Source organism: Pseudomonas sp. SWRI68 (assembly GCF_014269165.1).
Classification (GTDB): domain Bacteria; phylum Pseudomonadota; class Gammaproteobacteria; order Pseudomonadales; family Pseudomonadaceae; genus Aquipseudomonas; species Aquipseudomonas capeferrum.
Genome location: NZ_JABWRU010000001.1, coordinates 170,421 through 285,763, shown reverse-complemented (window position 1 = coordinate 285,763; position 115,343 = coordinate 170,421). Strand labels below are relative to the sequence as shown.

97 protein-coding genes and 1 tRNA gene (2 of these 98 cut by a window edge) are annotated in these 115,343 nt (G+C 63.1%); 37 read left to right on the top strand and 61 right to left on the bottom strand.

Annotated features, from left to right (window positions below; translation table 11 throughout):
* On the bottom strand, positions 1-422 hold the 5' end (the start) of the coding sequence (gene mreB / locus HU770_RS01235) for a rod shape-determining protein MreB (protein WP_003255163.1). It extends 616 nt beyond the left edge of the window; 422 of the gene's 1,038 nt are visible here — the first part of the coding sequence; it begins with the start codon at positions 420-422; its stop codon lies off the left edge, out of view.
* A 204-nt stretch (positions 423-626) separates the two neighbouring features.
* Here mreB and gatC point away from each other — a divergent pair, with 204 nt between their 5' ends.
* From gatC to HU770_RS01210, 5 genes are all read left to right on the top strand, one after another.
* Positions 627-914: an Asp-tRNA(Asn)/Glu-tRNA(Gln) amidotransferase subunit GatC gene (gatC, locus tag HU770_RS01230; RefSeq protein WP_027595588.1), complete on the top strand. Its 288-nt coding sequence runs from the start codon at positions 627-629 to the stop codon at positions 912-914.
* A gap of 15 nt (positions 915-929) precedes the next feature.
* Positions 930-2,381, top strand: coding sequence for an Asp-tRNA(Asn)/Glu-tRNA(Gln) amidotransferase subunit GatA (gatA, locus tag HU770_RS01225; RefSeq protein WP_186662920.1), 1,452 nt, complete (start codon positions 930-932; stop codon positions 2,379-2,381).
* Between the two features lie 11 nt (positions 2,382-2,392).
* On the top strand, positions 2,393-3,838 hold the full coding sequence (gene gatB, locus HU770_RS01220; protein WP_033701124.1) for an Asp-tRNA(Asn)/Glu-tRNA(Gln) amidotransferase subunit GatB: 1,446 nt from the start codon (positions 2,393-2,395) through the stop codon (positions 3,836-3,838).
* A 174-nt stretch (positions 3,839-4,012) separates the two neighbouring features.
* Positions 4,013-4,387: a septal ring lytic transglycosylase RlpA family protein gene (locus HU770_RS01215; RefSeq protein WP_186657038.1), complete on the top strand. Its 375-nt coding sequence runs from the start codon at positions 4,013-4,015 to the stop codon at positions 4,385-4,387.
* A gap of 59 nt (positions 4,388-4,446) precedes the next feature.
* Complete coding sequence (locus HU770_RS01210) at positions 4,447-5,490, top strand: calcium/sodium antiporter (protein WP_033701126.1); 1,044 nt, start codon at positions 4,447-4,449, stop codon at positions 5,488-5,490.
* A gap of 89 nt (positions 5,491-5,579) precedes the next feature.
* On the opposite strand, the gene HU770_RS01205 is transcribed toward HU770_RS01210, so the two are convergent.
* The 4 genes from HU770_RS01205 to HU770_RS01190 form a co-directional block, all read right to left on the bottom strand.
* Positions 5,580-6,941: an amino acid permease gene (locus HU770_RS01205; RefSeq protein WP_033701127.1), complete on the bottom strand. Its 1,362-nt coding sequence runs from the start codon at positions 6,939-6,941 to the stop codon at positions 5,580-5,582.
* Between the two features lie 56 nt (positions 6,942-6,997).
* Positions 6,998-7,939 (bottom strand): AEC family transporter, encoded by a 942-nt coding sequence (locus tag HU770_RS01200; RefSeq protein ID WP_033701128.1) that lies wholly within the window; start codon positions 7,937-7,939, stop codon positions 6,998-7,000.
* Between the two features lie 162 nt (positions 7,940-8,101).
* Complete coding sequence (locus HU770_RS01195) at positions 8,102-8,662, bottom strand: response regulator transcription factor (protein ID WP_033701129.1); 561 nt, start codon at positions 8,660-8,662, stop codon at positions 8,102-8,104.
* A complete protein-coding gene (locus HU770_RS01190; RefSeq protein ID WP_033701130.1) occupies positions 8,662-9,918 on the bottom strand; it encodes an ATP-binding protein in 1,257 nt (418 codons plus the stop codon). The genes HU770_RS01195 and HU770_RS01190 overlap by 1 nt, the downstream gene beginning before the upstream one ends.
* A gap of 201 nt (positions 9,919-10,119) precedes the next feature.
* On the opposite strand from HU770_RS01190, the gene HU770_RS01185 reads away from it, so the two are divergent.
* The 9 genes from HU770_RS01185 (at position 10,120) to HU770_RS01145 (ending at position 21,691) form a co-directional block, all read left to right on the top strand.
* Positions 10,120-10,836, top strand: coding sequence for an SIMPL domain-containing protein (locus HU770_RS01185; protein ID WP_186657034.1), 717 nt, complete (start codon positions 10,120-10,122; stop codon positions 10,834-10,836).
* A gap of 324 nt (positions 10,837-11,160) precedes the next feature.
* The gene (locus HU770_RS01180; RefSeq protein ID WP_047581369.1) at positions 11,161-12,786 is read left to right on the top strand and encodes an ABC transporter substrate-binding protein; all 1,626 of its coding nucleotides are present in this window, start codon (positions 11,161-11,163) and stop codon (positions 12,784-12,786) included.
* Between the two features lie 149 nt (positions 12,787-12,935).
* Positions 12,936-14,528, top strand: coding sequence for an ABC transporter substrate-binding protein (locus HU770_RS01175; RefSeq protein WP_186662919.1), 1,593 nt, complete (start codon positions 12,936-12,938; stop codon positions 14,526-14,528).
* 132 nt (positions 14,529-14,660) lie between these two features.
* On the top strand, positions 14,661-16,040 hold the full coding sequence (locus HU770_RS01170; protein WP_186662918.1) for an OprD family porin: 1,380 nt from the start codon (positions 14,661-14,663) through the stop codon (positions 16,038-16,040).
* A gap of 84 nt (positions 16,041-16,124) precedes the next feature.
* Positions 16,125-17,720, top strand: coding sequence for an ABC transporter substrate-binding protein (locus HU770_RS01165; protein WP_047581366.1), 1,596 nt, complete (start codon positions 16,125-16,127; stop codon positions 17,718-17,720).
* A gap of 76 nt (positions 17,721-17,796) precedes the next feature.
* Positions 17,797-18,807, top strand: coding sequence for an ABC transporter permease subunit (locus HU770_RS01160; protein ID WP_016485006.1), 1,011 nt, complete (start codon positions 17,797-17,799; stop codon positions 18,805-18,807).
* A 10-nt stretch (positions 18,808-18,817) separates the two neighbouring features.
* Positions 18,818-19,744, top strand: coding sequence for an ABC transporter permease subunit (locus HU770_RS01155; RefSeq protein WP_033701137.1), 927 nt, complete (start codon positions 18,818-18,820; stop codon positions 19,742-19,744).
* Between the two features lie 10 nt (positions 19,745-19,754).
* A complete protein-coding gene (locus HU770_RS01150; protein ID WP_033701138.1) occupies positions 19,755-20,723 on the top strand; it encodes an ABC transporter ATP-binding protein in 969 nt (322 codons plus the stop codon).
* A complete protein-coding gene (locus HU770_RS01145) occupies positions 20,723-21,691 on the top strand; it encodes a peptide ABC transporter ATP-binding protein (protein WP_033701139.1) in 969 nt (322 codons plus the stop codon). Before HU770_RS01150 ends, HU770_RS01145 begins: the two co-directional genes overlap by 1 nt.
* Before the next feature lie 213 nt (positions 21,692-21,904).
* Here HU770_RS01145 and HU770_RS01140 read toward each other — a convergent pair whose 3' ends face one another.
* Positions 21,905-22,792, bottom strand: coding sequence for a hypothetical protein (locus HU770_RS01140; protein ID WP_186662917.1), 888 nt, complete (start codon positions 22,790-22,792; stop codon positions 21,905-21,907).
* A gap of 200 nt (positions 22,793-22,992) precedes the next feature.
* Between HU770_RS01140 and HU770_RS01135 the strand changes: the two genes are divergently transcribed.
* The 4 genes from HU770_RS01135 to HU770_RS01120 all read left to right on the top strand — a co-directional run bounded on the left by HU770_RS01135 (position 22,993) and on the right by HU770_RS01120 (position 26,779).
* Positions 22,993-23,802 carry a nuclear transport factor 2 family protein gene (locus HU770_RS01135; protein WP_033701142.1) on the top strand — a complete coding sequence of 270 codons (810 nt, stop codon included), beginning with the start codon at positions 22,993-22,995 and terminating at the stop codon, positions 23,800-23,802.
* A 64-nt stretch (positions 23,803-23,866) separates the two neighbouring features.
* Positions 23,867-25,273 carry an FAD-dependent oxidoreductase gene (locus HU770_RS01130; protein WP_186657017.1) on the top strand — a complete coding sequence of 469 codons (1,407 nt, stop codon included), beginning with the start codon at positions 23,867-23,869 and terminating at the stop codon, positions 25,271-25,273.
* Positions 25,274-25,305: 32 nt separating this feature from the next.
* Complete coding sequence (locus tag HU770_RS01125) at positions 25,306-25,647, top strand: cupin domain-containing protein (protein WP_033701144.1); 342 nt, start codon at positions 25,306-25,308, stop codon at positions 25,645-25,647.
* Positions 25,648-25,699: 52 nt separating this feature from the next.
* The gene (locus HU770_RS01120; RefSeq protein WP_186657014.1) at positions 25,700-26,779 is read left to right on the top strand and encodes a polyamine ABC transporter substrate-binding protein; all 1,080 of its coding nucleotides are present in this window, start codon (positions 25,700-25,702) and stop codon (positions 26,777-26,779) included.
* A gap of 97 nt (positions 26,780-26,876) precedes the next feature.
* Here HU770_RS01120 and HU770_RS01115 read toward each other — a convergent pair whose 3' ends face one another.
* The 3 genes from HU770_RS01115 to HU770_RS01105 form a co-directional block, all read right to left on the bottom strand.
* Positions 26,877-28,460, bottom strand: a complete 1,584-nt coding sequence (locus HU770_RS01115) for a peptide chain release factor 3 (RefSeq protein ID WP_033701146.1) — start codon at positions 28,458-28,460, stop codon at positions 26,877-26,879.
* Between the two features lie 102 nt (positions 28,461-28,562).
* Complete coding sequence (locus tag HU770_RS01110; RefSeq protein ID WP_033701147.1) at positions 28,563-28,892, bottom strand: XRE family transcriptional regulator; 330 nt, start codon at positions 28,890-28,892, stop codon at positions 28,563-28,565.
* Positions 28,876-29,208, bottom strand: coding sequence for a type II toxin-antitoxin system RelE/ParE family toxin (locus HU770_RS01105; protein WP_258714449.1), 333 nt, complete (start codon positions 29,206-29,208; stop codon positions 28,876-28,878). The genes HU770_RS01110 and HU770_RS01105 overlap by 17 nt, the downstream gene beginning before the upstream one ends.
* A gap of 435 nt (positions 29,209-29,643) precedes the next feature.
* Between HU770_RS01105 and HU770_RS01100 the strand changes: the two genes are divergently transcribed.
* From HU770_RS01100 to HU770_RS01085, 4 genes are read left to right on the top strand one after another with little or no spacing between them, the layout of a single operon-like run.
* Positions 29,644-30,357 carry an ABC transporter permease gene (locus HU770_RS01100; protein WP_033701148.1) on the top strand — a complete coding sequence of 238 codons (714 nt, stop codon included), beginning with the start codon at positions 29,644-29,646 and terminating at the stop codon, positions 30,355-30,357.
* A 13-nt stretch (positions 30,358-30,370) separates the two neighbouring features.
* A complete protein-coding gene (locus tag HU770_RS01095; protein ID WP_095064044.1) occupies positions 30,371-31,282 on the top strand; it encodes a glycine betaine ABC transporter substrate-binding protein in 912 nt (303 codons plus the stop codon).
* Complete coding sequence (locus HU770_RS01090) at positions 31,279-31,932, top strand: ABC transporter permease (RefSeq protein WP_008090677.1); 654 nt, start codon at positions 31,279-31,281, stop codon at positions 31,930-31,932. The genes HU770_RS01095 and HU770_RS01090 overlap by 4 nt, the downstream gene beginning before the upstream one ends.
* Complete coding sequence (locus HU770_RS01085) at positions 31,929-33,086, top strand: ABC transporter ATP-binding protein (protein ID WP_033701154.1); 1,158 nt, start codon at positions 31,929-31,931, stop codon at positions 33,084-33,086. The genes HU770_RS01090 and HU770_RS01085 overlap by 4 nt, the downstream gene beginning before the upstream one ends.
* Before the next feature lie 109 nt (positions 33,087-33,195).
* Here HU770_RS01085 and HU770_RS01080 read toward each other — a convergent pair whose 3' ends face one another.
* From HU770_RS01080 to HU770_RS01070, 3 genes are all read right to left on the bottom strand, one after another.
* Entirely contained in the window at positions 33,196-35,625 is a 2,430-nt protein-coding gene (locus HU770_RS01080) for a TonB-dependent receptor (RefSeq protein ID WP_186662916.1), read from the bottom strand.
* Between the two features lie 107 nt (positions 35,626-35,732).
* On the bottom strand, positions 35,733-36,695 hold the full coding sequence (locus HU770_RS01075; RefSeq protein ID WP_186662915.1) for a FecR family protein: 963 nt from the start codon (positions 36,693-36,695) through the stop codon (positions 35,733-35,735).
* Between the two features lie 20 nt (positions 36,696-36,715).
* The gene (locus HU770_RS01070; RefSeq protein WP_186657000.1) at positions 36,716-37,201 is read right to left on the bottom strand and encodes a sigma-70 family RNA polymerase sigma factor; all 486 of its coding nucleotides are present in this window, start codon (positions 37,199-37,201) and stop codon (positions 36,716-36,718) included.
* A gap of 506 nt (positions 37,202-37,707) precedes the next feature.
* Here HU770_RS01070 and HU770_RS01065 point away from each other — a divergent pair.
* Complete coding sequence (locus HU770_RS01065) at positions 37,708-38,871, top strand: type III PLP-dependent enzyme (protein ID WP_047581355.1); 1,164 nt, start codon at positions 37,708-37,710, stop codon at positions 38,869-38,871.
* Positions 38,872-38,920: 49 nt separating this feature from the next.
* Here the strand turns inward: HU770_RS01065 and HU770_RS01060 are convergent, their stop codons facing one another.
* Together HU770_RS01060 and HU770_RS01055 are read right to left on the bottom strand one after the other, a co-directional pair.
* Complete coding sequence (locus HU770_RS01060) at positions 38,921-39,670, bottom strand: tetratricopeptide repeat protein (protein WP_186656997.1); 750 nt, start codon at positions 39,668-39,670, stop codon at positions 38,921-38,923.
* Between the two features lie 3 nt (positions 39,671-39,673).
* Positions 39,674-40,354 carry a Fe2+-dependent dioxygenase gene (locus tag HU770_RS01055; RefSeq protein ID WP_186662914.1) on the bottom strand — a complete coding sequence of 227 codons (681 nt, stop codon included), beginning with the start codon at positions 40,352-40,354 and terminating at the stop codon, positions 39,674-39,676.
* Between the two features lie 221 nt (positions 40,355-40,575).
* Here HU770_RS01055 and HU770_RS01050 point away from each other — a divergent pair, with 221 nt between their 5' ends.
* Positions 40,576-42,888: a TonB-dependent siderophore receptor gene (locus HU770_RS01050; RefSeq protein ID WP_186662913.1), complete on the top strand. Its 2,313-nt coding sequence runs from the start codon at positions 40,576-40,578 to the stop codon at positions 42,886-42,888.
* Between the two features lie 102 nt (positions 42,889-42,990).
* The gene (locus tag HU770_RS01045) at positions 42,991-45,546 is read left to right on the top strand and encodes a PepSY domain-containing protein (protein WP_186662912.1); all 2,556 of its coding nucleotides are present in this window, start codon (positions 42,991-42,993) and stop codon (positions 45,544-45,546) included.
* Between the two features lie 193 nt (positions 45,547-45,739).
* Here the strand turns inward: HU770_RS01045 and HU770_RS01040 are convergent, their stop codons facing one another.
* The 21 genes from HU770_RS01040 to trmJ all read right to left on the bottom strand — a co-directional run bounded on the left by HU770_RS01040 (position 45,740) and on the right by trmJ (position 64,363).
* Positions 45,740-46,531: an amidohydrolase gene (locus HU770_RS01040; RefSeq protein WP_033701169.1), complete on the bottom strand. Its 792-nt coding sequence runs from the start codon at positions 46,529-46,531 to the stop codon at positions 45,740-45,742.
* Entirely contained in the window at positions 46,519-47,667 is a 1,149-nt protein-coding gene (locus HU770_RS01035; RefSeq protein WP_186662911.1) for a pyridoxal phosphate-dependent aminotransferase, read from the bottom strand. The genes HU770_RS01040 and HU770_RS01035 overlap by 13 nt, the downstream gene beginning before the upstream one ends.
* A gap of 118 nt (positions 47,668-47,785) precedes the next feature.
* A complete protein-coding gene (gene der, locus HU770_RS01030; RefSeq protein ID WP_033701174.1) occupies positions 47,786-49,249 on the bottom strand; it encodes a ribosome biogenesis GTPase Der in 1,464 nt (487 codons plus the stop codon).
* Positions 49,250-49,366: 117 nt separating this feature from the next.
* Complete coding sequence (gene bamB / locus HU770_RS01025) at positions 49,367-50,509, bottom strand: outer membrane protein assembly factor BamB (protein ID WP_033701523.1); 1,143 nt, start codon at positions 50,507-50,509, stop codon at positions 49,367-49,369.
* Position 50,510: 1 nt separating this feature from the next.
* Complete coding sequence (locus tag HU770_RS01020; RefSeq protein ID WP_186656985.1) at positions 50,511-51,152, bottom strand: tetratricopeptide repeat protein; 642 nt, start codon at positions 51,150-51,152, stop codon at positions 50,511-50,513.
* A gap of 39 nt (positions 51,153-51,191) precedes the next feature.
* On the bottom strand, positions 51,192-52,481 hold the full coding sequence (hisS, locus tag HU770_RS01015; RefSeq protein ID WP_186656982.1) for a histidine--tRNA ligase: 1,290 nt from the start codon (positions 52,479-52,481) through the stop codon (positions 51,192-51,194).
* Positions 52,482-52,506: 25 nt separating this feature from the next.
* Positions 52,507-53,616 carry a flavodoxin-dependent (E)-4-hydroxy-3-methylbut-2-enyl-diphosphate synthase gene (gene ispG, locus HU770_RS01010; protein ID WP_033701177.1) on the bottom strand — a complete coding sequence of 370 codons (1,110 nt, stop codon included), beginning with the start codon at positions 53,614-53,616 and terminating at the stop codon, positions 52,507-52,509.
* 3 nt (positions 53,617-53,619) lie between these two features.
* Positions 53,620-54,657 carry a RodZ domain-containing protein gene (locus HU770_RS01005; protein ID WP_186656980.1) on the bottom strand — a complete coding sequence of 346 codons (1,038 nt, stop codon included), beginning with the start codon at positions 54,655-54,657 and terminating at the stop codon, positions 53,620-53,622.
* On the bottom strand, positions 54,654-55,415 hold the full coding sequence (gene pilW / locus HU770_RS01000; protein ID WP_186662910.1) for a type IV pilus biogenesis/stability protein PilW: 762 nt from the start codon (positions 55,413-55,415) through the stop codon (positions 54,654-54,656). Before pilW ends, HU770_RS01005 begins: the two co-directional genes overlap by 4 nt.
* 14 nt (positions 55,416-55,429) lie before the next feature.
* Positions 55,430-56,575: a 23S rRNA (adenine(2503)-C(2))-methyltransferase RlmN gene (rlmN, locus tag HU770_RS00995; protein ID WP_033701180.1), complete on the bottom strand. Its 1,146-nt coding sequence runs from the start codon at positions 56,573-56,575 to the stop codon at positions 55,430-55,432.
* Positions 56,576-56,603: 28 nt separating this feature from the next.
* Complete coding sequence (ndk, locus tag HU770_RS00990; RefSeq protein WP_186662909.1) at positions 56,604-57,029, bottom strand: nucleoside-diphosphate kinase; 426 nt, start codon at positions 57,027-57,029, stop codon at positions 56,604-56,606.
* Positions 57,030-57,119: 90 nt separating this feature from the next.
* A complete protein-coding gene (gene iscX, locus HU770_RS00985) occupies positions 57,120-57,320 on the bottom strand; it encodes a Fe-S cluster assembly protein IscX (protein ID WP_003248529.1) in 201 nt (66 codons plus the stop codon).
* Positions 57,321-57,330: 10 nt separating this feature from the next.
* Complete coding sequence (gene fdx, locus HU770_RS00980) at positions 57,331-57,672, bottom strand: ISC system 2Fe-2S type ferredoxin (protein WP_186656975.1); 342 nt, start codon at positions 57,670-57,672, stop codon at positions 57,331-57,333.
* Positions 57,673-57,675: 3 nt separating this feature from the next.
* Entirely contained in the window at positions 57,676-59,538 is a 1,863-nt protein-coding gene (gene hscA / locus HU770_RS00975; RefSeq protein ID WP_186656973.1) for a Fe-S protein assembly chaperone HscA, read from the bottom strand.
* A gap of 42 nt (positions 59,539-59,580) precedes the next feature.
* Positions 59,581-60,102 (bottom strand): co-chaperone HscB, encoded by a 522-nt coding sequence (gene hscB, locus HU770_RS00970; protein WP_033701187.1) that lies wholly within the window; start codon positions 60,100-60,102, stop codon positions 59,581-59,583.
* An 8-nt stretch (positions 60,103-60,110) separates the two neighbouring features.
* On the bottom strand, positions 60,111-60,434 hold the full coding sequence (iscA, locus tag HU770_RS00965) for an iron-sulfur cluster assembly protein IscA (protein WP_033701188.1): 324 nt from the start codon (positions 60,432-60,434) through the stop codon (positions 60,111-60,113).
* Between the two features lie 28 nt (positions 60,435-60,462).
* Positions 60,463-60,849: a Fe-S cluster assembly scaffold IscU gene (gene iscU, locus HU770_RS00960; RefSeq protein ID WP_003248539.1), complete on the bottom strand. Its 387-nt coding sequence runs from the start codon at positions 60,847-60,849 to the stop codon at positions 60,463-60,465.
* Positions 60,850-60,895: 46 nt separating this feature from the next.
* Positions 60,896-62,110 carry an IscS subfamily cysteine desulfurase gene (locus HU770_RS00955; protein WP_033701189.1) on the bottom strand — a complete coding sequence of 405 codons (1,215 nt, stop codon included), beginning with the start codon at positions 62,108-62,110 and terminating at the stop codon, positions 60,896-60,898.
* A gap of 46 nt (positions 62,111-62,156) precedes the next feature.
* Complete coding sequence (gene iscR, locus HU770_RS00950; RefSeq protein WP_027595541.1) at positions 62,157-62,648, bottom strand: Fe-S cluster assembly transcriptional regulator IscR; 492 nt, start codon at positions 62,646-62,648, stop codon at positions 62,157-62,159.
* A gap of 179 nt (positions 62,649-62,827) precedes the next feature.
* Positions 62,828-63,604, bottom strand: a complete 777-nt coding sequence (gene cysE, locus HU770_RS00945; protein ID WP_186656967.1) for a serine O-acetyltransferase — start codon at positions 63,602-63,604, stop codon at positions 62,828-62,830.
* A gap of 3 nt (positions 63,605-63,607) precedes the next feature.
* Positions 63,608-64,363, bottom strand: a complete 756-nt coding sequence (gene trmJ, locus HU770_RS00940) for a tRNA (cytosine(32)/uridine(32)-2'-O)-methyltransferase TrmJ (RefSeq protein ID WP_033701191.1) — start codon at positions 64,361-64,363, stop codon at positions 63,608-63,610.
* A 151-nt stretch (positions 64,364-64,514) separates the two neighbouring features.
* On the opposite strand from trmJ, the gene suhB reads away from it, so the two are divergent.
* Positions 64,515-65,333, top strand: a complete 819-nt coding sequence (gene suhB, locus HU770_RS00935) for an inositol-phosphate phosphatase (RefSeq protein WP_033701193.1) — start codon at positions 64,515-64,517, stop codon at positions 65,331-65,333.
* 123 nt (positions 65,334-65,456) lie between these two features.
* Here the strand turns inward: suhB and HU770_RS00930 are convergent, their stop codons facing one another.
* Positions 65,457-66,050, bottom strand: coding sequence for an acyl-homoserine-lactone synthase (locus HU770_RS00930; RefSeq protein WP_186662908.1), 594 nt, complete (start codon positions 66,048-66,050; stop codon positions 65,457-65,459).
* A gap of 138 nt (positions 66,051-66,188) precedes the next feature.
* Between HU770_RS00930 and HU770_RS00925 the strand changes: the two genes are divergently transcribed.
* Positions 66,189-66,419, top strand: a complete 231-nt coding sequence (locus HU770_RS00925) for a hypothetical protein (RefSeq protein WP_027595536.1) — start codon at positions 66,189-66,191, stop codon at positions 66,417-66,419.
* A gap of 3 nt (positions 66,420-66,422) precedes the next feature.
* On the opposite strand, the gene HU770_RS00920 is transcribed toward HU770_RS00925, so the two are convergent.
* The gene (locus HU770_RS00920; RefSeq protein WP_050506134.1) at positions 66,423-67,139 is read right to left on the bottom strand and encodes a LuxR family transcriptional regulator; all 717 of its coding nucleotides are present in this window, start codon (positions 67,137-67,139) and stop codon (positions 66,423-66,425) included.
* A 339-nt stretch (positions 67,140-67,478) separates the two neighbouring features.
* Here HU770_RS00920 and HU770_RS00915 point away from each other — a divergent pair, with 339 nt between their 5' ends.
* Positions 67,479-68,906, top strand: coding sequence for a class I adenylate-forming enzyme family protein (locus tag HU770_RS00915; protein ID WP_186656959.1), 1,428 nt, complete (start codon positions 67,479-67,481; stop codon positions 68,904-68,906).
* 54 nt (positions 68,907-68,960) lie between these two features.
* Here the strand turns inward: HU770_RS00915 and HU770_RS00910 are convergent, their stop codons facing one another.
* The 6 genes from HU770_RS00910 to queA all read right to left on the bottom strand — a co-directional run bounded on the left by HU770_RS00910 (position 68,961) and on the right by queA (position 75,032).
* Entirely contained in the window at positions 68,961-69,509 is a 549-nt protein-coding gene (locus tag HU770_RS00910) for a glycine zipper 2TM domain-containing protein (RefSeq protein WP_186656957.1), read from the bottom strand.
* A gap of 119 nt (positions 69,510-69,628) precedes the next feature.
* Positions 69,629-70,537 carry a protein translocase subunit SecF gene (gene secF / locus HU770_RS00905; protein ID WP_186656955.1) on the bottom strand — a complete coding sequence of 303 codons (909 nt, stop codon included), beginning with the start codon at positions 70,535-70,537 and terminating at the stop codon, positions 69,629-69,631.
* Positions 70,538-70,547: 10 nt separating this feature from the next.
* Positions 70,548-72,410, bottom strand: coding sequence for a protein translocase subunit SecD (secD, locus tag HU770_RS00900; RefSeq protein WP_033701200.1), 1,863 nt, complete (start codon positions 72,408-72,410; stop codon positions 70,548-70,550).
* Positions 72,411-72,474: 64 nt separating this feature from the next.
* Positions 72,475-72,810, bottom strand: a complete 336-nt coding sequence (gene yajC, locus HU770_RS00895; RefSeq protein ID WP_027595530.1) for a preprotein translocase subunit YajC — start codon at positions 72,808-72,810, stop codon at positions 72,475-72,477.
* A gap of 42 nt (positions 72,811-72,852) precedes the next feature.
* Positions 72,853-73,968 (bottom strand): tRNA guanosine(34) transglycosylase Tgt, encoded by a 1,116-nt coding sequence (tgt, locus tag HU770_RS00890; protein ID WP_077068621.1) that lies wholly within the window; start codon positions 73,966-73,968, stop codon positions 72,853-72,855.
* Between the two features lie 14 nt (positions 73,969-73,982).
* Entirely contained in the window at positions 73,983-75,032 is a 1,050-nt protein-coding gene (gene queA / locus HU770_RS00885) for a tRNA preQ1(34) S-adenosylmethionine ribosyltransferase-isomerase QueA (RefSeq protein WP_033701201.1), read from the bottom strand.
* A 107-nt stretch (positions 75,033-75,139) separates the two neighbouring features.
* Here queA and HU770_RS00880 point away from each other — a divergent pair.
* Positions 75,140-75,224: transfer RNA gene (locus HU770_RS00880), tRNA-Leu, on the top strand.
* A 194-nt stretch (positions 75,225-75,418) separates the two neighbouring features.
* The gene (locus HU770_RS00875; protein ID WP_186662907.1) at positions 75,419-75,835 is read left to right on the top strand and encodes a hypothetical protein; all 417 of its coding nucleotides are present in this window, start codon (positions 75,419-75,421) and stop codon (positions 75,833-75,835) included.
* A 93-nt stretch (positions 75,836-75,928) separates the two neighbouring features.
* Here HU770_RS00875 and HU770_RS00870 read toward each other — a convergent pair whose 3' ends face one another.
* Complete coding sequence (locus HU770_RS00870; RefSeq protein WP_186661022.1) at positions 75,929-76,351, bottom strand: VOC family protein; 423 nt, start codon at positions 76,349-76,351, stop codon at positions 75,929-75,931.
* A 483-nt stretch (positions 76,352-76,834) separates the two neighbouring features.
* On the opposite strand from HU770_RS00870, the gene HU770_RS00865 reads away from it, so the two are divergent.
* From HU770_RS00865 to HU770_RS00855, 3 genes are all read left to right on the top strand, one after another.
* Positions 76,835-77,482, top strand: coding sequence for a trypsin-like peptidase domain-containing protein (locus HU770_RS00865; protein WP_186663046.1), 648 nt, complete (start codon positions 76,835-76,837; stop codon positions 77,480-77,482).
* Between the two features lie 89 nt (positions 77,483-77,571).
* Positions 77,572-78,051 carry a GNAT family N-acetyltransferase gene (locus HU770_RS00860; RefSeq protein WP_186662906.1) on the top strand — a complete coding sequence of 160 codons (480 nt, stop codon included), beginning with the start codon at positions 77,572-77,574 and terminating at the stop codon, positions 78,049-78,051.
* Between the two features lie 96 nt (positions 78,052-78,147).
* Positions 78,148-79,038 carry a bestrophin family ion channel gene (locus HU770_RS00855; protein ID WP_186662905.1) on the top strand — a complete coding sequence of 297 codons (891 nt, stop codon included), beginning with the start codon at positions 78,148-78,150 and terminating at the stop codon, positions 79,036-79,038.
* A gap of 29 nt (positions 79,039-79,067) precedes the next feature.
* On the opposite strand, the gene phnE is transcribed toward HU770_RS00855, so the two are convergent.
* Genes phnE through HU770_RS00835 form a run of 4 tightly spaced genes read right to left on the bottom strand, consistent with a single transcriptional unit; the run spans position 79,068 to position 82,307 of the window.
* Positions 79,068-79,835 carry a phosphonate ABC transporter, permease protein PhnE gene (gene phnE, locus HU770_RS00850; RefSeq protein ID WP_186662904.1) on the bottom strand — a complete coding sequence of 256 codons (768 nt, stop codon included), beginning with the start codon at positions 79,833-79,835 and terminating at the stop codon, positions 79,068-79,070.
* Entirely contained in the window at positions 79,832-80,659 is an 828-nt protein-coding gene (locus HU770_RS00845; protein ID WP_033701209.1) for an ABC transporter permease subunit, read from the bottom strand. The genes phnE and HU770_RS00845 overlap by 4 nt, the downstream gene beginning before the upstream one ends.
* Positions 80,653-81,456 carry an ATP-binding cassette domain-containing protein gene (locus tag HU770_RS00840; protein WP_186662903.1) on the bottom strand — a complete coding sequence of 268 codons (804 nt, stop codon included), beginning with the start codon at positions 81,454-81,456 and terminating at the stop codon, positions 80,653-80,655. The genes HU770_RS00845 and HU770_RS00840 overlap by 7 nt, the downstream gene beginning before the upstream one ends.
* Complete coding sequence (locus HU770_RS00835) at positions 81,453-82,307, bottom strand: putative selenate ABC transporter substrate-binding protein (protein WP_186661030.1); 855 nt, start codon at positions 82,305-82,307, stop codon at positions 81,453-81,455. Before HU770_RS00835 ends, HU770_RS00840 begins: the two co-directional genes overlap by 4 nt.
* Before the next feature lie 126 nt (positions 82,308-82,433).
* On the opposite strand from HU770_RS00835, the gene selD reads away from it, so the two are divergent.
* Together selD and mnmH are read left to right on the top strand one after the other, a co-directional pair.
* Entirely contained in the window at positions 82,434-83,468 is a 1,035-nt protein-coding gene (gene selD, locus HU770_RS00830) for a selenide, water dikinase SelD (RefSeq protein ID WP_186661032.1), read from the top strand.
* On the top strand, positions 83,468-84,565 hold the full coding sequence (gene mnmH / locus HU770_RS00825; RefSeq protein ID WP_186661034.1) for a tRNA 2-selenouridine(34) synthase MnmH: 1,098 nt from the start codon (positions 83,468-83,470) through the stop codon (positions 84,563-84,565). Before selD ends, mnmH begins: the two co-directional genes overlap by 1 nt.
* 105 nt (positions 84,566-84,670) lie before the next feature.
* Here mnmH and HU770_RS00820 read toward each other — a convergent pair whose 3' ends face one another.
* The 13 genes from HU770_RS00820 to hmpA form a co-directional block, all read right to left on the bottom strand.
* Complete coding sequence (locus HU770_RS00820) at positions 84,671-85,054, bottom strand: lysozyme inhibitor LprI family protein (RefSeq protein ID WP_033701215.1); 384 nt, start codon at positions 85,052-85,054, stop codon at positions 84,671-84,673.
* Between the two features lie 20 nt (positions 85,055-85,074).
* Positions 85,075-85,614: a hypothetical protein gene (locus tag HU770_RS00815; protein WP_033701217.1), complete on the bottom strand. Its 540-nt coding sequence runs from the start codon at positions 85,612-85,614 to the stop codon at positions 85,075-85,077.
* Positions 85,615-85,750: 136 nt separating this feature from the next.
* Complete coding sequence (locus HU770_RS00810; RefSeq protein ID WP_027595514.1) at positions 85,751-86,314, bottom strand: GNAT family N-acetyltransferase; 564 nt, start codon at positions 86,312-86,314, stop codon at positions 85,751-85,753.
* 372 nt (positions 86,315-86,686) lie between these two features.
* Positions 86,687-87,070 carry a YkgJ family cysteine cluster protein gene (locus HU770_RS00805; protein ID WP_033701218.1) on the bottom strand — a complete coding sequence of 128 codons (384 nt, stop codon included), beginning with the start codon at positions 87,068-87,070 and terminating at the stop codon, positions 86,687-86,689.
* 170 nt (positions 87,071-87,240) lie between these two features.
* Entirely contained in the window at positions 87,241-88,368 is a 1,128-nt protein-coding gene (locus HU770_RS00800; RefSeq protein WP_186662902.1) for a hypothetical protein, read from the bottom strand.
* 113 nt (positions 88,369-88,481) lie between these two features.
* Positions 88,482-89,690 (bottom strand): alanine transaminase, encoded by a 1,209-nt coding sequence (gene alaC / locus HU770_RS00795; RefSeq protein ID WP_033701220.1) that lies wholly within the window; start codon positions 89,688-89,690, stop codon positions 88,482-88,484.
* Between the two features lie 337 nt (positions 89,691-90,027).
* Entirely contained in the window at positions 90,028-90,915 is an 888-nt protein-coding gene (cyoE, locus tag HU770_RS00790; RefSeq protein ID WP_186662901.1) for a heme o synthase, read from the bottom strand.
* Between the two features lie 11 nt (positions 90,916-90,926).
* The gene (gene cyoD / locus HU770_RS00785; RefSeq protein ID WP_186661044.1) at positions 90,927-91,259 is read right to left on the bottom strand and encodes a cytochrome o ubiquinol oxidase subunit IV; all 333 of its coding nucleotides are present in this window, start codon (positions 91,257-91,259) and stop codon (positions 90,927-90,929) included.
* Entirely contained in the window at positions 91,259-91,882 is a 624-nt protein-coding gene (gene cyoC / locus HU770_RS00780) for a cytochrome o ubiquinol oxidase subunit III (RefSeq protein ID WP_033701226.1), read from the bottom strand. Before cyoC ends, cyoD begins: the two co-directional genes overlap by 1 nt.
* A gap of 3 nt (positions 91,883-91,885) precedes the next feature.
* A complete protein-coding gene (gene cyoB / locus HU770_RS00775) occupies positions 91,886-93,904 on the bottom strand; it encodes a cytochrome o ubiquinol oxidase subunit I (protein WP_033701227.1) in 2,019 nt (672 codons plus the stop codon).
* A 3-nt stretch (positions 93,905-93,907) separates the two neighbouring features.
* A complete protein-coding gene (gene cyoA / locus HU770_RS00770; RefSeq protein WP_012316183.1) occupies positions 93,908-94,852 on the bottom strand; it encodes a ubiquinol oxidase subunit II in 945 nt (314 codons plus the stop codon).
* Positions 94,853-95,410: 558 nt separating this feature from the next.
* Entirely contained in the window at positions 95,411-95,917 is a 507-nt protein-coding gene (locus HU770_RS00765) for a disulfide bond formation protein B (RefSeq protein ID WP_033701229.1), read from the bottom strand.
* A 354-nt stretch (positions 95,918-96,271) separates the two neighbouring features.
* A complete protein-coding gene (gene hmpA, locus HU770_RS00760; protein WP_186662900.1) occupies positions 96,272-97,450 on the bottom strand; it encodes an NO-inducible flavohemoprotein in 1,179 nt (392 codons plus the stop codon).
* A gap of 154 nt (positions 97,451-97,604) precedes the next feature.
* On the opposite strand from hmpA, the gene norR reads away from it, so the two are divergent.
* Positions 97,605-99,155, top strand: coding sequence for a nitric oxide reductase transcriptional regulator NorR (norR, locus tag HU770_RS00755; protein WP_186662899.1), 1,551 nt, complete (start codon positions 97,605-97,607; stop codon positions 99,153-99,155).
* Between the two features lie 186 nt (positions 99,156-99,341).
* Positions 99,342-115,343: the 5' portion of a BapA/Bap/LapF family large adhesin gene (locus HU770_RS00750; RefSeq protein ID WP_186662898.1), read on the top strand. Its footprint extends 7,053 nt past the window's final position; only the first 16,002 of its 23,055 coding nucleotides appear in the window; the start codon lies at positions 99,342-99,344; its stop codon lies off the right edge, out of view.

Sequence of the window (115,343 nt, the reverse complement as noted above, 5' to 3'; positions counted from 1 at the left end):
TCTTCGATCAGGAAGACTTCGCGGGCACCGGCACCCAGGGCCGACTCGCGAATCGCGCGGCGCTCTACCTGGGTCGACTTGCACGGCACGCAGATCAGCACGCGAGGGCTGGGCTGCAGGAAGCTGTTCTCGTGAACCTTGTTGATGAAATACTGCAACATTTTTTCACAAACGCTGAAGTCGGCGATGACGCCGTCCTTCATCGGACGAATGGCAGCAATGTTGCCGGGCGTACGGCCCAGCATGCGTTTGGCTTCGGTACCGACGGCGACGACGCTTTTCTGATTGCCATGGGTACGGATGGCAACAACCGAGGGCTCATTCAGGACGATACCGCGCTCACGCACGTAAATAAGGGTGTTGGCAGTACCCAGGTCGATGGAAAGATCGCTGGAAAACATGCCACGCAGTTTCTTGAACATGGGAAAGTGACCCTGGGGAAAGCGTGGGTAAAAAAGTGCGGCAAACTCTAACAATGGCAGGGATTTTGGGCAAGGAGCCAATATGTTAAATTGGTCGTTTTTCCGAGCACGCCAGCAGATGATCGCGGCCGTATGACCGCCAGAATGCCGACATGTTCCTCATCACGGACCTTATTCCGTTCTTTGTTTCCCCTGGAGATCCCCATGGCGCTTGAACGCTGCGACGTGGAAAAGATCGCCCATCTGGCCCGTCTGGGGCTGAATGATGGCGAACTGCCACGTATTACCGATGCACTGAACAGCATTCTCGGGCTGGTCGACCAGATGCAAGCGGTCGACACCACGGGCATCGAGCCCCTGGCCCACCCCCTGGAGGCCAGCCAGCGACTGCGTCCCGACCAGGTCACCGAAAGCAACCAGCGCGAGGCCTACCAGGCCATCGCACCCTCGACCGAAAGCGGTCTGTACCTGGTTCCCAAAGTCATCGAGTAAGGGATAGAGCCTGCCATGCATCAATTGACCCTGGCCGAGATCGCCCGCGGACTCGCCGACAAGTCGTTTTCCTCCGAAGAGCTGACGGGCGCCCTGCTGGCGCGCATCAAGCAACTCGACCCGCAAATCAACAGCTTCATCAGCGTCACCGAAGAGCTGGCCCTGGGCCAGGCCCGTGCCGCCGACGCCCGCCGCGCCGCTGGCGAGGCCGGGGCACTGCTGGGCGCGCCGATCGCCCACAAGGACCTGTTCTGCACCAACGGTGTACGCACCAGCTGCGGCTCGAAGATGCTCGACAACTTCAAGGCGCCGTACGATGCCACCGTGGTCGCCAAGCTGGCCGAAGCCGGCATGGTCACCCTGGGCAAGACCAACATGGACGAATTCGCCATGGGTTCGGCCAACGAATCCAGCCACTATGGCCCGGTGAAAAACCCGTGGAACCTCGAGCACGTGCCTGGCGGCTCGTCCGGTGGCTCGGCTGCTGCCGTCGCCGCGCGCCTGCTGCCAGCCTCCACTGGCACCGACACCGGCGGCTCGATCCGACAGCCGGCAGCGCTGACCAACCTGACCGGCCTGAAACCGACGTACGGTCGTGTTTCGCGCTGGGGCATGATCGCTTACGCCTCCAGCCTCGACCAGGGCGGCCCACTGGCCCGTACCGCCGAAGACTGCGCGCTGCTGCTGCAAGGCATGGCCGGTTTCGACGCCAAGGACTCCACCAGCATCGAAGAACCGGTGCCGGACTACAGCGCCAACCTCAACGCCTCGCTGCAAGGCCTGCGCATTGGCCTGCCAAAGGAATACTTCAGCGCCGGCCTCGACCCGCGCATCGCCGAACGGGTGCAAGCCAGCGTCAAGGAGCTGGAAAAGCTCGGCGCCGTGATCAAGGAAATCAGCCTGCCGAACATGCAGCATGCCATCCCGGCGTACTACGTGATCGCGCCCGCTGAAGCGTCCTCCAACCTGTCGCGTTTCGATGGCGTGCGTTTCGGCTACCGCTGCGAAGCCCCCAAAGACCTGACCGACCTGTACAAGCGCTCGCGTGGCGAAGGCTTCGGCGCCGAAGTGCAGCGCCGCATCATGGTCGGCACCTACGCCCTGTCGGCCGGCTATTACGACGCCTACTACGTCAAGGCGCAGCAGATCCGCCGCCTGATCAAGAACGACTTCATGGCCGCGTTCAACGACGTCGACCTGATCCTTGGCCCGACCACGCCGAACCCGGCCTGGAAGCTCGGCGCCAAGAGCAGCGACCCAGTCGCCGCCTACCTTGAAGACGTCTACACCATCACCGCCAACCTGGCAGGCCTGCCCGGCCTGTCGATGCCGGCCGGCTTCGTCGATGGCCTGCCCGTTGGCGTGCAGTTGCTGGCGCCGTACTTCCAGGAAGGCCGCCTGCTCAACGTCGCGCACCGCTACCAGCAAGTGACCGACTGGCACACCCGTGCCCCCAACGGCTTCTGAGGAGTTCACACATGCAATGGGAAGTTGTGATCGGGCTGGAAATTCATACCCAGCTCGCTACCCAGTCGAAGATCTTCTCCGGCAGCGCCACCACCTTCGGCTCCGAGCCGAATACCCAGGCCAGCCTGGTTGACCTGGGGATGCCCGGCGTACTGCCGGTGCTGAACCAGGAAGCCGTGCGCATGGCCTGCATGTTCGGCCTGGCGATCGACGCCGAGATCGGCAAGCGCAACGTGTTCGCGCGCAAGAACTACTTCTACCCCGACCTGCCCAAGGGCTACCAGATCAGCCAGATGGAGCTGCCGATCGTCGGCAAGGGCCACCTGGATATCGCCCTGGAAGACGGCACCATCAAGCGCATCGGGGTTACCCGTGCGCACCTGGAAGAAGACGCCGGCAAGAGCCTGCACGAAGACTTCAGCGGCTCTACCGGCATCGACCTGAACCGCGCCGGCACGCCGCTGCTGGAAATCGTCTCCGAGCCGGACATGCGCAGCGCCAAGGAGGCCGTGGCCTACGTCAAGGCCATCCACGCCCTGGTGCGCTACCTGGGCATCTGCGACGGCAACATGGCCGAAGGCTCGCTGCGCTGCGACTGCAACGTGTCGATCCGCCCCAAGGGCCAGGCCGAGTTCGGCACCCGCTGCGAGATCAAGAACGTCAACTCGTTCCGCTTCATCGAGCGTGCGATCAACAGCGAGATCCAGCGCCAGATCGACCTGATCGAAGACGGTGGCAGGGTCATCCAGGAAACCCGCCTGTACGACCCGAACAAGGACGAGACCCGCTCCATGCGCAGCAAGGAGGAAGCCAACGACTACCGTTACTTCCCCGACCCGGACCTGCTGCCGGTGGTCATCGAGGACAGCTTCCTCGACACCATCCGTGCCGGCTTGCCCGAGCTGCCACCGCAAAAGGTCGAGCGCTTCCAGAGCCAGTACGGCCTGTCGGCCTACGACGCCAACGTGCTGGCCTCCAGCCGTGAACAGGCGGACTACTTCGAAGAAGTGGTGAAGATTGGCGGCGACGCCAAGCTGGCCGCCAACTGGGTCATGGTCGAGCTGGGCAGCCTGCTGAACAAGCTGGGCATCGAGATCGACCAGGCGCCGGTCAGTGCCGAGCAGCTCGGTGGCATGTTGCTGCGGATTCGCGACAACACCATCAGCGGCAAGATTGCCAAGACCGTGTTCGAAGCCATGGCCGCCGGTGAAGGCGATGCCGACAGCATCATCGAAAGCCGTGGCCTGAAGCAGGTTACCGACACCGGTGCAATCGAGACGATGCTCGACGAGATGCTGGCTGCCAACGCCGAACAGGTCGAACAGTACCGCGCCGCCGACGAGGCCAAGCGTGGCAAGATGTTCGGCTTCTTCGTCGGCCAGGCGATGAAAGCGTCGAAGGGCAAGGCCAACCCTGGGCAAGTGAACCAATTGCTCAAAGCCAAGCTCGAAGGCTGAGCTGAAAAATGCGGCGAGGGCTTTGCCCTCGTTCGCGGGGCCAGTCGGATCGCCGCACCGCCGCTCCCACAGGTATTGCGCAGCCCAGTACCTGTGGGAGCGGCGGTGCGGCGATCCGACTGGCCCCGCGAAGGGCCGCACAGCAGCCCCAACGGCAGCACCGGAGCTTTCGACTTGCTAAAACGATCCCTCGGCACCCTCGCACTCTTCTCCCTGCTGGCCGGCTGCGCCAGCCACGACATCGACCCTCGCGGCTACAACCAGACCGGTACCGCCTCTTATTACGGCGCCCGCCACCACGGCAAACGCACGGCCAGTGGCGAGCCTTTCAACCAGCATGCCCTCACCGCCGCTCACCGCAGCCTGCCCTTCGGCAGCAAGGTGCTGGTCACCAACCTTGCCAACCAACGCAGCGTGGTGGTGCGCATCAACGACCGCGGCCCGCACACACGTGGCCGGCTGATCGACCTGTCACGCGCCGCAGCAGAAAAAATTGGCATGCTCCGTAGCGGAACGGCGCGCGTCCGGGTACAAGGTCTGAGCGACTGACCGACTGGAGCCCGACCATTTTCGACCTCGCCACCCTTCCCACCTTCAGCCTCCTGCAACTGGGCGTCGCCCTCGTGCTGCTGGCCTGCGGTGCAGAGCTACTGGTACGTGTGGCCCTGCGCCTGGCCCTGCGCCTGCACGTGCGGCCATTGATCATCGGCCTGAGCCTGGTGGCCTTCGGCAGCACCGCGCCGCAGCTCACCGTAAGCCTGCAGGCTGCCTACCAAGGCGCACCCGATGTCGCAGTCGGCAGCGTGATCGGCAGCAATATCTTCAACGTGCTGGTGATTCTCGGCCTGGCCGCGCTAATCATCCCGCTGCGCGTATCACGCCAGCTGGTGCGCCTGGATATCCCCCTGATGATCGTCGCCAGCGCGCTGGTGTATGCGCTCGCCGCCAATGGCTACCTGGGCCGCTGGGAGGGCCTGCTGCTGTTGTTGGCACTGGTGGGCTACCTGGGCATGCTCTGGCACCAATCGCGGCATTACGCCCGCACCTACCCCGCGCCCAGCGTCATCACCGTCAGCGGCGCACGCTTCTGGTCTGGCGCCCTGTTGCAGATTGCCCTCGGCCTTGGCCTGCTGAGCCTGGCCGGGCACCTGCTGCTGGAAGCCGTCGTCGAGGTGGCGACCGACCTGGGGCTGTCCGAACGCATCATCGGCCTGACCGTGGTGGCGGTCTGCACGTCGCTACCAGAGTTGGCGGCGGCGATGATCGCCGCCCTTCGCGGCGAACGGGAGATCGCCGTGGGCACGGTGATCGGCAGCAACCTGTTCAACCTGCTGGGGGTATTGGGGCTGACTGCGCTGATCACGCCAGAGCCGCTGTCGATCTCACCCAACGCACTGGCCTTTGACTTGCCGGTGATGCTGGGTGTGGCGGCGCTAAGCCTGCCGGTGTTTTATTCGGGGTACCGGATTACCCGCGCTGAAGGCTTGGTGTTCCTTTGCCTGTACCTGGCCTATGGGCTGCATGTGGTGGCCTTCACCACCGGCATGCCACTGGCCGGGCGCCTGGAACGGCTCATGCTGTTTTATGTGCTGCCGGTGCTAGCGGTGGTGTTGCTGTATACCACCGTGCGCGCCTGGCGCCGACAGCATTGAGGTGCCGTAAGGGGTAGCGTGATGGCTGCCAGGTGCATGCCTTGCGGTTTGCTGCGCCTGTGAGATCGAGCCAGGCGCTTGTCAGCCCCTCACCCCTTGGCCTGCCGCGCCTTCTTCAACCGGAACGCCACCCACAGCACCGCGATCCAACCCGGAATCAACATCACCGAAATACGAATCGGCGGCGTCAGGTACATCACCACCAGAATCAGCACGATGAACGCCAGGCACAGGTAATTGGTAATCGGGTGCCCCCAGCTCTGATAAAACGGGGTAATGCCCGCGCCCAGCTTGGCCTTGCGGAACTTCAGGTGGGTAATGCTGATGCTCGCCCAGTTGATCACCAGCGCCGACACCGCCAGGGCCATCAGCAAACCGAAGGCTTCCCCCGGCATCAGGTAGTTGATCAGTACGCACAGGCCGGTGGCGAACGCCGAAACGCCCAGCGCCGTCAGCGGGACGCCACTGCGGCTGACCTTGAGCAACTGACGCGGCGCATCGCCCTGGCTGGCCAGGCCGAACAGCATGCGGCTGTTGGCGTAGACACAACTGTTGTAAACCGACAGCGCAGCCGTCAACACCACGACGTTGAGGATCGTCGCCACCAGGTCGCTGTCCAACTCATGGAAGATCATCACGAACGGGCTGCCCCCCTGCACCACCTTCTGCCATGGGTACAGCGACAGCAGCACCGCCAAGGCGCCAATGTAGAAAATCAGGATGCGGTAGACCACCTGGTTGGTGGCCTTGGGGATGCTCTGACGCGGGTTGTCCGCCTCGGCAGCGGTGATCCCCACCAGCTCCAGCCCACCGAAGGAGAACATGATCACGGCCAGGGCCATGACCAGGCCAGTGACGCCGTTAGGGAAGAAACCACCGTACTGCCACAGGTTGGCCACGCTGGCATCCGGGCCGCCATGGCCGCTGCTCAGCAGCCAGGCACCAAAGCCGATCATGCTGACGATGGCCACCACCTTGACCAGGGCGAACCAGAACTCCATCTCACCGTAGACTTTCACCTGCGTCAGGTTGATGAGGTTGATGACCACGAAGAAGATCGCCGCCGTCGCCCAAGTAGGGAAATCTGGCCACCAGTACTGCACATAGATGCCCACCGCCGTCAGCTCGGCCATGCCCACCAGCACGTACACCACCCAGTAGTTCCAGCCCGAGACGAAGCCTGCGAATTCGCTCCAGTACTGGTGGGCAAAGTGGCTGAAGCTGCCGGCGACCGGCTCTTCGACCACCATTTCGCCAAGCTGGCGCATGATGAAGAAGGCCATCAGGCCGGCAATGGCATAGCCCAGCAAAACGGAAGGGCCAGCCAGCTGAATGGTCTGGGCGATCCCCAGAAACAGCCCCGTGCCGATGGCCCCACCCAGCGCGATCAGCTGGATATGGCGGTTCTTCAACCCGCGCTGCAAGCGCTCGGGCGTGCTCTGGTCTTGCATGAAGTGTCCTTTAGCTCAGTGAGGCAGTGTTATTGCTGTTATTTGCAGTCAAGGATCTAGATCCATCCGCCCCACTGCAAGATGAAAATACCGATATTGGTGGTGATCGCCGCCATTAGCGTCGTGATCACGATGATCGAGGCAGCTAATTCATGGTTGCCATTGGCCGCCCGTGCCATCACGTAGCTGGCCGCTGCGGTAGGGCTGCCGATGTACAGGAACAGGATGCCCAGCTCGGCACCGCGGAAACCGCACAGCCAGGCACCCAACGTGCCGACCAGCGGCAACCAGACCATCTTCACCAGGCTGGCATCGATCGCCAGCCTGCCACTGTCACGCAGCGCCGCCAGCGACAGGGTACCGCCAATGCAGATCAGCGCCAGCGGCAGGGTCATCTGCGCCAGGTAGTCGCCCGAGGTGAGCAACCAGTTGGGCAGCGGCACCTGGCCGTAGGCCATGGGCGTTGCCACCAGCACGCTGAGGATCAAGGGGTTGCTGAAGATGCTCTTGCAGATGCTCCACGGGTCAGACTTGAGGTCCGGGCTGTACACCGCCAGCACCACCGCCGACAGCGAGTTGTACATGAGGATCACCAGGCCTGCCAGCACCGCCCCTAGCGAGATACCGTAGTCGCCGTACAGGCTGGCGGCCAGCGCCAGGCCGATCACACCGTTGTTGCCGCGAAATGCGCCTTGGGTGTAGATGCCGCGGTCTGCCGGCGGGCAACGCCAGAGGGCCAGCCCCCAGGCCACGGCGAAGCCGACCAGGGTGGCAGCGACGAAATACAGGATGACGCCGGGTTTGACCGCGGCCGCCAGGTCGGCGTGGTAGATGCCCAGGAACAGCAGCGCCGGCATGCAGACATTGAACACCAGCTGCGACGCGACACGGTTGAAGTTGTCGTCGATCAGGTGGATGCGTTTGAGCAGTATGCCCATGAACAGCATGGCGAAAACGGGCGCCGTGATGTTCAGCGTCTGGATAAGAAGGGCGAGCATGCGATCCTGCAGGGAGTTGCCGTCAGGGGGCTAATGATACGTCAACGGCTGCGAGTTGCGGGGATCGGGATGCGATACAGAGAAGTGTCTGACAGCCAGGGACCTTTCGCGGGGCAAGCCCGCTCCCACAATGTGTGGCAGCGGGCTTGCCCGGCGAACGGGTCAGCGCCGAACCGGTCGCTTCTGCAGCTTGCGCTGCAAGGTCCGCCGGTGCATGCCCAACGCCCGCGCCGTGGCCGAGATATTGCCTTCGTGTTCGTTCAGCACGCGCTGGATGTGCTCCCACTGCAGGCGGTCGACCGACATCGGGTTTTCCGGCACCAGGGCATCCAGGTCAGCGTGCTCGGAAAGCAGCGCCGCGAGTACATCGTCAGCATCGGCCGGCTTGCACAGGTAGTTGCAGGCACCGCGTTTGACCGCCTCGACTGCGGTGGCGATGCTCGAGTAACCGGTGAGGATCACCACCCGCATCTCCGGGTCCAGCTCCAGCAGCTTGGGCAACAGCACCAACCCTGAGTCACCTTCCATCTTCAGGTCCAGCGTGGCGTAGTCCGGCAGGTCCTGCTGGGCCAGGATCAGCCCCTCCTCAGCCGAGCCTGCGGTGCTCACGCGGAACCCGCGGCGGCTCATGGCGCGTGCCATGACCCGGGTAAAGGTGGCATCGTCATCCACCAGCAGCAGGTGCGGCAGCTCTTCGCCTTCAACCTGGATATCTTCACTCATCATTCATCTCCTCGCTTGCCATGGGGCAGGCGCAGTTCGGTCAGGGTGCCACCCTGCTCATGACTATAGAGTTTCACCGAACCGCCCGCACGCGTCACGCTGGCCTTGCTCAAGAACAGGCCCAGGCCGAAGCCTTTGCCCTTGGTGGTAATAAAGGGTTTGCCAATCGCTTCGGCGATTGCCGGGGGCACACCAGGGCCATGGTCACGAATGCTGATGACAATGTCCTCGGCGTCCCAGTCCAGGCGCACCTCAAGGTCGTCCGGGCACGCGTCGGCTGCATTGTTCAGCAGGTTCAGCAGGGCCTGGGTCAGGTCAGGTGGCGGCGTCAGGCGGGGTACCTGGCCGTCCCTGAGGCGCTGGAAGCGGTAACTGGCTTCGGGCCGCATCAGGTGCCAACGGTTGAGCGCCTCGTCCAGCCAGACGGTGACGTCCTGCTCGACCATGGCCAGGCGGCGATTGGCCTCGGCGGCACGCACCAGTTGCTGCAAGGTTTCCTTGCACAGCTTGACCTGGTCCTGAAGGATCTGCAGGTCTTCCTGCAACAAAGGGTCGGGGTGGTCCTGGCGCATTTCGTTAAGCAGTACGCTCATGGTCGCCAGCGGTGTGCCCAGCTCATGGGCAGCGCCGGCGGCCTGGGTGGCCACGGCCAGCAATTGCTCATCGCGCAGGCTCTCTTCACGGCGCTCGGAGCGCAGTTGTTCCTGGCGCCGCAGCTCCTCGGCCATGCGCGCGGCAAAGAAGGTGATGACTGCGGCCGCCAGGGCGATGCTCAGCCACATGCCGTAGACCTGCATCTTGTCCCGCGCCATCGGCAGCCCTTCAAGCGGGTAGAACTGCACCAGCAGCAAGCTGTAGGCCGTCAGCGCGATGCCCGAAAGGATCAACGAATAGAGCCAGGGCAAGGTCACCGCGGCAATGGCCAGCGGCACCAGGTAATAGGAAACGAACGGGTTGGTCGAGCCGCCGGAGTAATACAGCAAGGCACTGTGGATCAACAGGTCGCAGGCAAGCTGCAGTGCATACTCAAGTTCAGTGACCGGCAGCGACAGGCGCAGGCGCAACGCGGTGAACGCACACAGGATGGACGACAGGGCCAGCGTTGCTGCCAGCGAAAACCATGGCAAGGGCAGCAGGTCGGTCCAGTAGGCGACGCCCACCGAGCCTGCCTGGGCAGCCAGGACCAGCACGCGGATGACAGTCAGGCGCCAGAGGTTCTGACGGGTAGCGGACAACGGTTGTACGTCAGCGAGCATGAGCTCTCCTGATGAGTGCTCCAGAAAATCGGCTGGAGTATACCGAAGCCGGGCGCCTCACTGCAGCGATGCGGCAAAGCGCCACACTTTGTCACAGGTGCATAGTGGCACTTTTGAACCCACTACACTGTTCCCGGTCTGATGGGCCATGCGTGGAATGGAGACCAGATCCCACGCCCTTTTATTGCCAAGGAGTCTTACATGCAAATCCCTCGTCGCGGCACTGCCCTGATCCTGTCGTGCGGTCTGCTCGCCAGCCTGCCTGCGCTGGCGGCCGAAGAGCCGCGCTACAACCAGGTATCGCTGCGTGCCGAAGTCAGCAAGGAAGTGCCGCGCGACCTGATGGTCGTGACCCTCTACAGCGAAGCGCAGAACACCGACCCGGGCAAGCTTGCCAAAGAGATCACCGAGACCATGAACAAGGCTGTGCAGCAGTCTCGCCAGGTCAAGGATGTGAAGATCAGCCAGGGCAGCCGCAACAGCTACCCGGTGTACGACAGCAAAGGGCAAAAGATCACCGGCTGGCGTGAACGTGCCGAGCTGCGCCTGGAGAGCGCCAACTTCCCAGCCCTGTCGCAACTGACCGCCGACCTGCTGCAAGCGCTGAAAATGGGCGGCATGGACTTCTCCATCGCCCCGGCCACGCGCAAGGCCAGCGAGGACGACCTGCTCAAGGACGCCGTCAATGCCTTCAAGGCACGCGCTCAGTTGGCCACCGAGGCACTGGGTGGCAAGGGCTACAAAGTGGTCAACCTGAACCTCAACAGCAGCGGTTACCCGCGCCCTTATATGCGCAGCGCACCGATGGCCATGAAGGCTATGGCGGGTGACGAAGCGGCACCGGCGCCGGATATCGAGGCGGGCACCAGCGAAGTCAGCATGAATGCCGATGGCTTGATCGAAGTTCAGATGCCTTGAGGCACAGTGGGGCGCGTTGCGCCCCCTTCTGGCCAGCCCCGCAGCATGGCCACTTTTAGCATTTTCAGACATTTCCTACGCACCCTGGCGGTGCATGCCTACAATTCCTCCCCCTCGTAAAATTCAGCAAAAAGCCATCATTCTGCCCTCGCAAACGTTTAACTTCGCCAAAAGTTATACCGATGCGACATACATGTACGGTCGTACCACATTTCTGGCGCCAACTGTCCTTCCGAGTGTTACATTGGGAATAGCCCCTGCATAAGTATCCTCAGGTCGGCTCACGAGGCCACCTCAATCAAAAATGACAACAATGAGGCCACCATGCTCAAACACGCAGTCATTCCGTTCCTGCTTGGCGCAGGTTTGCTCGCTGGCGCCCCCCACGCCCACGCGGCGTCCAACTTGGTGTTCTGCTCCGAAGGCAGCCCCGCCGGCTTCGACCCAGGGCAGTACACAACGGGAACCGACTTCGACGCCTCGGCCGAGACCGTGTTCAACCGCCTGACCCAGTTCGAACGTGGCGGTACCGCCGTGATTCCGGGCCTGGCGACAAAATGGGAAGTGTCCGACGACGGCAAGGCCTACATTTTCCACCTGCGCGAAGGGGTCAAGTTCCACACCACTGACTACTTCAAGCCAAGCCGCCCGTTCGATGCCGACGACGTGCTGTTCACCTTCAACCGCATGCTCGACAAGGACCACCCGTTCCGTAAGGCCTACCCCACCGAGTTCCCCTACTTCACCGACATGGGCATGGACAAGAACATTGCCAAGCTGGAGAAAGTCGACGAACACACGGTCAAGTTCACCCTCAACGACGTCGACGCCGCGTTCATCCAGAACCTGGCGATGAGTTTCGCCTCCATTCAGTCGGCCGAGTACGCCGACCAGTTGCTCAAGGGGGGCAAGGCCGCCGACCTCAACCAGAAGCCGATCGGCACCGGCCCGTTCGTGTTCAGCAAGTACCAGAAAGACGCGCAGATCCGTTTCAAGGGCAACAAGGACTACTGGAAACCCGAGGACGTGAAGATCGACAACCTGATCTTCGCCATCACCACCGATGCCTCGGTGCGCATGCAGAAGCTGAAAAAGGGCGAGTGCCAGGTCACCTTGTTTCCGCGGCCGGCGGACATCGAGCCGCTCAAGGCCGACAAGAACCTGCAGATGCCGCATCAGGCCGGCTTCAACCTCGGTTACATCGCCTACAACGTGATGGACAAGATCAAGGGCAGCGACGCACCCAACCCCATGGCCAAACTCGAAGTGCGCCAGGCACTGGACATGGCGGTGGACAAGAAGAAAATCATCGAATCGGTTTACCAGGGTGCCGGTCAGTTGGCGGTAAACGGCATGCCGCCCACCCAGTGGTCCTATGACGACAGTATCAAGGACGCCACCTACGACCCGGAAAAGGCCAAACAGCTGCTCAAGCAAGCCGGCATCAAGGAAGGCACCGAGATCACCCTGTGGGCCATGCCGGTGCAACGCCCGTACAACCCAAATGCCAAGCTGATGGCTGAAATGCTGCAAGCCGACTGGGCCAAGATCGGCATCAAGGCAAAAATCGTCAGCTATGAATGGGGCGAGTACATCAAGCGCTCAAAAGGCGGCGAACAAGGCGCCATGCTGATTGGCTGGAGCGGCGACAACGGTGACCCGGACAACTGGCTGGGCACCCTGTACGGCTGCGATGCCGTCGACGGCAACAATTTCTCCAAGTGGTGCTACAAGCCTTACGACGACCTGATCAAGCAGGCCAAGGCCACCTCGGACCAGGCCAAGCGCACCGAGCTGTACCAGCAGGCGCAGCACATCCTCAAGGAGCAGGTGCCGATCACCCCGATCGCCCACTCCACCGTGTACCAGCCCATGAGCGCCAAGGTGAAGGACTTCAAGATCAGCCCGTTCGCGTTGAACGCCTTCTACGGCGTCAGCGTGGACAAATAGGGTAGATCCCGGCACCCGCCAGGCGGCGGGTGCCAGCCCCACCAGATCCGATCACAGCATACCGCCCCGCCGCCATCCGCAGCGGGATCGGCGAACTGTTGCCGCCATTCGTACCCCGAGGCGGCGAAACAGACCAACAAGGACTTGCCATGCGCCCTGCCACCCCCCTTTCGACCCTGCTCGCGCTGGGCCTGATAAGCCTCTCCCCGGCCCTGCTCGCAAAAAACCTGGTGTTCTGCTCCGAGGGCAGCCCGGCCGGCTTCGACACGGCCCAGTACACCAGCGCCACTGACAACGACGCCGCCGAACCGCTGTACAACCGCCTGGTCGAGTTCGAGCGCGGTGGCACGGCGGTGCAGCCGGCCCTGGCCACCCAATGGGACGTGTCCGACGATGGGCTGCGCTACACCTTCCACCTGCGTGAGGGGGTGAAGTTCCACGCCAACAAGGCGTTCAGCCCCAGCCGCGACTTCAATGCCGACGACGTGCTGTTCACCTTCAACCGCATGCTCGACAAGGGCCACCCGTTCCGTCTGGCCTACCCCACCGAATTCCCGTACTTCGTCAGCATGGGCCTGGACAAGAACATCGCCCGCCTCGAAAAGACCGGGCCGCTGACCGTGATGTTCACCCTGAACAAGGTCGACGCCGCCTTCGTGCAGAACCTGGCCATGAGCTTCGCCTCGGTGCTGTCCGCCGAGTACGCCGAGCACTTGATGGCCAACGGGCGCCCCAGCGACATCAACCAGCAGCCCATCGGCACCGGACCGTTCGTGTTCCAGCGCTACCAGAAGGATTCGCAGATCCGCTTCAAGGGCAACAAGGCGTACTGGGCGCCGGGCCAGGTGAAAATCGACAACCTGGTGTTTTCGATCAACATCGACCCCTCGGTACGTATCCAGAAGCTGCGGCGCAACGAATGCCAGGTCACCCTGCACCCGCGCCCCGCCGACCTGCCGGCGCTCAAGGCCGATAACAAACTCGAAGTGCTGCAGCAACCTGGCTTCAACCTTGGCTACATCGCCTACAACACCCAGCACCCGCCGTTCGACCGCCTGCAAGTGCGCCAGGCCATGGACATGGCGGTGAACAAGCAGGCGATCCTTCAGGCGGTGTATCAGGACTCCGGGCAGCGCGCAGTCAACGCCATGCCACCGACCCAGTGGTCCTATGACGACAGCCTTGAGGACGCGCCCTTCGACCCGCAAAAAGCCAAGCAACTGCTCAGGCAGGCCGGGGTCAAGGAAGGCACCGAAGTCACCCTGTGGGCCATGCCCGTGCAGCGCCCCTACAACCCAAATGCCAAGCTCATGGCCGAGATGCTCCAGGCCGACTGGAGCAAGCTTGGCTTCAAGGTACGTATCGTCAGCTACGAGTGGGGTGAATACCTCAAGCGCATGAAAAGCGGCGAGCACGACATTGCCCTGATCGGCTGGACCGGTGACAACGGCGACCCTGACAACTGGCTCGGCACCCTCTACAACTGCGACGCCATCGGCAGCAACAACTACTCCCGGTGGTGCGACCCGCAGTACGACAGCCTGGTCAAGCAAGCCAAGCAGGTGACCGACCGCGAACAACGCACCGCCCTCTACCGGCAGGCCCAGCAGCGGCTCAAGCAACAGGTGCCAATCACCCCGGTGGCGCACTCCACGGTGAACCAGCCGATCAGCATCAAGGTTGCCGATTTCAAGGTCAGCCCCTTTGGCCGCAACAATTTTTCCGGTGTGAGTGTTGATTAGGCACTAGCCGCTACAAACAACACCCCTCCCCCTGATTAGCCCGGCAACCCCGGGCAACTCTGGCAACACCGCAGCAACACGCCCGGCTCACAAGGCCGGTAATAACTAGAAAAAGGAAAGGGAGTTTTCACCTTGAGACTATTCACCTCAACCGCACTGGCATTGACCCTCGGCAGCGTCTGCTCCGTGGCCGAAGCCGAACCCCAAAGCCAGGCCTACGTCCCACTCAGCCTCAAGACCAGCAGTGAACAAGACCAGGCAACCGGCTTCATCGACGGCCAAAGCGTCTCTGGCAGCACTCGTAACTGGTATGCCCGCGAGCGCGCCACCCGCGCCCCGCTCTGGAAGTACTACAAGCGCGACGGTACTCGCCACGACACCCACAGCCGCGAGAACTGGCTGCAGGGCACCATCCTCAACTACAGCTCGGGCTTTACCCAAGGCACCGTCGGTATTGCCGTCGAAGCCGCCGGCTACAATGCCATTGCCCTGCAACAGAGCCGCGAGGCAATCGCCGGGCCCAACAACCGCACGCTGACCCACAGCGACGGCGACCCCGTCGGCCAGTGGAGCAAGCTGGGCCTGGGCAACATCAAGGCCCGCGTGTCCAACACCACGCTCACTCTCGGCCGCCAATCGGTGGACACGCCGATGATCGCCTACATTGGCAACCGCGCCCTGCCATCGAGCTTCCAGGGCGCCTTCCTGCACAGCGCCGAATTCGACAACCTGTCGTTCGACCTGGGCACCTTCGACCGCGTCTCGCCCCGAACCGAACAAAGCCTCAGCAAGTTCCGCTCCGAGTACGGCGCCGCCGGCGTCGAGACCGACCGCGCCAGCACTGCCGGGGTCAACTACCAGCCGTTCAAAAGCCTGAGCACCAGCCTGTACGCCACCAAGGTCGACGACTTCTGGAACCAGTACTACTTCGGCGCCAACCACGTGCTGGGCGACAGCGCCGTGCTCAGCCTGAGCACCGGCCTGAACTACTACAAGACCGTGGATGCAGGCAGCAAGAAGATAGGCGAGATCGACAACGACACTTACAGCCTGTCGCTCGCCCTCACCCACCAGGCCCACACCCTCAGCGCGTCATGGCAACAGGTCAACGGTAACGAGTACTTCGACTACCTGCACGAAACCAACGGCATCTACCTGGCCAACTCGCTGCTCTCGGACTTCAACGGCCCGAACGAGAAATCGCTGCAGCTTTCCTATGTGCTGAACATGGCGCCGTATGGCGTGCCGGGCCTCAAGTTCAACCTGTACAACGCACGCGGCTGGGGCATCGATGGCACCCATTACCGGGGCACTGCCTATGACGTCAACGGCATGGACGGCGAGACCCACTACGAGTGGGGCATCGGCACCAGCTACGCCGTGCAGAGCGGCCCGCTGAAGGACACCAGCATCCGCGCCACCTACACCGCGCACCGCGCCAGCAAGGCGCAGGCCGATGGCAGCCTGGACGAGTTCCGCCTGGTGACCACCATTCCGTTCAACATCCTCTGACCGATGACGCCACGGCCTGCCTCACCCACTGAAAAAAACAGGCCGTGGCGGCTACGCTGGAATCAATGTTTGCAGGGAGTACTCATGAAATCGCTACCGCTCCACGCTGCCTTGGCAGCGCTCATCCTGGGCAGCGCCGCGCCGCTTGCGGCCAAGCCGCTGGTGGTGTGTACCGAAGCCAGCCCCGAGGGTTTCGACGTCGTCCAGTACACCACCGCCGTGACGTTCGATGCCTCGTCCGAAACGCTGTTCAATCGCCTGGTCGATTTCACACCTGGGACTACCGACATACAGCCAGCCCTGGCCGAGCGCTGGGACATCTCAGCCGATGGCCTGACCTACACCTTCCACCTACGCCAGGGGGTGAAGTTCCACACCACCGACTACTTCACCCCTACCCGCGACTTCAATGCCGATGACGTGCTGTGGAGCCTGCGCCGCCAACTCGACCCGCAACACCCCTGGCACGACAAGACCAGCGTCGGCTACCCGTATTTCGAAAGCATGGCCTTTGGCAAATTGCTCAAGTCGGTGGACAAGACCGACGATCGTACCGTGGTCATCACCCTGACCCGCCCTGAAGCACCGTTTCTGCGCGACATGGCCATGGGCTTCACCTCGATCTACTCCGCCGAGTACGGCGACCAGTTGCTCAAGGCTGGCAAGACCGGCGACCTCAACAGCAAGCCGATCGGCACCGGCCCGTTCATCTTCCAGCGCTACAACAAGGACGCCCAGGTCCGCTACAAGCCCAACCCGGACTATTTCCGTGGCAAGCCACCGGCCGATGCCCTGATTTTCGCCATCGCCAACGACAGTAACGTACGCCTGCAAAAGCTGCGCGCCAACGAATGCCAGGTGGCGCTGTACCCCAAGCCTGAGGACGTGCCGTCGATCAAGGCCGACCCCAAGCTCAAGGTGGCCAATACCGAAGCACTGGTCACCGGCTATATCGCCATGAACACCGAACACAAATACCTCAGCGATGTGCGTGTGCGCAAAGCCATCAACATGGCCTTCGACCGCCAGGCCCACGTCGACCAGCTGTTCGGCAAAGGCAATGCCGTGGTCGGCATCAACCCCTATCCGCCGAGCATGATCGGCTTCAACCGCGACAACCAAAACCCACCGCGCGACCTCGACCAGGCACGTGCGCTGCTCAAACAGGCCGGTGTGCCGGACGGTACGGTCATCACCCTGTTCACCCGCAGCGGCGGTGGCCCGACCAACCCCAACCCACGGCTGTCGGCGGAAATGCTCCAGGCCGACCTGGCCAAGGTCGGCATCAAGCTCGACATTCGCGTCATGGAGTGGGCAGAGATGCTGCGCCGGGCCAAAAAAGGCGAGGCCGACCTGGTTTCCACAGGCTGGGCAAGCGACAACGGCGACCCGGACAATTTCCTCACCCCGCTGCTCAGTTGCGAGGCGGCGAAAAATGGCGAGAACTACGCACGCTGGTGCAACTCGAAATTCCAGGCGCTGATCAACCAGGCCCGTCAGGTGACCGACAACGGCGAGCGTGCAAGGCTCTATAGCGAGGCATTGAAGGTGTACGATGACGACCAGCCCTGGATCAGCATGGCCCACCCCAAGATATTTACCGCCATGCGTGAGAACGTGGAGGGTTACGTGATCAACCCTCTGACCAACAACAACTTCGCCACCACCAAGGTGAAGTAGAAAAACAACGACCGCTGGCAGCCCACACGGGGACCAGCGGCACTGCCGTACAACGGCTGATGAGGTAACCCCGACAATGTTGAGTTTTATTGCCCGGCGCCTGGGCCTGCTGATCCCGACCTTTTTCGGTATCACCTTGCTGACCTTCGCGCTCATACGCCTGATCCCCGGCGACCCGGTGGAAGTGATGATGGGCGAGCGCAGGGTCGACCCCGAAATGCACGCCCAGGCCATGGAGCGCCTGGGCCTGAACAAGCCGCTGCCGGTCCAGTACCTGGACTATGTGGGCAAGCTCGCCCAGGGTGACCTGGGTGAATCGCTGCGCACCCGCGAAAGCGTGTGGACCGAATTCCTCACCCTGTTCCCAGCCACCTTGGAGCTGGCCTTTGCCGCGCTGCTGTTCGCCGGCATCGTCGGGTTGCTGGCCGGGGTGATCGCCGCGCTCAAGCGCGGCTCGCTGTTCGATCACGGGGTCATGGGCATTTCGCTCGCCGGGTACTCCATGCCGATCTTCTGGTGGGGGCTGATCCTGATCATGTTCTTCTCGGTCAGCCTGGGCTGGACGCCGGTGTCCGGGCGCATCGACCTGCTCTACGACATCGAGCCGAAAACCGGTTTCATGTTGATCGATACCCTGCTCAGCGACGAAGAAGGCGCGTTCAAGGACGCCGTGATGCACCTGATCCTGCCGGCCATCGTGCTGGGCACCATTCCGCTGGCGGTGATCGCCCGCATGACCCGCTCGTCGATGCTCGAAGTGCTGCGCGAAGACTACATCCGCACCGCCCGCGCCAAAGGCCTGTCGCCGGCCCGCGTGGTGTTCGTGCACGGCCTGCGCAATGCGCTGATCCCGGTGCTCACTGTATTCGGCCTGCAGGTCGGCACGTTGCTGGCCGGTGCGGTGCTTACCGAAACCATCTTTTCCTGGCCGGGCATCGGCAAGTGGCTGATCGAAGCCATCGGTGCCCGTGACTACCCCGTGGTCCAGAACGGCATCCTGTTGATCGCCTGCCTGGTGATTCTGGTCAACTTCGTCGTGGACATCCTCTACGGCCTGGCCAACCCACGCATCCGTCATCAGCGCTGAGGCCCCCGCCATGACCAGTCCACTTGCAAAACCCGTCACACCGGCCAGCCCGGTGGACCAAAGCCTGCTCTACCCCTCGCCGTACAAGGAATTCTGGCACGCCTTCTCGCGCAACAAGGGCGCGGTGATGGGCCTGGCCTTCATGTGCCTGGTGGTGTTCTGCGCCCTGTTCGCCCCCTGGGTCGCCCCACATGACCCGAGCGAGCAGTACCGCGACTTCCTGCTGACCCCACCGGTGTGGCTCGAAGGGGGTACCTGGCAATTCATCCTCGGTACCGACGAGCTGGGTCGCGACCTGCTGTCGCGGTTGATCCAGGGTGCCCGGCTGTCATTGCTGATCGGCTTGTCGTCGGTGGTGATTTCGCTGATCCCGGGGATTCTGCTGGGCCTGCTGGCCGGCTTCTTCCCGCACTTGCTCGGCCCCTCGATCATGCGCCTGATGGACGTGATGCTGGCCCTGCCGTCGCTGTTGCTGGCGGTGGCCATCGTCGCCATCCTCGGCCCCGGCCTGCTCAACACGGTGATCGCCATCGCCATCGTCTCGCTGCCCGCCTATGTGCGCCTGACCCGCGCCGCAGTGATGGGTGAACTGAACCGCGACTACGTCACCGCCGCCCGCCTGGCCGGTGCCAGCCTGCCGCGCCTGATGTTCGTCACTGTGCTGCCCAACTGCATGGCGCCGTTGATCGTGCAGGCCACCTTGAGTTTCTCTTCGGCGATCCTCGACGCCGCGGCCCTGGGTTTCCTGGGCCTGGGCGTGCAACCGCCAACGCCCGAGTGGGGCACCATGCTGGCCTCGGCCCGCGACTACATCGAACGCGCCTGGTGGGTGGTCAGCCTGCCTGGGGTGACCATTCTGCTCAGCGTGCTGGCAATCAACCTGATGGGCGACGGACTGCGTGATGCGCTGGACCCGAAACTCAAGAACGCCGCCTGAGGAGAACGCCATGTCACTGTTGCAGATCAACAACCTCAACGTGCGCTTCGGCGACGCCAACGCGGTACCCGTGGTCGACGGCCTGGACCTGGCAGTGGATGCCGGCGAGATCCTGGCCATCGTCGGCGAATCCGGCTCGGGCAAATCGGTCACCATGATGGCCTTGATGGGGCTGATCGACGCCCCCGGGCGCATCACCGCCGACACCCTGACGTTCAACGGCACCAACATGCTCAAGCTCAGCGGCCGGCAGCGGCGCAAGGTGGTGGGCAAGGACATCGCCATGGTCTTCCAGGACCCGATGACCGCGCTCAACCCAAGTTACACCGTAGGTTTTCAGATCGAGGAAGTACTGCGCCAGCATCTGGGCCTGAAGGGCAAGGCGGCGCGCCAGCGTGCCCTGGAGCTGCTGAAAAAAGTCGAGATCCCGGCCGCAGAAAGCCGCCTGGACGCTTACCCGCACCAATTGTCCGGCGGTATGAGCCAGCGCGTGGCGATTGCCATGGCGATTGCCGGGGAACCCAAGCTGCTGATCGCTGATGAGCCGACCACGGCCCTGGATGTCACCATCCAGGCGCAGATCATGGAGCTGTTGGTGAACCTGCAGAAGGAGCGCAACATGGCGCTCATCCTGATCACCCATGACCTGGCCGTGGTGGCCGAAACCGCGCGACGTGTCTGTGTGATGTATGCAGGCCAAGCCGTGGAAGTGGGCCAGGTGCCCGAGCTGTTCGACGTGCCAGCGCACCCCTACAGCGAAGCGCTGCTGGCGGCGATCCCCGAGCACAGCCTGGGTGCCGAGCGCCTGGCGACGTTGCCCGGCATCGTCCCCGGTCGCTATGACCGGCCGCAAGGCTGCCTGCTGTCGCCGCGCTGCCCCTACGTGCAGGACAACTGCCGGCAACAGCGCCCCCCCCTCGCCCCCCAGGCACATAGCCTGGTGCGTTGTTTCTACCCGCTGAACCAGGAGGTGGCGTGATGGCCGTCGTACTCACTGCCCGCGAGCTGACTCGCCATTACGAAGTGTCCCGTGGCCTGTTCAAGGGCCACGCCCTGGTGCGCGCGCTCAATGGCGTGTCGTTCGAACTGGAGGCCGGCAAGACCCTGGCCGTGGTCGGCGAGTCCGGCTGCGGCAAGTCGACCCTGGCCCGCGCGCTGACCTTGATCGAAGAGCCCTCGTCCGGCTCGCTGCAGATCGCCGGCACCGAGGTCAAGGGCGCCAGCAAGGCCGAACGCAAGCAACTTCGCCGTGACGTGCAGATGGTCTTCCAGAGCCCTTATGCCTCGCTGAACCCGCGGCAGAAGATCGGCGACCAGTTGGCCGAGCCGCTGTTGATCAACACCTCGTTGAGCAAGGCCGAGCGGCGCGAGAAAGTGCAGAAGATGATGGAGCAGGTCGGCCTGCGGCCCGAGCATTACCAGCGTTACCCGCACATGTTCTCGGGCGGCCAGCGCCAGCGTATCGCCCTGGCCCGAGCGATGATGCTACAGCCCAAGGTGCTGGTGGCGGACGAGCCGACCTCGGCGCTGGACGTGTCGATCCAGGCACAGGTGCTGAACCTGTTCATGGACCTGCAGAAGGAATTCAATACAGCCTATGTATTCATCTCGCACAACCTAGCCGTGGTGCGGCATGTGGCGGACCACGTGTTGGTGATGTACCTGGGGCGGCCGGCGGAGATGGGGCCTAAGGCGGACATCTACGAGAAGCCGCTGCATCCTTATACACAGGCATTGCTGTCGGCAACGCCGGCGATTCACCCAGACCCGTTGAAACCGAAGATCAGGATTGTCGGTGAGCTGCCCAACCCATTGAACCCGCCGGATGGGTGTGCCTTTCACAAGCGCTGCCCGTATGCGACGGAACGGTGTGGGAAGGAGGTGCCAGCGTTTCGGCAGGTGGGGACGCGGCAGGTGGCGTGCCACTATGCGGAGCAGTTTCTCTAGATCGGTGTGAGTTTTTTCGCGGGGCAAGCCCACTCCCCCATGTACCTCGCCTGGTTGGGACATGCGAGGTACCTGTGGGAGCGGGCTTGCCCCGCGAAGGGGCGCAAAGCGCCCCCAAGACTCTCAATGCATGAATATCGCAATCAGGATAATCACCGGAATCGGCACCCCAATCATCCACAGCAGTAATGAGCGCATGATGTTTCTCCTTACTTAACGTTGAACGGTACGACGCGCGGTGTAGTCCACCCCTTCCGCTTCCAGCCATACGACGCGATCACGCTGACGGCCACCGAGCAGCGCGGCAAGGCTGGCGAAGAATGCCCCACACAACAGTGCAACGAAGGTCCACAGGGCCGTCCAGCCCGCCACTTTGGCTGCCGTGTCAGCGGCCTGCTGCACCTCTACCTTGGCCTGTTGAACCTGAGCGAACACTTGATCGACCCGTGCCTCGGCCTCGGCCTGGCTCAGGCGGGTACGCTGGGCCACCAGTTGCGCCAGGTAAGCGCGATCACTTTCGGCCAGCGTCCCTTGCGCGATGGACTTGGCAATAATGCGCGCCGCAATACCATTGGCGGCGTCATCACTGACAGGTGCCGGGCCGTCATTGCGGAACAGGCTGTCAACGAAATAGGCATTGGGATCAGGCTTTGGCGCCATGCTGGCGGCAGCCCCTACCGCGCTCGCCCCGGCTTGCGCACCGGCAGTGGCAAGGCCACCGGCGGTGCTCAGTATCAACATGGCCGCCACCAGCGTGGCCACTGCCCAGGCAAGGAAGCCATGGGCCGTATCACGAAAATACACTTCATCACCCTGCAGATTGGCCCACTTCACCCGCAGCCGACCGGCGATATAGCCGCCCAAGCCTGAGGCGAAGATCTGTGTCAGTAGCAGCCAGATGATCGCCGAAACACCCAGGGTCTGGGCGCTGGCACCTTCATCAGCCCAGGGTGAGGTAGCCGCGAAGCCTAGCCCCGCACCCAGCACCACAAGGATCAATGACAACGCGGCAGCCGCTGCGGCCCCCGCTAAAATGGCCGCCCAGGACACGCCAGAGCGATGCTGTGAATCGACATACGGGTAATCGGCAGAGGGGATCATGGTTTTTCGCCTTTGTAGTGATCAACAAGTCCGTTCGCCCTAGAGCCAGTGCAGGGGGTGTGCCAGTTGTGTCAAAAAATGACACCCAACTGAATCAATGACTTAAATCACTGGGCCAACCAAGGACCGTGCAAAATGCCGGATTCACCACACGCCAACGCCGTGTTCTGCAATGCCGGTTGATCTGGCACTATCTGCCCATGACCTCCCAGTACCCAGCCGACGGCCCGCAACAGACGCCCATCACCGCCGAAACTGTGATGCGCTACCACTTGTGCTGGAAGCACCGCGACCTCGACGGCGTGATCGCGCTCTATCACCCCGACGTCCAGTACCACGACTTCTTCCAGAACCGCGTGCTCGGCTTCGACGCGCTGCGCGACTACGTGCGCGCCTGCCTGCCCCATGAAGCCGGCGAGGACATCGTCCACAGCGACCGAATCCGCGTCGATGGCTGCACTGCGTTCATCCAGTACCAGGTCACGGTGCAGGGCGGTGAAGGCCTGGTGGCGTTCCAGTCCAGCGAGGCCATCACCGTCAAGGACGGGCTGATCTGGCGCGTCAACGAATACGCCACGCTGGTCCGGCAGAACAACCGAGGGCAAGCTGGCAGCGGCCCGCGCCCGGCCACCAGCCGCCTGGGCCTTTCACCGCGCCAGCTGTCGACCATGGCCCAGGACCTGGAGTGCTACTTCCAGCGTCAACGCCCCTACCTCGACCCTGAACTTGACTTGCAGCAGGTCGCCGATGCCAGCGGCTACAGCCGCAACCAGATCTCCTACCTGCTCAACCAGGTGCTTGGCCAAAGCTTCTACCGCTACGTGAACCAGGCGCGGCTACAGCACCTGATGGCCAGCCTGAACGACGACAGCGTCGAGGCAACGATCGATGAGCTGGCGTTCAGCGCGGGCTTCAATTCGCTGTCGGCGTTCTACAAGTGCTTCCGTGAACAGACCGGGCTCACACCCAAGGCCTACCTCAAGCAAATTTCCCTGCGTGCACGCACGTAAGACAGCCCTCCCCCAACGCCACTAGGATCGCCCACAGACCTTGACGGATGTGGAGCCGAAACTGATGCAACCCCTGCGCACGCTCAGCCTGTGGATGGACCAGCTCGACGAGCCGCTGTGCGCGCGCCCGGCACTGCGAAACGACCTTGACGTTGACGTGTGCATCATCGGCGCCGGCTACACCGGCCTGTGGACCGCGTACTACCTAAAGCGCCAGGCGCCCCAGCTGAACATTGCCGTGATCGAAGCCAACATCGCCGGCTTCGGCGCCTCTGGGCGCAATGGCGGCTGGCTGATGGGCAACCTGCTCGGCGAAGACCGCCTGCTTGCCGCTCTGTCGCCGCAACAACGCCGCGCCAGCATCGACCTGCTGCATGGCATCCCCGATGAAGTCCACGCCGTGCTGCAACGCGAAGCCATCGACTGCGACTACCGCAAAGGTGGCGTGCTGTACTGCGCCGCCCGCTACCCGGAACAGGAACGCAGCCTGCGTGCCTACCTCGATGACCTGTACCGCCAGGGCATGACCGAGGATGACTACCGCTGGCTGCGGCCCGAGCAACTGGACGCACAACTGCGGGTGAGCAACGCCTACGGCGCGATCTACAGCCCGCACACCGCGACCATCCAGCCCGCCAAGCTGGCCCGCGGCCTGGCCCGAGCGGTAGAGGCGCTGGGCGTGCCGATCTACGAGAACACCCCTGCCATCGACTGGCAGCCCGGTGAAGTTCGCACCCCTTTGGCGCGCATCCGCTGCCAGTGGACGGTGCCCGCCGTGGAAGGTTACGCCGCCAGCCTGCCACCGCTGGGCAAGCATCAGCTACCGGTGCAGAGCTTGCTGGTGGCGACCGAGCCACTGCCCGATTCGATTTGGGAGCAGATCGGCCTGGCCGAGGGCCAAGCCTTCAGCGAAAGCAGCCGTCAGGTTACCTACGGCCAGCGCACCGCCGACAACCGCCTGGTGTTCGGCGCCCGTGGCGGCTATCGCTTCGGTGGCCGCCTGCGCGAAGACTTCACCCTGACCGAAGCCGAAGTCGAACTGCGCCGCTACCTGTTCAGCGAGCTGTTCCCGCAGCTCAAGCATGTGCGCATCACCCACTCCTGGGGCGGCAACCTGGGCATGGCCCGACGCTTCCGACCGCACATGCTGTGCGACCGCCAGCGCGGCATCGCCTTGGCCGGCGGCTACGGCGGCGAGGGGGTCGGCGCCACCAACCTCGGCGGGCGGACGTTGGCGGCACTGATCCTCAACCAGCACAACGCACTGACCGCGCAACCCTGGGTACTCGACAACCGCCCATTGTCGAGCCTGGCCAGCTGGCCACCCGAGCCCTGCCGCTGGTTGGGCTACAACGCGATCATCCAGAGTTTCGTCCACGAGGACCGCACCCTCGCCAACCGCGCCAGCGCACCGTGGCGGCGGCGCCTGGCCAGCTCACTGGCAGACTTCATGGAAGGCTTCATGCACTGACTTACCGTTCACCTACACAGGATCCACCGGTCATGAACATCACTCACTTCAAACACACTGAAAGCGCCGTCCTGGACAGCACCAACCCGGTCGCAGTGCCGCTCGGCGAGCCCGTGGCGGTGACCTCGGTCACCTGCGTGGAGCGCAGCGATGGCGTCGAAACCGGCATCTGGGAGTGCAGCCCCGGGCGCTGGCGACGGCAGATCGTGCAACAAGAGTTCTGCCACATCATCAAGGGTCGCTGCACCTTCACCCCCGACGGTGGCGAGCCCCTCTACATAGAAGCCGGAGACGCACTGACGCTACCGGCCAACAGCACCGGTACCTGGGACATCCTGGAGACCGTGCGCAAGACTTACGTGCTTATTTTCTGATCCGCTGATCGCCTGCCTTCGATAACAACAGACAAAGCAAGGTAAACCCGACATGCGCACCCTTCTTCTTGCACCTCTGATGCTGGCCGCCAGCATGGCCAACGCCGCCGACACGGTGAAGATCTACAACTGGTCCAGCTATGTCGCGCCGGACACCCTGAAGCACTTTCAGCAAACCACCGGCATCAATCCCACCTACGACGTGTACGACAGCAACGAAACCCTCGATGGCAAGCTGATGACCGGCAATTCCGGCTACGACGTGGTGTTTCCGTCCAACCACTTCATGGCCCGGCAGATTCAGGGCAAGGCCCTGAAGAAGCTGGACAAGTCGCAGTTGCCCAACTGGCAAAATCTCAACCCGGTGCTGCTCAAGGCACTTGAGGTCAACGACCCGGGCAACCAGTACGGCTTCCCGTACCTCTGGGGCAGCACGGGCATTGGCTACAACATCGATAAGGTCAAGGCAGTCCTCGGCGACAACGCGCCGCTGGACTCATGGGACCTGATCTTCAAGCCCGAGTACATGAGCAAGCTGAAAAGCTGCGGCGTCGCGGTGCTGGACAACGGCCCCGAGCTGCTGCCGATTGCCCTGCATTACCTGGGCTTGCCGCATCACAGCCAGGACTCGAAGGACTACGAGAAGGCCAAGGACTTGCTAATGAAGGTGCGGCCGTACATCAGCTACTTCCATTCATCCAAGTACACCGGTGACCTGGCCAATGGCGATATCTGCGTGGTGGTGGGCTTCTCCGGTGACGTGCTGCAGGCGAAAAACCGCGCTGATGAAGCAAAGAATGGGGTGAAGGTGGGGTATTCGATCCCCAAGGAAGGCGCGCCGATGTGGTTCGACATGGTTGCCATGCCGGCCGATGCCCCCGATGAGAAGGCGGGGTATGCCTACATGAACTACCTGCTGCAGCCGGAGGTGATGGCCAACATCAGTAACCACGTGCAGTACGCCAACGGCAACCTCAAGGCTGATGGCCTGGTGGACCCGGCGATGAAGGGCAATACGATGATTTACCCCAGTGACGAAGTGATGGGCAAGCTGTATGCGCTGGAGGCGATGCCGGCCAAGCTCGACCGCATTCGCACCCGGATCTGGACCAGTATCAAAGCCGGAAACTGACAACAGCTGCAATCTTCAAGCCGCAAGCTACAAGAAAGGCGGGCCAATACAGGCTCGCTTCCACTTGTAGCTTCCAGCTTGAGGCTCGAAGCTGCTTTTAGTGGTGCTCGCGAGTAGCGCGGAATTTCACATCCGGCCAGCGCTCTTCCATCAACGCCAGGTTGACCCGGGTCGGCGCCAGGTAGGTCAGGTGGCCGCCACCGTCGATGGCCAGGTTCTCCATGGCCTTGGTCTGGAATTCCTCAAGCTTCTTCTTGTCATCACAGCTGATCCAGCGCGCCGACCACACGGTGATCGGCTCGTAGGCGCACTCGACTTTGTACTCTTCCTTCAAGCGGCTGGCCACTACGTCGAACTGCAGCACACCGACCGCACCGAGGATGATGTCGTTGCTGCGCTCGGGGAAGAACACCTGGGTCGCCCCCTCTTCGGCCAGCTGCTGCAGGCCCTGGCGCAGCTGCTTGGACTTGAGCGGGTCCTTCAGGCGCACACGGCGGAACAGCTCCGGAGCAAAGTGCGGGATACCGGTGAAGCCCAGTGCTTCGCCTTCGGTGAAGGTGTCGCCGATCTGGATGGTGCCGTGGTTGTGCAGGCCGATGATATCGCCGGCAAAGGCTTCTTCCAGCTGCTCGCGCTCGGACGAGAAGAAGGTCAGTGCGTCACCGATGCGCAGGTCCTTGCCGGTACGCACGTGGCGCATCTTCATGCCCTTCTCGTACTTGCCCGAGCAGATGCGCATAAAGGCGATACGGTCACGGTGTTTCGGGTCCATGTTCGCCTGGATCTTGAACACGAAGCCTGTGAACTTCTCTTCTACCGGCTCCACGGTACGCTCGTGCGCCACACGGGCCAGCGGGCGCGGCGCCCAGTCGACAACGGCGTCGAGCACATGGTCGACACCGAAGTTGCCCAGTGCGGTACCGAAGAACACTGGGGTCAGTTGGCCGTTGATGAACTCGTCCTGATCGAATTCATGGCAGGCGCCCTGCACCAGCTCAAGCTGTTCGAGGAAGCGATCATATTCGTCACCCAGGTGCGCACGCGCCTCATCGGAATCAAGCTTCTCGATGATTTTTACCTCGGTACGCTCATGGCCGTGGCCCGGGGTGTAGACGATGATGTAGTCGCCGGCCAGGTGGTACACACCCTTGAAGTCGCGGTAGCAACCGATCGGCCAGGTGATTGGCGCGGCCTTGATCTTCAGCACCGCCTCGATTTCGTCGAGCAGTTCGATCGGGTCGCGGATATCACGGTCGAGTTTGTTGATGAAGCTGACGATGGGCGTGTCACGCAGGCGGCAGACGTCCATCAGGGCGATGGTCCGCGGCTCTACACCTTTACCGCCGTCGAGCACCATCAGCGCCGAGTCCACTGCGGTCAGGGTGCGGTAGGTGTCTTCCGAGAAGTCTTCGTGGCCGGGGGTATCGAGCAGGTTGATCATGTGCTCGCGGTACGGGAACTGCATCACCGAGGTGGTGATGGAGATGCCGCGCTGCTTCTCCATTTCCATCCAGTCGGAGGTGGCGTGGCGGTCGGACTTGCGCGACTTCACGGTACCGGCGACGGCAATGGCCTTGCCCATCAGCAGGAGCTTCTCGGTGATGGTGGTCTTACCGGCGTCGGGGTGGGAAATAATTGCGAAAGTGCGGCGCTTCGCGACTTCGGCGGCCTGGTTGGTCATGGGAAATCGCCTGACTGGGGGATTCGAAAAGGGGCAATATCATACCTGAGTTTGGCCGGGGACCAAAATTTGATCCCCGCCCCCCGTGGAGCGGATGCTGAGTTACTTGCTGCTAGTGGCGCTATCGGTGAACCCATCCAAGGTGACAGGAGGGCGACCCGGCATGCGCGCCACCAGCTCAAGCGTCCCCCCCATCGCTTCAACATAGCTGCGCAGTGTAGAAATCAGCATATCGGAGCGATTTTCGACCTTGGAGATGTTGCCCTGCCTGATATCCAGCCTTTCGGCCATGCTTTCCTGGGTCAGCTCAAGCTGCTTGCGCAACGCCTGCAATGTCATCTCTTCGCGTATCAGCTCACGCCCTCGCGCTTCGGCTGCCACCTGCAGTTCCAGTGGCAAACTCTCAATGACCTCATCAAGTGTCTTGGACATTGCTATCTCCTTCTCGTAAATACTTGTCGAAACGATCATCGGCCCGCTTGATCAGTCTCCGGTAAAACAGTGCTTCGCTGAGTCCCGTCTTATTTCCAGCTACCAGAGCTACGGCTTTACGCGCTGGGTCAAAAGCAAATGCAACACGCCAGACTCCATCACACGCAGAAAATCTCAGCTCTTTCATGTTGTTGTGACGAGACCCCTTCAGTGTGTCCACCCTCGGCCTACCCAGGGTTGGCCCTTGAAACTCCAATAGCCTCAGATGGGCCACGAGCTCTTTCTGGACCTGCTTGTCGAACCCTTCGAACTCCACGACGAATTCGGTACAGAAATGTATCGACCAAGACAAAATATACCCCCCAAAGAATATTCCTTCAAATAGATATCAAGGAAATCGAGAGAGGAATTTTGTCCATCAGGACAAATGGATCGAAAGCAGGTAAACCAACGCCTTAAGGTAGGAATTGCGCTGTTTTTTCGTACGAAAGTTCACTGACCCAGTGATTAACACTGGCCAAATGCCGCCTCAGATGGGAACCTTTACGCCCTCGGAGACGTCCACTCCCCTGCAACCCGCTTCGCTTGGGGACTGGTTTCATCAGCTTTTTCGGGCCCGACGGGGTTCGGCTCATGGCCTGATCGCTGCCTTGCGCACGCATCACGCTGCTACTCGCGAACACACCCACCGCCGCCAGTGATGGCCGGCAAAAAAAGAAGTGTGCTCGCCGACAACACAAGGAGTCCGCCTGTGGCTACACGCTACGGAAAAGGGCTGTTGGGATGCGCCACCGTGCTCGTCATCCTGGCCCTGCTGATCCACTGGATCGGCATCGACACGATCGCGCGTTACCGCGACGATCTTGGGTTCTACCTGCAAGCGCACCTGGTACTGGTGCTGGCTTCGATGGCGGCGGCGTTGGCCGTGGGCATCCCCGCCGGCATTGCGTTAAGTCGACCGCACCGGGTCGACAAAGCCGAACGCTTCATGCAGTTCTTCAACGTTGGCAACACCATCCCCCCTCTGGCCGTTCTGGCCATCGCGCTCAGTATCCTGGGCATCGGCGCCGGGCCCGCGATCTTCGCGCTGTTCCTCGCCTCCCTCCTGCCCATCGTGCGCAACACCTACGAGGGCCTGAAAAACGTCCCCGCCTCGCTCAAGGAAGCCGCCACCGGCATCGGCATGACCCCGCGCCAGCAACTGTGGCAGGTGGAATTGCCCAATGCCGTGCCGATCATCGTCGGCGGTGTGCGTGTGGCCCTGGCCCTGAACGTGGGCACCGCGCCCCTGGCGTTCCTGATCGGCGCCAACAGCCTGGGCAGCCTGATCTTCCCTGGCATCGCCCTGAACAACCAGCCGCAGCTGCTGCTGGGCGCCGCTTGTACGGCGCTGCTGGCATTGCTGCTCGACGCCCTGGTGAGCTTCTCCAGCAGGCGCTGGCTGGAACGTGGCCTGGCCCAATAAGAAGAGGGAACGTATGAAGAAGAGAATCGCCTTGCTGCTGGGCGCGGCCCTGCTGTTCGCAGGTTTTGCCCAGGCAGCGGACAAACCGCTGATCCGTATCGGTGCGCGGGTGTTCACCGAACAGACCGTGCTTGCCGAAATCACCGCCCAATACCTGCGCGCAAACGGTTTCGATGTGCGCGTGACCACCGGCCTTGGCAGCAACATCGCCCGCCAGGCACAAGAGACCGGCCAGCTCGACCTGATGTGGGAATACACCGGTGTATCGCTGGTGTCGTACAACCACATCGACGAACGCATGCCCAACGCCGAGGCCACCTACGCCAAGGTCAAGGCACTGGACGCGAAGAAGGGCCTGATCTGGCTGACCCCCTCGAACTTCAGCAACACCTATGCCCTGGGCCTGCCCAAGCAAGTGGCCGAAGCCTACCCGCAGGTCAACTCGATCAGCGACCTCAACCAGGTGCTGCGTGATGAGCACGACCGCACCCACCTGGTGGCCCTGGACACCGAGTTCGCCAACCGCCCTGATGGGCTGGTAGGCCTGCGCGAGCTGTACGGCTTGCCGCTGGACCGCCGCAACATCCGCCAGATGGATGGCGGCCTGGTGTACACCGCGATGCGCAACAACCAGGTGTTCGCCGGCCTGGTGTACACCACCGACGGGCGCCTGAACGCCTTCGACCTCAAACTGCTGGACGACGACAAGCACTACTTCCCCGACTACACCGCCGCCCCGGTGGTGCGCAAAGCCGTGCTCGACGCCAACCCCAACCTGGCCACCCTGCTCAAGCCGCTGGCCGAGCAGCTCGACGACGAAACCATGCGCCAGCTCAACGCCCAGGTCGACGTCGAACACCAGAACCCCACCGCCGTGGCCGCAGCCTTCCTGCGTGAGCATCCTTTGAAGGAGGTACAGCCATGAGCCTGCTCGACACCTTCGCCCACCTTGACTGGGCCCAGGTCCTGCAACTGACCTGGCAACACATCATGCTGGTTGGCATCGCCGTCAGCCTGGCCATCCTCGTCGGCGTGCCACTGGGCATCCTGATGACCCGCTTCCCGGCCGTCGCAGGCCCGCTGCAGGCCAGCGCCACGGTGCTGCTGACCATTCCCTCGATCGCCCTGTTCGGCCTGCTGCTGCCGTTCTATTCCAAGTTCGGCCAAGGCCTCGGCCCGCTGCCGGCGATCACTGCGGTATTCCTCTATTCACTGCTGCCGATCCTGCGCAACACCTACCTCGCCCTGACCAACGTCGAGCCCGGTATCCGTGAAGCCGCGCGCGGTATCGGCATGACCTTCGGCCAACGCCTGCGCATGGTCGAGCTGCCGATTGCGGTGCCGGTGATCCTCGCCGGCGTGCGCACCGCCGTGGTGATGAACATCGGCGTGATGACCATCGCCGCGACCATCGGTGCCGGTGGCCTGGGCGTGCTCATCCTGACCTCCATCAGCCGCAGCGACATGTCGATGTTGCTGGTCGGCGCCGTGCTGGTCAGCCTGCTGGCGATCATCGCCGACCTGCTCCTGCAAACCCTGCAACGTGCCCTGACTCCAGAAGGACTGCGCTCATGATCGAACTCAAGAACCTCAGCAAAACCTTCAACGTCAACGGCAAGGACGTCAAAGCCGTCGACGCGGTCAGCCTGACCGTCAACGAAGGCGAAATCTGCGTATTCCTCGGCCCCTCGGGCTGCGGCAAGAGCACCACGCTGAAGATGATCAACCGCCTGATCACGCCCACCTCCGGCCAGGTGTTCATCAATGGCGAAGACACCAGCGGGCTGGACGAAGTCACCCTGCGCCGCCACATTGGCTACGTGATCCAGCAGATCGGCCTGTTCCCCAACATGACCATCGAGGAGAACATCACCGTGGTCCCGCGCCTGCTCGGCTGGGACAAGCAGAAGTGCCACGACCGCGCCCGCGAGCTGATGCACATGATCAAGCTCGAGCCAAAGCAGTACCTGCAGCGCTACCCGCGTGAGCTTTCCGGTGGCCAGCAGCAGCGTATCGGCGTGATCCGCGCGCTGGCTGCCGACGCGCCGGTGCTGTTGATGGATGAGCCGTTCGGCGCAGTCGACCCGATCAACCGCGAGATGATTCAGAACGAGTTCTTCGAGATGCAGCGGGCGTTGAACAAGACCGTGATCATGGTCAGCCACGACATCGACGAAGCGCTCAAGCTGGGCGACAAGATCGCCATCTTCCGTGCCGGCAAGCTGTTGCAGCTGGACCACCCGGACACCCTGCTGGCGCACCCGGTGGATGACTTCGTCAGCAACTTCGTCGGCCAGGACAGCACCTTGAAACGCCTGTTGCTGGTGCGTGCCGAAGATGCGGCGGACAACGCCCCGTCAGTCAGCCCGGACACGCCAGTGAGCGATGCGCTGGAGCTGCTGGACGAGCACGACCGCCGCTATGTAGTGGTGACCGATGCGCAGAACAAGGCGCTGGGCTATGTGCGCCGGCGCGACATGCACCGCCAGCAAGGGGCCTGCGGCGACTTCCTGCGCCAGTTCAATGCCACCGCATCGCACGATGAGAACCTGCGCATCCTGCTGTCGCGGATGTACGAGTTCAACCGGGCGTGGTTGCCGGTGCTGGATGCCGAGCAGGTGTTCTTGGGCGAGGTGACGCAGGAGTCGATTGCGGCTTACTTGAGCTCGGGGCGATCGCGTGGGGCGAAGACCAGCATCGTGTCACCGGCTGAGGCGGTGGTTTCCTGATTTTTTGGGGGCGCTTTGCGCCCCTTTCCGACCGGTCCGGCGCCCCGGCAAGGCCGCTCCTACACATCTGTGGGGAGCGGGCTTGCCCCGCGAATGGGACGACGCTGTATCAGAACCCTACACTGGCCTGCACATAAAAGGTCCGCGGCTCACCCACATAGAGGCCAGCATTGTTGTCGCTGGAGCGGGTGAAGTACTGCTTGTCGAACAGGTTCTTCACCCCCGCCGCCACCTTCATGTTGGCCGTCTGCGGCCCGAAGTCATACCCCCCACGGGCATGCCAGGTCACGTAACCCGGAATATCCCCATACTGCCCATCGGCACTCGGCTCGGTGATGTAGTCACCATTGAAGCTGCCATCACTATTGATCCCGGTGCCCGGCGCACGCTGCTTGGATTGGGCATAGGCGTCCAGGTTCCAGGTCCAGCGGTTGATCGCATAGCGCACGCCGGCAGTGGCCACCTGGCGTGAGTAGAACGGCAGGTCACGCCCCTTGAAGCCTGGGATCTCCCCTTCGTAAGTGGCACGGGTATAGGTGTAGCCGCCATTCACCGACAGGCCTTCAAGCCGCGGGTCCAGCCCGGCCAGGTCATAACGCACCGACGCTTCGATACCCTGGTGCTTGGTGGCGCCCAGGTTGGTCCAGCCGACATCGTTGCTGATGTACTGCAGCTCGTCATCGAAGTCGATGTAGAACGCTGTCAGCTCACCGGCGAAGCCGCCGTTGTCATAGCGCGTACCCACCTCATAAGTCTTGGCCTTTTCCGGCTCCAGGCCGTTGGCCGTGCTGTTGCCGGTACCGCCCTGGCCCAGCTGGAAGTACTGCAGGCTGCCGAACGAGGTCTCGTAGTTGGCGAACACCTTCCAGGCATCGGAGAGGTGGTACATCACGCTCAGTGCCGGCAGCGGTTCGTTGCTGGTGATGCTGCGCTTCTTCTCTGCCACCGGGCGGTTGTTGGCGCCCAGCACCGGGCGGTCGCGCCAGTCGGTGTTGATGTGCTCGAAGCGGATACCGGGGGTGATGGTCCAGTTGCCGACGTCGATCTTGTCGTCGATGTAGTAGGCGCTGGCCTCGGTGCCGCCGCTACGGTCCTGGAACACATGGCCGTCAGAGGTCGGAGTGGGCGTCGGCACGTTGTCGATCAGCGCCAGGCGGGTCGACTGCTCGCGCATGGCCTCTTTCAGGTAGCGGTAACCCACACTGACTTCCTGGGTAGTGGGGCCGGCGAAGAAGATCCGCGACAGGCGCGGTTCGATTGCGAAGGTGTGGTAGTTGCGCGGGTACGACGACAGGGTCTTCAAGTCACGCGAGGCAATGGCGCTGCCACGGAAGCTGTCGGTGTAGTAGGTCAGCACTTCGAACTGGGTAGCGTCGTCGAGCTGGCGCTGCCACTTGAACGATACATCCTTGCGCCGGCCGGCGAAGTAGTCGTAGTCGCGCAGTGACTGGTACGGGTTGCTGTCGTACTGAGCCTGGGTCAGGCCGCCGGGCATGTCGGCACGGCCATCGTAGTAATGGAAGTTGAGCCAGAACTCATCGACGTCGGTCGGGGCCCAGTGGGTCTTGAGGATCACATCGTCGATGTCGTTGCCGTTGTTGCTCTCGCGGTAACCGTTGCCGTTCACCCCGGTGTACAGCAGTGCTACGCCCATGCCGTTGTCGGCGGTGCCGCCGACGAAGGCCGACTCGGTGTGCTTCCAGCCGCCATGCTGCGAGGTTTCCAAGGTGGTGGAAAGCTCAGCCGAGGCCTTCTCTGGGATCGCCCGGGTGACGAAGTTGATCACCCCACCGACGTTCTGCGGGCCGTAGCGCACAGAACCTGCGCCGCGTACCACGTCGATGCTGTCCAGGTTGCCCGAAGAGATCGGCGCCATCGACAGCTGCGGCTGGCCATAAGGGGCGAACGCCGCCGGGATGCCATCGATCAACACGGTCGAGCGGGGCGACAGCCGCGAGGTCAGGCCGCGCACGCCAACGTTCAGCGACAGGTCGCTGCCACCGGTGCCGTTGGAATCCTGCACCTGCACGCCAGGGATGCCGCGCAGCACGTCGCGAACGTTCATTGCACCCTGCTCGAGCATGGCCTCGCGACGCACCACGGTGCGCGCGCCGGGGTGGTTCTGCACCACGGCCTGGTCGGCATCGCCCAGCCAGTCACCGACCACCTTGATGTCGGTGGGCGCCAGCTCCAGGCTACCGCTGCCCAGGTCGAGGGTGGTCGGCAGCGGCTTTACCACCACTGTGTCCTGGGCCATCTCGAAGGTCAGCCCGCTGCCTTGCAGCAACTGTTGCAGCGCCTGCACCGGCGCCAGGTTGCCGGACACCGCCGGGGCCTGTTTGCCGGCCACAAGCTCAGGGCTGTAGAACAGTTGCAGGTTGGTCTGCTGGCCCAATTGGCTCAGGGCCGAGGCCAGCGGTTGTGCCTGGATCTGGATTGCGCCGCCAGCCTGTTCGGCGTGGCTGTTGACGGCCACGGCACTGACCGCGAGGGCCAGCGCCAGGGCGCGAAAGCGTGGCAAGGATTTGTTGTTGTTCACGTCGTCAGACATCCTGAAGTGCGGGATAAACGCCAACCGCATGCAAATGTAAATGCTTGGCAGTTGCAGCTGGCGAGGAAGACGAACGAGCTGAAATAAACCTGAATCTATTTCGCGATTATTTCGCGAGAGCCGTCTTCATGGGCTTTGATGACCACCGGCAAGATGCTCGGCAAGGCGCGCAGCAGTGCATCGGTGTCGTCGGTGCTGAAGGTGCTTGAGAGGCGCATCTGTGCCACTTTGCCGGGGGCAACCCGCAGCGGCTGTGTGCGGTAGCGGGAAACTTCGGCCACCACCTCGGCCAGGGTGGCGTTGTCGAACACCAGCTTGCCCTGGCGCCAGGCAGTCAGGGCTGCGGCATTGACCGCGTAGGGCGCCGCCACCTTGCCTTGTGCATCTATATGCGCGCCCAGGCCGGCCGTCAGTTGCGCCAGCGAAGCATCCTTGCCCTGCACCCGTACCGAGCCTTGCTCGACCGCTACGCGGGTGGCGGCCGGGTCCAGCCGTACATCAAAGCGGGTGCCGGTGACGGTCACGCTGCCTTGGGCCGTGTCGACCACGAACGGTCGGCTGCTGTCGTGGGCGACGATGAACATCGCCTCACCGGCGTTCAGTTGAATGTGCCGCCGCCCCGCGCTGAAATCGACCTGCAACTGCGTACCGCCGTTGAGCGTCAACTGCGAGCCGTCCGGCAGTTCGACCTGGCGGCGCTCACCGAAGGCAGTCTGTAACAGATCCTGATGATTGAGGCGCTGGTACTGCCAGCCACTCCAGCCGAGCCCCAGGGCAACCACTGCCACACCGGCCGCCAAAGCCTGGCGCAGCAAACGCCGCCGTGGCAACTGGCGCACGGGCGCTGGCGCGCACAGGGCATTGAGGCGCTGGCGCGGTATGAAGTCGGCGGCGCGCCAGAGGCTGGCCAGCTGCTGGTATTCCTCGCGATGGCGTGGGTCCGCCTCCAGCCACCCTTGCAAGCGGGCCAGCAGCTCGGCATCCCGCGGCGCATCCTGCACGCGGGCGAACCATTCGGCCGCCTGCTCGCGGACGCTATCGGTACCGTGCCGTTTCATCGAAAAGGTCTCCTGACTCATCATGCCGACACATCCAGGTGCTCACGCAGGTGTCGGAGGGTGCGGATCATATACTTTTCGACCATGTTCTTGCTCAAGCCCATGCGCTCGGCAATCTCGGCCTGGGTCAGGCCTTCGAGCTTCTGCCAGATGAACACCCGCCGGCAGTTGAGCGGCAACTCGGCCAGCGCCCGCTCGACACTGTCGGCAAGCTCCAGCGCGTGTACGTAGGCTTCAGGGTCACCGCTGTGGCTGGCGCTTTCCTCAAAGGCTTCCAGCGCCAGTACCTGGCGCCGGTCTTCACGGCGAAAACCGTCCACGGCAATGTTGCGGGCGGTCTGGTGCAGGTAGGCGCGGGGCTGCTCGACCTGTTCGCGGGGGTTTTCCAGTACCCGTACGAAGGCATCGTGAGCGAGGTCCTCGGCCTGCTGACGACTGCGCAGCTTGCGCGTCCAGGTGCCGATCAGCTCATGGTAGTGGTCGAGGAAGCCTTTGGGTCCGGACACGGTCGGGGTTCGTCAGGGAGGCAGATAAGGGTGCGAATAGTAATGCTTCTCATCAAGAACGGCAAATCCGTCAGTCGGTAACAAAAAATTTATACGGATTTCAGGCACTGCAGTGCCAGGAAAATGTGGCCATAAATATGAACACCTCAGGGCCATTCGCGGGTGACCCCGCGCCGACAGGATTAGCGCAATCCCTATGGGAGCGGGTTCACCCGCCAAAGGGCCGATACGGTCCATTCCACAATATTTAACGCTTCAAACATCCCAAGGAACATCTGCCGGTCACATGAGTCGGTTATTCAAATGGCAGGTCGTCGATCCGCGACGAACATGCCCGGATTGCCTGTTGATCTTGCATTCTTCACGCCCTAAAGTGCGCGCCGAACGTCCATGCTGGAAACGATCCATCCGGCTCAAGTACTGAGTAGGCGAACCAAAGTGGGGATACGGAGGACGTTCAGTTTGCAGCCACTTATCTTTTCAGTTTGCCCATGGAGTCCCTGAGCATGTCGATCCAGGTCGAAGACTATTTCGCGCGTGACACCTTCCAGAAAATGAAGGCGTTCGCCGACAAGCAAGAAACCCCGTTCGTACTCATCGATACCCAGATGATCAGCAAGGCCTACGACGACCTGCGCGCCGGTTTCGAATTCGCCAAGGTCTACTACGCAGTCAAGGCCAACCCGGCGGTCGAGATCATCGACCTGCTCAAAGACAAAGGCTCGAGCTTCGACATCGCCTCGATCTACGAGCTGGACAAAGTGATGGACCGTGGCGTCAGCGCCGACCGCATCAGCTACGGCAACACCATCAAGAAATCCAAGGATATCCGCTACTTCTACGAGAAGGGCGTGCGCCTGTACGCCACCGACTCGGAAGCCGACCTGCGCAACATCGCCAAGGCCGCGCCGGGTTCCAAGGTCTACGTGCGTATCCTCACCGAAGGCTCCACCACTGCCGACTGGCCGCTGTCGCGTAAATTCGGCTGCCAGACCGACATGGCCATGGACCTGCTGATCCTCGCTCGCGACCTGGGCCTGGTGCCGTACGGCATTTCCTTCCACGTCGGTTCGCAGCAACGCGACATCAGCGTGTGGGACGCGGCCATCGCCAAGGTCAAAGTGATCTTCGAGCGCCTGAAGGAAGAAGACGGCATCGAGCTGAAACTGATCAACATGGGTGGCGGCTTCCCGGCCAACTACATCACCCGTACCAACAGCCTGGAAACCTACGCTGAAGAGATCATCCGCTTCCTGAAGGAAGACTTTGGTGACGACCTGCCGGAAATCATCCTCGAGCCAGGCCGTTCGCTGATCGCCAACGCCGGCATCCTGGTCAGCGAAGTGGTGCTGGTAGCGCGCAAGTCGCGTACCGCGGTCGAGCGTTGGGTGTACACCGACGTGGGCAAGTTCTCCGGCCTGATCGAAACCATGGACGAGTCCATCAAGTTCCCGATCTGGACCGAGAAGAAAGGCGAGATGGAAGAAGTGGTCATCGCCGGCCCGACCTGCGACAGCGCCGACATCATGTACGAGCACTACAAGTACGGCCTGCCGCTGAACCTGGCGATCGGCGACCGCCTGTACTGGCTGTCGACCGGTGCCTACACCACCAGCTACAGCGCGGTGGAATTCAACGGCTTCCCGCCGCTGAAGGCTTACTACCTGTAATGAAGAACGGGGCCGAAAGGCCCCGTTTTCATGTGTGTCAATGCCGGCCTCATTCCCGACGCTGTTCGAGTTCCTCGGCGTACCCGGCAGCATACCCCACCAGCAACGGTCCAGCGCCCTGCAGCGTGGCCACCGCACTGCGCAGAAAATTCACATTCCCCTCAACCCGCGCACGCTCCAGCCAAGGCCCAGCCTCAGCCACCTGCCCACGCTCGACCAGCACCAGCGCCAGGCTGAACATGCCGCGAAAGTCCCCCGCCTCTGCCGAACGTCGATACCAGCGCACCGCCCGCGCCGGGCTGGGTGCCGTGGCGATGCCCTGTTCCAGGTAACGCCCATACAAGTTCATCGACTTGGCATGCCCCATGTGCGCCGCTTTCTCGTAACAGAGCAACGCCTGGGCCTGGTTTGCCGGTACCCCACGCCCGGTGGCCAGCAGGTTACCTAGGTTGTAAAGGCCCCAGCCCAGCCCCGCGTCAGCCGCACGCGCATAGTGGATGGCCGCCTGCGAAAGGCTCACCTCCCCCCCCCAGCCATGTTCCAGGCAACGCCCAAGCATGTTGTGCGCCATGGCACTGCCGGCCTGGGCGGCGATGCCGAACCAGCGCCGGGCCACACCGGCATCGGCTTCGATGCCACGCCCGTCGAGCAGAATCTGCCCCAGCAGCAACTGCGCCTCGACCGCCCCCTGCCCCGCTGCCGCCAGGATCGCCTGGGCAGCCTTGCCGGGGCTGTCTTCGAGCATGGCCTTGAGGCCTGCAACATCCATCACTTCTTCACGACGCAATTGGTATGACACGTCTCAGACCTCGGCCCAGCGGCGCAGCAGGTTGTGGTAGGTACCCGTCAACTGCAGCAGCGAAGGGTGTTCGGGCACATCGGCGGTGAGTTGCTGGATGGCATTGTCCATCTCGAACAACAGCGCCCGCTGGCTGTCTTCGCGCACCAGGCTTTGCGTCCAGAAAAACGCAGCATAGCGCTGGCCGCGTGTCACCGGGTTGACCTTGTGCAAGCTGGTGCCGGGGTACAGCACCAGGTCGCCGGCCGCCAGCTTCACCTGCTGCATGCCATAAGTGTCCTGGATCACCAGTTCGCCGCCGTCGTAACTGTCCGGGTCGCTGAGGAACAGCGTTGACGACAGGTCGGTACGCACCCGCTCCGCGCTGCCCTTGGGCTGGCGCAGGGCATTGTCGATGTGAAAGCCGAAGTTGCCGCCTTCGCGGTAGCAATTGATCAGCGGTGGAAAGACCTTGTGCGGCAGCGCTGCCGACATGAACCGGGGCGTGTTCCACAGGCGGTCGATCAATGCGCTGCCGAGCTCCTTGGCCAGCGGGTGGCCTTCAGGCAACTGCAGGTTGTGCTTGGCCTTGGCCGACTGATAACCCGCCGTGACCTTGCCATCGGCCCAGTCGGCCTGCTCCAGGGCCTCACGGATACGCGCGAGTTCGTCGGCATCGAACAGGCCGGGAATGTGAAGCAGCATGGCGGCGGCACCTGGGCAAATGTAAAGGCGTCAATGATATTGATTACCTTTTACACACCACAAGCCCCATTCGCCGCTTAAGACGTTTCAGCCGACGAAAACCGTAACGGCAAACTGTAAAGATTGTAAATTCTTCACAAATGGTAACGACTCTCAATTGTTAGTCACAATTGCTTACATTAAGATCCGCCGCCTTATCACCTTGGGGAAGGTCCTTACCAATGCGTCACTACGTGCCATCTGCTGTGAGTTCACCACGCCTGATCGTGACCGCCATCGGCGTCGCCATCACTGCTTCGACCGCCTATGCTGCCGAGCCTGCCGCCAACCGTGCCGTTACCCTTGATGCCACCAGCGTCAACGGCAAGGCCGAACAGGCCAGCACCGACTACAAGGTCGAGAAAGCCTCGTCGCAGAAGTACACCGCGCCGCTGGTCGATACACCGCGCTCGGTCACGGTGATTCCGCAGCAGGTGATCAAGGACACTAACGCCCTCAGCCTGCAGGACGCCCTGCGTACGGTACCTGGCATCACCTTTGGTGCCGGTGAAGGCGGCAACCCCCAGGGCGACCGCCCGTTCATCCGCGGCTTCGACGCCCAGGGCGATACCTACCTGGACGGCGTGCGTGATACCGGCGCGCAAACCCGTGAGATCTTCGCCATCGAGTCGGTGGAAGTGGCCAAGGGCCCGAACTCGGCCATCGGTGGCCGAGGCGCCGCAGGCGGCACCATCAACCTGGTGAGCAAGCGTGCGCACCTGGGCAACTCGCTGGACGGCGCCTGGACCTGGGGCAGTGACCAGACCCAACGCTACACCTTCGATGGCAACTACCAGTTCAGCGACACCGTCGCCGGTCGTCTCAACCTGATGACCCACGAGAGCAACGTCGCCGGCCGTGACAAGGTCAACTACGACCGCTGGGGCATCGCCCCATCCCTGGCCTTCGGCCTGGGCACGCCGACCCGCGTCAACCTCGACTACTACCACCTGGAAAGCGACGACCTGCCGGACTCGGGCATCCCCTACACCATCCCGACCTCGGGCAGCGGCGGGCGCACCTCGGCGCACCCGAGCAAGCCGAACGACGGTGGCGACAGCGACAACTTCTACGGCCTGACCGGCCGTGACTTCCGCAAGAGCCGGGTCGACATCGCCACCTTCGCGATCGAACACGACCTGACCGACTCGCTGACCGTCAAGAACACCCTGCGCCATGGCAACAGCATGCAGGACTACATCCTGACCCAGCCGGACGACAGCAAGGGCAACGTCAACAACGGCAGCGTCTGGCGCCGTGCCAACAGCCGCGTCGGCAACACCGCCACCACCACCAACCAGACTGACCTGTTTGGCGAGTTCTACCTGGGCGGCATGAAGAACAGCTTCTCCACCGGTATCGAGCTGAGCCGCGAAGAGAGCAAGCGTTCGTCCTACACCGTCGACACCGATACCGTGCCGGGGGGCAGCGCCAACAGCAACTGCACCCCAGGCATGATCGGCGCCAGCAGCGGCTACAACTGCACCTCGCTGAGCAACCCGAACCCGGACGACCCTTGGAACGGCAACATTGCGCGCAACTACGCGGGCACCGACACCAAGAGCAACACCCGCGCCCTCTACGTGTTCGACACCCTGGAGCTGACGCCTGACTGGCTGCTGAACATGGGCCTGCGCTACGACCTCTTCGACACCCAGTACCGCACTTACGATGCCGCCGGCGCTACCGTGGTGAACAGCAAGGGCGTTGCTTCCAAGGGCCGTGACACCAGCGAGTTCATCACCGGCCAGCTGGGCCTGGTCTGGAAACCGGCCGAAAACGGCAGCATCTATGTTTCCTACGCAACCTCCGCAACGCCACCCGGCGCAATGCTGGGTGAAGGCACCGAAGGCAACCCGCTGGGCAACACCAGCGACCGCGCCGGCAACCTGCTGAGCAGCGACATGGAGCCGGAAGAAACTACCAACTACGAGATCGGCACCAAGTGGGACCTGCTCGACCAGCGCCTGTCCCTGGCCGCCGCGCTGTTCCGCACCGAGAAGGAAAACGCTCGCGTGCAGGTAGATACCACCAGCTACGAAAACGTCGGTGAAACCCGCGTGCAGGGCATCGAGCTGTCGGCCAGCGGCAAGCTGACCGACAAGTGGCAGGTTTTCGCCGGTTATACCTACATGCAGGCCCGCCAGATCGACGGTGGCCCGCTGGGCAAGGCCAACGACGGCAACCAGCTGCCGAACACGCCGAACAACAGCGCCAGCCTGTGGACCACTTACGCGATCACGCCGAAGCTCACCGTCGGTGGCGGCGCGTTCTATGTGGATGACGTCTACGGCAGCGTGGCCAACACCACCATGGTCGACAGCTATGTACGTTACGACGCCATGGCGGCCTACAAGCTGACCAAGAACGTCGACCTGCAGCTGAACGTGCAGAACCTGACCAACGAGGTGTACTACGACAAGGCATTCTCCACCCACTTCGCCAACCAGGCGGCGGGCCGGACCGCGTTGCTGACCACCAGCGTCCACTTCTAAAGCAGCAACCCGGAGCCCCGTTCATTCCAGTGAGCGGGGCTTTTGCGTACCAAGGCATAATGCACGCCGCGCAGGTTGCGGCAGCACAACAAGGTGATCGATGTGGTGAAGAAGACGCTGTTCCAATTGCACTGGTTCTTTGGCATCACCGCTGGCCTGGTGCTGGCCTTGATGGGCATTACCGGGGCGATCTGGTCGTTTCAGGAAGAACTGCTGCGTGCGTTCAATGCCGATGTGCTGAAGGTCGAAGTGCGCCCCGAGGGCGTGCTGCCGCCCGCCGAACTGGTGCAGCGGGTCGAGGCTGCGCAAGGCGAGAAGGTGTCGATGCTGTGGGTCGACCTTCATCAGGGCAACGCAGCGCGAATCTTCTTCACCCCACCGCCGGGCCAGCGCCGCGGCGAGCTGCGCTATGCCGACCCGTACACCGGCGAGCTCAAGGGCGAAGTGGCCGGGCAGGATTTCTTCAACCTGATGCTCAACCTGCACCGTTTCCTGGCCATGGGCGACAGTGGTCGGCAGATCACCGGCGCCTGCACCCTGATACTGATCTTCTTCTGCCTCTCCGGCCTGTACCTGCGCTGGCCGCGCAAGGCGCTCAACTGGCGGGTCTGGCTGACCTTCGACTGGGCCAAGAAAGGCCGCGCCTTCAACTGGGACCTGCACGCCGTGGCAGGTACCTGGTGCCTGCTGTTCTATCTGTTGTTCGCCCTCACCGGCCTGTTCTGGTCCTACGAATGGTATCGCCAAGGCCTGAACACCCTGCTGGCCGACGCGCCGGCAGCAGGCCAGCAGCAAAAGCGCGGCGAAGGCCGTGGCCGCCACGGGCCACAGAAGGTCGATAAAAACGCACCGCCGCTGGTGGTCGACTATGACGCCATCTGGGCCAGCCTCAAGGCTGCCGCAGGCCCCGGCCTGGCCGCCTACAACCTGCGCCTGCCACCGGCAGGTGGGCAACCGGCCAACCTGTTCTTCCTGCTGGACAACGCTGCGCACCCGCGCGCCTTCGACACCCTGATGCTGGACCCGGCCACCGGCCAGGTGAAAAACCACGACCGCTACGCCGACAAATCCTTCAAGGCGCAGTTGCTGCAGAGCGTTTACGCCCTGCACGTGGGCGAGTACTTCGGCCTGCCGGGGCGCATCATCGTCACCCTCGCCAGCCTGACCATGCCGCTGTTCTTCGTGACGGGTTGGCTGCTGTACCTCGACCGCCGCCGCAAGAAGCGCCAGGTGCGCGCCGCCCGCAGCAACGTCGACAGCGTCAACGCCGGCAGCGACAGCTGGCTGGTCAGCTTCGCCAGCCAAAGCGGCTTTGCCGAACAGCTGGCCTGGCAGAGTGCCGGGCAGTTGCAGGCTGCAGGCCTCCCGGTGCAGGTCCGCGCCTTGGCCGAACTGGGCGAGGATGACTTGCGCCAAGCCCGCCGTGCACTGTTCGTGGTCAGTACGTTTGGCGATGGCGAAGCCCCTGACAGCGCCCGCGCGTTCGAGCGCAAGGTGCTTGGCCAGCCGTGGGCGCTGAACAACCTCAACTACGCAGTGCTCGCCTTGGGCGACCGTCAGTATCCGCACTTCTGCGGTTTCGCCCGGCGCCTGCAGGCCTGGTTGGCTGAGCGCGGCGCCAGCACTGCGTTCAGCCCGGTGGAGGTAGACAGCGCCGACCCGGCGGCCCTGCAGCAATGGCAGCAGGCACTGGCGCAACTGACCGGCGCTCAGCCGGTAACGGCCTGGCAGCCAGCAAGCTTCGGCAACTGGACCCTGGTGCAACGCGCGCTAATGAACCCGGGCAGCCAAGGCCAGCCGGTTTACCTGATCGGCCTGCGTGCCGAAGCGCCCGCCAGCTGGCAGGCGGGTGACCTGGTGGAAATCTTGCCGCGCAATGGTCAGCCGCGGGTCGATGCCTTCCTCCATGGCCTGGGGCTGAATGCCGACACGTCCGTGCAGCTCGACGGCCTGAGCGAAACCTTGGGTCAGGCGCTGGCCAGCCGCCAGTTGCCGAGCCGGCGCGATCACCTGGTGGGGCTGCACGCCCAGGCGCTGGTCGATGCGCTGGTACCGATCGGCACGCGTGAATACTCCATTGCCTCGATCGCCAGTGACGGTGTGCTGGAGTTGATCGTGCGCCAGGAACGTCACCCCGATGGCACCCTCGGCCTGGGTTCCGGTTGGCTGACCGAGTACCTGCCGGTGGATGGCGCGCTGGGCTTGCGCCTGCGCCGCAACAGTGGCTTCCACCTGCCCGCGTCGCCGGCACCCATGATTCTGATCGGCAACGGTACCGGGCTGGCGGGTTTGCGCAGCCTGATCAAGGCACGCATCAACGCGGGCGAGCAGCGCAACTGGCTGTTGTTCGGTGAGCGTAACCGGGCCCACGACCTGCTGTGCGGTGATGAGCTGCAGGGCTGGCTGGGCAGCGGGGACTTGGCGCGCCTGGACCTCGCGTTCTCGCGGGATCAGGCAGAGAAGGTGTATGTGCAGGATGTGTTGCTGCAGCAGGCCGAAGCGGTCAAGCGCTGGGTCGCGGACGGCGCCTGTGTGTATGTCTGTGGCAGCCTGCAAGGGATGGCTGCCGGTGTTGATGCCGCGCTGAAGGGCATTCTCGGAGAAGCGTTGGTCGAGCAATTGATCGAAGAGGGGCGCTATCGGCGGGATGTGTACTGATCACTGCCAAAACTGATACAGCCCACCTTTGTGTAGGAGCGGCCTTGCCGGGGCGCCGGACCGGTCGGAACGGGCTGCGAAGCGGCCCCATCGATTTCAGCGCTGCCGCCAATATTCTGGGGCCGCTTCGCGGCCCGTTCCGACCGGTCCGGCGCCCCGGCAAGGCCGCTCCTACACAAGGGCCGGTGCTGACTCAGTGAAGCTCGAAAGTATCAGCATCCAGGTTAGCCGGGAACTTGCTGCGGTAAGCCGCCAGCTCCGCCGCCCGCAACACCACCGTGAACACCCCATCCGCCTCGCCCGCGCTGAGCAGGCTCTCGCCCTGGAAGTCCAACACCTGGCTGTCACCCGAATAAGCGAAGCCCTTGCCATCGGTGCCCACGCGGTTCACCGCCGCCACATAACACAGGTTCTCGATGCCCCGGGCCGGCAGCAGGCGGTTCCAGTGCTGGCGGCGCGCGGCCGGCCAGTTGGCGGTATACAGCAACAGGTCGGTGTCCTGGGCATCGCGGCTCCACACCGGGAAACGCAGGTCGTAGCAGATCAACGGGCGCACCCGCCAGCCCTTGATCTCGAACTGCACCTGGCGCTCGCCCGGGGTGTAGTGCTTATGCTCACCGGCCATGCGGAACAGGTGGCGCTTGTCATAGTGCAGGATCTCGCCATCCGGCCGTGCCCAAAGCAAGCGGTTGCGGTGGCTGCCATCGGCGGCCTGGATGATCACGCTGCCGGTGACCACTGCGTCGATCCGCTTGGCCTGGGCCTTGAGCCATTTGTAGGTCGGGCCGTTCTCAGGCTCGGCCAGGCGTTGCGACTCCATGGAAAACCCAGTGGTGAACATCTCGGGCAGGATCACCAGGTCAACATCACCCGCCTGGTCGAGCAATACCTCGAAATGCGCATAGTTGGCCTCGCGGTCATGCCAGGCCAAGGTGGTTTGCACCAGGGCGATTTTCAGGTTGGGCAGTGCACTCAGATCGCGCATAGTTTTTCCGCTGCTTGACGCAGCGTCTCCTCACGTTTGGCAAAGCACAGGCGCACCAGGCGTTGCTCGGGGATAGGTTGCTGGTAGAACACCGACACCGGAATGGTCGCCACACCATGCTCGCGGGTCAGCCACAGCGCCATGTCGACGTCGTTCAGGTCCGGGCGGATCTGCGAATAGTCCACCAGTTGGAAGTAGGTGCCGGCCGCACGGCGGAAACTGAAGCGCGAACCCGCCAGCAAGTTGCAGAACAGGTCGCGCTTGGCCTGGTAGAAGCCGGGCAGTTGGGCGAGGTGCTCGGGGTGCTCGGCCATGAAGTCCGCCAGCGCGCACTGCAAAGGCGTCACCCCGCAGAAGTTGACGTACTGGTGCACCTTGCGCAGCTCTGCACTCAGGGCCGCTGGCGCAATCACGTAGCCGGTCTTCCACCCCGTCACATGGTAGGTCTTGCCAAACGAACTGACCACGAAGGCACGGCTATACAGCTCGGCATGGGCCAGTACGCTGGCGTGGGCTACACCGTCGTAGACCAGGTGTTCGTAGACTTCATCACTGACCAGGTAGATATCGCGCTCGGCAATCAGCCGCGCCAACTGGTCCAGGTCTTCTCGGGTGATCAACGCGCCGCTGGGGTTGTGCGGCGAATTGAGGATGACCATGCGTGTGCGCGGGCTCAGGGCATCGCTGAACTTCTGCCAGTCGATGCGGAAGTCGCCGTCACTGAGTTGTACATGCACGCAACGTCCGCCGGCCAGCTCTACGGAAGGCTCATAGCTGTCGTAACAAGGGTCGAAGACGATCACCTCGTCACCGCTGTGGATCACCGCCTGAATGGCACAGAAGATCGCCTCGGTGGCACCGGGGGTGATGGTCACTTCCTGATCGGCATCGACCTTGGCCCCATACAGGCGCTCGACCTTGGCCGCTACCTGCTGGCGCAGGGCCGGCAGGCCGGTCATCGGCGCGTACTGATTATGCCCGGCGGCCACATGCCGGCCCACTGCATCGAGCAGGGCCTGCGGGCCATTGAAGTCAGGGAAACCTTGGGAGAGGTTGAGCGCACCGGTCTGCACGGCGAGCTGGGACATGGTAGTGAAGATGGTCGTGCCGACATTCGGCAGTTTGCTGCGGATCATGGAGCCCTCTTTCCTGGGGACTGAGAGCTATAAGCTACAAGCTTCAAGCCACAAGAAAAAGCGGCATGCATCACCGTCTGCTTCTTCTTGCAGCTTTGAGCTTGTAGCTTGCCGCTAGTTAGCGCTTGTCGCGGCGCTTCTTCTCGGCCTTCTTGTGGTGCGACATCAAGCGGCGCTTCTTGTTGACCTGGCGATCGGTGAGGGTGTTTTTCTTGCCCTCGTACGGGTTTTCACCCCCCTTGTACTCGATACGGATCGGCGTACCGACCAGCTTGAGCACGCGGCGATAGGTGTTTTCCAGGTAACGCGAGTACGACTTGGGAATGCTGTCGGTCTGGTTGCCGTGGATCACGATCAGCGGCGGGTTGGCACCCCCCAAGTGCGCATAGCGCAGCTTGATGCGGCGGCCATTGACCAGTGGCGGCTGGTGCTCGCTCACGGCGTCTTCGAGGATCTGCGTCAAGCGGCTGGTCGGCCAGCGGGTTACCGCCGACATGAACGCGGCCTGTACCGACTTGTACAGGTTGCCCACGCCCGTGCCGTGCAGCGCGGAAATGAAGTGGATGTCGGCGAAGTCGACGAAGAACAGCCGGCGCTCCAGCTCGGTCTTCACGTAGGCGCGCTCACCCGGCTCCATGCCATCCCACTTGTTCAGGGCGATGACGATGGCGCGGCCGGCTTCGAGGGCGAAGCCCAGCAGGTTCAGGTCATGGTCGACCACCCCTTCGCGGGCATCCATGACGAAGATCACGACGTTGGCGTCCTTGATCGCCTGCAGCGTCTTGACCACCGAGAACTTCTCGACTTCCTCGTGGATCTTGCCGCGCTTGCGCACCCCGGCGGTGTCGATGAAGGTGTACTTGTCGCCATCACGCTCGAACGGGATGTAGATACTGTCACGGGTAGTACCCGGCTCGTCGTAGACCACCACGCGCTCTTCGCCGAGCATGCGGTTGACCAGGGTCGACTTGCCGACGTTCGGGCGGCCGATGATGGCGATCTTGATGCCATCCTTTTCGCTCGGGCCAGGGATGCGCACGGCTTCCTCGCCTTCGGCGACGTCCTGGTCCAGCGCTTCGTCTTCGGCATCGCGCGGCAGGTGGCCAAGCACGGCTTCCATCAGGGCGCTGATACCCCGGCCCTGGGAGCCCGCCACCGGGATGGCGTTGCCCATGCCCATCGGCGAGAACTCGGCGCGGGCGACGTCAGGGTCGATGTTGTCGATCTTGTTGGCGACCAGAATCGCCGACTTGTTCCGCTTGCGCAGGTGCTCGGCGATCATCAGGTCTGCTGCGGTCATGCCCGCACGGGCATCGACCAGGAACAGCACATAGTCGGCTTCTTCGATGGCCATGAGCGACTGCTCGGCCATCTTCTCGTCCATGCCCACTTCGTCACCGGTGATACCACCGGTGTCGATCAGGATGAAGGAACGACCCTGCCAGGAGGCATCACCATACTGGCGGTCACGGGTCAAACCCGACAGGTCACCGACGATGGCATCGCGGGTTTTGGTCAGGCGGTTGAACATGGTGGATTTGCCGACGTTCGGCCGTCCCACCAGGGCGATTACGGGAACCATGCGGCTCTCCACTCTTGAATTCTTGAAAATGCAAAGGCCGCTGCAAGGCAGCGGCCGGAGTTTGTGCGGCGTTTCCTACACCGCGGCTCAAGCCCGTTGGCGGACTTGAGCTTAGCTTCAGCGGACGGTCAGTGCCTCGAGCTTGCCGCTGTTGCCGAAGACGTAGATGGTGTCGCCGACCACCAGGGGCCGGGCGCGCAGGCCATCACTGTCGATTCGCTCGCGGCCGACGAAGCGGCCATCGACCTGGCTGAGCAGGTGCAGGTAACCCTCGAAGTCACCTACAGCCACGTAGCTGGAGAACACTTCCGGTGCCGACAGCTGACGGCGAGCCATGGAATCGTTGGTCCACAGGGCGCTGGAAGAGCGCTCGTCGACACTTTCAACGGTACCCGAGGCTTCGCTGACATAGACGTTACCGTAACCCTGGGCGACACCCACGTAGCTGGAAGCATCACGCTGCCACAGCACACGGCCGCTTTCCAGGTCCAGGCCCGCTACGCGGCCCTGGTAGGTGCTGACGTACAGGGTACCACCGGACAGCAGCAAGCCGCCGTCGATATCCACTACGCGGTCCAGCTCGGAACGCCCCTGCGGGATGGCCACACGGCTCTCCCACACCGGCACGCCGTTGCTGATATCCACCGCGATCACCTTGCCGGTGGACAGGCCGGCAACCGCCATGCGGTTGGTCACGATCGGCGCACCGGTGCCCCGCAGGGTCAGCACGGCCGGGGTGCTTTCATAGATCCAGCGGCGGTCGCCGGTCGCGGCATCGAGGCCGATCAGGCGGTCGTCCTGGGTCTGCACCACCACCACGTCACCATTGTTGGCCGGTGGTGCCAGCACTTCACTGGTCACGCGTGAGCGCCAGCGCTCTTCACCGGTGCTGGAGTCCAGCGCGATGACTTCGCCTTTGAGGGTACCGAGCATGACCAGCCCGTAACCCACACCGACAGCGCCCGACACCTGCAGGTCGAGGTCTTTTTTCCAGGCCACGTCGCCGGTGATGCGGTCGAGGGCGAAAACTTCGCCGTTGACGTCGGAGGCGTAGATACGGTCGTTTTCGATGGCCGGTACCAGGGTGTTGTACGTCTCGCCCTGGCCGTCACCGATCGAACGGCTCCACTGCTTCTTCAGTACCACTTCCTCGGTGAACTTGGTCAGCTCGGCCGGGGGCAGTTCCTTCTTGCTGTTGCTGCTGCAACCCGCGGCCAGAACGGCCAGGGTCAGCACTGCTGCTTGTTTCCAACCGATCACGTCAGGCGTCCCCTTTGGCCAGGTCATCCAGCTTCAATTGCAGGCCACCGACCGCCGCTTCATCGGACAGCGCGGCCTTGGCTTTTTCATAAGCGCTGTGGGCATCGTCGGCGCGACCAAGCTGTACCAGCAGGTCACCCTTCAATTCTTCGCGGCTGGCCAGGAACGCCTTGTCGGCGTCGCCGTCGAGCAGCTTGAGGGCCTCATCGGCCTTGTCCTGGGCAGCCAGTACACGGGCCAGGCGCTGGCGCGAAATTTCGCCCAGCGTGGTATCGGCAGGCTTGTCCAGCACACCCTTGAGCTCGGCGGCGGCGTCGTCGAGCTTGCCGCTCTCGACTGCGACCTTGGCCACGAACAGGCTGCCATACTGGGCGTAGGCGGTACCGCCAAATTCGCTCTTGAGCTTGCCGGCCAGTTCCGCGACCTTGGTCGCGTCTGGCTGGCCGCTTGGCGTCAGGCTGGTCTCAAGCAATGCCTGGTACAGCTGCGAGGCACCTTGCGACTGGTTGTCCTGGTACTTGTGCCAGGTATTCCAGCCCAACACCACCACGCCGGCCAGCAGGGCACCGGTCAGCAGTGGCTTGCCGTTGCGGTTCCACCAGTCCTTGACCCCTGCCAGGTCATCATCATCTGTACTCGACACCCCAATACTCCTTTTCGCCTATTCGCTTGTTGAACCGCGTTACGCCTGAGCGATTGCGGTTTCCAGGTGCTCAGCCAGAGCATCCCAGGCAATGTTCTGTTGTTCGCCCTGGCCACGCAGGGGCTTCACGCCGATTTCCTGCTTGGCCAACTCGTCGTCGCCAAGAATCAGGGCCAACAGCGCGCCGCTCTTGTCGGCTTTCTTGAATTGGCTCTTGAAGCTGCCGCCACCGGCGTTGACCACCAGGCGCAGGCCCGGCAGGCGATCACGCAGGCTTTCGGACAGGCGCAGGCCAGCCAGCTCTGCCTGTTCACCGAAGGCGCAGAGGTAGACATCGACCTGACGGCTGATCGACTCGGGCACCTTGCCCAGGGTCTCCAGCAGCAGGATCAGGCGCTCGATACCCATGGCGAAACCTACACCAGTGGTCGGCTTGCCGCCCATCTGCTCGACCAGGCCGTCGTAGCGGCCACCGGCACAGACGGTGCCCTGGGCGCCGAGCTTGTCGGTCACCCACTCGAACACGGTCTTGCTGTAGTAGTCCAGGCCACGCACCAGCTTGGTGTTGATCACGAACGGGATGCCGGCCGCATCCAGACGGGCCTTGAGGCCCTCGAAGTGCACGCGGGACGCTTCGTCCAGGTAATCTTCGAGCTTCGGTGCACCGACCAGCACCGCCTGGGTGTTCTGGTCCTTGCTGTCGAGGATGCGCAGCGGGTTGCTCTTGAGGCGACGCTGGCTGTCTTCGTCCAGCTGCTCAAGGCGTGCCGACAGGAACTCGACCAGCGCATCACGGTAGCGCGCACGGGCTTCACTGGTGCCCAGGCTGTTGAGCTCGAGCTTGACCGCGTCCTGGATGCCCAGCAGGCCCCACAGGCGCCAGGTCAGCATGATCAGCTCGGCGTCGATGTCCGGGCCATCGAGGTTGAACACTTCCACGCCGATCTGGTGGAACTGGCGGTAACGGCCTTTCTGCGGGCGCTCGTGGCGGAACATCTGGCCGATGTACCACAGTTTCTGCACCTGGCCGTTGCCGGTGATGCCATGCTCCAGCACGGCACGCACGCAGGCGGCGGTACCTTCAGGGCGCAGGGTGAGCGAATCGCCGTTGCGGTCCTCGAAGGTGTACATCTCTTTTTCGACGATGTCGGTCACTTCACCGATGGAGCGTTTGAACAGCTCGGTGAACTCGACGATCGGCGTGCGGATCTGGCTGTACCCGTAGGTATCCAGCAGACCGGCCACGGTGCCTTCAAAGTAGCGCCACAGTGGCGACTGTTCTGGCAGGATGTCGTTCATGCCACGGATGGCTTGCAGCGATTTGCTCACGAAAAGTCCTTACGAATGCTGTGTGTCAGCCACGGGCGATCAGCGCCGCGTCGGCCTCGGCCTTCTCGGCCGCTTTCTGGCGGATGAGCTTCTCGAGCTCATCGACCAGGTTGTCATTGGTCAGCTTCTGCGCCGGTTTGCCGTCGATGTAGATCAGGTTTGGCGTACCGCCGGTCAGCCCTACATGGGCTTCCTTGGCTTCGCCGGGGCCGTTGACCACACAACCGATCACCGCCACGTCCAGCGGCACCAGCAGGTCTTCCAGGCGCCCTTCCAGCTCGTTCATGGTCTTGACCACATCGAAGTTCTGCCGCGAGCAGCTCGGGCAGGCGATGAAGTTGATGCCACGCGAACGCAGGTGCAGCGACTTGAGGATGTCGTAGCCGACCTTCACTTCTTCGACCGGGTCAGCGGCCAGGGAGATACGAATGGTATCGCCGATGCCCTCGGCCAGCAGCATACCGAGGCCGACGGCGGATTTCACCGTCCCCGAACGCAGGCCACCGGCTTCGGTGATGCCCAGGTGCAGGGGCTGGATGATCTGCTTGGCCAGCAGGCGATAGGCTTCGACGGCCATGAACACGTCGGAGGCCTTGACGCTGACCTTGAAGTCCTGGAAATCCAGGCGGTCCAGGTGCTCGACATGGCGCAGCGCCGACTCGACCAGCGCCGCTGGGGTCGGTTCGCCGTACTTCTTCTGCAGGTCCTTTTCCAGGGAGCCGGCGTTGACGCCGATACGGATCGGGATACCGCGGTCACGGGCGGCATCGACCACCGCGCGTACACGGTCTTCACGGCCGATGTTGCCCGGGTTGATACGCAGGCAGTCGACACCCAGCTCGGCCACGCGCAGCGCGATCTTGTAGTCGAAATGAATGTCGGCGACCAGCGGTACACTGACCCGTTGCTTGATGCGGCCAAACGCTTCGGCGGCGTCCATGTCCGGTACCGAGACGCGCACGATGTCGACACCGGCATCGACCAGACGCTGGATCTGGCCGACAGTGGCGTCGACATCGTTGGTGTCGGTGTTGGTCATGCTTTGCACCGCGATGGGCGCATCACCACCCACCGGCACATTGCCGACCCAGATTTTGCGGGATTCGCGACGTTTGATCGGAGATTCGCCGTGCATAACTTACTGTCCCAACTTCAGGCGAGCAGTCTCGCCACTGGTGAACGGAGCAACATCGACGGCCTGGCCGTTGTAGCTGACCTGGGCGCCACGGGCAAAGCCCAGGCGTACCGCGAACGGCGGTTTGCCGGTCAGCTCGAGGTTGTCGCCCTTGCGCTTGACGGCGCTGAACAGCACCTTGCCGTTGCCGTCGGAGACCTGGGTCCAGCAATCGGCAGTGAACTGGATGGCGACCTTGGCGCTACCGGCAGGTACTGCGACCGGTGCGGCCGGCTCGGCGGCGGCTACCACAGGGGCAGCCGCGACAGGTGCCGTGGCAGCAGGTGCTACTGCAGCAGGTGCTGGCGTTGGCGCAGTGGCTGCGGCGGGCACTTGTGCCTGCGCGGCCGGGGCTGGCGTTGCGTTTGCAGCTGGGGTTTGCGCAGGGCTGGCCGGCACTTGCTCGGCGGCGGCAAGCGGCTGTTCGCCAGCGGCCTGCTCCAGCGGCAACGGTGCGCTTTCGGGTTGCTGGCCTGCCGTCACGGCCTGGTCTTCAGGCTCGTCCAGCGGGTGGATCTGCGTGGTGCCGTCGGCGCTCTCGACCTCGACGTGCTCGAGGGCGATCTTGGCCAGGTCCTTGCCCCGCAAGCTGCCCTGGTCCTGCCACCAAACGAAACCACCACCGACCACTGCCACCAGCAGCAACAGGCTGACACCGCGCAGGATGTTGTGCGACAGGCGCACCGGTTCTTCGATGCGGCCCAGCGAATGCACTTCACTGCCCTTGGCGTGGGTACCGGTGTACTGGTCGAAGGCCTCGACCAACGCGGCCTGGTCCAGGTCCATCAGTTTGGCATAGGCGCGGATATAGCCACGGGCGAAGGTGTGCCCGGGCAGCTTGTCGAAGGCGCCGGTTTCCACGTGGTTCAACGAACTGACAGTGAGGTTGAGCTTGCGGGCCACCTCGGCTTGTGACCAGTCCCGCTTCTCACGGGCCTGGCGCAAAAGCTCACCGGGGTTCTGGCCAGGCGCTACTGCTACTTCGGGATGCGCGGCGTTCATCGTTGCTCCGACAGGTATTGCTGATATTCCGGCGTACCGGGATAAAGTCGTTGTAATTGCTGGCCCAGGTCGGCCAGTGTGCCCTGCTCGTCGAATACCCGGGCAAGGCGGCTGCCCAGCAGAAGGCTACGGGCGTCATGGTCGCTCAACCGGCTGAAACGATCGTAGTAGTCCAGGGCCGGCACATAATGCCTGTTTTCGTAGGACAACTCAGCCATTTCCAGCAACGCTTTCGGTTGCTGCGGGTTGAGTTGCAACGCTTTGAACAGATATGTGTGGGCCTGGTCACGACGTTCGAGCTTCAGGGCAGTCAGGCCAAGGTTCTCGTACACACGGGAGCGTTCAGGATACAGGGTATCGGCGCTGGCCAGGCGAAACATCTGCTTGGCCTCGGCAAATCGCCCCTGAGCATAAAGGAAACTGCCGTAATTGTTGCGAATTCGCGTATCGCCAGGGCGTGCCTGCAGGGCTTTTTGAAAGTGTTTCTCGGCCAGCCCCGGCTCACCCTGCGCCTGAAACACCAGCGCCAGGGCGGCGTGTGCGCCGGTATCGCTGGCGTCGAGGGCGAGGGCTTTGCCAAGCGGCGCCTTGGCCTGCTCGGTCAGGCCTTGTTGCAAATACCCAAGCCCAAGCTGCACATAAGCCCTGCCCGCCTCTTCCCGCCCCTGCCGACTGGCCAGCGGATCGCCCGCGCCGCCCGACACGCAGCCGGCCAGCAGCAAAAGCGCAAGGATCGACAGCGCGGCGCGCAGGCTCATGGCTAGGTTCTCGGTCAGTGGCGCGCGGCGCTGTCTGGCAGCTCGGCGTCGGCAGACAACTGGCGCACGGCGATGTAGCGCTCACTGCGGCGGGTGCGGTCGTTGACCTGGCCGACCAGCTGACCACAAGCGGCGTCGATGTCCTCGCCACGGGTGGTACGGGTGGTGACGTTGAAGCCGCCGTGGTGCAGCAGGTCCTGGAAGCGGCGGATAGCATTGTTGCTAGGACGCTCGTAACCGGAATGCGGGAACGGGTTGAACGGGATCAGGTTGATCTTGCACGGCACGTCGCGCAGCAGCTCGATCATCTGTGCGGCGTGCTCGGGCTGGTCGTTGACGTCCTTGAGCAGGGTGTACTCGACCGTCAGCACGCGCTTGCCACCCAGGGTGGCCATGTAGCCCATGCACGACTCCAGCAGCACCTTCAACGGGTACTTCTTGTTGATCGGCACCAACTGGTTGCGCAGCGCGTCGTTCGGCGCGTGCAGCGACAGGGCCAGCGACACGTCGATGTGCTTGGCCAGCTCGTCGATCATCGGCACCACGCCCGAGGTGGACAAGGTGACGCGCCGTTTGGAAATGCCATAGCCCAGATCATCCATCATGATCTTCATGGCGGCGATGACATTGTCGAAGTTCAGCAGAGGCTCGCCCATGCCCATCATGACCACGTTGGTAATCGCGCGGTCGACTTTGGCCGGGACGGTCCCGAAGGATTTGTTGGCAAGCCACACTTGGCCGATCACTTCGGCGGCGGTGAGGTTGCTGTTGAAGCCTTGCTTGCCGGTGGAGCAGAAACTGCAATCCAGGGCGCAGCCGGCTTGCGACGAGACGCACAAAGTGCCGCGGTCGTCGGTGGGAATGTAGACGGTCTCGACGCAGCTGCCGGAGGCAACGCGGATCACCCATTTACGGGTGCCGTCGGCGGAAATGTCTTCACTGACCACTTCCGGTGGGCGAATTTCGGCAACAGCCTCGAGCTTTTCGCGCAAGGCCTTGCCGACGTTCGTCATGGCGGCGAAATCATCGACGCCAAAATGGTGAATCCATTTCATCACCTGGCCGGCACGGAAGCGCTTCTCCCCGATAGAGTCGAAGAATTGTTCCATTTCCGGCTGGGTCAGGCCCAACAGGTTGATTTTGCCAGTAGATGTCGTCATGGATTCACCCTCACCCGTAAGCTTTCGCTTAGCGAGTGGTTACCTCGGTAGCAGCGAAGAAGTAAGCGATTTCGCGAGCAGCGGCAGCTTCGGAGTCCGAACCGTGAACGGCGTTGGCGTCGATCGACTCGGCGAAGTCAGCACGGATGGTGCCGGCAGCAGCTTCTTTAGGGTTGGTAGCGCCCATCAGCTCACGGTTCAGAGCGATTGCGTTTTCGCCTTCCAGAACCTGAACGACAACCGGACCGGAAGTCATGAAGGCAACCAGGTCGCCGAAGAAGCCGCGCTCGCTGTGCTCAGCGTAGAAGCCTTCGGCTTCGGCTTTGGACAGTCGCTTGATTTTCGAGGCAACGATTTTCAGGCCGGCGTCTTCGAAGCGAGTGGTGATCTTGCCGATGACGTTTTTGGCAACTGCGTCAGGCTTGATGATCGAGAAAGTACGTTGAACAGCCATGGAAAACTCCAGAAATATGAGTGTTGCGAAAAATTAAACCCGCGAATTATACGCGGGTTCCAGGGGATTGCCTAACCTGCAGCGTCGCGCTTAGTCGGCTTCATCAATCCAGGCCGCCTGGATGGCCTCGAGCACTTTCTCACCGCCGCGTGACGGATCGTCGCTGAACTCTGGCAATGCCAGCACCCAGCGGTGCAGATCGACGAAATTCACGTAACGAGGATCGACTTCCGGCTTGCTTTCTGCAAGCTGGATGGCGATCTCAAGTACATCAACCCATTTCAGACTCATGCAAAAATCCTCAGTGGGGCGCTTCGGCAGCGTGGTTGAGCGAATACTTGGGGATCTCGATGGTCAGGTCCTGATCACCGACGACTACCTGGCAGCCGAGGCGCGACTGGGCCTCCAGGCCCCAGGCCTTGTCCAGCATGTCCTCTTCCAGCTCGTCGGCTTCATCGAGCGAGTCGAAACCTTTGCGAACAATGCAGTGACAGGTGGTGCAGGCCTTTACGCCACCGCAGGCGCTTTCCATCTCGATGTGATGGTCGTGGGCCAGCTCCAGGATGTTGGTCCCGGGCGCGACCTCCACGGTCAGCCCCTCCGGGCAGAACTTCTCATGCGGCAGGAATGTCACCAGCGGCATCGGTTACTCCTCGATCTCATTCAGGTTGCGCCCGGCCAGTGCGGCTTTGACCGTCGAATCAAGGCGACGGGCGGCAAATGCGTCGGTCACCTGCGACAGACGCTTGGTCTGTTGCTCGATGGCAGGGCCATCGGTGCCGGCCAGCAAATCACGTAGTTCTTGCATCTGGAATTCAATGGCTTCGCGTTCTTCGCTGCTGAGCAGCCGCTGGCCATCGGCGTCCAGGGCGCCCTGCACCGCTTCGAGCAGACGCTCGCCATCAACCTGATGTTCACGCAGCTGACGCGCCTGCTTGTCGGTGCCTGCGTGCTCGAAGGAATCCTTGAGCATGCGGGCGATCTCGCCGTCGGTCAGGCCGTAGGATGGCTTGACCTGAATGCTGGCCTCGACCCCCGACCCCAGTTCGCGGGCCGCGACGCTGAGCAGGCCATCGGCATCGACCTGGAAGGTCACGCGGATCTTCGCGGCGCCGGCAACCATCGCCGGGATGCCGCGCAGTTCGAAGCGCGCCAGGGAGCGGCAGTCGCTGATCAGCTCGCGTTCGCCCTGCAGCACGTGGATCATCATGGCCGACTGGCCATCTTTATAGGTAGTGAATTCCTGGGCACGCGCCACCGGAATGGTGGTGTTGCGCGGAATCACTTTCTCCATCAAGCCACCCATGGTCTCAAGGCCCAGGGACAGCGGGATGACATCGAGCAGCAGCAACTCGCCACCTTCGCGGCGGTTGCCAGCCAAGGTGTCGGCCTGGATGGCAGCACCGATGGCCACCACCTGGTCCGGGTCGATCGAGGTCAGCGGGGTGCGGCCGAACAGGCTGCCGACAGCGTCACGTACGCGGGGTACGCGGGTCGAACCGCCTACCATCACCACGGCACCGACCTCTTCCAGCTCGACGCCGCTGTCGCGCACGGCGCGGCGGCAGGCCTTGAGGCTGCGGGCGACCAACGGCTCGATCATGGTCTCGAAGGCCGCGCGGCTCAGCTCGCCCTGCCAGGCGCCGTGGCGGACGCTGACAACGTCGGCATCGGTCAGGGCTTCCTTGGCGGCGCAGGCGGCCTGCAGCAGCTGGCGCTGGGTGGCCGGGTCCAGATCGGAGGACAGGCCAGCCTGCTCGATGATCCAGCCAGCAATGGCATGGTCGAAATCATCGCCGCCCAAGGCGGTATCGCCGCCGGTGGCCAGCACTTCGAAGACACCGGCCGTCAGGCGCAGGATGGAAATATCGAAGGTACCGCCACCCAGGTCATAGATGGCCACCACGCCTTCGGCGTTCTGGTCCAGGCCATAGGCCACGGCCGCTGCGGTCGGTTCGTTGAGCAGGCGCAGCACATTGAGGCCGGCCAGGCGCGCAGCGTCCTTGGTGGCCTGGCGCTGGGCGTCGTCGAAATAGGCCGGCACGGTGATCACCGCCCCCACCAGATCGCCGCCGAGGGTTTGCTCGGCGCGCTCACGCAGCACCTTGAGGATATCGGCGGACACTTCCACCGGGCTTTTCGGCCCCTGGACGGTGTCGATGAACGGCATGTGCGACTCACCGCCAATAAAGCGGTAAGGCAGCTGTTCGCCCAGTTGCTTGACGTCGGCCAGACCACGCCCCATCAGGCGTTTCACCGACAGCACGGTGTTCAGCGGGTCGCTGGAAGCGGCATCGCGCGCAGCCTGCCCGACTTCGCTGCGCCCTTCGAGGTAGCGCACCGCAGACGGCAGAATGACATTACCCTGCGCATCGGGCAGGGGCTCACTACGACCGCTGCGCAAGGCGGCGACCAGAGAATTGGTGGTACCCAGGTCGATACCCACCGCCAGGCGACGCTGGTGCGGCTGAGGGGTCTGACCGGGTTCGGCGATCTGCAGTAGGGCCATGCTTATCTGAATACCTTAGGCGTCATCACGAAAGACACCGGGTTAATCGTCGAGGCGCTCTTCCAGTTGGCGCACTTCTTGGGCGAGCTTGTCGAGGAATTGCATGCGGCGCATCAGGCGCTCGGCCTTCTCGCGCTCGTCTGCAACGTCCCAACAGGCGGCGAAGTCCTCGTTCAGCGTGTCCTGGGCAACCTTGAGGCGCTTCTTGAACACGCCGACACCCTCAAGGTCGGCTTCGTCCTGCAGCTCTTCGAGCTCTTCGCGCAACTGCATCTGCTGCAACAGGAAGTCGGGGTCGTGGACCGTGACTTCCTGAGGCACTTCATGGCCACCGATGGCCAGCAGGTAGCGGGCTCGGCGCGGCGCATTACGCAGGGTCTGGTAGGCGTCGTTGAGGGCTGCGGATTTTTCCAGCGCTACGCGCTGCTCACGCTCGGACGCGTCGGCAAAGCGATCAGGATGGACTTCGCGGGCCAGCTCGCGGTAGCGAGTGGCCAGCTTGTCGAGATCCAGGCGGAAGCTTGGCTGGAGGTCAAACAGTGCGAAATGACAAGGAGTACCCACAGCCAGCCTCAGACGTTGAAGCTTTCGCCGCAGCCACACTCACCGCGCACGTTGGGGTTGTTGAACCTGAAGCCTTCGTTCAACCCTTCCTTGACGAAGTCCAGTTCAGTGCCGTCGAGGTACACCAGGCTCTTGGGATCGATGATCACCTTGACGCCATGGTTCTCGAACACCGTGTCTTCGTCAGCCAGCTCGTCGACGAACTCCAGCACGTAGGCCAGGCCCGAACAACCGGTGGTGCGCACGCCCAGGCGAATACCTTCGCCCTTGCCGCGCCCCTCGAGGGAACGCCGCACATGGTTGGCGGCGGCTTCTGTCATGCTGATAGCCATCAGAACTCCTTACCTCGCAACAGGCGACTTAGATCAAGCCTTTCTTCTGCTTGTAATCGCGTACGGCTGCCTTGATGGCATCCTCGGCGAGTACCGAGCAGTGGATCTTGACCGGCGGCAACGCCAGTTCTTCGGCCAGCTGGGTGTTCTTGATGGTTTCGGCTTCGTCCAAGGTCTTGCCCTTCATCCACTCGGTGGCGAGGGAGCTGGAGGCGATGGCCGAACCGCAGCCGTAGGTCTTGAACTTGGCGTCTTCGATGACGCCCTGCTCGTTGACCTTGATCTGCAGACGCATCACGTCACCGCAGGCCGGCGCGCCGACCATGCCGGTACCGACATCCGGGTCCTCGGCATTCATCTTGCCGACGTTGCGCGGGTTTTCGTAGTGGTCGATGACCTTTTCACTGTATGCCATGGTGCAATTCCTTCCTCATCAGGGAGCCGCTCTTGCCGGCGACTGCTTAGTGGGCGGCCCACTCGATCTTGGAGATGTCAACGCCGTCTTTGTACATGTCCCACAGCGGCGACAGCTCACGCAGTTTGTTAACGGCCTCGCAGACTTTCTGCGCGGCGTAGTCGACTTCTTCTTCAGTGGTGAAGCGGCCGAAGGAGAAGCGGATCGAGCTGTGCGCCAGCTCGTCATTGCGGCCCAGAGCGCGCAGTACGTACGACGGCTCGAGCGAAGCGGAGGTACAGGCCGAACCGGACGATACCGCGATGTCCTTCAGCGACATCAGCAGCGACTCGCCTTCGACGTAGTTGAAGCTCAGGTTCAGGTTGTGCGGCACACGGGCGGTCTGGCTGCCGTTGACGTACAGCTCTTCGAGGTCCGAGACCTGCTTGAAGAAGCGGTCGCTCAGGGCCTTGATGCGCACGTTTTCACTGGCCATCTCTTGCTTGGCGATGGCGAACGCCTCACCCATGCCGACGATCTGGTGGGTTGGCAGGGTGCCCGAACGCATGCCGCGCTCATGGCCACCGCCGTGAATGATTGCCTCGAGGCGCACACGCGGCTTGCGGCTGACGTACAGTGCGCCGATGCCTTTGGGGCCGTAGACCTTGTGCGCCGAGAACGACATCAGGTCGACCTTCAGCTTCTGCACATCGATCTCGACCTTGCCGGCCGACTGGGCCGCGTCGACATGGAACAGCACGCCGCGCGAGCGGGTCAGCTCACCGATGGCGGCGATGTCGTTGATCGAGCCGACTTCATTGTTGACGTGCATCAGCGAGACCAGAATGGTGTCGTCGCGCAGCACGGCCTCGACCATGGCCGGGGTGACGATGCCGTCTTCGCCTGGCTCCAGGTAGGTGACTTCGAAACCTTCACGCTCGAGCTGGCGAGCGGTATCCAGGACCGCCTTGTGCTCGATCTTGGAGGTGATGATGTGCTTGCCCTTGGTCTGATAGAAGTGCGCGACACCTTTGAGTGCGAGGTTGTCGGACTCGGTGGCACCGCTGGTCCAGACGATTTCACGCGGATCGGCGTTGATCAGTTCGGCGACCTGGCGACGACCGTTCTCGACCGCTTCCTCGGCTTTCCAGCCGAAGACGTGGGAGCGCGAAGCCGGGTTACCGAAGTTCCCGTCGACCAGCAGGCAGTCGGCCATCTTCTGGGCGACACGTGGGTCGACCGGGGTGGTCGCGGAGTAATCGAGGTAGATCGGCAACTTCATGGATATCTCCTATCAGGCGGTGGCGTCGCTCGTCGCTGTTATAAGGTCAGTCGACGGCGGACGTCTCAATCTTGTCCAACTGGGCGGAACGGCCTGCGACACGACGCAGGTCCTGGCGCTGGGCGACTTCCTGCACCTCACGGCGCTTGACGAGGTCGGCCAGGCTGATGCCGCTGAGGAATTCATGGATCTGCTGGCTGAGATCGCACCACAGGTGGTGGGTCAGGCAGGTATCACCGGCATGGCAATCCCCAAGGCCCTGGCAACGGGTGGCATCGACCGATTCGTTGACCGCGTCGATGACCTGAGCCACCTGGATGGTTTCCATGCCTCGCGACAGCTGATAGCCACCGCCTGGACCGCGCACACTGGATACCAGGCTGCTGCGGCGCAGCTTGGCGAACAGCTGCTCCAGATAAGAGAGGGAAATGCCCTGGCGCTCGGAAATGTCGGCCAAAGACACGGGCCCATGCTGCGCGTGCAACGCCAGGTCAAGCATGGCTGTCACGGCGTATCGGCCTTTAGTAGTCAGTCGCATGGCTATTGGGTACCACGGGAGTTACAGGATGTGAGCGAGTATGCGATTCCCGAGCATTTAAGTCAACTATTAGACCTACTGCTTTAGTCGGGTTTTATGTCGGGAGGCGGGCGCGATTGTAGCAGACGAGGGGCGCGAGCACACGCCCCGTATGTCACCACGGCTTCAGCGCGACGCGATCAATGCGACTGAGTGTCGCGCTGGGCGGCCTCGGTGAAGTCATCCTCCGGCAGCGCCGGCAACTCTTTGGCACAGTAGTCGCTGCCCATCTTGGTCAGCGCGCCGCACATGCCCTCCAGGCGCTCATCCACCGCTTGCAGGTGGTCGAGCATCTGCCCGATGGCGCGTGCGACCGGGTCTGGCATGTCGCCACTGACGCCATACGCATCGAAACCGATCTTCTCGGCCATGGCCTTGCGCCGGGCTTCGACTTCGTTTTCTTCGCTCTTGACGATGATGCGGCCCGGGATACCCACTGCGGTCGCCCCCGCCGGCACGGCCTTGGTCACCACCGCATTGGAGCCGATCTTGGCCCCGGCACCGACGGTGAACGGGCCCAGCACCTTGGCCCCCGCCCCCACCACAACGCCGTTTTCCAGAGTCGGATGGCGCTTGCCTTTATTCCAGCTGGTGCCGCCCAGGGTCACACCCTGATAAAGCGTGACGTCGTCGCCGATCTCGGCGGTCTCGCCGATGACGATCCCCATGCCGTGGTCGATGAAGAAACGCCGGCCAATGGTGGCGCCAGGGTGGATCTCGATCCCGGTCATCCAGCGCCCGAAGTTCGACACCAGCCGGGCCAGCCACTTGAAATCACGCGTCCACAAGGCATTGCCCAGCCGGTGCAGCCAGATGGCATGCATGCCTGGGTAGCAGGTCAGCACCTCGAAAGCGTTGCGCGCTGCCGGGTCACGATGGAATACGCTTTGAATATCTTCACGCAGGCGTTCGAACATCTGTCAGTCCTTCCTTTTATGCGGTTCGCCCCGAGCCACTTTCTGGGTCTCGGTGAGGATGCCGCGCAAAATGCTCATTTCCGGACGGTTCACCGAGCTGCGCCCGTACAGCCGGCGCAGGCGCGCCATCAGGTGCTTGGGCTTCTCGGGGTCAAGGAAGCCGATGTCCACCAGGGTCTTTTCCAGGTGGTCGTAGAACAGCTCCATTTCGTCCATGGTCGCCAGCTCGCTGGCGTCGGCCTTCTCGACTTTCGCCGGGGCATCCTCGGCTGCCAGCCAGGCCATGCGCACCTCATAAGAGAGCACCTGGACCGCGGCGGCCAGATTCAGCGAGCTGAAGTCGGGGTTCGAGGGAATGTGCACGTGGAAGTGACATCGCTGCAGTTCGTCGTTGGTCAGGCCGGCGTGTTCGCGACCGAACACCAGGGCGATTTCCTCGCCGCCCAGCGCATGCTCCACAGCCTTGGCCCCGCATTCGCGAGGGTCGATCAATGGCCAGGGGATGCTGCGCTCGCGGGCACTGGTACCCATCACCAGGTTACAGCCGACCAGCGCCTGCTCGAGGCTGTCGACAACCTGGGCGTTACCCAGCACATCGTCGGCGCCCGAGGCCCGGGCACTGGCTTCGGCATCGGGAAACGCTTTTGGCTGCACCAGCACCAGACGCGACAAGCCCATGTTTTTCATGGCACGCGCAGCGCCGCCGATGTTGCCGGGGTGGCTGGTATTGACCAGAACAACACGAATATTTTGCAGCACGGTGTTGTGCTCTCAGAGGCAGATATCAGGGCCTTCGATCTTACAGAACCGACAGACGTAACGCCATGAAAGCAAATGTGACACTTCTGCCGTCAAAGTTTTCTGCTAGAATGATCGGCTTTCTTCTTTAACATCTCCAGGTGACCCGCCCATGCAGCCTATGCTGAATATCGCCCTGCGCGCCGCTCGCAGCGCCAGTGAACTGATTTTCCGCTCCATCGAACGCCTGGATAGCATCAAGGTCGATGAGAAAGAGGCCAAGGACTACGTTTCCGAAGTCGATCGCGCCGCCGAGCAGAAAATCGTCGACGCCCTGCGCAAGGCCTACCCGAACCACTCCATCCAGGGTGAAGAGACCGGCATGCACGCGGGCACCGGCGAAGAAGGCAAGGACTACCTGTGGATCATCGACCCACTGGACGGCACCACCAACTTCCTGCGCGGCATCCCTCATTTCGCTGTTAGCATCGCCTGCAAATACCGTGGTCGCCTTGAGCACGCTGTGGTTCTCGACCCGGTTCGCCAGGAAGAATTCACCGCCAGCCGTGGCCGTGGCGCCCAACTCAATGGCCGCCGCCTGCGCGTCAGCTCGCGCACCAGCCTGGAAGGCGCCCTGCTGGGCACCGGGTTCCCGTTCCGTGACAGCCAGATGGCCGACCTGGACAACTACCTGGGCATGTTCCGTGCCCTGACTGGCCAGACGGCAGGCATCCGCCGCGCAGGCTCCGCCAGCCTGGACCTGGCTTACGTCGCCGCCGGCCGCTTCGATGCATTCTGGGAGTCGGGCCTGTCCGAGTGGGACATGGCTGCAGGCGTACTGCTGATTCAAGAAGCAGGCGGCCTGGTAAGCGACTTCAACGGTGGCCACGACTTCCTCGACAAGGGCCACATCGTCGCGGGCAACATCAAGTGCTTCAAGGCAGTACTGACGGCTATCCAGCCGCACCTGCCAGAGAGCATGAAGCGCTAAGTACCGTTGGCGTTATAAAGAAGCACCCCTCGGGGTGCTTTTTTTATGGCGACGTATTGTGCTCGACACTTCACCAGCCTTACAACGTATTGATATAACAGCCGCACGGCAGCCGCGGCCTATTCAATGGCAGTTATTCTTGATGGCCGCCTCCAATGCCGAGGTCGTCTTCTCATTCAACTCGATGCGCAACGCCACCGCACGCTCGACACCAATTTGCAACGCCGGGCCGAAGCGGCTGATATCCAACCCCAGGCGGATCAACATTTTCTCGACCCCCACCGTGGTCACCGTGACAAACTGTTCCACGCCACAGCCAATGGCATAATTGACGATCGCATGAATGGCCTGCGTGGTGCCCTGGGAGAAGCCGAACCGATTGCCGTCCGGCAGTTCGATGGCAAAGCGGCTGAGCTCCCAGATGGCGTCGGAGCACGGTGCAGGATGCCCATGCAGCAGTTCGGGGAAGGTATGCGCCAGCATGTTCGGGCCCGTGGTCGGCAGTATCCGCCAGCACCCACAGACATAGCCCGCCTCGTCATCGCGGTTGATGATCATGTAATAGGGGTCGAGCGCATCGTAGCCATCGATCTCCATGTCATTGATCAGCGGGATGTCCCACATCTTTTTAACTTTGAAGATACGTGCCCGAAGTTTATGCATGGCATTCAGCGCTTGCGGGTCGATGTTAGTGCGGCGATCAATGGAGATAAGCATAGTGGCAATTACCGGCAGGGGTTTGAATTGCCACCCACGGTATATTCATGCCGGTTAAATAAAATCCTACCTAATTTGGGAGGTGGCCGACATTAACCAGACTTGTTAATTTTTCGGCTTTTGCAGGATTGATTCCCGATGAAGCTACTCAATACCTCAGCTGTGCGCGAGGTCGCCCATCAAGCCATCAGCCTGCGCCTGGGCCTCAAGCAGAGCCAGACCGAATTCTGGTCAAGGTTCGGCATCAGCCAGGCCTGCGCCAGCCGCATCGAATGCACCAGTCAAGTGCCCGCGCCGGTGTATATCCTGCTGCGCCTTTACCTCAGCGGTCGCCTGGAGGAAAGCGACCTGGCCCAACGCCCGCAGTGACACTCAGGGCGTGATCGATTTTTGCTGGATGGCCTTGAGTACCGCCATCTGGCGCGAGCTGACCTGGAACTTGCGGCGGATGTTCTTGAAGTGGAAGTCGATGGCCGAGGTCGTGCACGAAAGAATCATCGAGATTTCCCAGGTGGTCTTGCCTGCTGCGCTCCACTGCAGCACCTCTTTTTCCCGGCTCGTCAGGTGCACGGGTGTGGAGCATTCGATGCGCGCCTTGAGCATCCCCTCCATCGCGTAATCGCGCAGCAGGGTCGCCGTAGGCAAGGACTCGATCATCGTAGCAGTCGCTTGCGGACCACTTTCAGAGGGTTTCAGGCAGAGCATGCCCGCCTCGCCGCGCGGACCATGCAAGGGCAGCGCAAGGCCTTGCTGCAAGCCATGTGCGGCGGCTTCTTCGAAGAATTCCGACTCTGAGGGACGGCGGTAGTTGTCCCGGTCCCAGAGCAGTGGCCGGTTTGCGTTCAGGCAGTGCTGAACCACCGGATCGACCGCAGCGTAGGACTCGGCGTCGTAACGTGTGCGCCACGCATCAGGGTAGTCGCTGTAGATCAGCACCTGCTGATTGGCGTCAGTGGGCGCAGGCTTGAGACCGATCAGAAAGTTCGAGTATCCCAGCTTGCGGGTCAGGATTTTAAGGTGAGCCAGCCAGTCCTCAAAGCGCTCCATTTCGCTGAGTCGTAGCAGCTCATCCATTACCAGTAGGGTCATTCCCTTCCTCGTAGGCACCGTTTGACGGTGGTCTCATGGCGAGACAACACGCGAGGGAATATCGACTCCCTCATTCAGGTGGGTCGATAAGATAGTTACATGGCACATTGAAATCAACGTGCATAGAGTGCTCGCCGACGAGAAGCAAGCGGTCGCAGACACTAGTCAGTTGCCCAACCCGCCACAACCTCCCTGTTCTGGGAGGTACCAGGGGCTGCGCGCAGCCTATTTACTAGCGTGGCACCAGCCTGCACCGGCAGGCAGCACCACGATGCACATGGACGGCACGGGAAAACACCTGAAGCTGTATTTCGGCTGACCCACAAGGAGCCCTCCTGCATGTTCCAGCAACAGTTCTTCAGCATGGTTGCGCGCCATCGCGACTACCCGGCGGTCGTCGACAGCCATGGCAAAACCCGCAGCTACGGCGAACTGCTGCAGGACATCGACCAGTTACGCGCCAGGCTGCATGCCGCAGGCCTGCGCGAAGGTGATGTGGTAGCCACTCAACTGGGCAACAGTACCGGTTATGTGGCGCTGCTGTTTGCCATGGCGAGCCTGGGGCTGATTCACTGCCCCGTGAGCGTGGCCAGCAGCAAGCACCAGCGGGCAATGCGCCTGGGCCAGGTCGGCGCCGCCCTACTGATCACCGAAGCCGGCATCGTGCCGGCGGGCCTTGGTGTACCAGGCTTTACCCTCTACTCGCCCACACCTGTCAACCTCAAGACCCCAGCGTGGCGCGACTGCGCCGGGCTGATGCGCATGCAGGAAACCTCAGGCAGCACCGGCGCACCCAAACTTGCGCTGTGGCGCCAGGACCGGCTGTACCGTGAAATCATGCATTGGGTAGACAGCGCCGGCCTGGACGCCGGTGCGCGCTACCTGAATATCCATAGCCTCGATGGCGGGCATGCAGTAGACCTGCATGTATTCCCGGCTTTGCTGACGGGTGCGACGCTGTACCTGGGTGATGCGACCCAGGTTGAGCACACCCTGCGCACCCTGCACGAACAGCGCATCAGCGTGATGAGCGCACTGCCGTCGCAGTACCTGGAGCTGGCACAGGCCGCACAGAACACCGGCATCCGCCTGCCAGCACTGAGCAAACCTTTCTGCGGCGGCGCCTACCTGGACGACCATGTGGTGCTGGAAAGCGAGCGCCACCTGGGTGTGCACCTGAAAAGGATCTACGGCTCGACGGAGTTCGGCATGGTCCTGGCAAACTTCACGCCGAACCTGCAGGTCGGCTGTGGCATGCGCCCGGTAGGTGATGTCGAGGTGACGCTGGAACCGCTGGACCCCGCGCAACCGGAGGTAGGCGAAATCATCGCCCGCTCCACGCACCGCGGCTCGGGGTACTTCCCACCTGCACCGATCCCTTGCGAGGACCAGGCCTATGCCACCGGCGATATCGCCCGGCGCCTTGCCGACGGCAGCCTGATGCCGCTGGGGCGCGCGACGGATGCCCTGCTCACGCAACAAGGCATGCAGTTTGCCCCCGCCCTGGAAGCGCAGATCGCACAGGCCATGAAGTTCGAGCGCGTGATGGTACTGGTAGACGAGCAGGATCGCCGGCGCGCCCATGTGATTGTGCAAGGCAACACAGCTGACGCGCATGAGCGGTTGGCGGAACTGGCCGGGGGGCTGGAACGCCTGGGCATTAGTGCCAGTATCGCAGTGCTTGAACGGATACCCATGACGCCGACCGGCAAGCCGGACCGTGCCCGGCTTCGCAAGCAGCTAGGCGCGCAGCAACAACTACGCTAGACCGGCTTGGGAGCGGGCTCGCCAGCCCGCCCCTCTAGCTCGGCAATATGAGCGTTACTGCCCGGCCTGGTTCTCACTGAGAATCAGCTTGCCATTCTTGTCCAGGGGGATGGTCGAGCCCGGCTCGCGGTCCATCTTCACCTGCCCCGCCTGGTCACCAATGGTGTACTTCACGTTATAACCAACGACCTTGTCGCTGATGTCATTGACCGTATTGCAGCGGGTTTGCGTCGTGGTGTAAGTGTCACGCTGCTGCATGCCTTCCTGCACCTTGTTACCGGCATAGCCACCACCGACCGCGCCGGCCACGGTGGCGATCTTCTTGCCGGTACCACCACCAATCTGGTTACCCAGCAGGCCACCGGCCAGGGCACCCACGACCGTACCGGCGATCTGGTGCTGGTCCTTGACCGGCGCCTGACGCGTCACGGTGACGTCCTTGCAGACCTCACGCGGTGTCTTGACCTGCTGCTTGATCGGCTGCACATCGGTGACCTGGGCGTACTCCGGCCCTTTGTTCACCAAGCTGTAGGTCGCCACAGCACCTCCGGCAGTTACACCGACAGCACCCAGTACCGCACCCACCAGCATTGATTTATTCACCTGAACCTCCTGATCTTCCCTGCGGGACATAGCCCGCCTTCTCCCTGCCTTGGAGCAAAAAAAAAGGCGCGAGTTCAATACTCGCGCCTCTTGATTCGCCAAACGGCGTAGGAAAGCCCTTACGGACGCTCGTCCACACCTTCGGTCTTGGCTGGCGGAATCAGGTCTTCACTGTTCAGGTTCAGCCAGATCAGTACCACGTTGGCGATATAGATCGACGAGTAGGTACCGGCCAAGACCCCGATGAACAGCGCCAGCGAGAAGCCGAACAGGTTGTCGCCACCGAAGAACAGCAGTGCGGCGATGGCCAGCAAGGTCGACACCGAGGTGGCGATGGTACGCAGCAGGGTCTGGGTGGTCGAGACGTTGATGTTCTCGATCAGCGAAGCCTTGCGCATCACACGGAAGTTCTCACGCACCCGGTCGAATACGACAATGGTGTCGTTGAGCGAGTAACCGATGATCGCCAGCACCGCCGCCAATACCGTCAGGTCGAAGGTGATCTGGAAGAACGACAGGATACCCAGCGTCACCACCACGTCGTGGATCAGCGAGATGATCGCGCCCACGGCGAACTTCCACTGGAAGCGGAAGGCCAGGTAGATGAGGATGCCGCCCAGGGCCAGGAGCATGCCCATACCACCCTGGTCACGCAGCTCTTCACCCACCTGCGGGCCTACGAACTCGACGCGCTTGAGCGTGGCCGGGTTGTCGCCGCCGGCTTTTTGCAGTGCCTCGGCTACCTTGCTGCCCAGTTGCGGGTCATCGCCCGGCATACGCACCAGCAGGTCGGTGGTTGCGCCAAAGCTCTGCACCACGGCCTCGTGGAAGCCGGAGTCGACCAGTTCGGCACGTACCGCCTTGAGGTCGGCCGGGCGCTCGTAGGTCAGCTCGATGAGCGTACCGCCGGTGAAGTCCAGGCCAAAGTTCAGGCCCTTCTGCCACCAGCTGAACAGCGCCAGGACGGTGAGGAGCACAGTGATGGCGAACGCGACATTGCGTACGCCCATGAAGTTGATGGTTTTCATCGCAGCTCCCTCAAACCCACAGCTTCTTGATGTCACGCCCGCCGCAGGTCAGGTTGACCATTGCGCGGGTCACCATGATGGCGGTGAACATCGAGGTGAAAATCCCGAGGGACATGGTGACCGCAAAGCCCTTGACCGGGCCGGTACCCATGGCGAACAGGATGCCGCCGACCAGCAGGCTGGTCAGGTTGGCGTCGATGATCGCGGTAAAGGCGCGGTTGAAACCTTCATGGATGGCGCGCTGCACCGACATGCCGGCTTTGAGTTCCTCACGGATACGCGAGAAGATCAGCACGTTGGCGTCTACCGCCATACCCATGGTCAACACGATACCCGCGATACCCGGCAGGGTCAGGGTCGCGCCCAGCAGCGACATCAGCGCCAGCAGCAAGACCATGTTGCCCGCCAGGGCGATGGTGGCGATCACGCCGAAGCCGCGGTAGATGGCGATGATGAACAGCGAGACGAACAGCATGCCCCACAGCGACGCATCGATACCCTTGGTGATGTTGTCCGCACCCAGGCTTGGGCCAATGGTACGTTCTTCAGCGAAGTACATCGGCGCAGCCAGACCACCGGCACGCAGCAGCAGGGCCAGCTCGGACGATTCGCCCTGGCCGTTCAGGCCGGTGATGCGGAACTGGCTACCCAGCGGCGACTGAATGGTCGCCAGGCTGATGATCTTCTTCTCTTCCTGGAAGCTCTGTACCGGCACTTCCTTCTCGACGCCGTCGACGGTCTGCTTGACGTAGCGGGTGACCGGCTTCTGCTCGATGAAGATCACCGCCATGCTGCGCCCGACGTTGCTGCGCGTGGCGCGGCTCATCAGCTCGCCGCCGTGGCCATCCAGGCGGATGTTCACTTGCGGGCGGCCGTGCTCGTCGAAGCTGGCCTGGGCGTCGGTAACCTGGTCACCGGTGATGATCAGGCCACGCTCGACCGGGGCGGAGCGGCCGCCCTCGCGGAATTCGAAGACCTCGGTGGTTGCCTTGGACGCGCCAGGTTCGGCACCGAAGCGGAACTCAAGGTTAGCGGTCTTGCCGAGGATACGCTTGGCTTCGGCAGTGTCCTGCACGCCTGGCAGCTCGACCACGATACGGTTGGCGCCCTGACGCTGAACCAGCGGCTCGGCCACGCCCAGCTCGTTGACGCGGTTGCGCACGGTGGTCAGGTTCTGCTTGATCGAGTATTCGCGGATCTCGGCGACTTTCGCCTGAGTCAGCGCCAGACGCAGCACGGCGAGGTCATTGCGCTCGGTGGCCGTCAGGTCGAAATCGGAGAAATTCTTGCGGATCAGGGCACGTGCCTGCTCGCGGGTTGCATCGTCAGCGAAGCCCAGCATGATGCCGCCATCCTGCTGAGGCAGGCTGCGGTAGCGGATGCGCTCTTTGCGCAGGAGGGTTTTGACCTCCCCTTCGTACACCTTCATACGGGCGGTCATGGCCTTGTCCATGTCCACTTCCAGCAGGAAGTGCACACCACCGGACAGGTCCAAGCCCAGTTTCATCGGGCTTGCACCCAGGTTACGCAGCCATTGCGGAGTGGTCTGGGCCAGGTTCAGGGCCACGACGTAATCATCGCCCAGTGCCTTGCGCACTACATCCTTGGCTGGAAGCTGGTCTTCCTGGTTGGTCAGGCGAATCAGCGCACTGCCCTTTTCACCCAGGCTGGCGCCCTTGACGGTGATACCGGCATCGGTCAGCGCCTTGGAGACGCGATCGAGGTCGGCCTGGTTTACCTGCAGCGCCGAACTGGCACCACTGACTTGCACCGCCGGATCATCCGGGTAGAGGTTGGGAGCGGAATAAATAAAACCGATCGCCAGTACCAGCAGGATCAGTGCGTATTTCCACAGAGGGTATTTGTTCAGCATCACGCCGCCCGTTCAAGACGCGGGGCGCGTTGCGCGCCCCGACTGGAAAAATAAAACCGGTAACTCAGATAGCCTTGAGCGTACCTTTTGGCAGGGTCGCGGCGATGGCGCCCTTCTGGAACTTCAGCTCGACGGTGTCGGAAACTTCCAGCACCACGAAATCATCGGTGACCTTGACGATCTTGCCGGCGATGCCGCCGTTGGTGACAACTTCGTCACCTTTTTGCAAGTTGCCCAGCAGGTTCTTCTGCTCTTTGGCGCGCTTGGCCTGTGGACGCCAGATCATCAGGTAGAAGATGACCAGGAAGCCGACCAGGAAGATCCACTCGAAACCGGTACCGGCTGGGCCGGCGGCAGGTGCTGCTGCGTCCGCGTAAGCGGCGGGAATCAGAAAGCTCATGAGGCACTCCATTACTGAGTTTTAATATTTAAGTGCTGACAATCAGCCCAAAGGCGGCACAGGCAGCCCGCGTTTGGCGTAGAAGGCGTCGACAAAGGCGGCCAATTTACCCTGTTGAATAGCCTCGCGTAAACCGGCCATCAAGCGCTGGTAATGGCGCAAGTTGTGGATGGTATTCAGCATGCTGCTCAACATTTCGCCGCATTTGTCCAGGTGGTGGAGATACGCGCGGGAGAAGTTGGTGCAGGTGTAGCAATCGCAGGTCGGATCCAGCGGCGACTCATCGTGGCGATGGAACGCATTGCGGATCTTGATCACCCCGGTATCGACGAACAGATGGCCGTTGCGTGCGTTACGCGTCGGCATCACGCAGTCGAACATGTCGACGCCGCGGCGCACACCCTCAACGAGATCTTCCGGTTTGCCTACCCCCATAAGGTAACGAGGTTTGTCAGCAGGCATCTGGTCCGGCAGGTAGTCCAGCACCTTGATCATCTCGTGCTTGGGCTCGCCCACCGACAGGCCGCCAATGGCCAGGCCGTCGAAGCCGATGTTTTCCAGGCCTTCCAGCGAGCGCATGCGCAGGTCCTGGTACATGCCGCCCTGGACGATGCCGAACAGCGCCGCAGTGTTGTCGGCGTGGGCGTTTTTCGAGCGCTGGGCCCAGCGCAGCGACAGCTCCATGGAGGTGCGCGCCACGTCGTGCTCGGCCGGGTAAGGGGTGCACTCGTCGAAGATCATCACCACGTCCGAGCCCAGGTCACGCTGGACCTGCATCGACTCTTCGGGGCCCATGAACACTTTGGAGCCGTCGACGGGCGAGGCGAAGGTCACGCCTTCCTCTTTGATCTTGCGCATGGCGCCGAGGCTGAACACCTGGAAGCCACCGGAGTCGGTGAGGATCGGGCCTTTCCACTGCATGAAGTCGTGCAGGCCGTTGTGCTTCTTGATCACCTCGGTGCCCGGGCGCAGCCACAGGTGGAAGGTGTTGCCCAGGATCATCTCGGCGCCGATGGCCTCGATGTCGCGCGGCAGCATGCCTTTGACCGTGCCGTAGGTGCCTACCGGCATGAACGCCGGGGTTTCCACGGTGCCTCGGGGGAAGGTGATGCGACCACGACGGGCCTTGCCGTCGGTGGCCAGCAGTTCGAAGGACATTCGACAGGTGCGACTCATGCTTGATCCTCGGGCCCGCGTGGCGCCGGATTGCGGGTGATGAACATGGCATCACCGTAACTGAAGAAGCGGTACCCCTGCTCGACCGCAGCCGCGTAGGCGGCCATGGTCTCGGGGTAGCCGGCGAAGGCCGAGACCAGCATCAGCAGCGTGGACTCCGGCAGGTGGAAGTTGGTGACCAGGGCATCGACCACATGGAATGGCCGGCCCGGGTAAATGAAGATGTCGGTATCGCCGCTGAATGCCTTGAGCACGCCGTCGCGCGCCGCGCTTTCCAACGAGCGCACGCTGGTGGTGCCCACGGCCACCACACGCCCGCCGCGGGCACGGCAGGCCTCAACCGCATCCACCACATCCTGGCTCACTTCGAGCCACTCTTTATGCATGTGGTGGTCTTCGATCTTGTCGACCCGCACCGGCTGGAAGGTGCCCGCGCCGACGTGCAGGGTCACGAAGGCCCGCTCCACGCCCTTGGCGGCAATCTGCTCCAGCAGCGCCTGGTCGAAGTGCAGGCCGGCCGTGGGCGCTGCGACCGCACCGGCACGCTCGGCGTAGACGGTCTGGTAACGCTCACGGTCGGCGCCCTCGTCGGGGCGGTCGATATAGGGCGGCAGCGGCATGTGCCCGACGCGTTCGAGCAGTGGCAGCACCTCTTCGGTGAAGCGCAGCTCGAACAGCGTCTCGTGGCGCGCGACCATTTCGGCCTCGCCACCGCCATCGATGAGAATCTGCGCACCCACCTTGGGCGCCTTGCTGGAGCGCACGTGGGCCAATACCCGGTGGCTGTCGAGCACGCGTTCGACCAGCACTTCCAGCTTGCCGCCGGAGGCTTTCTGGCCGAACAAGCGCGCCGGGATAACCCGGGTATTGTTGAATACCATCAGGTCGCCCGGGCGCAAATAGTCGAGCAGATCGGTGAATTGCTGATGTACCAAGGCGCCGCTCGGCCCATCGAGGACCAGCAGACGGCTACCATGGCGCTCGGCCAGAGGGTGGCGGGCGATCAGGGAATCGGGGAGTTCGAAGGAAAAATCGGCGACGCGCATGATAATGTTCGGTTCGGCAGGGCCGGGAAGTTTAGCCCAATGTGTGAAAATTGACCATGAAACCCGATTGACCGACCCGAGGCACCTCTCTATACTGCGCGCCACAAGCCCTGATGGCGGAATTGGTAGACGCGGCGGATTCAAAATCCGTTTTCGAAAGGAGTGGGAGTTCGAGTCTCCCTCGGGGCACCAAAATCCAGAAAAAACCGACCTTATGGTCGGTTTTTTTGTGCCTGGCGTTTAGCAATCCTCAAGCACCGTCGCGCGGCCCCTTGGCACAACTGCCCTCTGCCCCGGCTCAGCACCCTTCCCTACGCTGGCCCTTGCCTTCATCCCTCGTGCAAGGAGCCGCAAAATGAAAATGAACCCTGCAGGCGCCGATCACAGTGCAGGCCGGTGAGCCCGAGATCAGTGGCGCCTTCGAACTGGCCTATCAATTCGAACCGCGCGTGCAGGGCGACGACAGACCGCTGAGCCTTTCCAGCCTGGAATACGACCCCTTCAACAAGCGCCTGCTGGCCACCACCAGCCATGAGCAGGGTGACCAGATTGGTGGCTATTTGTGGGCATTGCCATTGTCACTGCTTGAACCGGACGGGTCGGGTACACCGCAACCGTTCCTCGGGCCCGACGGCTCGCCCTTGTGGTTCGATAACAAACCGGAAGGCGTTGTAGCGTTGAATGCCCGCCAGGTAATGGTGGTCCACGATGATGACCGGTTTCAAGTCGCCGACTCTGCGCGCGGCAAGGCCAAGCAGGCCAACGAGTTCACCTATAGCGTGATCGAATTGGGCAATCCGTAGAAATGGCCAGCACACACCGGGACATCGAATGGCGCCTTGGATGATAGCGATGATCCAATCAACCCGAATGGGTAGTCGCTTTGACCGGTGCGGCTAGCAGGGTTTGCTGCCGATAGCTTCTGCAAAACGGAGCAAGTAACCATCCGGGTCGAGCAGCAGAAAATTGCGCTGACCAAACAGTAATTCACCGCTGCGGTACCAGTGCTCTTCAACCGGGTTTCTGAGGGGATACCCGGCCGCCTCCAGTGTCGACACCAGCGCTGAAGCGTTCGGGCATTCGATGGACAGGTTGATACCACGCCCATAAGGCGGCTCAAGAGGCCCGACCCGCCAAGGCGATTCACTGTGCCAGTCCTGTTCCAACATAAGTTGGCTGCCGCCGAAAGAAAGAAAAGCGAAATGATCTTCTGGCCGCTCGTACTCGACCTTGAAGCCGAGTATGTCGCAGTAGAAGGCAAGGCTTCGTGTGAGGTCGGAAACAATGAGTTCGGGGACCAGGGGATTGAGCTTCAGCATGTTTGATTCCTTTCAGTTTTGATCTATGAATACGTGCGACCAATGCCCTGCGTACGCCTCGTCAACGTGGGCGTCCGGCCTCGATCCACGCTTGCACCTGGCTCATGCCCAGCCGATACCTGGCACAGTTATTCAGTGTCAGGGTATCCAGTTCAGCCTGCAACAAGGGCTCAAACTGCAGCTTCTCACTGTCCGACAAGCTCAATACAGCTCAATGGAGCTCATCACCCTCATCGCGAGTGATGAGTAACACGAAAAACGCGCCCTTGATCCCTCATCAAATTGACGCCGCGTGCCTGACGAGCGGGGCAGCAGCCATGCCTCGAATCTATTGGCTAGCCTCCTCCCCCCTACTTAAGATGTTACTCGTCGGATATATGCACAAAGTATTGCCAGAGTGATAGCACTTAGCCATATTTGCGCTCCCATTTTTCCATGACTGTGTGACACATGAAAACAACCGTGCCCTGTCTGGCGGCAATGATGCTGCTCAGTGGGTGCAATGGAGTGCCAACGTCCTACGTCTCCGATCCCGTCTACAGCCAGGCTTTCGTGGTCACCTCCGGTGCGCCGCTGCCGATGTTGCTGATGGCCAGCGCCATCCAGTGGAACGAAGACTACGCAGTGACCGCAAAACACACACCCTTCCTGCGCAACGTGGTCCACGAGGGCCTCGGTGATGTCGTGTTCTTCAAGCACAAGGCGCGTGAGGTACCGCATTGGCGGCAATACGTGCCAGGTGAGTCGGTGACGGCCGTCGGCTTCAACAGCCTAATGATGCCCGTACAGGGCAAGGGCCATGCCCTGCCAACACTGGTACGCCTCGAAGGCACCCCGGGCAGTGTCTTCTACTCGTTGCACGACGGCCCCATGGTCAAGGGCATGTCGGGCGGGCCGGTGTTCGCCGATGACGGCCAGGTGCTGGGTATCAATGTCGCGTTCATCCCCAAGAACGAGATCGACGTGCGCGCTCGCCCGGACCTCGCCGATAAAGAGCGCGTCAGCGTGTTCATGTCGTACAGCGAGATCGACAAGGAATGGCGGCGCTTCCAGTACCTGCTGGCACGCAAGGCCAAACCGCATGCGCCTGCCGCGATCAAGGGGTTTGTGGCGGTGGCCGCCAAACCTTGAGCGGCGGCCAGGCGCTCCCGACAGGCCCGCGCCCACATGCGCAGTGCTACGCTGTGAGCGCCAGCCACACGCCTGTAAAAGGACCTGCCATGCACCTCAGCCACCGCCCTGTACAGCCCAGTGACATCCCCGCCATCTGCTGCTTCCCTCAAGGCCCGGACGAACTGTTCTACATGTTCCCCAAGGCCACCTACCCGCTCACGCCCGAGCAACTGACCGACGCCATCGCCCAGCGCAACGGGTCCACGGTGGTGGAAGGCGGCGGCATGGTGCTGGCCTTCGCCAACTTCTACAAAGCCGAGCACGGCGGGGTATGCGCCCTGGGCAACGTGGTCGTGGCCCCAGCGGCCCGCGGCCATGGTGTGGCCAGCTACCTGGTCAACGCCATGGTCGAGCTGGCCCGCAAGCAGTTTGCGGCACGGGAGGTTTGGGTGTCGTGCTTCAATCACAACACGGCGGGGTTGCTGCTCTATCCACAGATGGGCTTTGTGCCGTTCGGCATCGAGGCGCGCCAGGCGCCGGATGGGAAGCGGGTGGCGTTGGTGCAGATGAGGCAAATACTTGGGTAGCTCGACACTTCTGTTAACACCCTAAGAGAGACTACACCGAACCATAACCCTCACTCGGCGTCCGATCCTGCATCCCCGTGTTCCGAGGTACCCCGTGTGAAAAAGATCATCGCCCGCAAGTACCGCCTGGTCGCGAAGACCATCGGTTACATCGGCTGGTCGCTGTTCTGGCTGCTGATCTGGGATGTGCTGGTCACCATCGACTTCATGCTGTTCTTCAACAGCAAGTTCACCCTGCCGCTGATTCCATTGACCTTGCTGGGTTCGGCGCTGGTGGTGCTGGTGAGCTTTCGCAACAGCAGTGCCTACAACCGCTGGTGGGAGGCGCGCACGTTGTGGGGTGCCCTGGTCAACAGTTCGCGCAGCTTTGCCCGGCAGACGCTGACCCTGATCGACGACCCGGACGATAGCCTGAACCCGGCCAAGGCCACCTTGCTGCGCCGCCATATCGCCTATGTGAACTGCCTGGCGGCGCACCTCAAGGGTGACCGTTGCCCGGATGAACTGATGGCGTTCATCCCCCCAGCGGAGTTCGAGCGGCGCAACCGCTCGAACAACTTCGCCAATGACATCCTCAGCGGCTCGGCGGCCCTGCTGGCGCGGGAGTACCAGGCCGGGCGCCTGGACAGCATCCGCCTGGCGAGGCTGGAGTCGACGCTGGTGGACCTGTCCAATGCTCAGGGCGGAATGGAGCGGATTGCCAACACACCGCTGCCCTACCCTTATGTGTATTTTCCGCGGCTGTTCATCACGCTGTTCTGCCTGATCGTGCCGGTGGGGCTGGTCGAGTCGCTGGGCTGGTTTACCCCGCTGGCCTCGACGGTGGTGGGGTTCATGCTGCTGGCCATCGAGCGCATCGGCACCGACCTGCAGAGCCCGTTTCGGTTCAGCGAGCACCAGATCCAGATGGATACCATCTGCGAGACGATCGAGCGCAACCTGGAGTCGATGCAACGGGAGGCGCAGCATGGGGAACAGGTGACCTGACGGCTGTCGGGGCCTCTTTGCAGCCCCGATCAGGCGCGCACATAGCGCTGGCGCAGCACATCACTCAACGCATCCACCAGCAACACCAGCACCAGCATCGCCAGGATCACCGTGCTGGCCTGCGCCTCCTGGAACAGGCTCAAGGTGGTATAGAGCATCTGCCCCAAGCCACCCGCCCCAACAAACCCCAGCACGCTGGCCATGCGGATGTTGTTCTCCCAGCGGTACAGGCTGTAGGCCAACAACTGCGGCCACAGGTTGGGCAAAGTGCCAAAGCAGAACGCCGCAACCTGGCTGCCACCCTGCAAACGAATGGCGGCCGCAGGCTCGGCCGGCGCGTTCTCCAGGGCCTCGGCAAACAACCGGCCCAGCACCCCAGCGGTGTGCAACGCCAGGGCCAGGGTGCCGGCATTCGGGCCAAGCCCTGCTGCCAGCACGGTGAGCGCCGCCCAGACCAGCTCGGGGATGGCCCGCAAGGCATTGAGCAGCACCCGCGCCGCAGCCTGCAGCGGCCAGCCGAACCGGCCCGCCGCCGGCAACGCCAGCAGCATCCCCAGCACCACCGCCAGCAAGGTACCCAGGCCAGACATGGCCAAGGTCTCCAAGGCGCCACGCCCCACCGCGCGCAAATGCTCGGCGGACAGGTCTGGCTGCAGGAAGCGCCGCGCATATTCGGCCATCTGCCCCAACCCGCCGTCACCTACCAGCGCCTGCAGGTCCAGCTCCAGGTAAGCGAACGAGGCCACCACCGCTGCCACAAGCGCGCCGAGCACCAGCAGGTTGATCACCCGGTTCATGCCAGCCTCGCCCGCAGGAAGCGGCTGAGCATGTCAGCAAAAGACACCAGCAACAGGAATGTCAGCAGCATGCTCGCCACTTGCGCACCGGCAAACATGCGCATCGACAGGTCGATCTGCTGCCCCAGGCCGCCGGCACCGACAAAGCCCATCACCACCGAAGCCCGCACCGCGCACTCCCAGCGGTAGACGGTGTAGGACACCACCTCCGACACGGCATTGGGCAAGATGCCGTAGAAGAAAGCCATCAGCCGGCCACTACCCGCCTGCAACAGCGCATGGGCCGGGCGCTGGTCGACCGACTCGAAGATTTCCGCATAGACCTTGCCGAGCATGCCGCTGTAGGTAATGGCGATGGCCAGCACACCGGCCGTTGGCCCAAGCCCTACGGCACGCACGAACAGCAAGGCCCAGACGATTTCCGGCACGCTACGCAGAAAGATCAGTAGCCCGCGCACCGGCATGCGCAGCACCCGCGACAACAGCCCGGCCCGGCCGCCGCGCGAGGCCGCCCGCAACGACAAGGCGCGGCTGGCCAGCAGGCTGGCCGGCACCGCCAGCAGCAGCGCCAGGGCCATGCCGGCCGTGGCCACGGCAAGGGTCTGCAGCGTGGCCTCGAACAGCAGCAGCAAAAACTCGGCATCATGCGCCGGTGGCCAGAACGCCTGGGTGAAACTGGCGATCTGCTGACGATTCTCGGCCTGCCACAGCACACCCGGGTTCAGCTCGCTCAACTGCACCCCCGGCCATAACACCGCCAAGGCCAGCAGGGTCAGCAGCAACCGTGGCAGCGCCGCTGGGTCGCGGGTATCGGCCTTCAGCATCGTGGGATCTGTACCGTCAGCGCAGGCGTAGGCCCCGGCGTGGGCGGCGGCGCCAATTGTTCGTTGGCGTAGAGTGCCGCCAGCATCTGCGGGCTGACGGCTGCGGCCGGGCTGTCGAACACCACCTGCCCCTCACGGATACCGATCACCCGCGGGAAGTGCGCCAATGCCAGCTCGACCGCATGCAGGCTGGCCACCAGCGTGACGCCGTTGGCCTGGGCGTGACGGTTGAGCAATGCCAGGCTGTGATCGGCCAGCACCGGGTCCATCGCCGACACCGGCTCGTCGGTCAGCAGCAGTGCCGGCCGCTGATACAACACCCGGGCGATGCCCACCCGTTGCAACTGGCCGCCAGACAGCTGCCCGCACTGCACGAAAAGCTTGTCGGCCAGCCCCAACTCTGCCAACGCCTGGCGCACGCCCGCTACATCGGTCGGGTACAACAGGTTGAGCAAGCCACGCAAGGTGCCCCACTGCCCCAGCCGCCCTGCCAGCACCGCCGTGACCACCCGTTGGCGCGGCGGCAAGGGCGGCGCCTGGTGCACCAAGCCAACCCGCGCCCGCAACCGCTGACGCGCCCTGCCAGACAGCGCCCAGGGCAGTACACCGAACAGCTCCAGCCGCCCGTCACTGGGCTGGATAGCGGTGGCCATCAGGTGCAGCAAGCTGGACTTGCCCGCCCCTGACGGGCCGATGATCGCAACCCGCTCGCCCTGCTCGATGCTCAGGCTCACCGCTTCAAGCGCACGCACCTGGCCGTGGCGCAGGCTGGCACCGTGCAAACGAATAGCCGTCACTTGAGCAGGCCGGCCTCGCGCGCGGCTTGTTCGGTGCCCAGGTAGTTCTCAGGTTTGGTCTCGATGAAACGGCTGGCCGCCTGCAGGTCGAGAATCGCCTTGTGCTCGGGGTTGGCCGGGTCGAGGTCGAGGAATGCCTTTTTGATCTTCGCCTTGAGTGCCGGGTCCATGTTGCCGCGTACGGTCCAGTTGTAGTCGAAATAGGTGGGCGTGGTGGCGAACACCTTGACCTTGCTGGTATCGACCTTGCCGGCATCCACCAGCTTCTGCCAGACACTGGCATTGAGCACCCCAGCATCGACCTTGCCCGCCTGCACCCAGGCCGCAGTGGCGTCGTGGGCACCGGAGTAAGCCACACGGCTGAAGTAGTCCTCAGGCTTTATCTTGTCCTCTTTGAGCATGAAGTAACGCGGCATCAGGCTGCCCGAGGTGGACGATATCGACCCGAACGCGAACGACTTGCCCTTGAGGTCGGCCAGGCTCTTCACATTGGGGTTGGCGGTGATGAACTTGGACGTGAACTGCGCGTCCTGCTCACGCTGTACCAACGGCGTGGCATTGGGGTCTTTGAGATGTACCTGGACAAAGGTGAAGCCGCCCAGCCAAGCCAGGTCGAGGCGGTCCGAGGCCAGCGACTCGACCACCGCCGGGTAGTCGGAGACCGGCACGAATTTCACCTCCATGCCCAGCGTGCGGGACAGGTACTCCCCCAGCGGCTTGAACTTGCGTTGCAGTTCGGTGGGGGCTTCGTCGGGGATGGCACTGACCCGCAGCGTTTCTGCAGCCTGAGCGATCACGGCACAGCAGGACAGCACGAGGCTGGCGACGAGCGCCACAGGGCGTTTGAACATTGACATCTCCAGGGCATTAGTGGGCTTAGGGGCGGCTGCCGCGCCGTCCGTGCAAATTATAAGGCGCCACGGCGCAATGACCAGCTTTGCTACAATCGCGCAACGATTTGATCTGCTGAGGAACGTATGAGCGAGCCAATCCGCCTGACCCAGTACAGCCACGGCGCCGGTTGTGGCTGCAAGATTTCCCCCAAGGTGCTGGACGTGATCCTGGCCGAAAGCGGCGCCCAGGCCCTGGACCCCAAGCTCTGGGTCGGCAATGCTTCACGCGATGATGCCGCCGTGTATGCCCTGGACGAGGAACGCGGCGTGGTCTCGACCACCGACTTCTTCATGCCGATCGTCGATGACCCCTACGACTTCGGCCGTATCGCCGCCACCAACGCTATCAGCGACATCTACGCCATGGGCGGCGACCCGTTGATGGCCATCGCCATCCTTGGTTGGCCAGTCAACGTGCTGCCGCCGGAAGTCGCCCGCGAAGTGATTCGCGGCGGGCGTGCGGTGTGTGCCGAAGCCGGTATTCCGCTGGCCGGCGGCCACTCCATCGACGCCCCGGAGCCGATCTTCGGCCTGGCCGTCACCGGCGTGGTCAGCAAGCGCCACCTCAAGCGCAACGACACCGCCACTGCAGGCTGCCAGCTGTACCTGACCAAGCCGCTGGGCATCGGCATCCTCACCACCGCCGAGAAAAAGGCCAAGTTGCGTGAACAGGACCAGGGCCTGGCACGCGACTGGATGTGTACCCTCAACACCCCCGGCAGCCGCTTCGGCAAGCTCGACGGTGTCATGGCGATGACCGACGTCACCGGCTTCGGCCTGCTGGGCCACCTGGTCGAACTGGCTGAAGGCAGCCACCTCACCGCCCGGCTGAACTACGCCGCAGTCCCCCGCCTGCCGAGTGTCGAGCATTACCTGGCCGAGGGCTGCATCCCAGGCGGCACGCTGCGCAACTACGACAGCTATGGCCACAAGATCGGCGCCTTGAGCGATGAGCAAAAGCACCTGCTGTGCGACCCGCAGACCAGCGGTGGCCTGCTGGTGGCGGTCAGCCCTGAGGGTGAAGCGCAGTTTCTCGCTGTGGCCGCCGAACTGGGCCTGGCGCTGGCACCCATCGGCACCCTGGTCGAACGACAGGGCCATGCAGTCGAGGTGCTTTGATGCGCCCCGACTGCACCGACTACCGCCAGCTGTTCTTGAACGACGTGCCGATGATGGACATGCGCGCGCCCGTCGAATTTGCCAAAGGCGCCTTTCCGGGTGTCGTCAACCTGCCCCTGATGAACGATCTGGAGCGGCAGAAGGTCGGCACCTGTTTCAAGCAGCAGGGCCAGGCCGCCGCCATCACCCTCGGCCACCAACTGGTCAGAGGCACGACCAAGCGTGAGCGCCTGCACGCCTGGGCCAGCTTTGCCCGGGCCCACCCTGACGGCTATCTGTATTGCGCGCGCGGTGGCCTGCGCTCGCAGATTGTCCAGCAGTGGCTGCGTGATGAAGCGGGTATCGACTACCCCCGCGTCAAGGGCGGCTACAAGGCCATGCGCACCTTCCTCCTCGATACCACCCAGGACGCCGTGGAGCACTGCGATTTCGTCCTGCTGGGTGGCCTTACCGGCACCGGCAAGACCGATGTGTTGCAGCAACTGAGCAACGTCCTCGACCTTGAAGGCCACGCCAACCACCGCGGTTCCAGCTTCGGCAAACGCGCCACGGCGCAACCTGCGCAGATCGACTTCGAAAACAAGCTGGCCGTCGATGTGCTGAAAAAGCGCGCACGCGGCATCGAGCAGTTCGTGCTCGAAGATGAAGGCCGTATCGTCGGCAGTTGCACGGTGCCGCTGGCGTTGTACCAAGGCATGCAGCAGTACCCGTTGGTGTGGCTGGAGGACAGCTTCGAGAACCGTGTCGAACGTATCCTGCGCGACTACGTGGTCAACCTGAGCGCCGAATTCGTCGCGCTGCACGGCGAAGAGCTGGGGCGGCGGCTGTTCGCCGAGCGCATGCTGCAGAGCCTGGCCAATATCCACAAGCGCCTGGGCGGTGAGCGATTCCAGCGGTTGTCGGCGGTCATGCGTGAAGCGCTGGACGAGCAACTGCGCTGTGGCTCGGTGGATTTGCACAGGGGTTGGATCGAAGGGTTGCTGACGGAGTATTACGACCCGATGTATGCCTATCAGCGCGATGCCAAGGCCGAGCGTATCGAGTTTGCCGGGGACGCTGTAGAGGTGCGCGAATACCTCAAGGCCCGCTCGTCGTAGGAGCGGCCTTGCGTCGCGAAAGGGTCGCGTAGCGGCCCCAAAATATTCGCGGCGAAGCTGAAATCTGGGGCCGCTACGCGACCCTTTCGCGACGCAAGGCCGCTCCTACACGGGCCCCAACACCCGCTCCAGCTCCGCCGCCCGGTCACGGGTCATGTCCATCACGCACGTGCCGCCTTCCAGCTGTGCCATGGTTCCGCCACTGGCCTGCACATGGAACATACAGTTGCCATCACGGTAGGCCATCCACTTGCGCTGTACATCCCGAAGGGTCTTCTGCTGCCCGGCATCCAGCTTGCCCATCAGTTGCTTGTACACCCGGTTCAGGCGCTGGTCCTGCACGTGGGTCTCGGCGTTGATGCACTCGCTCATGGCCAGGGTGCTTGAAGCCTTGTCCATGCACTGCCCATAGGCCGGCGTATAGTCGTCCGCCACCGCCAGCGGCAGCACGCAGGCCAGTGCCAGGCCTGCCAGGTAATGCTTGATCATGCAAACCCTCCTTGTGAGTATCAAAATGACTGCGGTTGCTCCGGCGGCATCAGCACCTTGCCCGGCTCGAAACGCAACGACGGCATCTGCGTGGCGGCATACAACGCCACCCCCAGCGCAGCAATCAAGGCCACATCAAGCCAGCGCCAGCCAGGCATGTCGGCTGCGCTGCGGGCCTTCCAGCAATGCCAGGCCTGGCCCGCGCAGAACACTACGATCGCCGCAAGCCACAGATAAAAGCCCGCACCAAAGCCGGTGCGTGCATTGAAGTCGTAGCTCTGGCTGTCTGGCAGGCGGTCGATGCCAAAGCTGCTGGCGGCCAGATACAGCGCGGCCAGCCCGCACCCCAACGCCATCCGACGGAACCGCTGGTGGGCAAGAATTGCCACCGCCAACAACGGGTTGGCAAACCACTGGTACAACCCGAACGGCATGCCCCAGGGCCCATACAGCAACATCTGCAAGGCCGGCATGTGGCGGCCGCCACTCATCAGCGCGCCATCGAAAAAAAGCGCGAGCAAGTACAAAAGCAGGCTGATGCTCAGGTAGAAAACGGGCAAGGGGCACACCTGGGGGAAAACGGGACAGGCTGCGACCATAACCCAGGCCCTGCCCCGCTTCCAGATCTAAGTAGGTGCCGCGAAAGGCCAACTACGGTGGTGTGATACTCGGCGGGCGTTGATGCTCGCTACAACATCAAGCAACAGGTGGCTCCAGCAGCAAGCCGTAGATACCCGAGTCGGACAGCTCGCCGGCCACGCACCAACGCGCCCGCAAGGTGCCTTCGAGCACGAAGCCTTGACGCTCCAGCGTGCGTGCCGAACCCTGGTTGCGCGGGTCGATTTCGCCCTCAAGGCGGCGCATGTGCAGGGTATGGGCAAGGTAGTCGATGAAGCAGGTCAATGCCTCGTCCATGTAGCCCCTGCCCTGTACGGCGCTGGCCAGGCAGTAGCCGATTTCGCCACGGCGGGAAACGTCGTCGATATTGAACAGTTGGACCATGCCGATCAGTTCGCCGTTGTCACGGCGGTACATGCCTAGCTTGAGCTGGTCGCCATTGGCATAGGCTTCGCGGTCAGCGGCCAGTGCGCTTTCAGCCTCGGCAAGGTCTTGCCAGGGTGCATGATGCCAATAACGCATGACCTCGGGGTCGGCCATGATCGCCAGCCATTGCGCGGCATCGCCATGGCGCATCGGGCGCAATTGCAGGCGGGGGCTGTCGAGGCAGAGGTCACTGGGGAAACTGCGGGGTGGGGTCACGCCGGATCTCCTGTCCATTGCTGGGGAGATGACAGTTTAACGTCAAGCGGGGCGGCTGGGGGATGCCTTGGGTTTTTATAGTGTTTTGGGGATCATTTTGGGGTCTTGCGGTGGGGCGCAAAGCGTGATCGTGATCGTGATAACCAGCCTGCCGGATGGGTGCAACCCTTGCTCCGGCTTTGCGCAAAGCATGGCTGGATGGGCTGCTACGCAGCCCACTTGAGGGCCCCAAGCTGCACCCAATGCGCCGCGCGGGCGGCGCTCGATCTCAAGAGCGCTGCAGCCCTTGCGTCATGCACCTTTCAGCCATTACTCGCGCCCCGACAGGCCATTCAGGATGACCCTCTCGCGGATACAGGCCACTCAGTAACCTCAAGCTACCTCAGCCCCGTCATCCGGCCAATGTGGCTCGTTAGCCCCTGGCGGGGTCAGCGGCGGTAGCCCATAGGCCGCGCGAGCATCGTCGCAGCTGGGGTTATGCACCCCACCCTCCCACGACGCTTCAAACTCTCGGCAAGGGCTCGAGCGGTTGGCGTAAATGGTACACGCCACCTCTTTGCCAATCTCGCCCGCAAGGCTCACGCAGCGGCAAGGCTTGGCATCGGTGCCGATCATGGCGACCCGGGTGGGGTTGATCTGCACCACCAGGTCGTCAGGCACAACGCCCCCGGCAGACTGGCATTCGCCCCAGAAGAAGGACACACGGAAGTACCCGCAGCAGGCGCCGCAGTCAAGGCAAGGGTTATATTCGGACATGAGGCCACGGAGGGAAGGTTGTTGTTATCGGGGCAGGGCCCGCTGCGCCATTTTCAATCCAACCGGGGCCGGCTGGATAGAGGGGCAATGCAAAAAAAATCGCCGCTGATCCGGGCAGCCCGAAGCCCGAAAAACAGGCGGCCAGCTCACTGGATGGCCGCCCGCCTGACCTATCGCAGGGCCTTGTAAGTGCTGGCATCCCAGTGTTGCAAGCCAAGGCCTTCGCCTGGGTCATAGCTTTCGCCGCTCACTTGGCTGAAGTGCGCCTGGGCTTCGCCGCAGTGCACCAGCCGGTCGTCCTTGCTGCCTTCGGTGAAGACGGTATACGACTGGCTACGCATGGCCTGGTATTGCTCATCGGCAGTGGCCATGGCCAGGTGATGCCGCATCAACTGGTCGTCATCCAGCGCCAGTCGCCTGTCCAAATCGACACCCCAACGGGTCAGGCACACTTCGGCGAAATGCCGCACGATCAAACCGGGCTCAGTCAGCACTTTGCCGTCGCCCGCGCCATCGACCGACGCATTGCCGACCAAGGTGGCATGCCGGCCCGGCATCGGATAAATGCACATGTGCGTGCCGCTCTCTACAGAGGGGATCACGCAGGCAAAACCTTTGGAGCGCTCATCCCGCGAATAGAAACCGACGTACTCTCTGACATTGCCCGCCAGTTTCACCCGTTGCGTCTGGATGTTGCCAATGCCTGGCACCGGGTCGATGGCAAAAATGTTGACCGGGATACCCCGCAGCACCGGGTCTTGCGCCATCGCATTGGCCAGCATATGGCAACTGATACCACCCCGGCTCCAGCCCACCAGGTTGACCTGGGTGGGCAGGCGCGGCTTGCGGAACATGCTGATGATCCGCTCCTGCAATTCCTGCGGGGTTGGGTGGCGGTCTCCATAGTCGTAGGTTCGCCAGAACCAGGATGCCGTTGCGGACGCATCCGGGATCGGTACGCCCGCGTCTTTGAGCTTTGTGTATGCTTCCTCGCTAAGCTTGGTGCGCTGCCAGTTACTTTCGCCCTTGATGACTTGCAGCACATGGTTCACGTTTTCTTCCCAGCCGCGGCCGAACAACTGGCCACTCCAGTTGAAGTAGCCGCCTGGCTCGACGAACAGGTTGTCGTCCTGAAGGTTGCCGCTACCAGGCCCATCGACTGCAATCCAATGAGCGAACTCGAACCCTTTATCGTTGCTGGCCAACGTCGAGACCAGTTCACCGTTCCAGAAATTGGGGTTTGCATCATCGAAACGGTTGGAAGCGGTACCGCAGAAATAGGCTGTGAATACACTCATTTGAATACCTGAACAGGAAGAATGAGTGCTGAAGGTATTGGCGTGCATAACGGGCAGGCAGACGGAAGGCCAACCTCCTGCCCGATGGGGGCCGCGTTGCGGCCCCGCGCGGTTTACTTGTGGGTCAGGCCGTCGGCCCTGAACATCTGACGGATACCGCGGATCGCCTGGCGAATACGGTCCTGGTTCTCGATCAGAGCAAAGCGCACGTGGTCGTCACCGTAATCACCAAAGCCAATACCTGGCGACACGCAGACCTTGGCCTCGGCCAGCAGCTTCTTGGAAAACTCCAGCGAGCCCAGGTGCGCATACTCCGGCGGAATCTTCGCCCAGACGTACATCGACGCCTTGGGGTTCTCGACCATCCAACCCAGCTCGTGCAAGCCCTTCACCAGCAGGTTACGGCGTTGACGATACTGCTCGGCGATGTCCCGCACGCACTGTTGGTCACCTTCCAGCGCGGCGATGGCGGCCACCTGCAAGGGCGTGAAGGTGCCGTAGTCGTGGTAGCTCTTGATGCGTGCCAGGGCATTGACCAGCTCTGGGTTACCCACCATGAAGCCGATACGCCAGCCGGCCATGTTGTAGCTTTTGGACAAGGTGAAGAACTCCACCGCGATGTCTTTGGCCCCGGGCACCTGCATGATCGACGGCGCTTTCCAACCGTCGTAGACGATATCGGCGTAGGCCAGGTCATGCACCACCAGCACGTCATACTGCTTGGCCAGGGCCACCACCCGCTCGAAGAAGTCCAGCTCGACGCACTGCGCGGTGGGGTTGGACGGGAAGCCGAGGATCATCATCTTCGGCTTGGGGATGGACTCGCGAATGGCCCGTTCGAGCTCATTGAAAAAATCCACACCCGGCACCAGTGGCACCGAACGCACCTGGGCACCGGCTATCACTGCACCATAGATATGGATCGGGTAGCTGGGGTTGGGTACCAGCACCGTGTCGCCCTGGTCGAGGGTGGCGAGCATCAGGTGGGCCAGGCCTTCCTTGGAGCCGATGGTGACGATGGCTTCGCTTTCCGGGTCGATGTCGACCTCGTAGCGCTCCTTGTACCAATTGGAGATGGCCCGACGCAGGCGTGGGATGCCGCGGGAGGTGGAGTAGCCGTGGGTGTCTTCGCGCTGGGCGACCTGCACCAGCTTCTCGACGATGTGCGGCGGGGTGGCGCCATCGGGGTTGCCCATGCTCAGGTCGATGATGTCTTCGCCACGGCGGCGGGCGGCCATCTTGAGCTCGGCAGTGATGTTGAAGACGTAAGGGGGGAGACGATCGATGCGCGCGAAGCGGCGCGGCAAACCTGGGTTGGCCATGGTTTCCTCTGCAGACGTAAGCGCCCGGAACCGTCCGAGCGACGTTGGCCGATATAGCGGCCTGGATCAGAAGATAGTGCCGAAACAGGATACCTGTAAAGGACAATTTCCTGTTTTATTATATTTTTTCAGATGTATTTTTTGAAAATTAGAATTTTATGTTTTCAGGGCCGGCCTCTTCGCGGGGCAAGCCCGCTCCCACAGGGTTATACACAGGCATTGGGACTTGCCCTACACCTGTGGAAGCGGGCTTGCCCCGCGAAGAGGCCGGCACAGGAGAACACCCATAAAAAAACCCCGGCACATGGCCGGGGTTTTCGTGTAACAGGCAGCGGTATCAGCGTGCGTAGGTCATCAGCACGTCCGCAGCGGTCTGGCTGTCCACCGACATCATCACGCTCAGGGCGGTAACGGTGAGGATGGAGAAGCCAAACACCTTGCGGGCCCACTTGCTGTCGTCCTCGGCCTTGTAGCCACCCCAGGCCATGTACAGCCAGTACAGGCCCATGGCTGCCGCCACGGCCATGTAGCCGAAGCCGGCGTAACCGCCGAGGGTAAGCATCAGGGTCGCGAGCACGAAGGCCAGCACGTACAGCACGATCTGCTTCTTGGCAGCAAGAATGCCGCGCGCCACCGGCAGAACCGGGATGTTGGCAGCGCTGTAATCCTTGAAGCGGAAGATGGCGATCGCGAAGCTGTGCGGCATCTGCCACAGGCTGAACATCACCAGCAGGGTCACTGCAGCCAGGTCGAAGCTGTTGCTGACGGCGCAGTAGCCGATCACCGGAGGCATGGCACCGGACAGGCTGCCGACCAACGTGCCGTGCACCGATTTACGCTTCAGCCAGAGGCTGTAGAAACCGACGTAGACGATGAAACCGATCAGCGCACAGAACGCCGACAGTGGGTTGGCCTGGACATACAGCAGGCTGAAACCCGCCACCCCAAGCAGGGTGGCGTAGATCAGCGCGAGGGTCAGCGACATGCCGCCCTGGACCATGACGCGGTTCTTGGTACGTTCCATCTTGATGTCGATGTCGCGGTCGATGCAGTTGTTGAACACACAACCGGACGCCACCACCAGGGAAGTACCAACCACCACCGCCAGGAACAGGGCGAAGTCCACATGGCCCTTCGCGGCAAGGAAGAATCCGCCTGCCACGGAAAGCACGTTACCGAAAATGATCCCCGGTTTGGTGATTTGGATAAAGTGCTTAACGGACATGCAGTCTTACCTCACTTGGCCATCATTTCGATGTGGATGTTGAACATGATCCACAGCGACAGGCCGACCAGCAGTGCAATTACCATGGCGGTGAACAGGAACGTCGACACGTTGGAACGCTGCTCTTGCGAGCGGTCCATGTGCAGGAAGTACACAAGGTGCACTACTACCTGGATGACGGCCATGGCCACCACGACCAGGACGGTCAGGTTCTTCGGCAGGCTTGGGAACATCACCAGGCCGAACGGGATCGCGGTCAGGATGATCGACAGAACAAAGCCGATCATGTAGGACTTCACGCTACCGTGATTACCTTCGTGATGAGTGTCGTGTGCGTTAGCCATTACAGAACCCCCAGCAGGTAAACGACGGTGAATACGCAGATCCAGACCACGTCCAGGAAGTGCCAGAACAGGCTCAGGCAGCTCATGCGGGTCTTGGCGGTCGGCGTGATGCCGTGCTTGTTGATCTGGTACATCATGATTGCCATCCAGATCAGGCCGGCAGTCACGTGCAGACCGTGGGTACCGACCAGCGCGAAGAACGCCGACAGGAAGCCACTGCGCTGCGGGCCGAAGCCCTCGGCGATCAGGTGATGGAATTCATAGATTTCCATCGCGATGAAGCCTGCACCGAACAGGAAGGTCACAGCCAACCAGCCCAGTACACCTGCTTTATTGCCAGCGAACATCTTCAGCATGGCGAAGCCGAAGGTGATCGAGGACAGCAGCAGGAACGCGGTTTCTACCAGCACGAAATCGAGCTGGAAGATGTCATGACCCGACGGGCCGCCGGCAAAACTGCCGGACAGCACCGCGTAGGTGGCGAAGAGCGACGCAAACAGGATGCAGTCGGTCATCAGGTACAGCCAGAAACCGAGTACGGTCATCTGGCCCGAGTCGTGGTGGTGGTCGTCATGCCCATGGTCGTGACCATGAGCAGCGCCGTGCATTACTTGACTGGACATTGATTACACCCGCTCAAACGATTCGACACGTGCGCCGGCAGGCAGAGCACCTGCTTTGGCCAGCGCTTTCATGCGCTCGCCTTCGATGCGCGCCACTTCTTCGGCCGGAACCATGAAGCCCTGGTCGTCACGCGCGGCGTGGCGAACGAAGACAGCGATGGTTGCAACCAGGCTTGCGCCAACCAGCCACCAGATGTGCCAGATGAAGGCAAAGCCGAAGACGGTCAGGAACAGGCCCATGAACAAACCGGTAGAGGTGTTGCTCGGCATGTGGATGGCGTCGAACTTGGTCGCCGGCTTGTAGGCAACGCCGGTTTCCTTGGATTCATGCCATGCATCCAGACCAACCTGCTCAGGCATGTGGGCGAAGTTGTAGAACGGAGGTGGCGACGAAGTCGACCATTCCAGGGTACGACCGCCCCATGGGTCGCCGGTCACGTCCAGGTTCTGGTTGCGGTCGCGGACCGAAACGTAGAGCTGGATCAGCTGGCAAGCGATACCGAACAGGATCAGCACGGCGCCGACAACGGCTACGTACAGGTAGGGTTCCCACAGTGGGTTGTCGGAGTGGTTCAGACGACGGGTCATGCCCATGAAGCCCAGGGCGTACAGCGGCATGAACGCAACGTAGAAGCCCGAGATCCAGAACCAGAAGGCAGCTTTGCCCCACTTCTCGTTCAGGGTGAAACCGAAGGCTTTCGGGAACCAGTAGGCGAAGCCGGCGATGTAGCCGAATACCGCACCACCGATGATCACGTTGTGGAAGTGAGCAATTACGAACAGGCTGTTGTGCAGAACGAAGTCGGCACCTGGTACTGCCAGCAGAACGCCGGTCATGCCACCGATGGAGAAGGTGATCATGAAGCCCAGGGTCCACAGCATCGGCGCGGTGAAGCGCACACGGCCCTGGTACATGGTGAACAGCCAGTTGAACAACTTCACACCCGTCGGAATGGAGATCAGCATCGTCGCCAGGCCGAAGAAGGTGTTGACGCTGGCGCCGGCACCCATGGTGAAGAAGTGGTGCAGCCATACCGCGAAGCCCAGGATGGCGATTGCGCCCGATGCGTAGATCATCGAGTGGTGGCCAAACAGACGCTTGCCGGAGAAGGTCGAAGTCACTTCCGAGAACACGCCGAAGGCCGGCAGAATCAGGATGTAGACCTCAGGGTGACCCCACGCCCAGAACAGGTTGACGTACATCATCGGGTTCCCACCAAGCTCGTTGGTGAAAATATGGAAGTCCAGATAACGGTCAACAGTCAGCAGAGCGAGTGCAGCGGTCAGAATCGGGAAGGAAGCAACGATCAGCACGTTGGCCCAGGTGCAGGTCCAGGTGAAGATCGGCATGTCCATCAGTTTCATGCCAGGTGCGCGCATCTTCATCACGGTGACGAGGAAGTTCACACCGGTAAGCGTCGTACCCAATCCGGAGAGCTGTAGCGCCCAGATGTAGTAGTCGACACCCACTCCAGGGCTGTACTGAATGCCCGCGAGCGGCGGATAGGCAACCCAACCGGTCTTGGCGAATTCGCCGACGCCCAGGGAGATGTTGACCAGCAGCACGCCTGCCAGCAGCAGGTAGAAGCTCAGGGAGTTCAGGAACGGGAAGGCAACGTCACGTGCACCGATCTGCAGAGGAACCGCAAGGTTCATCAGGCCGGTGAAGAACGGCATCGCCATGAAGATGATCATGATCACACCGTGAGCGGTGAAGATCTGGTCATAGTGTTCAGGCGGCAGGTAGCCTTCGGAGCCGCCGGTAGCAGCAGCGAGCTGTGTACGCATCATGATGGCGTCGGCAAAGCCGCGCAGCAGCATGATCATCGCGACGATGATGTACATCACCCCGATTTTCTTGTGGTCGACCGTGGTCAGCCACTCGGTCCACAAGTAGGTCCACTTGCGGAAATAGGTGATAAGGCCGACGACAGCGATACCGCCGAGCGCGATCATGGCAAGCGTCACCATGACTATCGGCTCGTGATAGGGTATCGCCTCCAGGCTTAATTTACCGAACATCTCTTACTCCTCTGCACCGGCAGCTGGTTGCGTACTCGATTCCACACCCGTGGTGGTGGCCAGATCTTTGCTGCCTGCTTCTTCGTGGACCGGCTTGCCGCGGTTCATGCCTTCGTACTTGTCGACGATGGTCTGGAACAGCTCCGCTGGCGCCTCGCTGTACAGCGCGACTGGGTTGTATTCGCTAGGCTTGGCCAGTGCTTCGTACTCGGCCTTGCCCAGTTTCAGAGGCGACTGCTTCACTTCGGCGACCCACTTGTCGAAGTCTTCCTGGGAAGTGGCAGTAGCCTTGAATTTCATGCCGGTGAAGCCAGCACCGCTGTAGTTGGCGCTGATACCGTCAAACACACCGTTCTCGTTGGCGATCAGGTGCAGCTTGGTGGTCATGCCGGCCATGGCGTAGATCTGGCCGCCCAGGCCCGGGATGAAGAACGAGTTCATCACGGCGTCGGAGGTGACGCGGAAGTTGACCGGAGTGTTAGCCGGGAAGTTGATCTTGTTGACCGTCGCGATGCCCTGCTCCGGGTAGATGAACAGCCACTTCCAGTCCAGTGCGACCACGTCGATCTGGATCGGCTTGACGTCCGAATCCAGCGGACGATACGGGTCCAGCTTGTGGGTGGACTTGTAGGTGACATAACCCAGCGCGATGATGATCAGGATCGGGATGATCCACACCGCAGCCTCGATCTTGGTCGAGTGCGACCAGTCAGGCGTGTAGGTCGCAGCCTTGTTGGAAGCACGGTACTTCCAGGCGAACGCCACGGTCATGATGATGACCGGAATCACCACCAGCAGCATCAGGCCGGTAGCGATGAGGATGAGGTTCTTTTGCTCAATGCCGACCTGACCTTTCGGGTCGAGCAGGGTCCAGTTGCACCCACTGAGTAAAAGCATGCCTAAAAAGGGCAATATGCCAAACAGTCTGGGGTAACGCTTTTTACTCATCTCACGACCTCTAGATCAGCTTGCTTCAATGCAATTTGTGTTTTGGTAGCCAACACTTCGTCCTGCCAAGTGAGGCATTTCGCGCCCGTACTCGCTCCTGCCTGGGGTCCGACTGCAGGACCTTGGCTCAAGCGTGTTAGCGGTGCTTATGGTTTCGTAGGCAACAGGCCTGTACTTCAGACCAAGTCCATTTGGTGCGGGAAAACGCGGAGGGGTGTCCGCTCGGTATCGCCGCTGGGCGAAACTTGACGAAGTCAGCAAAAGGGAGCGCTGGGGCTTCCTTCAATCCTGCGACTCGCAAGCAGTGCCGAACGGAAATTGGGGGCGATTGTAGATAGGTCGCCAACCCTTGACTATGACTTATTGAGCAACAGTCTTTTACAGAATACGTAACAATGCACCCCGAAGAATCAACTTCGCGACAGTTTGTCGCACCCCGCCCGGTAGCCCTCAAAGCCGCATTCTACAAGGCTTCGTGATTGATCTGGATCAAGCGGGGAGCAACTTTCTGCGCATCTCACGCGGTGCAAAAGACCTCACACAATTCGGGACTTTTGTCTAAGACTGACGTCGGTTGCGGTAGATACCCAGCGGTACCAGAATGGCGGTGAGCACGAACGCGACCAGTGCCCATTGCGCCAGCGACAGACCGAGGATCGGTGGGTACGGCGTGCTGCAGAAGCCGTCGACCTGGAACGCCAGTGGCCACAGCTTGGCCAGGGGCAGGTCATCGACGATTGGCTGCAGGGTATCGATGCCGCAACTGACCATGGGGTTGGCGAGTATATACACATGGTTGCCGGCCGCAACGATTCCGCCCACCGCGCTGAGCACCACCAGGCCTTCGAACAAGGTCAGGCTGCGGCGCCCCGGCATCGCGGCGGCGATGAAGGCGAACACGGCGATAAACAGAAGGGCATAGCGCTGCAGGATGCACAGCGGGCAAGGCGCCTCGCCCAGCACCACTTGCATATAGAGGGCGCCACCGATCAGCGACAGGCAGATCAGCCCTAGCAGCACCAGAAAGCGCCGTTCCCGATTCAGGCGCGATGTTTGTTCGTTCATTGCCGATTCCTTCGATGGATAGTGGCCGCGTGGTCCGCCTGCCTGTGCGCAATTCTACACGCTGGGCAGGGCCTTTTGAGCGTGCCGAGGTGGCGGCGTGATGGCACTGCGCGGGTTATCCGGAGATGGCTGAGACCGGCCTTGGCGACGTCGGTTCAACGCCCCACGGCAAAAAAGCGGCTACCCGGGTGCCGCACAGGAGCAAGCCCCTCGACACCCGGGAGTGAAGGATACCGTGATTAAAGGAGGATTAAAGATGAAAGGTTCGGGGCCTGTTTCATCTCTCCTTTATATAGATGAGGTGCTCTGGGCAGGCACGGCCTTGTCGGGGCGCCTACCCACAATAGGCGCAAGTTACTCCAGCGCTGCCGCCGGCCCGAAGAACTCGTAGCGGCTCTGCTGTTCAGGCACGCCCAGGCCCTTGAGGTGACGTTTGATCACTGCCATGAAGCCCTTGGGCCCGAGGAAGTAGGCATCGACGTCACGCTCACGCCCCAGCCACTGCGCCAACAGCTCCTGGCTCAGCAGGCCCACGGCATCGGCCTGGTCGTCGGCATCCTGCTCTGCGTAGCAATAGAAGCGCTTGAGCTGCGGGTGGCGCTCGGCCAGCCCATCGATCCAGTCACGGAAGGCGTGCACGGCACCGTTGCGCGCGCAGTGGATGAAATGCACCGGGCGCTGGGTCGCAAGCGCCGCTTCAAGCATCGCCAGGGTCGGGGTGATACCCACACCACCACTGATCAGCACCAGCGGCTTGTCGCTGGCGGCCAGGGTAAAATCGCCCGCTGGCGGGAACAGTTGCAACGTCTCGCCCACGACCAATTCGTCGTGCAGGTAATTGGAGACCTTGCCGCCGGCTTCGCGCTTGACGCTGATGCGGTATTGCTTGCCGTCGCACAGGGACGACAAGGAGTAGTTGCGACGCTGCTCGGCACCGTCAATGAACAACTGCAGGCCAATGTACTGCCCTGGCTCGGCTTTGAGCACCGGCTTGCCATCCACCGGCGCGAAGTAGAACGAGACGATCTCGCTGCTCTCCTGCTCGCGGCGTACCAGGCGAAACGCGCGGGTACCGCGCCAGCCACCGGCGGCTTGTTCCTTCTCTTTATAGAGGCTTTCTTCGGCGCCGATGAGGATGTCGGCCAACTGGCCATACGCGGCGCCCCAGGCAGCGATCACTTCAGGGGTGGCGATTTCCTTGCCGAGCACTTCTTCGATGGCACGCAGCAGGCAGCTGCCTACGATCGGGTAGTGCTCCGGGAGGATCTGCAGCGCGACGTGCTTGTTGATGATCTGCCCGACCAGGCCACCGAGCTGTTCGAGCTGGTCGATGTGGCGGGCATACATCAACACGCCGTTGGCCAACGCACGTGGCTGGTCGCCGCTGGCCTGGTGGGCCTGGTTGAACAGCGGGCGTACTTGCGGGTACTCGTTGAGCATCATCTTGTAGAAGTGGGTGGTCAGTGCTTCGCCGCCGCTTTCCAGCAGGGGTACGGTGGCCTTGATGATTGCACGTTGTTCGGCATTGAGCATTGCAACGACTCCTGAACCTGTGGCTTGTAATGATTGAATTAGGCATATCACCAATCGTGCCAACTTTTATCGCCAGCAAAATCAAGGGGTTGACGCAGGCCATGTCATAATGACCCAGGCCGGCGTATAGTCATAATGACCAATAGGAGTCCTTATGACTGCAAAGCCCCTGCTCACCGCCCTCCTCCCTCTGGTCAGCGACCTGTCCCGCGACCTGAGCGACCACGAACGTTACCGTCGACTGCTTCAGGCCATGCGTGGGCTGTTGCCTTGCGACGCTGCCGCGCTGCTGCGCCTGGACGGTGAGTGGCTGGTGCCTCTGGCGGTGGATGGGCTGAGCGCCGATACCCTGGGCCGACGCTTCAAGGTCAGCGAGCACCCGCGCTTCCAGGTCCTGTTGAGCCGCCCGCAACCCACTCGCTTCCCCAGCGATTCGGAACTGCCCGACCCCTACGACGGCCTGGTCACCGCCGCCGATGCCGACCTTGAAGTGCATGACTGCATGGGCTGCCCCTTGATGGTCGACGAACGCCCGTGGGGCCTGCTGACCCTCGACGCACTCACCCCAGGGCAGTTCCAGAGCCTGGAACTGGATGCCCTGCAGGCCTTCGCCAGCCTGGCCGCCGCCACGGTGACGGTGGCCGAGCGCATCGAGCACCTGGCCCTGCGCGCAGAAGACGAACACCACCGCGCCGAGATCTACCGCCAAGCCAGCACCCAAGACAAGCAGCTGATTGGCCAGAGCGCCGCGCACAAACGCCTGGAAGAGGAGATACGCCTGGTCGGCGGCAGCGAACTGACCGTGCTGATCACCGGTGAGACCGGCGTCGGCAAAGAGCTGGTGGCCCAGGCCCTGCACCAGGCCAGCAACCGTGCCGACAAGCCCCTGGTCAGCCTCAACTGCGCCGCATTGCCCGACACCTTGGTGGAAAGCGAACTGTTCGGCCACGTGCGCGGCGCCTTCACCGGCGCCCATGGCGAACGCCTTGGCAAGTTCGAGCTGGCCAATGGCGGCACGCTGTTCCTTGATGAAGTCGGTGAACTGCCACTGATGGTGCAAGCCAAGCTGCTGCGGGTGCTGCAGAGTGGCCAGCTGCAACGCCTGGGGTCGGACCGTGAGCACCGGGTCGACGTGCGCCTGATCGCTGCCACCAACCGTGACCTGGCAACAGAAGTACGCGACGGTAACTACCGCGCCGACTTCTACCACCGCCTGAGTGTGTACCCGCTGCACGTGCCGCCGCTGCGTGAACGTGGGCGTGATGTGCTGCTATTGGCGGGCTATTTCCTCGAACAGAACCGTTCGCGCCTGGGCCTGAACAGCCTGCGCCTGAGCAGCGAAGCCCAGGCCGCGCTGCTGGCCTACGACTGGCCAGGCAACGTGCGAGAGCTGGAACACCTGATCGGTCGCTCGGCACTCAAGGCGCTGGGCCAGCACCCCGACCGGCCACGCATCCTCACCCTGGATGCCATCGACCTGGACTTGCGTGCCGCCCCCGCGTTGCCCCCCCTGCCCTCACCCACCCCGCTGCAAGCGGCGTCATTGCCCGAGGGTGGGCTGCGTGAAGCCATGGATGACTACCAACGCCAGGTCATCGAAAACTGCCTGCAACGGCATGCAGAAAACTGGGCCGCCGCTGCGCGCGAACTGGGCCTGGACCGCGCCAACCTCAGTCGGCTGGCGCGTCGGCTGGGGCTTCGCTGAGGGCTATCTACCAAAGGATTAACCCAGAAAGCCATCTGGTTGCTTCCTGCTGGGCTGCTATATCTCCCTAACCACCGGTATCACGGCCGTCATGGTCGAGGCTGCGCGCAACACGTTCTTTCACGTTGCGCCGGCCCTGGGTCGCGAAGTCGAGCCAGTGTAGCCGCACACCAGCAGGGAGCATCCATGGACAACATCGTCGTCGCCGATAAGCAATCCGCAGTCGCCACCCAGAGTGCCTGGGGCAATGTCAGTCTCAACGGGCCAGGCGTCGTGCAGATGCCGGTTTCTCCCGATAAAGTGGCAACCGTCACCCAGCGCGGGCAAGACCTGATCGTTACCTTGAAGTCAGGCGAGAAGGTCACTATCGGCAACTTCTTCGCCGTGGATCAGGCGGGGGTCGGCAGCGACATCGTCTTCGTCGGTGAAGACGGCACCCTGTGGCATGCAAACTACGATGCAGCAGCATTCACTGGCTTTACCTTCGACGAAGTGGCTTCGCTGGATGAACTGGTCGCGGGTATCGGTGTGGCCGGTAGCGAGATGCCCACCTGGGCGATTGCCGGGCTCAGCCTGCTGGGTATCGGCGGCGCGGCGGCCGCTGCAGACAGCAGTGGCGGTGGCAGCAGCGGCAGCTCGGACCCGGGCGATACCACCGCCCCTGCCACGCCCATCGACCTGCTGGTGTCCCCCGATGGCCTGCGCCTGACCGGGCGTGGCGAAGCAGGCACCACGGTGAACATTCGCGACGCTGCGGGCAACCTGATCGGCAGCGGCACGGTGGGTGCCGATGGCAGTTTCAATGTGTCGCTTAGCCCCCCGCAGATCAACAGCGAGAACCTTCAAGTCACCCTGACCGATGGCGCTGGCAATGTCTCGGCCCCAGGCAGTGTTACCGCCCCGGATGCAACAGCCCCCGTAGCGCCGACCGAGCTTGCCATCAATGAACAGGGTACAACCCTCACCGGCCGTGCCGAGCCCGGCTCCACGGTAGCGGTGCGGGGCGCCGGTGGCGTGCTGCTGGGCAGCGCGGTGGCCGGTGCCGACGGGCAATTCAGCATTGCTTTACAGCCTGCGCAGACCGATGGCCAGGCCCTGGAAGTGACCGCCCAGGATGCGGCTGGCAACACTTCGCCAGCCGCCGGGATCACGGCCCCGGATGTCGAAACACCGCCCGACACTACCCCGCCGGATGCGCCAACCGACCTGCTGATCGCCCTGGCCGGGCGGCAACTCAGCGGCCGCGGTGAAGCGGGCACCACGGTGCAGGTGCGTGACGCCGCCGGCAATGTGCTGGCGACGGGCACTGTGGGTGCAGACGGCACTTTCGTGATCGCGCTTGACCCTGCCGTGATCGACGGCAGTACCTTGCAAGTGACCCTGACCGACGCCGCTGGCAACGTTTCGCAACCAGGCTCGGTTACCTCGCAAGACCAGCTGCCACCGGCACAGCCGACTGACTTGGCCCTGGCCGAGGGCGTGACCCTCACCGGTCGCGGTGAACCAGGCGCCACCGTGCAGGTTCGCGACGCTGCGGGTAACGTGATTGGCACCGCCCTGGTGGGCGCAGACGGCAGCTTCAGCCTGACGCTTTCGCCCGCTCAAGCCAACGGCGAGGCGCTGGATATCCGCCAGGTGGATGCCGCTGGCAACACCTCCGCCCCGCTGCAATTCGATGCCCCGGACATTACGCCGCCTGCTGCCGTCAGCAACATCGTCGTCGGTGCCGGAGGCGTGGCCTTAAGTGGTCGTGGCGAGCCGGGTGCCACGGTTGAAGTGCGCGACGCCAACGGCAATGTGATTGGCACCGGCACCGTATTGGCCAACGGCACCTTCCTGATCGACCTCGACCCTGCCGTACAACCTGGCGAGCACCTGAGCCTAGTGCAGACCGACCCGAGCGGTAACGCTTCGGTTGCCCTTGAATACGATGTGCCCCTGATAACAGCGCCAGCCAGCCCGAGCGACCTGGCCATCGATGCCGACGGCACCACCCTTACCGGTACCGCCCCAGCCGGCAGCCGCGTGGAAGTGCATGATGCCAATGGCACCTTGATCGGCAGCGCCATTGCCGGTGCCGACGGCACCTTCACCCTCGAACTCAGCCCGGTCCAGGCCAATGGCGAATTGCTGGATGTGGTGGCCATCGATGACACGGGCTTGTCGTCCCTGCCTGCGCAGATCACTGCGCCAGATATCACCGCGCCGGCCGCACCGAGTGAACTGACTGTCAGCGCTGACGGCACTGTTATCACTGGCCGCGCCGAACCGGGCAGCACCGTGCGTATTCTTGCCGCCGACGGCACGGAACTGGGTAACACCCTGGTCGGCCCGACCGGCGTGTTCAACATCACCCTCGCTCCGCCGCAAATCGATGGCGAAGTGCTGCAAGCCACCGCTACCGACGCCGCTGGCAATACCTCTACAGCCAGCTCCATCAACGCGCCGGACATCGATGGCGGTGATACCACGCCGCCTGACGCCCCTGTTGATCTGGTGATCGGCCTCGCGGGTCATCAACTCACTGGTCGTGGCGAAGCAGGCACTACCGTGCAGGTGCGTGATGCTGCCGGTAATGTACTGGCGACCGGCACCGTCGGTGCAGATGGCACCTTCGTGATCGCGCTCGACCCTGCCGTGATCGACGGCAGCACCTTGCAAGTGACCCTGACCGATGCCGCTGGCAACATATCGCAGCCGGGCTCGGTCGCTTCGCAAGACCTGCTGCCACCGGCACAACCCACCGACCTGGCCCTGGCCGAAGGCGTGACCCTTACCGGTCGTGGCGAGCCAGGGGCTACGGTTCAAGTTCGCGACGCAGCGGGCACGGTGATCGGCACCGGCCTGGTGGGCGCAGATGGCCTGTTCAGTGTCACCCTCGCCCCCGCTCAAGCAAACGGCGAGGCACTGGATATCCGCCTGGTGGATGCTGCTGGCAACAGCTCGGCTCCGCTGCAATTCGATGCCCCGGACATTACTCCGCCTGCCGCAGTAAGCGGTATTGTCGTCGGCGGTGGCGGCCTTGTACTGAGCGGTCGCGGCGAAGCCGGGGCCAGCGTCGAAGTGCGTGATGCCAACGGCAATGTGATCGGCACCGGCACCGTGGGCGCCAATGGCACCTTCATCATCAACCTCGACCCCGCCGTTCAACCCGGCGAGCACTTGAGCCTGGTGCAGACCGACCCGAGCGGCAACACTTCGGTTGCTCTTGAATACGATGTGCCCCTGATAACAGCGCCAGCCAGCCCGAGCGACTTGGCCATCGTTGCCGACGGCACCACCCTTACCGGTACAGCACCAGCCGGCAGCCGCGTAGAAGTGCATGATGCCAATGGCACGCTGATCGGCAGCGCCATTGCCGGTGCCGACGGCACCTTCACTATCGAGCTCAACCCAGCACAGGCCAACGGCGAACTGCTGGATGTAGTCGCGATCGATGACACAGGGCTGTCGTCCCTACCTGCACAGATCACCGCGCCAGATATCACCGCGCCGGCCGCACCGAGTGAACTGGCCGTCAGCGCTGACGGCACTGTCGTCACCGGCCGCGCCGAACCCGGCAGCACCGTGCGTATTCTTGCCGCTGACGGTACAGAACTGGGCAGCGCCCTGGTTGGCCCAACCGGCGTATTCAACATCACCCTCGATCCACCGCAAGTCGATGGCGAAGTGCTGCAAGCCACCGCTACCGACGCCGCAGGCAATACCTCTACAGCCAGTTCAGTCACCGCTCCAGACATCGACGGCGGCGATACCACGCCGCCTGACGCCCCCCTTGATCTGGTGATCGGCCTCGCGGGTCATCAACTCACTGGTCGTGGCGAAGCAGGCACTACCGTGCAGGTGCGTGATGCCGCCGGCAATGTGCTGGCGACCGGAACCGTCGGTGCAGATGGCACCTTCGTGATCGCGCTCGACCCTGCCGTGATCGACGGCAGTACCTTGCAAGTGACCCTGACCGATGCCGCTGGCAACGTTTCGCAGCCGGGCTCGGTCGCTTCGCAAGACCTGCTGCCACCGGCGCAGCCGACCGACCTGGCCCTGGCCGAAGGCGTGACCCTTACCGGTCGTGGCGAGCCAGGGGCCACGGTTCAGGTGCGTGACGCCGCAGGTAACGTGATTGGTAGCGGCCTGGTGGGCGCAGATGGCAGCTTCAGCCTGACGCTCTCCCCAGCTCAGGCCAATGGCGAGGCGCTGGATATCCGCCAGGTGGATGCCGCAGGCAACAGCTCTGCTCCGCTGCAATTCAATGTCCCAGACATCACCCCCCCGGATGCCGTCAGCAACATCGTGGTCGGCCCTGGCGGCCTGGTACTGGGCGGTCGTGGCGAAGCGGGCGCCACCGTGGAAGTACGCGACGCCGATGGCAACCTGCTTGGCCGCGGTGTAGTCGGCGCCAACGGTACGTTCCTGATCAACCTGGACCCGGCTGCGCAACCGGGCGAACAGCTGAGCCTGGTACAGGTTGACCCAAGCGGCAACGCGTCGGCCGTGGTGGCGTTCGATGTCCCTCTGACGACCGCACCCGCCAGCCCGAGTGGCCTGGCCATCGATGCCGACGGCACCACCCTCACCGGTACCGCCCCAGCCGGCAGCCGTGTGGAAGTGCATGATGCCAATGGCACGCTGATCGGCAGCGCCATTGCCGGTGCCGACGGCACCTTCACTATCGAGCTCAATCCAGCCCAGGCCAACGGCGAACTGCTGGACCTAGTCGCCATCGATGACACGGGGCTGTCGTCCCTGCCTGCACAAATCACCGCGCCAGACATCACCGCGCCGACCGCACCGAGCGAGCTGGCTGTCAGCGCTGACGGCACGGTTATCACTGGCCGCGCCGAATCGGGCACCACCGTACGTATTCTTGCCGCCGACGGCACCGAACTGGGCAGCGCCCTGGTCGGCCCGACTGGTGTGTTCAACATCACCCTCAACCCGCCTCAGGTCGATGGTGAAACGCTGCAAGCCACGGCGACCGACGCCGCTGGCAACACTTCGCTTACCAGCTCGGTCATCGCGCCGGACATCGACGGGGTCGACACTACGCCACCGAGCGCACCGACCAATCTGGTGATCGGCCTTGCCGGCACTCAGCTCAGCGGCCGTGGCGAAGCGGGCACCACCGTGCAGGTGCGTGACGTCGCCGGCAATGTGCTGGCGACCGGCACCGTGGCTGCAGACGGCACCTTCGTGATCGCGCTTGACCCTGCCGTGATCGACGGCAGCACCCTGCAAGTCACCCTGACCGACGCCGCTGGCAACGTATCGCAGCCGGGCTCGGTCGCTTCGCAAGACTTGCTGCCACCGGCGCAGCCGACCGACCTGGCCCTGGCCGAAGGCGTGACCCTTACCGGTCGCGGCGAACCAGGCGCCACGGTGCAGGTGCGTGACGCCGCAGGCAACGTGATTGGTACCGGCCTGGTCAATGCGGATGGCAGCTTCAGCCTGACGCTTGCTCCGGCTCAAGCTAATGGCGAGGCACTGGATATCCGCCTGGTGGATGCTGCTGGCAATACCTCCGCCCCGCTGCAGTTCGATGCCCCGGACATTACGCCGCCTGCTGCAGTAAGCGATATTGTCGTCGGCGCTGGCGGCCTGATGCTGAGCGGTCGCGGCGAAGCCGGGGCCAGTGTTGAAGTGCGTGATGCCGACGGCAATGTAATCGGCACCGGCACGGTGGCCGCCAATGGCACCTTCATCATCGACCTCGACCCCGCCGTACAACCTGGCGAACAGCTAAGCCTGGTGCAGACCGACCCGAGCGGCAATGCTTCGGTTGCCTTTGAATACGATGTGCCCCTGATCACCGCGCCAGCCAGCCCGAGCGACCTGGCCATCGACGCCGACGGCACCACCCTCACCGGTACCGCGCCGGCCGACAGCCGTGTCGAAGTTCACGATGCCAATGGCACACTGATCGGCAGCGCCATTGCCGGTGCCGACGGTACCTTCACCCTCGAACTCAACCCGGCCCAGGCCAACGGCGAACTGCTGGACGTAGTCGCCATCGATGACACGGGGCTGTCGTCCCTGCCTGCGCAGATCAATGCGCCAGACATCACCGCACCGGCCGCACCGAGTGAGCTGGCCGTCAGCGCTGACGGCACTGTCGTCACCGGCCGTGCCGAACCCGGCAGCACCGTGCGTATTCTTGCCGCCGACGGCACGGAACTGGGCACTGCCCTGGTCGGCCCGACTGGCGTGTTCAACATCACCCTCGCTCCGCCGCAAGTCGATGGCGAAGTGCTGCAAGCCACCGCAACCGACGTTGCGGGCAATACCTCGACAACCAGTTCCGTCACCGCGCCGGATATCGACGGCGGTGATACCACGCCACCGGAGGCACCGACCAACCTGGTAATCGGCCTCGCTGGCGCGCAGCTTAGCGGCCGCGGCGAAGCAGGTACCACCGTTCAGGTACGTGATGCTGCCGGAAATGTACTGGCGACCGGCACCGTCGGTGCAGACGGCACCTTCGTGATCGCGCTTGACCCCGCCGTGATTGACGGCAGCACCCTGCAAGTCACCCTGACCGACGCTGCCGGCAACGTTTCGCCACCGGGCTCGGTCGCGTCGCAAGACTTGCTGCCACCGGCGCAGCCGACTGACCTGGCCCTGACCGAAGGCGTAACCCTTACCGGTCGCGGCGAACCAGGCGCCACTGTTCAGGTTCGCGACGCCGCAGGCACCGTGATCGGCACCGGCCTGGTCGGCGCCGATGGCCTGTTCAGCGTCACCCTCGCCCCCGCTCAGGCGAACGGCGAGGCGTTGGACATCCGTCAACTGGACGCTGCTGGCAACAGCTCGGCCCCGCTGCAGTTCGATGCCCCGGATATCACGCCGCCTGGCGCAGTAAGCGATATTGTCGTCGGCGCTGGCGGCCTGGTGCTGAGCGGTCGCGGCGAAGCCGGGGCCAGCGTCGAAGTGCGTGATGCCGACGGTAATGTGACCGGCACCGGTACCGTGGCCGCCAATGGCACCTTCATCATCAACCTCGACCCTGCCGTGCAACCTGGCGAGCAGCTGAGCCTGGTGCAGACCGACCCGAGCGGCAACGCTTCGGTGGCCTTCGAATACGACGTACCGCTGACCACCGCACCGGCCAGCCCGAGCGGCCTGGCCATCGATGCCGACGGCACCACCCTCACCGGTACCGCCCCAGCCGGCAGCCGTGTGGAAGTGCATGATGCCAATGGCACGCTGATCGGCAGCGCCATTGCCGGTGCCGACGGCACCTTCACCCTGGAACTCACCCCGCCGCAAGCCAACGGCGAACTGCTGGATGTGGTGGCCATCGATGACACGGGCTTGTCGTCCCTGCCTGCGCAGATCACTGCGCCGGACATCACCGCACCAGCCGCACCTGCCGAATTGGCCGTCAATGCCAACGGCACCGTCATCACTGGCCGCGCCGAACCGGGCAGCACCGTGCGTATCGTCGCCGCCGACGGCACTGAACTGGGTACTGCCCTGGTTGGGCCGACCGGTATTTTCAGCATCACCCTTGACCCGCCCCAGGTCGATGGCGAAGTGTTGCAAGCTACCGCGACCGATGCTGCGGGCAATACCTCGACAGCCAGCTCCGTCACCGCGCCGGATATCGACGGCGTCGACACCACACCACCGAGTGCACCGACCAACCTGGTGATCGGCCTTGCCGGCACCCAACTTAGCGGGCGTGGCGAAGCGGGTACCACCGTGCAGGTGCGTGACGCTGCCGGTAATGTGCTGGCGACCGGCACCGTGGCTGCAGACGGCACCTTCGTGGTCGCGCTTGACCCTGCCGTGATCGACGGCAGCACCCTGCAAGTGACCCTGACCGATGCAGCCGGCAACGTTTCGCAACCGGGCTCCATCGCCTCGCAAGACCTGCTGCCACCGGCACAACCAACCGACTTGGCCCTGGCCGAAGGCGTGACCCTTACCGGTCGCGGCGAACCGGGTGCCACTGTTCAAGTACGCGATGCAGCGGGCACGGTGATCGGCACCGCCCTAGTGGGCGCGGATGGCCTGTTCAGCGTCACCCTCGCCCCCGCTCAAGCAAACGGCGAGGCGCTGGATATCCGCCTGGCGGATGCTGCGGGCAACACCTCGACCCCGCTGCAATTCGATGCCCCAGATATCACGCCGCCTGCCGCCGTAAGCGGTATTGTCATCGGCGCTGGCGGCCTGGTACTGAGCGGTCGCGGCGAAGCGGGTGCCAGCGTCGAAGTGCGCGATGCCGACGGTAATGTGATCGGCACCGGCACGGTGGGCGCCAATGGCACCTTCACTATCAACCTTGACCCGGCCGTACAACCCGGCGAACAGTTAAGCCTGGTACAGACCGACCCGAGCGGCAACGCTTCGGTTGCCTTCGAATACGACGTACCGCTGACCACCGCGCCGGCCAGCCCGAGCGAGCTGGCCATCGATGCCGACGGCACCACCCTCACCGGTACCGCCCCAGCCGGCAGCCGCGTGGAAGTGCATGATGCCAATGGCACCTTGGTCGGCAGCGCCATTGCCGGTGCCGACGGCACCTTCACCCTCGAACTCAGCCCGGTCCAGGCCAATGGCGAGTTGCTGGACGTGGTCGCCATCGATGACACAGGGTTGTCGTCCCTGCCTGCGCAGATCACTTCGCCAGACATCACCGCACCGGCTGCACCTGCCGAATTGGCCGTCAATGCCAACGGCACCGTCATCACTGGCCGCGCCGAACCGGGCAGTACCGTGCGTATTGTTGCTGCCGACGGCACCGAGCTGGGCACTGCCCTGGTCGGCCCGACCGGCGTGTTCAACATCACCCTGGATCCGCCGCAAGTCGATGGCGAAGTCCTGCAAGCCACCGCAACCGACGCCGCAGGCAACACTTCTACAACCAGCTCCGTCACCGCGCCGGACATCGATGGCGGCGACACCACGCCACCGGAGGCGCCGACCAACCTGGTGATCGGCCTCGCTGGCTCGCAGCTCAGCGGCCGCGGCGAAGCAGGCACCACCGTGCAGGTGCGTGATGCCGCCGGCAATGTGCTGGCGACCGGAACCGTCGGTGCAGATGGCACCTTCGTGATCGCGCTTGACCCTGCCGTCATCGACGGCAGCACCTTGCAAGTGACCCTGACCGATGCTGCCGGCAACGTTTCACAGCCGGGTTCGGTCGCCTCGCAAGACCTGCTGCCGCCGGCACAACCCACCGACCTGGCCCTGGCCGAAGGCGTGACCCTTACCGGTCGCGGCGAACCAGGCGCCACTGTTCAAGTACGCGATGCAGCGGGCACGGTGATCGGCACCGCCCTGGTGGGCGCGGATGGCCTGTTCAGCGTCACCCTCGCCCCCGCTCAAGCAAACGGCGAGGCACTGGATGTCCGCGTGGAGGATGCCGCCGGCAACACCTCCACCCCGCTGCAGTTCGATGCTCCGGACATCACCCCACCTGGCGCTGTCAGCAACATCGTCGTCGGTGCCGACGGCCTGACCCTGAGCGGCCGTGGCGAAGCGGGTGCCAGCGTTGAAGTACGCGATGCCAGTGGCAATGTGATTGGCACCGGCACGGTACTGGCCAACGGCACCTTCCTGATCGACCTCGACCCGGCCGCACAGCCTGGTGCGCAGCTCAGCCTGGTGCAAACCGACCCAAGCGGCAACGCCTCCGAAGCCCTGCTGTACGACGTACCCCTGACCACCGCGCCGGCCAGCCCGAGCGACTTGGTAGTGGCCGAAGACGGCACCAGCATCAGTGGTAATGCCCCGGCTGGCACCCGTGTTGAAGTGCATGATGCCAACGGCACCCTGGTCGGCAGCGTGGTGGCGGGTGCCGATGGCACGTTCACCGTCATCCTCGACCCGGCCCAGGCCAACGGCGAACTGCTGGATGTGGTGGCCATCGATGACACGGGCTTGTCGTCCCTGCCTGTGCAAATCGCAGGACCGGACATCACTGCCCCAACCGCCCCAAGCGAGCTCGCCGTGAGCGCGGACGGCAGCACAGTCACCGGCCGCGCCGAACCGGGCAGCACCGTGCGTATTCTTGCCGCTGACGGCAGCGAACTGGGCACTGCCCTGGTCGGCCCGACCGGCACCTTCAACATCACCCTCGACCCGCCGCAAGTCGATGGGGAGGTGCTGCAGGTCACCGCAACCGATGCTGCGGGCAATACCTCCACAGCCGGCACGGTCACAGCGCCGGACATCGATGGCGGTGACACCACGCCACCAGAGGCACCGACCAACCTGGTGATCGGCCTCGCCGGCAGCCAGCTCAACGGCCGCGGCGAAGCCGGGGCCAGCGTGCAGGTGCGCGATGCCGAGGGCAATCTCCTGGCCACTGGCACGGTCAACCCGGATGGCAGCTTCCAGCTCACCCTGGACCCAGCCGTGAACGACGGCAGCACCCTGCAAGTGGTACTGACCGACGCCGCAGGCAACGCCTCCGAACCCGGCTCGGTCATCTCGCCAGACCTGCTGGCCCCTGAGCAACCGACCGGCCTGGGCCTGGCCAACGGCGTGACCTTGACCGGTAGCGGCGAACCGGGCGCCACGGTGCAGGTCCGCAATGCTGCTGGCGACCTGATCGGCACCGGCCTGGTCAACGACAACGGCAGCTTCAGCCTCACACTGTTCCCTGCGCAGGCCAATGGCGAGGCGCTGGATGTGCGCCTGGTGGATGCCGCTGGCAACAGCTCCACCCCACTGCAATTCGATGCCCCGGACATCACCCCACCGGCGGCAGTCAGCAACATTGTCGTCGGCGCCGACGGCCTGGCCCTGAGCGGTCGGGGCGAAGCAGGAGCCAGCGTCGAAGTGCGTGACGCCGATGGCAACCTGATCGGCACCGGCACCGTTGGCGAAAACGGCACCTTCCTGATTGACCTTGCGCCAGCTGCCCAACCGGGCGCGCAACTGAGCCTGATGCAGACCGACCCAAGCGGCAACGCCTCCGAAGCCTTGCTATACGACGTCCCCCTGACCACCGCGCCGGCCAGCCCAAGCGACCTGGTGGTGGCCGAAGACGGTACCAGCATCAGCGGTAGCGCCCCAGCCGGTACGCGCGTGGAAGTGCACGATGCCAACGGCACCCTGGTCGGCAGCGTGGTGGTCGGCGCCGAAGGCACCTTCACCGTCATCCTCAACCCGGCCCAAGCCAACGGCGAGCTGCTCGACCTGGTGGCTATCGACGGCACCGGCGCATCGTCGCTGCCAGTGCAAGTGGGCGCACCCGACATCACCGCGCCCGCCACACCGACCGAACTTGCCGTCAGTACCGATGGCAGCGTGGTCACCGGGCGTGCCGAAGCCGGTAGCACCGTGCGGATCCTGGCGGCCGATGGCACTGAACTTGGCAGTGCACTGGTTGGCCCGACCGGCATCTTCAACATCACCCTCGACCCACCTCAGGTCGACGGTGAGGTGTTGCAAGTGACGGCCACCGACAACGCCGGCAACAGCTCCACGGCGGGAACCGTCACGGCCCCGGACATCGACGGCGGTGATACCACCCCACCGGAGGCGCCAACCAACCTGGTGATCGGCCTCGCCGGCAGCCAGCTCAACGGCCGCGGCGAAGCCGGTGCCAGCGTGCAGGTGCGCGATGCCGAGGGCACTCTCCTGGCCACCGGCACGGTCAACCCGGATGGCAGCTTCCAGCTCACCCTGGACCCGGCCGTCAAAGACGGCAGTACCCTGCAAGTGGTACTGACCGACGCCGCAGGCAACGCCTCCGAACCTGGCTCGGTCATCTCGCCAGACCTGCAGGCACCCGAACAACCGACCGGCCTGGCCCTGGCCAATGGCGTGACCTTGACCGGTAGCGGCGAGCCGGGTGCCACGGTGCAGGTCCACGACGCTGATGGCGACCTGATCGGCACGGGCCTGGTCAACGACAACGGCAGCTTCAGCCTTACGCTGTCGCCTGCACAGGCCAATGGCGAAGCCCTCGACATCCGCCTGGTGGATGCCGCCGGCAACACCTCTGCTCCGCTGCAGTTCGATGCCCCGGACATCACCCCACCGGCAGCGGTCAGTACCATCGTGGTCGGTGCCGACGGCCTGACTCTCAGTGGCCGCGGCGAAGCGGGGGCCAGCGTCGAAGTGCGTGACGTCGATGGCAACCTGCTGGGCAGCGGTACCGTGCTTGCCAACGGCACCTTCCTGGTCGACCTCAACCCCGCCGCGCAGCCGGGCGAACGCCTGAGCCTGGTCCAGACCGACGCGGCCGGCAATGCCTCTGAAGCCCTGCAATACGATGTGCCGCTGGCCACCGTACCCACCAGCCCAAGCGAGCTGGTGGTCGCTGAAGACGGCACCAGCATCAGCGGTAGCGCCCAGACCGGCACCCGCGTAGAAGTGTACGATGCCAACGGCACCTTGGTCGGCAGCGTGGTGGTCGGTGCCGAAGGCACCTTTACCGTCGTGCTCACACCCGCACAGGCCAATGGCGAACTGCTGGATGTGGTGGCCATCGACAGCACCGGTGCATCGTCCCTGCCGGTACAAGTCAGCGCACCGGACATCACCGCCCCCGACACGCCCACCGAACTCGCTGTCAGCACCGATGGCAGCGTGGTCACCGGGCGTGCCGAAGCCGGCAGCACCGTGCGGGTGCTGGCAGCCGATGGCACCGAGCTGGGCAGCACGCTGGTCGGCCCAAGCGGCGCCTTCAGCGTCACCCTTACCCCACCCCAAGTCGATGGCGAACAACTGCAAGTCACTGCCACCGATACCACGGGCAATAGCTCGACAGCCGGCACCGTCACCGCGCCGGATATCGACAACGGCGGCGATACCACGCCGCCAGAGCCGGCCACCGACCTGGTGGTCAGCGATGACGGGCGCACTGTTTCTGGTCGAGGCGAACCTGGCGCGACGGTCGAGGTACGCAACGACCAGGGCCAACTGCTGCAAAGTGGCACGGTAGGCCCTGACGGCGACTTCACCGTGCAACTGCCGTCGGCGGTTGTAGACGGTTCGTCCCTGCAAGTGACCTTGACCGATGCCGCCGGCAACGTTTCGCAACCAGGCTCGGTGGCCACACCGGACCAGGTTGCCCCGCTGCAACCCACCGATCTGGTGCTTACCGCTGGCAACAGCCTCACCGGTAGCGCCGAACCGGGCGCGCGGGTGAACGTACGTGACGCCTTGGGCGACTTGATCGGCAGCGCCATCGTCGAGCCCGACGGCACCTTCACCCTGACCCTGAACCCTGCCCAGGCCAATGGCGAGACCCTGGCCATCACCGTGGTCGACGCCGCCGACAATGCCTCGGTGCCGTTGAGCTACGTGGCACCGGACATCACCGCGCCAGCGATCATCACCGACGTCGTCGCCGGTGCTGGCAGCCTGGCCGTGTCCGGTCGCGGCGAAGCCGGCGCCGAAGTGGAAGTGCGGGATGCCGGTGGCACTGTCATCGGCACCGGCACGGTGGCCCCGAATGGCACCTTCGTGATCGACCTCGCCAACCCATTGGCCGCTGGCGAGTCGATCGTACTGGTGCAAACCGACGCCGCTGGCAACACCTCGGTGGGCATCGACGTCATCGTTGCCGATGCACCGCTGCCCGAAAGCCCGAGCGATCTGGTGCTGGCGCCTGACGGTTCATCCATCAGCGGCACTGCCCCAGCGGGCACGCAAGTTGAGGTGCGCGACGCCCAGGGCACTGTCATTGGCAGCGTCCAGGCAGGCACCGACGGCACCTTCACCATCGGCCTGACACCTGCTCAGGCCAACGGCGAAGTGCTTGATGTGGTCGCCGTCGATGCCGATGGCAACAGCTCGCTGCCGGCCCAGATCACCGCACCCGACATCACCCCGCCCAACCAGGCCAGCGACCTGCAGCTCAGCGCCGATGGCAGCGTCCTCACCGGGCGCGGCGAGCCAGGCACCACCGTGCAGGTCATCAACGCCCAGGGCGATGTGCTGGGTAATGCCCAGGTCGGCGACAACGGCGTCATCAGCGTTATCCTGACCCCCGCGCAAACCGACGGCCAGGAACTGGACGTGGTACTGCGCGACCCCGCAGGCAACACCTCCAGCGCAACCGTCAATGCGCCTGACCTGGATGGCCCGCTGCAGCCTTCGGGCCTGGCCATCGATACCGCCGGCATCCACCTCACCGGGCAGGGCCAGAGCGGTTCGATCGTGACCGTGCGCGCCGAGGACGGCACCGTGCTGGGAACCGCCACGGTGGCTGCCGACGGCCGCTTCGACGTCACCCTCAACCAGCCGCAGCGCAATGGCGAAAGCCTGACCGTGGAAGCCACCGATAACCTGGGCAACAGCGCAGGCCCGGTCGACTTCACAGCGCCCGATACCACGCCACCGCAAGAGGTCACTGGCGTCGCCATCGATGACGTAGGCACCACCGTCACCGGCACCGGTGAACCCGATGCCACGGTCATCGTGCGGGGGCCGGACGGCACCGTACTGGGCAGCGTCGTGGTCGGTGCGGGCGGCACCTTCGAAATCACCCTGGACACGCCGCAAACCAACGGCCAGGCACTGACCGTGGAGCAACGTGACCCCACCGGCAACTTGTCCACCGCCGTCACCCTGCCGGCACCGGACAGCGAAGCGCCAGACACCCCGACAGGCCTCACCTTGTCGGGCGATGGCCGCACCCTTAGCGGCACCGGCGAGCCGGGTGCGCAGGTTACCGTCACCGGCACGGCCGGCGCGATTGTGGGCACCGCCGTGGTCGAGGCCGACGGCAGCTTCCGCGTAAGCATCGACCCGCCACAACTCAACGGGCAGACCCTGTCCGTCACCCAGGCTGACGGCGCCGGCAATGATTCGACGCCTGGCACCGTGACCGCGCCTGACCTCGAAGCACCGGCAGCGGCGCAAGGCCTGGGCCTGAACCCCGAAGGCACGGTACTCAGTGGCCAGGGCGAACCGGGTAGCACCGTGGAAGTGCGCAACGCAGCCGGCGACCTGCTGGGCACCCTCCCGGTGGGCGAGGACGGCACCTTCAGCGTTACCCTCACGCCCGCCCAGACCAACGGCGAAGTGCTGTCGGTAGTACTGATCGACAGCGAAGGCAATGCATCGCCATCGGCCACCTTCACCGCCGATGACAGCACCGCCCCTACCGCACCGGACGGGCTCTCCATCACCCCCGGCGGCAACGCGATCCAGGGCACCGGCGAAGCGGGCTCGACTGTTGAAGTGCGCACCCCCGACGGCACCTTGGTGGGCAGTGTGGTAGTACCGGCTGGCGGCCTGTTCACAGTACCGCTGGCGCCTGCGCAGCTCGATGGCCAGGCGCTGGACGTGACCTTGACCGACGCCGCTGGCAACCAATCCCTGCCTACCCAGATCATCGCACCGGACGTCACGCCGCCAGCACTGCCCACCGACGTGGTGGTCAGCCCGGATGGCACCACCGTTACCGGCAACGCGCCAGGCGCCACTTCGGTGACGGTGCGGGACGCGGACGGCAACGAAACCACCGAGCCGGTGAACCCCGACGGCAGCTTCAGCGTGACGCTGCCGACCCCGCAGACCAATGGCGAAAGCGTGACCGTGGTCGTCACCGACGGCGCCAACAACGGCTCCGCGCCGATCACCATCACCGCACCCGACACCACCGACCCGCTCCCGGCCACGGGGGTTACCGTCAACCCGGATGGCAGCATTGTCGGAGGGGGCGCCGAACCTGGCAGCACGGTGGTCATCCGTAACCCGGACGGCAGCGAGCGCGGCAGCGAAACCGTGGGCCCGGACGGCACCTTCGTGGTACCGGTCAGCCCACCACTGACGGCGGGTGAAACCGTCGACGTGGTGGTGATCGACCCTGCCGGCAACGAGTCCACCCCGGTCTCGCTGGACGGCCCGGATGGCACCGAAGCCGCCACTCCAAGCGGCCTCGCCCTCAGCGCCGATGGCTTCCTGCTGATCGGCCAGGGCACCGTCGGGTCGCTGATCACCGTGACCGCCGGCGGCACCACCCTGGGCACGGCGACGGTTGGCAGCGATGGCACCTTCCGGGTGTTCTTCCAGAATGCCCAGCTCAATGGCGAGACCCTTGTGGTCACCGCTCGCACCTCGGTCGATGGCAATCCGTCGGTACCGGCCACCCTCGTGGCCAACGACAGCACAGCGCCGGATGCGCCGACCCAGGTTGCCATCGACCGTACCGGCAGCACGCTGACCGGCCAGGGCGAAGTGGGTGCGACCGTTCGCGTGGTCAATGCCCAGGGCGACGTGCTT

Coding starts and splice junctions, on each gene's coding strand:
- HU770_RS01075 (WP_186662915.1), bottom strand. CDS start 36,695: ATGAAACGGCACGGTACCGATAGCGTCCGCGAGCAGGCGGCCGAATGG.
- hscA (WP_186656973.1), bottom strand. CDS start 59,538: ATGGCCCTACTGCAGATCGCCGAACCCGGTCAGACCCCTCAGCCGCAC.
- iscX (WP_003248529.1), bottom strand. CDS start 57,320: ATGAGTCTGAAATGGGTTGATGTACTTGAGATCGCCATCCAGCTTGCA.
- iscA (WP_033701188.1), bottom strand. CDS start 60,434: ATGGCTATCAGCATGACAGAAGCCGCCGCCAACCATGTGCGGCGTTCC.
- iscU (WP_003248539.1), bottom strand. CDS start 60,849: ATGGCATACAGTGAAAAGGTCATCGACCACTACGAAAACCCGCGCAAC.
- der (WP_033701174.1), bottom strand. CDS start 49,249: ATGGTTCCCGTAATCGCCCTGGTGGGACGGCCGAACGTCGGCAAATCC.
- cyoC (WP_033701226.1), bottom strand. CDS start 91,882: ATGTCCAGTCAAGTAATGCACGGCGCTGCTCATGGTCACGACCATGGG.
- gatA (WP_186662920.1), top strand. CDS start 930: ATGCATCAATTGACCCTGGCCGAGATCGCCCGCGGACTCGCCGACAAG.
- yajC (WP_027595530.1), bottom strand. CDS start 72,810: ATGAGCTTTCTGATTCCCGCCGCTTACGCGGACGCAGCAGCACCTGCC.
- HU770_RS01165 (WP_047581366.1), top strand. CDS start 16,125: ATGAAATCGCTACCGCTCCACGCTGCCTTGGCAGCGCTCATCCTGGGC.
- secF (WP_186656955.1), bottom strand. CDS start 70,537: ATGAAAACCATCAACTTCATGGGCGTACGCAATGTCGCGTTCGCCATC.
- HU770_RS00870 (WP_186661022.1), bottom strand. CDS start 76,351: ATGCTGAAGCTCAATCCCCTGGTCCCCGAACTCATTGTTTCCGACCTC.
- HU770_RS00805 (WP_033701218.1), bottom strand. CDS start 87,070: ATGTCCGAATATAACCCTTGCCTTGACTGCGGCGCCTGCTGCGGGTAC.
- gatC (WP_027595588.1), top strand. CDS start 627: ATGGCGCTTGAACGCTGCGACGTGGAAAAGATCGCCCATCTGGCCCGT.
- HU770_RS01095 (WP_095064044.1), top strand. CDS start 30,371: ATGAAGAAGAGAATCGCCTTGCTGCTGGGCGCGGCCCTGCTGTTCGCA.
- HU770_RS01115 (WP_033701146.1), bottom strand. CDS start 28,460: ATGACCAACCAGGCCGCCGAAGTCGCGAAGCGCCGCACTTTCGCAATT.
- HU770_RS01145 (WP_033701139.1), top strand. CDS start 20,723: ATGGCCGTCGTACTCACTGCCCGCGAGCTGACTCGCCATTACGAAGTG.
- HU770_RS00765 (WP_033701229.1), bottom strand. CDS start 95,917: ATGAACGAACAAACATCGCGCCTGAATCGGGAACGGCGCTTTCTGGTG.
- HU770_RS01185 (WP_186657034.1), top strand. CDS start 10,120: ATGCAAATCCCTCGTCGCGGCACTGCCCTGATCCTGTCGTGCGGTCTG.
- iscR (WP_027595541.1), bottom strand. CDS start 62,648: ATGCGACTGACTACTAAAGGCCGATACGCCGTGACAGCCATGCTTGAC.
- HU770_RS01120 (WP_186657014.1), top strand. CDS start 25,700: ATGCGCACCCTTCTTCTTGCACCTCTGATGCTGGCCGCCAGCATGGCC.
- HU770_RS01205 (WP_033701127.1), bottom strand. CDS start 6,941: ATGCAAGACCAGAGCACGCCCGAGCGCTTGCAGCGCGGGTTGAAGAAC.
- suhB (WP_033701193.1), top strand. CDS start 64,515: ATGCAGCCTATGCTGAATATCGCCCTGCGCGCCGCTCGCAGCGCCAGT.
- fdx (WP_186656975.1), bottom strand. CDS start 57,672: ATGCCGCTGGTGACATTCCTGCCGCATGAGAAGTTCTGCCCGGAGGGG.
- cyoA (WP_012316183.1), bottom strand. CDS start 94,852: ATGAGTAAAAAGCGTTACCCCAGACTGTTTGGCATATTGCCCTTTTTA.
- HU770_RS01035 (WP_186662911.1), bottom strand. CDS start 47,667: ATGATCCGCAGCAAACTGCCGAATGTCGGCACGACCATCTTCACTACC.
- cyoD (WP_186661044.1), bottom strand. CDS start 91,259: ATGGCTAACGCACACGACACTCATCACGAAGGTAATCACGGTAGCGTG.
- HU770_RS01040 (WP_033701169.1), bottom strand. CDS start 46,531: ATGCGCGATCTGAGTGCACTGCCCAACCTGAAAATCGCCCTGGTGCAA.
- mnmH (WP_186661034.1), top strand. CDS start 83,468: ATGCGCCCCGACTGCACCGACTACCGCCAGCTGTTCTTGAACGACGTG.
- HU770_RS00920 (WP_050506134.1), bottom strand. CDS start 67,139: ATGACCCTACTGGTAATGGATGAGCTGCTACGACTCAGCGAAATGGAG.
- cyoB (WP_033701227.1), bottom strand. CDS start 93,904: ATGTTCGGTAAATTAAGCCTGGAGGCGATACCCTATCACGAGCCGATA.
- pilW (WP_186662910.1), bottom strand. CDS start 55,415: ATGAGCCTGCGCGCCGCGCTGTCGATCCTTGCGCTTTTGCTGCTGGCC.
- HU770_RS01155 (WP_033701137.1), top strand. CDS start 18,818: ATGACCAGTCCACTTGCAAAACCCGTCACACCGGCCAGCCCGGTGGAC.
- HU770_RS00860 (WP_186662906.1), top strand. CDS start 77,572: ATGCACCTCAGCCACCGCCCTGTACAGCCCAGTGACATCCCCGCCATC.
- HU770_RS01065 (WP_047581355.1), top strand. CDS start 37,708: ATGTCGATCCAGGTCGAAGACTATTTCGCGCGTGACACCTTCCAGAAA.
- HU770_RS01175 (WP_186662919.1), top strand. CDS start 12,936: ATGCGCCCTGCCACCCCCCTTTCGACCCTGCTCGCGCTGGGCCTGATA.
- HU770_RS01190 (WP_033701130.1), bottom strand. CDS start 9,918: ATGCTCGCTGACGTACAACCGTTGTCCGCTACCCGTCAGAACCTCTGG.
- HU770_RS01110 (WP_033701147.1), bottom strand. CDS start 28,892: ATGTCCAAGACACTTGATGAGGTCATTGAGAGTTTGCCACTGGAACTG.
- HU770_RS01140 (WP_186662917.1), bottom strand. CDS start 22,792: ATGATCCCCTCTGCCGATTACCCGTATGTCGATTCACAGCATCGCTCT.
- HU770_RS00800 (WP_186662902.1), bottom strand. CDS start 88,368: ATGAGTGTATTCACAGCCTATTTCTGCGGTACCGCTTCCAACCGTTTC.
- secD (WP_033701200.1), bottom strand. CDS start 72,410: ATGCTGAACAAATACCCTCTGTGGAAATACGCACTGATCCTGCTGGTA.
- HU770_RS01005 (WP_186656980.1), bottom strand. CDS start 54,657: ATGAACGCCGCGCATCCCGAAGTAGCAGTAGCGCCTGGCCAGAACCCC.
- HU770_RS00820 (WP_033701215.1), bottom strand. CDS start 85,054: ATGATCAAGCATTACCTGGCAGGCCTGGCACTGGCCTGCGTGCTGCCG.
- HU770_RS01150 (WP_033701138.1), top strand. CDS start 19,755: ATGTCACTGTTGCAGATCAACAACCTCAACGTGCGCTTCGGCGACGCC.
- HU770_RS01125 (WP_033701144.1), top strand. CDS start 25,306: ATGAACATCACTCACTTCAAACACACTGAAAGCGCCGTCCTGGACAGC.
- ispG (WP_033701177.1), bottom strand. CDS start 53,616: ATGCACGGCGAATCTCCGATCAAACGTCGCGAATCCCGCAAAATCTGG.
- HU770_RS00955 (WP_033701189.1), bottom strand. CDS start 62,110: ATGAAGTTGCCGATCTACCTCGATTACTCCGCGACCACCCCGGTCGAC.
- hmpA (WP_186662900.1), bottom strand. CDS start 97,450: ATGCTCAATGCCGAACAACGTGCAATCATCAAGGCCACCGTACCCCTG.
- cyoE (WP_186662901.1), bottom strand. CDS start 90,915: ATGTCCGTTAAGCACTTTATCCAAATCACCAAACCGGGGATCATTTTC.
- ndk (WP_186662909.1), bottom strand. CDS start 57,029: ATGGCTGTTCAACGTACTTTCTCGATCATCAAGCCTGACGCAGTTGCC.
- HU770_RS00835 (WP_186661030.1), bottom strand. CDS start 82,307: ATGTTCAAACGCCCTGTGGCGCTCGTCGCCAGCCTCGTGCTGTCCTGC.
- HU770_RS01130 (WP_186657017.1), top strand. CDS start 23,867: ATGCAACCCCTGCGCACGCTCAGCCTGTGGATGGACCAGCTCGACGAG.
- HU770_RS00925 (WP_027595536.1), top strand. CDS start 66,189: ATGAAGCTACTCAATACCTCAGCTGTGCGCGAGGTCGCCCATCAAGCC.
- selD (WP_186661032.1), top strand. CDS start 82,434: ATGAGCGAGCCAATCCGCCTGACCCAGTACAGCCACGGCGCCGGTTGT.
- queA (WP_033701201.1), bottom strand. CDS start 75,032: ATGCGCGTCGCCGATTTTTCCTTCGAACTCCCCGATTCCCTGATCGCC.
- HU770_RS01195 (WP_033701129.1), bottom strand. CDS start 8,662: ATGAGTGAAGATATCCAGGTTGAAGGCGAAGAGCTGCCGCACCTGCTG.
- HU770_RS01160 (WP_016485006.1), top strand. CDS start 17,797: ATGTTGAGTTTTATTGCCCGGCGCCTGGGCCTGCTGATCCCGACCTTT.
- HU770_RS01090 (WP_008090677.1), top strand. CDS start 31,279: ATGAGCCTGCTCGACACCTTCGCCCACCTTGACTGGGCCCAGGTCCTG.
- norR (WP_186662899.1), top strand. CDS start 97,605: ATGACTGCAAAGCCCCTGCTCACCGCCCTCCTCCCTCTGGTCAGCGAC.
- alaC (WP_033701220.1), bottom strand. CDS start 89,690: ATGGCCAACCCAGGTTTGCCGCGCCGCTTCGCGCGCATCGATCGTCTC.
- HU770_RS00930 (WP_186662908.1), bottom strand. CDS start 66,050: ATGCTTATCTCCATTGATCGCCGCACTAACATCGACCCGCAAGCGCTG.
- tgt (WP_077068621.1), bottom strand. CDS start 73,968: ATGTCCTTCGAACTGCTGGCCACCGACGGCAAGGCCCGTCGTGGTCGC.
- HU770_RS01085 (WP_033701154.1), top strand. CDS start 31,929: ATGATCGAACTCAAGAACCTCAGCAAAACCTTCAACGTCAACGGCAAG.
- phnE (WP_186662904.1), bottom strand. CDS start 79,835: ATGAACCGGGTGATCAACCTGCTGGTGCTCGGCGCGCTTGTGGCAGCG.
- HU770_RS01050 (WP_186662913.1), top strand. CDS start 40,576: ATGCGTCACTACGTGCCATCTGCTGTGAGTTCACCACGCCTGATCGTG.
- HU770_RS00915 (WP_186656959.1), top strand. CDS start 67,479: ATGTTCCAGCAACAGTTCTTCAGCATGGTTGCGCGCCATCGCGACTAC.
- cysE (WP_186656967.1), bottom strand. CDS start 63,604: ATGTTCGAACGCCTGCGTGAAGATATTCAAAGCGTATTCCATCGTGAC.
- HU770_RS01055 (WP_186662914.1), bottom strand. CDS start 40,354: ATGCTGCTTCACATTCCCGGCCTGTTCGATGCCGACGAACTCGCGCGT.
- HU770_RS01200 (WP_033701128.1), bottom strand. CDS start 7,939: ATGCTCGCCCTTCTTATCCAGACGCTGAACATCACGGCGCCCGTTTTC.
- HU770_RS01135 (WP_033701142.1), top strand. CDS start 22,993: ATGACCTCCCAGTACCCAGCCGACGGCCCGCAACAGACGCCCATCACC.
- gatB (WP_033701124.1), top strand. CDS start 2,393: ATGCAATGGGAAGTTGTGATCGGGCTGGAAATTCATACCCAGCTCGCT.
- HU770_RS00865 (WP_186663046.1), top strand. CDS start 76,835: ATGCTGCTCAGTGGGTGCAATGGAGTGCCAACGTCCTACGTCTCCGAT.
- HU770_RS01180 (WP_047581369.1), top strand. CDS start 11,161: ATGCTCAAACACGCAGTCATTCCGTTCCTGCTTGGCGCAGGTTTGCTC.
- HU770_RS00845 (WP_033701209.1), bottom strand. CDS start 80,659: ATGCTGAAGGCCGATACCCGCGACCCAGCGGCGCTGCCACGGTTGCTG.
- rlmN (WP_033701180.1), bottom strand. CDS start 56,575: ATGACGACATCTACTGGCAAAATCAACCTGTTGGGCCTGACCCAGCCG.